The sequence below is a fragment of the Xanthomonas sp. SS genome (genome assembly GCF_014236835.1).
Taxonomy (GTDB): domain Bacteria; phylum Pseudomonadota; class Gammaproteobacteria; order Xanthomonadales; family Xanthomonadaceae; genus Xanthomonas_A.
Map to the genome: position 1 here is coordinate 3,420,199 of NZ_CP051190.1, position 115,343 is coordinate 3,535,541.

A 115,343-nucleotide genomic window follows, 5' to 3' on the forward strand; every position below is an offset into this window, starting at 1 on the left:
TCGAAACCGGGGCCAAGCTCAGCGGCGGCGTGCGCGCCAACAAGGTGATCATCGCCGGCGAGCTGGAAGGCAACATCGAATCGGCCTCGCAGGTGGAGTTGCTGGCCTCCGGCGCGCTGATTGGCGACGTCAAGGCCGGCTCGCTGACCGTGGCCTCCGGCGCGCGGATGCGCGGCCAGGCCGACTTCGGCTGGGAAGACGACAAGGGCCGCAAGGGTGGCAAGCCGACCACGGAGCCCGACGCCGGCGCATGAGCACGCCGCGTCCCGGCACTCCGGGGGCGACCCGGACCTGTCCCCACTGCAAGGCAACGATCCTGGAAAGCGCCAGCGTCTGCCCGGCCTGCAAACACCACCTGCGCTTCGACTCGGCGGTGCTGCAGCAATCGGCGGCGACCGCGACGGTGCCGCTGCGCGTGCAGGGCACCATCCAGCATCCTGCCGACGGCACCGCGTGGGAGTACACGGTGGTGGTGACGATCCGCAACGGCCGCGGCGAGGAAATCAAGCGCCAACTGGTCGGCGTCGGCGCGATGCTGGACGGCGAGGAACGCAGCTTCACCCTGTCGGTGGAGGCGACCCAGGCCAAGGGCGGCGGCAAGCGCGGGACGCGGCATTAGCCGTACTGGCTGACCAGACCCTCATCCGCCCCTTCGGGGCACCTTCTCCCGAAAGGGGGCCATGGTCCGCAGGGAGAAGGAACAGCCGCTAGCCCCTCTCCCACCGGGAGAGGGGTTGGGGTGAGGGTACGGCGCGAAGCGACTCGCGGAGTTTGAGTGCACGAGGCTGGCCCGTACCCTCATCCGCCCCTGCGGGGCACCTTCTCCCGATGGGAGAAGGAACAGCGACTAGCCCCTCTCCCATCGGGAGAGGGGTTGGGGTGAGGGTCCGGCGCGAAGCGACTCGCGGAGTTTGAGTGCACGAGGCTGGCCCGTACCCTCATCCGCCCCTGCGGGGCACCTTCTCCCGAAGGGAGAAGGAACAGCCGCTAGCCCCTCTCCCCTCGGGAGAGGGGTTGGGGTGAGTGTGCGGCGCGAAGCGTCTCGCGAAGTTTGGGTGCACGAGGCTGCGCCCGTACCCTCATCCGCCCCTGCGGGGCACCTTCTCCCGAGGGGAGAAGGAACAGCCGACTAGCCCCTCTCCCGCCGGAAGAGGGGTTGGGGTGAGGGTACGGCGCCCGCTGTCTCACCCACCAGTCAGGGCAACACCCGCGCCAACAGCTCTTCCACTGGCACATCCGCGTCCAGCGTCCCGAACGCCAGCCCGTGTGCGCCGGCCAGGCGACTGCGCACGAACGCCTCGGCAGCGGGACTGGCGCTGCGCAACAGCAGCGCCGCCTGCAATGCCAGCGCAATGCACTCGCTGATGCGGCGCGCGGCGTATTCGTCCACCTCGCCATTGCCGGCCAGCGGCGCGCGCAGTGCGTCCAGCGCGGTGTCGTAGTCCGCGTTCGCACCCGCCGCGGTCTCCAACTCGGCCAGCAGCGCCGCCGCGCTGGCCGGCTCGCGCGCCAGCGCACGCAGCACGTCCAGGCACTGGATGTTGCCGCTGCCTTCCCAGATCGAATTCAGCGGCGCCTGCCGGTACAGTCGCGGCAACATCGATTCCTCGACATAACCCGCACCGCCCAGGCATTCCTGCGCTTCGTTGACGAAGGCCGGCGCGCGCTTGCACAGCCAATACTTTCCCAGCGCGGTGGCGATACGCGCGAATGCGGCCTCGGCCGGATCGCGCTCGGCCGCATCCACCGCGCGCGCCACGCGCATGGCGAACGCGGTGGCGGCCTCGGACTCGATCGCCAGGTCGGCGAGCACGTTGCGCATCAGCGGCTGCTCGACCAGGCGCTTGCCGAACGCCACGCGGTGACGCGCGTGATGCAGCGCCTGCGCCAGCGCCATGCGCATCTGCGCGGCGGCGGCGAGCATGCAGTCCAGCCGGGTCAGCATCACCATGCCGATGATGCGCGCCACGCCGCGCCCTTCCGCGCCGATGCGCTGCGCCCAGGCGCCGGCGAATTCGACTTCGCTGGAGGCGTTGGACCAGTCGCCGAGCTTGTCCTTCAAGCGCATCAGCCGCAGCGCGTTGAGCCGGCCGTCGGGCAGGCGCCGCGGCAGCAGGAAGCAACTCAGCCCGCCCGGCGCCTGCGCCAGCACCAGGAAGCCATCGGACATCGGCGCGGAGAAGAACCACTTGTGCCCGACCAGCGCGTACTCGCCGTCGGCGCCCAGCGGCGTGGCGACGGTGGCGTTGCTGCGCACGTCCGAGCCGCCCTGCTTCTCGGTCATGCCCATGCCCAGGGTGATGCCGGCCTTGTCGGCGATCGGCACGTCGCGCGGGTCGTAGTGCGGCGCGGCGGCCTTGTCCGCCCAGTCGCGCAGCGCCGGTTCCTGGCGCAGCACCGCGACCGCGGCATGGGTCATCGTCAACGGACAGCTGGTGCCGGCCTCGGCCTGGTGATGCAGGTAGCTCAGCGCCGCCCGCGCCACATGCGCGCCCGGCTGCGGCGTGTGCCAGGACAGACCGGCCACACCGTGGGCCTTGGCCGCATCCAGCAGCTGGTGGTAGGCCGGATGGAATTCGACCGTGTCGATGCGCTGGCCGTAGCGGTCGTGCGTGCGCAGCCGCGGGCGGTCGCGATTGGCATCGAAGCCGAGCCGGTACAGCGTGTCGCCGGCGAGCGCGCCGTACTGCGCCAGCTGCGCGGCGAACGCCTCGCCACCCTCGCGCGCGACCGCGGCGCGCAGCACCGCATCGTCGCGCCACAGGTCGCGCGGCTCGAACGGCGGCGGCTGGTTGTCGACCACGTGCGTGGCGAAGACGGGCAGGTCCCGTTGCATGCATCTCCCTCCCAGAAGTGCGTGCCGCATTGTGGCCGATCCGCACGCGCGCGGTGAACCGCCCGGCGTGGATTCTCATCTCCTGCACAGCGCATTGGACACAGTGGCCGGCATGCCGAAACCCGTTTCCCAGGACCTGGTGGTGCTGCGCCCGGAAGGGCTGTACTGCCCCGCTGGCGACTTCCATATCGATCCCTGGCGGCCGGTGCCGCGCGCGGTCATCACCCATGGCCACGGCGACCACGCCCGTGCCGGCATGGGCGAATACCACTGCGCCGCCGCCGGTCTGCCGATCCTGCGCTGGCGCCTCGGCGACCAGGCCTACCGCGCCTACGACTACGGCGAACGCTTCACGCTGGGCGCAGCGACGGTGTCGCTGCATCCGGCTGGGCACGTGCTCGGCTCGGCGCAGGTGCGCATCGAAGTGGACGGCGAAGTGTGGGTGGCCTCGGGCGACTACAAACGCCAGCCCGACCCGACCTGCGCGGCGTTCGAAGTGGTGCGCTGCGACACCTTCATCACCGAGGCCACCTTCGGCCTGCCGGTGTACCGCTGGCCGGACACCGCCGCAGTGGCGCGCGAGATCGTCGCCTGGCGCCACGAATGCGCCGCGCGCGGCGAGGCCGCGGTGCTGTTCTGCTATGCGCTGGGCAAGGCGCAGCGGGTGCTGGCCGAACTGCAGCCGTGGGACGACCAACCGGCGCTGCTGCATGGCGCGGTCGCCGCCGGCGTGGCGGTGTACCGCGATGCCGGCGTCGCGATGCTGGACACGCACCCGGTCGCCGAGATGGACAAGCGCGCCGACTATGCCGGGCAGCTGGTGCTGGCGCCACCGTCGGCCGCGGGCAGCCCATGGCTGCGCCGCTTCCGCCATGCGCAACTCGGTTTCGCCTCCGGCTGGATGCGGTTGCGCGGCAACCGTCGCCGCCGCAACTACGACCGCGGCTTCGTGGTGTCCGATCATGCGGATTGGCCCGACCTGCTGCGCACCATCGAGGAAACCGGCGCGCGCCGGGTCATCGCCACGCATGGCAACACCGACGCGATCATCCGCGCCTTGAACGAACGCGGCGTCGCCGCCGAGGCGTTCCGCACCGACTACGGTGCCGAGGAATGAAGCGCTTCGCCGCGTTGTACCGGCAGCTGGACCAGAGCACCGCGACGCTGGACAAGCGCGCCGCGCTGGTCGCGTATTTCGAGCAGGCGCCACCGGCCGACGCGGCCTGGGCGATCTGGCTGCTGAGCGGCGGCAAGCTGCGACGCATCGCCAACACGCGCGAACTGCGCGAGTGGATCGCACAGGAAAGCGGCCTGCCCGGCTGGCTGGTGGACGACAGCTACGACCACGTCGGCGACCTCGCCGAAACCCTCACCTTGCTGCTCGACGATCCGGCCGCCGCCTCCGATCCGGCGCCGCTGCGCGACTGGATCGAGGAACGGCTGTTGCCGGTCGCCGCGCAGGACGAGGCCGCGCGCCATGCCGCGGTGCTCGCCGGCTGGCGCAGCCTGGCCTTCGACGAGCGCCTGCTGTTCAACAAGCTGCTGACCGGCGCGCTGCGCGTGGGCGTGTCGCAGCGGTTGGTGCAGCAGGCGCTGGCGGCGATGTCGGGCATCGACATCGCACGCATCGCGCAGCGCATGCTCGGCGCGTGGTCGCCGACTCCGGCCGCCTTGGAAGACCTGTTGTCGCACGAGGTGCTGGCCAGCGACCGCCAGCAGCCCTACCCGTTCTTCCTGGCCTCGCCGCTGGAAAACGACGTGGCCACGCTGGGCGCGATCGACGACTGGCAACTGGAATGGAAGTGGGACGGCATCCGCCTGCAGTTGATCCGCCGCGATGGCGAGGTGGCGCTGTGGTCGCGCGGCGAAGAACGCCTGGACGGCCGTTTCCCCGAGATCGAGACCGCCGCGGCCACGCTGCCGCGCGATGCGGTGATCGACGGCGAACTGCTGGGCTGGCGCGACGGCGACGCCGCGCCGCTGCCGTTCACCGCGCTGCAGACCCGCATCCAGCGCCGCAAGCCCAGCGCCAAGACACTGGCCGACACGCCAGCGCGCGTGCTCGCCTACGACCTGCTGGAACTGGACGGCATCGACCTGCGCGAACAGCCGCTGGCGCAGCGCCGCGCGCAACTGCAGGCCTTGCTCGACGCGCATGCCGATCCGCGCATCGTGCTGTCGCCGCTGGTGCAGCCCGCGTCGTGGGAAGACGCCGCGACGCTGCGCGAGGATTCGCGCGAGCGCGGCGTGGAAGGGCTGATGCTCAAACGCGCCGCGTCGCCCTACCAATCAGGGCGCCGCCGCGGCGACTGGTGGAAATGGAAGATCGAACCGCTGACCATCGACGCGGTGCTGCTGTACGCACAGGCCGGCCACGGCCGCCGCAGTACGCTGTACACCGACTACACCTTCGGGCTGTGGGACGGCGAGCAGTTGGTGCCGGTGGCGAAGGCGTATTCGGGCCTGGACGACAGCGAGATCCTGGCGCTGGACCGCTGGATCCGCGCGCACACCACCGAGCGCTTCGGCCCGGTACGCGCGGTGACGCCGTACCACGTGTTCGAACTCGGCTTCGAAGCGGTGAACAAGAGCAGCCGGCACAAGTCCGGCATCGCGGTGCGTTTCCCGCGCATCCTGCGCTGGCGCCACGACAAGCCGTTCACCGAGGCCGACCGGCTCACCACGCTGCAGGCGCTGGCGCGATGACCACGGCGCAGGCGCGCAAGCGCCCGGCCGATGCGCCGCTGTACGCATGGTTCGCCGCGCAAGGCTGGCAACCGCTGCCGTTCCAGCGCGACCTGTGGCGGCACTACCTGGACGGCGGCTCGGGCCTGTTGCACACGCCCACCGGCAGCGGCAAGACCCTGGCCGCGTTCGGCGGCCCGCTGCTGGAAGGCCTGCGCGAACAGGCCGCGCGGCAGGCGGCGGCAAACAAGCGGCCGCGGCGCGCGAAGGCAGCCGCTGCCGACAAGGCCGTGTCGACACCTAGGTCGCGCCGCCAAGCGCAGCGCGACCTGAAAGTGCTGTGGATCACCCCGCTGCGCGCGCTCGCCGCCGATACCTTGCGCGCGTTGCGCGAACCGGCGCAAGCGCTGGGCCTGGACTGGCAGATCGGCCTGCGCACCGGCGACGCCAGCGCACGCGACAAGCGCCTGGCGCGCAGCGGCAAGCTCGACGTGCTGGTGACCACGCCCGAATCGCTGGCGCTGCTGCTGTCCTATCCCGACACCGCGCCGCAGCTGGCGACACTGCGCTGCGTGATCGTCGACGAATGGCACGAGCTGCTCGGCAACAAGCGCGGCGTGCTGCTGCAGCTGTGCCTGGCGCGGCTGCGCGCCTGGGCGCCGGCGCTGCGCAGCTGGGGATTGTCGGCCACGCTAGGCAACCTGGACGAGGCGCGCGACGTGCTGCTGCCGCATGTGCCGAACGCGCCGATCGTGGCCGGGGTCAAGCCGCGCACGCTGACCCTGGAAACGCTGACCCCGGCCAGCGGCGAGCGCTTCCCCTGGGCCGGCCACCTCGGCCTGGCGCAACTGCCGCGTGTACTGGAAAAACTGTTCGCGGTGCGCACCAGCCTACTGTTCACCAACACCCGAGCGCAGGCCGAGCTGTGGCACCAGGCGCTGGAATCGGTGTGGCCCGAGGAAGCGCAGAGCCTGGCCCTGCACCACGGCTCGCTGGATCCGGCGCTGCGCCGCGCCGCCGAGCAGGGCCTGCGCGACGGCAGCCTGCGCTGCGTGGTCGCGACCTCAAGCCTGGACCTGGGCGTGGATTTTCCCGCGGTCGACCAGGTCCTGCAGATCGGCAGTCCGAAGGGCGTGGCGCGGCTGCTGCAGCGCGCCGGCCGCGCCAGGCACCGGCCCGGCGAGGCGGGCCATGTGCTGTGCGTGCCCACGCATGCGCTGGAGCTGGTCGAGTACGCCGCCGCGCGCCGCGCCATCGCCCACGGCCGCATCGAGTCGCGCCCTTCCCCGCGGCTGTCGCTGGACGTACTGGCGCAGCATTGCGTGAGCTGCGCGCTGGGCGGCGGTTTCCGCGCCGAGGCGTTGTTCGACGAAGTCCGCGGCACGGCCGCGTTCGCCGCGCTCGATGCGCCGACCTGGGCCGCGGTGCTGGAGTTCGTCGTGCAGGGCGGCCGCGCGCTGGCGCAGTACCCGGACTACCGCAAGGTGGTGCTCGACGAAGACGGCGTGTACCGCGTGCACGACCGCCGCATCGCGCTGCGCCACCGGCTGTCGATCGGCACCATCACCAGCGACGGCAGCGTCGCGGTGCGCTTCCTGCGCGGGGGCCGGCTCGGCGCGGTGGAAGAACAGTTCGTCGGCCGCCTGCGCCGCGGCGACCGTTTCCAGTTCGCCGGGCGCCTGCTGGAGCTGGTGCGGCTGGAAGACATGACCGCCTACGTGCGCCTGGCCAAGGGCGGCGACGGCAGCGTGCCGAAATGGATGGGCGGGCGCATGCCGCTGTCCTCGGCGCTGGCGCATGAAGTGGAGGCGGTGTTCGCCGAACCGCGGGGCGAGGAGGAACTGCGCGCCTTGGCGCCGCTGCTCGGCCTGCAGCGCGCGTTGTCGGCGCTGCCGTCGCCGCAGCGGCTGCTGGTGGAAAGCGTGCGCGCCCGCGATGGCCGCCACGTGTTCGTCTACCCGTTCGCAGGGCGCCAGGTGCACGAAGGCCTGGCCGCGCTGCTGGCGCTGCGCTGGGGCCGCCACCAGCGCAACACTTTCAGCTTCGCCGCCAACGATTACGGGCTGGTGCTGTCGCCGGCGCAGGAGGTCGCCACCGACGCCGCCCTGCTGCGCGAACTGCTCAGCCCCGAGCACCTGTTCGAGGACCTGCGCGAAAGCCTCAACCTGGGCGAACTGGCGCGGCGCCAGTTCCGCGAGATCGCGCGCGTGTCCGGCCTGCTGCCGCCGAGCCTGCCCGGCGGCACGCCGCGCAGCCTGCGCCAACTGCAGGCTTCCAGCGGCCTGCTGTACGACGTGCTGAGCCGCTTCGATCCCGGGCACCTGCTGCTGGCGCAGGCCGAACGCGAAGTGCTGCAGGGCGAAATGGAGCTGACCCGGCTCGCCGCCACCCTGCACGACTGCGCCGCGCGCGAACTGGCCGTGTACACGCCGCGCAGCCTGACCCCGCTGTCGTTTCCGCTGTGGGCCGAGAGCATCCGCGGCCAGCTCAGCACCGAGGACTGGAAGGCGCGGGTGATGCGCGCCGCCGCGCAGCTGGAACAACGCCATGCGCGCTGAACTGGACTGGCGCCTAGCCGGCGAGCCGATGACCCTGCTTGGCGAGCGCGCGTTGTACTGGCCGGCGCGCCAGCGGCTGCTGATCGCCGACCTGCACCTGGGCAAGGCCGACGTGTTCCGCCGCGCCGGCATCGGCCTGCCCAGCGGCGGCACCGCACTCGACCTGCAACGGCTCGCGACGCTGCTGCAGGCGCAGGCGGCGCAGGAACTGTGGATCCTCGGCGACGTGCTGCACGGCGCCGCGTCGGCGGCCGCCTGGCAGCGCGACTGGCACGCCTGGCGTGAGGCACATCCACAGTTGCGCGTGGCCGCGATCGCCGGCAACCACGACCGCGCGCTGGCCGGCGCCGGATTGGACATCGCACTGCTCGGCGAACAGGTCGAGGACGGCCCGTTCGCGCTGCGCCACGATCCGGTGCCGCACGCGCAGCTGCACGTGCTGTGCGGGCACCTGCATCCGCTGGCGAAACTGCCCGGGCTGCGCCCGCGCTGGCCGGCCTTCTGGCTGCGCGAACGGATGACGGTGCTGCCCGCGTTCTCGCAGTTCACCGCCGGCGTGGCGCCGGTGCTGGAGGCGGGGGAACGCCTGGTCGCCTGCGTCGAAGGCGCGGTGCTGGCGTTGCCGGTGGCGATGCAATAGCGCGCGGCCCTGGAGACTCGGATCGCCCGCTGTGGGAGGGACTTCAGTCCCGACGCGTTATCAGTAAAACGTCGGGACTGAAGTCCCTCCCACAAAGAAGCGACGGCGCCGCAGCATCGCAACAGGCCGGCCGATCGCAGAAACGAAGTCGGTCGCCACCTGCACGAATACGCTGGCTCACTGCACCTGTTCGCCCTGCGCCGGCCCCGCCGCAATCGGTGGCAATGCCGCCGCCTGCGCCAACACCTGCAGAAATCCCGGCTCCAGCGGCAGCTTGCCGAACCAGCCGTGCTGGGTGCCGCTGAGCACCCGCAACATGTGCCCGCGCCCACCGGGCATGCGCCCGGCCGGCAGCATGCCGAGGTCGCGCACGCGCGCCACCAGGTCGCGTTCGGACTGGAACAGCGGGGTCAGCCAACGGCTCCAGAACTGGTACACCGCCACGTGCGCATGCCGTTGCGCCTGGTAGCGCGCCAGCGCCGCGTCCAGGTCTGGCGCTTCGCGCAAGCTCTCGCTCAACACCCACGCATCCATCAGCGCCATGTTCACGCCCTGCCCCAGCTGCGGGCTCATCGAATGCGCCGCGTCGCCGGCCAGCACCAGGCGGCCGCGGTACCAGCGCTGCTGCACCGCATCGCGATAGCTGGCGCGCGCCAGTTGCGCCGGTGCGCACACCTGCGCCAGGCGCTCGCGCGCCTGCGGCCACAGCTGCGCGACCTCGTCCAGCCACGCGTCCATGCCGCGCGCCTGCCAGGCATCGAAATCGGCGGTGGGCAGGCTCCAGAAGAAACTCATGCGCGGCTCGGGATCGCCGGGGCGGGTACCGACCGGCAGCAGCCCTATCATCTTGCGCGCGGCCACGTAGCGCTGGCGCAGTTCGTCGGCGAAGGCCCAGTCGCCGCGCGGCAGCAAGCACCACAGCGCGCCCCACGGATAGACCCGGTCCAAGCGCGTGCCCTGCACCTGCGCGCGCAACGCCGAGGCCGAACCGTCACTGGCGATCACCAAGTCGAACGGGCCATGCCAGCGCCCGTGCTGGTCCTGCACCCGGCGCAGGCCGTCGTCGATGGCGACGATGCGCGTGTCGCGCTGCAGCTCGGCATAGCCGTCCCATGCCTGCGCCAAAAGTGAGAACAAGGCGCCGCGCTGCATGCCCAGGCCGAACAGGCGCGTGTCCAGGTCGCGGTAGCGCATGTCCATCACCGCGCGGCCGCACGGCGTTTCGCCGTACAGGCGGCGCACCGGCGCGCCATGCGCCAGCGCCTGCTCGAGCAGGCCGATCCGCCACAACACTTGCAACCCGGTCGGCTGCAGCAGGAAACCGGCGCCGACCGGACCCGGTTGCGGCGCGCGCTCGAACACCTGCACCCGATGGCCGTCGCGCGCCAGCAGCAGCGCCAGGGCCTGGCCCGCCGTGCCGTAGCCGACGATGCCGATCTGCATCCGTTGCTTCATCGCATCCACTGATTGCGGGCGACACCGCGGCGGTATCGCCATCCATAAAAAACCCCGCCGAAGCGGGGCTCAAAAACAGCTCAGCCGAGCAAGTGAGTTACTCGACAGGCGTAATATTGGAGGCCTGCGCGCCCTTCGGACCCTGGGTCACGTCATAGCTGACACGCTGTCCTTCCTGCAGGCTGCGGAAGCCCTTGGAATTGATCGCGGAGAAGTGCGCGAATACATCGGCGCTGCCGTCTTCCGGTGAAATAAAGCCAAATCCCTTGGCGTCGTTGAACCACTTGACGGTACCGTTCGGCATGGTGATGCGAGACCTTGTGCAATGAATGGGTGGTGGTTGTGCGGCAGCCCGCACCGGCGGAGTATGCAAAGCTTGAGCAACGATGACAATCACCCGCGCGCCAGTTCCCCGATCAGCTCCGGCAGCCCCGCCGACGCCGCCTCCACATTCGCCAGCACCTCGGCCAGGGTGATTTCCTGTGCGTCGCCGCAGCCCGCGGCCCAGTTGGCCACGATCGCCAAACACACGTATTCCAGGCCCAATTCGCGCGCCAGGCCCGCTTCCGGCATGCCGGTCATGCCGACCAGATCGCAGCCGTCGCGGCGCAGCCGCGCGATCTCTGCAATCGTTTCCAGTCGTGGTCCCTGGGTGGCGCCGTAGCAGCCACCATCGACCACCGCGGCGCCGGTCACGCGCGCGGCGGCCAGCACCTTGCTGCGCAGCATCGGCGAATACGGATGGCCGAAATCCACGTGCAGCACCTCGCTGCCCGGCTCCTCGCTGAGCGTGGAGACGCGGCCCCAGGTGTAGTCGATCAACTGGTCCGGGCAGGCCAGCACGCGCGGTCCGAAGCGCTCGCCGATGCCGCCGACGGTGTTGAGCGCGAGCACCCGCGTGGCACCGATTTGCTGCAGCGCCGCAAGGTTCGCGCGGTAATTGATCTTGTGCGGCGGCAGCGAATGGCCCTCGCCGTGCCGGGCCAGGAATGCGACCCGGTGGCCGAGCAGCGTGCCGATGCGGATCGGCCCGGACGGGCTGCCATAACGGGTGTCGACCTGGCGGGTCTCCACGTCGTCCAGTTGTGCGAGTTTGTAGACGCCGGTGCCGCCGATCACGGCCAGTGCGATGTTGTCCATGCGGATCCTCGAATCAGAACGTGCGCGAACGCCGGCCGCGACGGCCGGCGAGAGATGGAAAAGGCGCGGCGCCTTATTCCTTCATCGCGTAGATCGCCGGCAGGTTGCGCAGGCCTTCGTTGACGTCCATGCCGAAGCCGAACACGTAGCGGTCGGGCACGTCCACGCCCACGTAGTCGGCGCTGACGCCGTCCACGCAGCGCTCGTGGCGCTTGACCGTCAGCGCCGCGATGCGCACGTCGGTGGCGCCCTGCTCCAGGCACCATTGGCGCACCGCCAGCAGGGTCAGGCCTTCGTCGAGGATGTCGTCGAGCAGCAGCACGCGGCGCCCGTACAGCGCGGTGGCCGGGCGGTGCTTCCACACCAGCTCACCGCCGACGGTCTCGCCGCGGTAGCGAGTGGCGTGCAGGTAATCCAGTTGCAGGTCCTGGCCGCGTGCGCCCAGTTCCAGCGCCAGTTGCCCGGCGAACGGCAGCGCGCCGTGCATGATGGTCAGGTAGACCGGGATCTCGCCGCGGTAGTCGGCGGCGATGGCGTCGGCCATGCGCGCGATGGCCTGGTCGAGTTGCGGACGATCGACCAGCAGGTCGGCCTGGGCCAGGGCCTGGGCGATGGTGAGAGTGGACATCAGGCGGTTTTTCCGAGGGTTGCGAGCAAGTGGGATTGGGTGTGGCCGTAGCGGGCATCGGCGAGCAGGCCGTCCCAGCCGAGGGCGCCGCGGCCGATCAGGCCGAGCAGCGCGGCGGTATTGAGCGGGCGGTCGCGCACGGCCTGCAGCGATTCTTCGACCAGTTCGGGATGGCAGACCAGGACCACGTCGCAGCCGGCATCCAGGTGCGCGGACACGCGCGCGGCGACACCGCCGGCAGCGAACGAGGCGGCCATGCCGATGTCGTCGGAGAACACCACGCCGCGGAAGCCCAGTTCCTGGCGCAGGATCTGCTGGATCCAGCGCGGCGAATAGCCGGCCGGTTCCGGCGCCACCTGCGGGTAGACCACGTGCGCCATCATCACCGCATCGGCGCCGGCGGCGATGCCGGCGGCGAACGGCAGCAGGTCTTCCTGGCGCAGCACCTCGAGCGGGCGCGGATCCTCGGCATTGTCGACGTGGGTGTCTTCCAGCACCGTGCCGTGGCCGGGGAAGTGCTTGAGCGTGGCCGCCATGCCGACGCTGTGCATGCCGCGCACATAGGCGCCGGTGAACGCGGCCACCACCTGCGGATCGTCGCTGAAGGCGCGGTCGCCGATCGCGCGGTTGCCGCGCGCCAGATCCACCACCGGGGCGAAGCTCAGGTCCACGCCGCTGGCGCGCACCTCGCTGGCCATCAGCCAGGCATGCTGCTCGGCCAGCGCCAGCGCCGCATCGCGATCGCGCGCATACAGCGCGCCGAAGCCGTGCAGCGGCGGCAAGGCGCTATAGCCCTCGCGGAAGCGCTGCACGCGCCCGCCCTCCTGGTCCACGCAGATCAGCTGCGGCCGCGGCGCCGCGGCGCGGATCGCCGCGGTCAGCTCCACCAGCTGCGCCTTGGAGGCGAAGTTGCGCTTGAACAGGACCACGCCTGCGACGGCATCGTGCTGCAGCCAGTCGCGTTCCTGGGCGGTGAGTTCGGTACCGGCGACGCCGATCGCGAGCATGCGGGGATTCTCCTGCCAGCGCTGTTCAGCGCGCCTGGGCGGCATTGTCGCAGATGCCGGCGCCGGCGGCAGGCCGACGCGGCGGCATACGCTGCCAATGCGTGCTGGTGGGCGCGCCAGGTTGCCGTGGTGTGACCGGTCTACACCGCGCAGCCGTCGGGGCCGCAGTCCTGCGCCGCATCCGGCGCCGGCGGCAGCAGGCCACGCAGGGCCTCGGCGAACGCCTCCGGCGGCTGCGCGCCCTGGATCGCGTGGCGGCCGTCGATGACATAGGTCGGCACCGCGCGGATCCCCATCGCCTGCGCCTGCTGCAACTGCGCCTGGATCTCGGCCAGGCCCTCGTCGCCATCCAGCAGCGCCTGCACCCGCGCCGCGGTCAGCCCGCCGGCGGCGCCGGCGTCGATCAGCGTGCCGGTCTCGGCCAGGTTGCGGCCTTCGGCGAAATGCGCGTGGAACAGCGCCTCGGCCACCGCCTCGGCGTCGCCTTCGCGCGCGGCCAGCCACAGCAAGCGGTGCGCCGGCAGCGTGGTCACCCGTACCTGCCCGCGATCGAAGTCGAACGGCAGCCCCTCGGCGCGCGCGGTGGCCTGGGTCTGCGCCAGGATCTGCTCGGTACGCGCGGCGCCGCCGAACTTGGCTTCATAGGCCTTGCGCAGCGGCACCGGCTCGGTGCCGGCATCGGGATCGAGCAGGTAGGGATGCCAGTGGATCTCCAGCGCCGGCGCATCCGCGCCGAGCGCCGCGATGCCTTGCTGCAACCGGCGCTTGCCGATCCAGCACCAGGGGCAGACTACGTCGGACCAGATATCGAGGCGCATAGGGCGGGGATTCGGGATTCGAGATTGGGGATTCGCAAAAGCATAAACCCGATCGCCGCACGTGGCCCGCTTTTGCGAATCCCTAATCCCAAATCACCAATCCCGGCACTTCAACGAATCCCTAATCCCGAATCCCCAATCCCGGCCACTCACAGAACGGATGCGAGGCCAGCGCCAGGTTGTAGTAGCGCGCATCGTCGGTGACTTCGGCGCCGATCCAGTCGGGCTTGGCGAAGGCCTCGTCGGCACTCTGCAGCTCGATCTCGGCGACCACCAGCCCGGCGTTGTCGCCCAGGAACTCGTCCACTTCCCACAGATGGCCCTGGTGCTGCACCAGGTGCCGGCGCTTGTCGATCAGCCCGCCCACGCACAGCGCCAGCAGCGCGCGCGCATCGTCCAGCGGCAGCGGATATTCGAACTCCTGGCGGGTATGCCCGAGCTCGCGCGACTTCAGGTTGAGGAACGCCTCCTCGCCTTGGACGCGGACCCGCACCGAGGCCTTCTGCGCGCCGCTGTCCATCGCCGCCTGGTCGTTGATATAGCCCTGCGCCATCGGGATCACCCGATGCGCCGCGGCGCGCCAGCCGTCGCCGGTGACGAGGAATTTGCGTTCGATTTCGATGGCCATGGGATTGGGGATTGGAGATTCGGGATTGGTCAAAGCATAAGCCAGCGCGCAGACGCGCTGTTACGAATCCCTATTCCCCAATCCCCAATCCCGGCTTCTCAAACACCGCAATGCTCTCCACATGCGCGGTATGCGGGAACATGTCCATTGCGCCGGCGGCCTTGAGTACGAAGCCCTGCTCGTTGACCAGGTAGCCGGCGTCGCGCGCCAGCGAGCCGGGGTGGCAGCTGACGTAGACGATGCGCTGGAACGTCTCCAGCGGCAGCTGCCGCAGCACTTCGATCGCGCCGGAGCGCGGCGGGTCGAGCAGCAGCTTGTCGAAGCCCTGCTGCATCCACGGCGCCTGGCACTGGTCCTGGGTCAGGTCGGCGGCGAAGAACTGCGCGTTGTCCAGGCCGTTGCGCTGCGCGTTGTCGCGCGCCCGCGCCACCAGCCCCGCGTCGCCTTCCACGCCCACCACTTCGCGCACCGTACGCGCCAGCGGCAGGGTGAAATTGCCCAGCCCGCAGAACAGGTCGAGCACGCGGTCGCCGGGCTGCGCGTCGAGCAGCGTCAGCGCCAGCGCGATCATCTTCTGGTTGAGCGAGGCATTGACCTGGATGAAGTCCAGCGGCCGGAACGCCAGCTCCACGTCCCATTGCGGCAAGCGGAACGACAGCGGCACTTGCTGCGGATACAGCGGATGCACGCTGTCCACGCCGCCCGGCTGCAGGAAGATGGCGAATTCGTGGGCCTGGGCGAACGCCACCAGCGCCGCCTGGTCGCGCGCGCTGAGCGGCTGCATGTGGCGGAAGGTCAGCGCCACGGCGTCGTCGCCGGCGATGAACTCGATCTGCGGGATGTCGCGCTTGCCGTCCAGGCTCTCGACCAGCTCGGCCAGCGCGCTCACCTTGAAGCCGATCTGCGGGATCACCGTGTGGCACACCGACAGGTCGGCGACGAAGCGCGGATCGAGTTCGCGGAAGCCGACCAGGGTCTTGTCCTTCTTCTCCACCCGGCGCACCGAGAACCGGCCCTTGCGCCGGTAGCCCCAGGGTGCGCCGGACAGCGGCGGCAACACCGTCTGCGGGGTCACGTGGCCGATCCGCTCCAGGTTCTCGGTCAGCACCCGCTGCTTGGCCAGGATCTGCTGGTCCTCGGCCAGGTGCTGCAGCACGCAGCCGGCGCAGACCCCGAAATGCGGGCAACGCGGCTCGACCCGCTGCGGCGAGGCCTGCAGCACCTGCAGGGTGCGCGCCTCGTCGAAATGGCGGTTGCGCGCGGTGGGTTCGGCAAGCACCGTCTCGCCCGGCAGTGCGCCGGCGACGAAGGCGACCTTGCCGCCCTCGCCCTCGGGGCGGGCGACGCCGCGGCCGTCGTGGCTGAGGTCGACGATAGCGGTCTGGAACGGGGTGCGGTCTAGGCGTTTTCTGGATCGGGCCACGTGGCGGCAGGCTGCGGGCGGAAAAGGGCGGCCATTGTCGCAGATGCGCCAGGGCCTGCCGATGCGCCGGGAGAGGCAAGGCCATGCCTGGGCGCGTGCGCCGACGCCACCCGGCAAGCGCTGCAGCGCGGTCCGTCGGGCTGCCCTCGCCTACGCCCGATCCGGCCAGCAGGCCCCAGCGGCGCCACCGCCCGGAACACCCGCTTGCGGACGCGGCGGCGGCGGCGCAAAGTGGTGCGACGCATCGTCGCAGCCGCTAAGATGCGCCCAGGCCGCATGGAGGCATAAGGATGGCATCGACCCAGGACCCTGTGACGCGACTTTTGCTGGTCGAGGACGACCCGATCAGTCGCACGTTTTTGCAAGTGACGCTGGAATCCCTGCCCGCGCAGGTCGATCTGGCCGACACCGTCGCTTCCGCGCTGACCAGCGCGCAGGCGCAGGAACACGACCTTTGGCTGATCGACGCCAACCTGCCCGACGGCAGCGGCGCCGACCTGCTGCAGCGCCTGCAGCGGCAGCGCCCCGGCACCCTGGCGCTGGCACATACCGCCGACGCCAGCAGCTCGGTGCGCGAGCACCTGCTCGGCGCCGGTTTCGCCGAAGTGCTGCTGAAACCGCTCAGTCCCGAACGCCTGCTGCAGGCGGTGCGGCGGTTGCTGGCGCGTGGCCGCGTCGGCGCCGCGCCGAACGCGGCAGAGGCGGCGGTGGACTGGGACGAGACCACCGCACTGGTCGCACTCAACGGCGAGCGCTCGCACCTGATCGCGCTGCGCGAACTGTTCCTGGCCGAGTTGCCCGGTACCCGCGATGCGGTCGCCTCGGCGCTGCAGCTCAGCGACGAGCAGGCGGTGCGCAACCACCTGCACCGGCTGCAGGCCAGCTGCGGCTTCGTCGGCGCCGCCCGGCTGGCGCGCGCGGTCCGCCAGCTGCAGGGCGACCCGGCCTCGTCGCAGGCGCGCAGCCAGTTCAGCGAGGCGGTCGCGGCATTGCTGCATTGAGCCGGGATTGGGGATTGGGGATTGGGGATTGGGGATTCGTAGAAGCGGGGCGTCGGCGCACTTGCCGCCCCCCCCCTGTAGGAGCGGCTTCAGCCGCGACAGACACCGTCCGCAAGCCGGCACGCTGCAGAAGCGGTCGGGGCTGAAGCCCCTCCTACAGGAAGCCGGCAGGCAAAAGCGCGGCTCAATCGGCCTTCGGCACCGGCGATCCAGGCACGTCCGCTGAGTCGGGCGCCTCCTGCATTTCCACAGCCTCCGCGTCGCGGCGCTGGCGGGTCAGGTCCTGCAGCATCTCCCACGACTTCAGGCCGCGCCCGCCCAGGTGGTGCATCAACACCACGCGCATGCCGCGGCGCAGGCCGGGCAGGTCTTCGGCTACCGGCATCTCGTCGGCGGCCAGCGCCAGCAGCGCGCGGCCGGTGGCCATGCCGCTGCGCTGGTCGTGGCCGCGGTCGCTGAGCAGGCGGCGCGGGCCGTGTTCGGCATCCAGTACGTAGCGCGCGGCCGGGTCGATCGGCTCGCCGTCGCCGTCGTGGCGCAGGTCGAACCCCACGCCCAGCGCGTCAAGCAGATCGCGCTCGAAGCAGCGCAGCGTCCACGCCAGCGGCGCCTCCGCACCCAGCCGCGCGCGCACCCGCGCGTAGGCCAGGTACAGGTCCGGCGCAGGATCGTCGCGCGGCGCCAGGCGCAGGGTCAGTTCGTTGATGTAGAACCCGGCGAGCATGCCGTCGCCGCTCAGGCGCGGCGCCGTATCCAGCGCCTCGGCCGCACGCAGCTGAGCCAGCTCGCCGCGGCGCTGCGCGCTGAAGCGGATCGACTGCAGCGGCTGCAGCGCGGCGCGCAGCGGCTGATTCTTCGGACCCTGCACGCCCCGCGCCAGCACGCCCAGCCGGCCGTACTGCGCGCTCAGCACTTCGACCAGCAGGCTGGTCTCGCGCCAGGGGCGCGCGTGCAGGACGAAGGCGGGTTCGTGTTCGATGAGCATGGACGCTTCGGGACTCGGGACTCGGGACTCGGGACTCGGGACTCGGGACTCGGGACTCGGGACTCGGGACTCGGGACTCCAGAATGCTGTCCGGGGACAAATCGCTGTCAAGCGATCTGATGAAAAAGCGCCGTTCCGAAGAGAAGCGGCAGCTGTATTTCCGGCTCGGCCGTTTTTTTGTGGCAGGGGCTTCAGCCCCGACGCGTTATCGGTAAGGCGTCTGGGCTGAAGCCCCTTCTACAGAAAAGTGAAAATGCGGCGAACTTGCGAAAATCCCGAGTCCCGAGTCCCGAGTCCCGAGCTCTACTCCCCGTACCCGAACGCCTTCAGCGCCGCCTCGTCGTCCGACCAGCCCTCGCGCACGCGCACCCAGGTCTCCAGGAACACCTTGGCGCCGAACAGGCGCTCCATCTGCTGCCGGGCCTTGGCGCCGATGTCCTTCAGGCGGGTGCCGCCCTTGCCGATCACGATCGCCTTCTGGCCTTCGCGCTCGACCCAGATCACCGCGCCGATGCGCAGCAGCGCGCCGTCCTCGGCGAAGCGCTCGATCTCCACCGTGGTCGCGTACGGCAGCTCTTCGCCGAGCTGGCGCATCAGCTGCTCGCGGACCAGTTCGCCGGCCAGGAAGCGCTGGCTGCGGTCGGTGATCTCGTCCTCGCCGAACATCGCCGGCGCTTCCGGCACCAGCCCCAGCAGGTCGCGCACCAGCGCTTCCAGGCCCTTGCGCTTGAGCGCGGAGATCGGGTGCACCGCGGCGAAGCTGCGGCCCTCGCTGACCTGCTGCAGGAACGGCAGCAGCGCGGTCTTGTCCTTGAGCCGGTCGACCTTGTTCACCACCAGCACCACCGGGATGCCGGAATCGTTGAGCACGTTGAACGCCAGCGTGTCCTCGTCGTCCCAGCGCCCGGCCTCGATCACCAGCAGGCCGGCGTCCACGCCTTCCAGCGAGCCGCGCGCGGCGCGGTTCATGACCCGGTTCATCGCGCGCTTCTGCTCGCGGTGCAGCCCGGGCGTGTCCACCAGCACCAACTGCCCTTCCGGGAAGCTGGCGATGCCCAGCAGGCGATGCCGGGTGGTCTGCGGCCGGTTGGAGACGATGCTGACCTTGGCGCCCACCAGGGCGTTGGTCAGGGTGGACTTGCCCACGTTGGGGCGGCCGATCACGGCCACGCTGCCGCTGCGGTAAGGGGAGGCTTGCTCGTTCACTTGCTGGAATCCAGTTGCTCGATGGCGGCGGCGGCGGCCTGTTGTTCGGCCAGCCGTCGCGAGGTGCCCTCGCCCTCGGTGGTGAGGGCAGGCTCGGCGAGTACGCAGCGTACCCGGAATAGCTTGGCGTGTTCGTCGCCGGTTTCGCTGATCAGTTCGTACGCCGGCAGCGCCCGCTGCCGGGCCTGCAGCCATTCCTGCAGGCGGGTCTTGGCGTCCTTCTCCGGCTTGCCCACCGGCAGTGCGGCCAGCGCCGTCTCGAACCAGGGCAGGATCACCGCACGGCAGGCCTCGAAGCCGGCATCCAGGTAGATCGCCGCGACCACCGCCTCGACCGCGTCGGCCAGGATCGAATCGCGGCGATGCCCGCCGGACTTCATCTCGCCCGGCCCCAGGGTCAGCCGCTCGCCCAGTTCCAGCTGGCGGCCGATGGTGGCCAGCGAGGCCTCGCGCACCAGTTCGGCGCGGGCGCGGGTCAGCGCGCCTTCGTCGGCCTTGGGCCAGCGCTGGTACAGCGCCTCGGCGATCAGCTGGTTGACGATGCTGTCGCCGAGGAATTCCAGCCGCTCGTTGTGCGGCGCGCCGGCGCTGCGATGCGTCAGCGCCTGCGCCAGCAGCTGCGGGTCGGCGAAGCGGTGACCGATGCGGTCGCCGCGCAGGATCGTTTTACTCGCCACCGCGCGTCGTCAGGTCCTGGGTGATGTCGAACTTGCCGACCACGTCCAGGTTGGCGACCAGCGGCTTGCGCACTTCGTAGGCCACATGCATCTTCCAGCCCGAATCCATGCGGTCGAACTTGACGTCGTCCGGCTTCACGTTGTCCGAGTTGTTGATGTCCAGGCGGCGGAACAGCAGCGTCTTCGCCTGCGCCGGATCCATGTCGGCGCTGCCCGGTTCGGCGGCCAGGCCCTTCATCGCCGAGCGCACCGCGTAATACTCCATGTACATCGGGAACAGCTTCATGCCGATGTAGGCGAAGAAACCCACCACCGCCAGCACGATCACGAACGACGTCAACGTCATGCCACTTTGCTTGTGCTTCATCGCGCTTCCCCTTACGCCAGAAATCACTGGATGCCGGTCCCGATCCGCGAGGGATCGAAACTGCCGCTGCAGAACCACCCTTCGCAATTGAGCCAGACCAGGAACGCCTTGCCGCGCAGGTTCTCTTCGGGCAGGAAGTGGGTCTGGGTCCAGAAGCGGCTGTCCTCGCTATTATCGCGATTGTCGCCCATCACGAAATACTGGCCCGGCGGCACCACCCAATCGCCCTGGCCGGCCGGATTGTTGCGGTCCAGCCACTCCAGTTCGGTGTGGGTGCGGCCCGGCAGGTATTCGGTGAGCAGCGTGGACCCGGTCATCTCCGCGCCCTTGCCCTTGCCGACGTACTCGCCGCGCACCTGGTACTTCATCGGCGTGCCATTGATGTACAGGGTATCGCCGTGGAAGCCGATGCGATCGCCGGGCAGGCCGATGACGCGCTTGATCCAGTTCTCGTCCGGCTTGTGCGGCGGCTTGAACACCACCACGTCGCCGCGCTTGGGCTCGCTGGTCGGGATCACCTTCTGGTTGGTGATCGGCAGGCGGAAGCCGTAGGCGAACTTGTTGACCAGGATGAAATCGCCGACCAGCAGGTTCGGCATCATCGAGCTGGACGGAATCTTGTACGGCTCGGCGATGAAGCTGCGCAGGATCAGCACCACCGCCAGCACCGGGAAGAACGCCCGCGAATAATCGACCAGCACCGGCTCGGTATCCAGCAGGCCGGCGCGCGCGGCGCGGCGCTTGGCGAAGAACAACTTGTCCAGCAACCAGATAATGCCGGTGGCGAAGGTCAGGACCACCAGCGCGATTTCAAACCATTTCATTCGTGTTCCTTCGGAACGGGATTTGGGATTGGGGATGAGGGGATTCGGCAGAGCGGGACATCAGACAGGCTTGCGCGCTTGCCAATCCCCAATCCCGAATCCCCAATCCCGGCTACTTATCCATCTGCAGCACAGCCAGGAAGGCTTCCTGCGGGATCTCCACGCGGCCGACCTGCTTCATGCGCTTCTTGCCTTCCTTCTGTTTTTCCAGAAGTTTCTTCTTGCGCGACACGTCGCCACCATAACATTTGGCCAGCACGTTCTTGCGCATCGCCTTGACCGTGCTGCGCGAGATGATCTGCGAGCCGACCGCGGCCTGGATCGCCACGTCGAACATCTGCCGCGGGATCAGGTCCTTCATCTTCTCGCACAGCTCGCGGCCGCGCCGGTCGGCATGGCTGCGGTGCACGATGATCGACAGCGCATCGACCTTGTCGCCGTTGATCAGCGTGTCCACGCGCACGAACGGGCCGGCGTCGAAGCGTAGGAAGTGATAGTCCAGCGAGGCGTAGCCGCGCGACACCGACTTGAGCTTGTCGAAGAAATCCAGCACCACCTCGGCCATCGGCAGCTCGTAGCTGATCTGCACCTGGCTGCCCAGGTAGTTGATGCCGATCTGGCTGCCGCGCTTTTCCTCGCACAGGGTGATGATGTTGCCGACGTAGTCCGGCGGGGTCAGGATGTTGGCGCGGATGATCGGCTCGCGGATCTCTTCCACGTTGTTCAGCGGCGGCAGCTTGGACGGGTTGTCCATCGGGATCACGCTGCCGTCGGTCTTGAGCACCTCGTAGACCACGGTCGGCGCGGTCGAGATCAGGTTGAGGTCGTACTCGCGCTCCAGCCGCTCCTGCACGATCTCCATGTGCAGCATGCCGAGGAAGCCGCAGCGGAAGCCGAAACCCATCGCCTCGGAGCTTTCCGGCTCGAAGCGCAGCGCCGCGTCGTTGAGGCGCAGCTTGTCCAGCGCCTCGCGCAGGTCCGGGTAGTCCTCGGCATCGACCGGGAACAGGCCGGCAAACACGCGCGGCTGCATTTCCTGGAAGCCGGGCAGCGCGTGCGGTGCCGGGTCGGCGGCCAGGGTCAGGGTGTCGCCGACCGGCGCGCCGTGCACGTCCTTGATCGAGGCGTTGATCCAGCCCACTTCGCCGGCGCCCAGCGCGGGCAGTTCCTTGCGCTTGGGGGTGAACACGCCGACCTTGTCGACCAGATGGGTACGGCCGGTGGACATCACCAGGATCTTGCTGCCCGGCTTGATCTCGCCCTGCATCACCCGCACCAGCGAGACCACGCCCAGGTAGTTGTCGAACCACGAGTCGATGATCAGCGCCTGCAGCTTGTCGGTGTCGCGCGGCTTGGGCGGCGGGATGCGGTGCACGATCGCCTCCAGCACCAGGTCCACGTTGAAGCCGGTCTTGGCGCTGACCGCCACCGCGTCCTCGGCGTCGATGCCGATCACCGCCTCGATCTCGGCCTTGGCGCGGGCGATGTCGGCGGTGGGCAGGTCGATCTTGTTGAGCACCGGCACCACTTCCAAGCCCTGCTCCACCGCGGTGTAGCAGTTGGCCACCGACTGCGCTTCCACGCCCTGCGCGGCGTCGACCACCAGCAGCGCGCCCTCGCAGGCGGCCAGCGAGCGGCTGACTTCGTAGGAGAAGTCGACGTGGCCAGGCGTGTCGATGAAATTCAGGTGGTAGACCTGCCCGTCCTTGGCCGTATACGGCAAGGACACGGACTGGGCCTTGATGGTGATGCCGCGCTCGCGCTCGATCGGGTTGGAGTCGAGCACCTGCGCTTCCATCTCGCGCGCCTGCAGGCCGCCACAGAGTTGGATGATGCGATCGGCCAGGGTCGATTTGCCATGGTCGACGTGGGCGATGATGGAGAAATTGCGGATGTTCCGCATCGAATCAGAGGACATGAGGTGGGCGGCGGCCAGGACCGTCGTCAGGATAACGGGCCATTATCGCATGGCCGGAGGGAGCCAGGCGCCCCGGCTGCGGCACACCGACGCCCGCGGCGGCGCGGGCACGGTTTCCCGGAACAAACCCCAATGAAATCAATGGCGGCCAGCGAATCCGGGTTCGCTGGCCGCCATTGGCACTACCGCGATCGACCGCTCAGTCGACGCTGATCGCGATGAACTGGCTGGCCGGGCTGCCCGGCGCGCGCACCAGCAGCATCACCACATCGCCCTTCTTCGCGCCGGCGGTGAGCTTGCGGAACTGCGCCGCATTGGACACCGGAGTGCGCCCGACCTGCAGCACGATCATGCCCGGACGCAGCTGCGACTTGCTCGCCACCGCGCGGCTCACCTGCGCCACCTGCACGCCCTCGTCGGCGCGCAGCCCGAGCTTCTGCCGCACCGGCGCCGGGATCTCCTCCACGCTGATGCCCAGCGCGCTGCTCTCCGCGGCCTGCGGCGCCGGCGCCGCGCCACCGCGGCCCGGCGGCTGCTGGCCCATCGCCATGCCGTCGTCGCTGAGCTCGCTCAGGGTCACGCTGATGTCGCGCGGCTTGCCGTCGCGGATCACGGTGACCCGCGCCTTGCTGCCCGGCGGCAGCATGCCCACCAGCGGCGGCAGGTCCTCGCGCGTGTTGATCTTCTGCCCGTTGAAGGCAACGATGAAGTCGCCCGGCTCGATCCCGGCCTTGGCCGCGCCGCTGCCCGGCTGCACGCCGTTGACCAACGCGCCGCGCGTGTCGGTCAGGCCCAGGCCCTTGGCCTCCACATCGCTGATGTTCGGCTGCATGGTCACCCCGAGCATGCCGCGGCTGACCTTGCCGGTCTTCTTGATCTGCTCGACCGCGCTCATCGCCAGGTCGATCGGGATCGCGAAGCTGATGCCCATGTAGCCGCCGGACGCGGAGAAGATCTGCGAGTTGATGCCGACCACCTCGCCGCGGGTATTGAGCAGCGGGCCGCCGGAATTGCCCTGGTTGATCGCCACGTCGGTCTGGATGAAGGGCACGTAGCGCTGGTCGGCGTACGGGTTGCTGCGCCCGGTGGCGCTGACGATGCCGGCGGTGACCGAGTGGTCCAGGCCGAACGGCGAACCGATCGCCACCACCCACTGGCCGGGCTTGAGCATGTTGGAATCGCCCACGCGCACCGTCGGCAGGTTCTTGCCCTCGATCTTCAGCAGCGCCACGTCGTACTGCTGGTCGCTGCCGACCACCTTGGCGGTGAATTCGCGGCGGTCGGTCAGCTTGACCTTGACCTCGCTGGCGCCGTCGACCACGTGGTGGTTGGTCAGCACGTAGCCGTCGGGCGAGATGATGAAGCCCGAGCCCATCGAGCGGCCGCCGGGGGTCGCGTCGTCTTCGTCCGGCCCTTGCTGGCCAGGCCCGCCGGGCATGCCCGGTTGGCCCGGCATTCCTTCCGGCCCGAAGAAGCGGCGGAAGAATTCAGGGATCTGCGCATCGTCGGGCATGCCGCCGGCGCCGGTGCGCGTGGCCGCGGCCTTGCGGCTGATCGTGGTCTCGACGTTGACCACGCCGGGACCGACCTGTTCGACCAGGTTGGTGAAATCGGGCAGGCCAGCGACCAGTTGCGGCGCGGGCGCCGCGCGCGCGGCTGGCGCGGCGGCAGCCGGCGCGGCCGACTCGGGCTGCTGTGCGCAGGCGGCCAGCGGCAGGGTCAGGGCCAACACGCCCAGCAGATGGTTGCGGATACGGTGAGTCATCGGACGCGAGCCTCCGGTTCGGGAAAGGGAAGGAAAACAGGGGCGGTGCCGGGGGCACCGCGCGCCGGAGCGAAGCACGCGCTTCGACCGACGCCTGGGGTCAAGGCTGCTGCGGCAACGGTGCGGGCGCCGCGTCGGCCGGCAGCCGCGGCTCGAACGGATAGAACGCCGCCGACGCGCCCTGGCGCGGGAAACTGGCGGTGAACGCGCCGCCGGACGCGGCCGGCGCCAGCGCCGAGCGCGGCCATGGCCGCGCCTGCAGCGGTGCGGGCTGGTGTGCGAACGGATCGCTGGCATGTTGTTGCTGCGCGAGCGCCTGGCCGGCGGCTGAGGCCGTCAGCGGCTGCGCGGTAGCCGCAGGCCGCGACGGTGCCGCGGCGGCCATGGCACGTACCGGTTCGGCGGCGCGCGCCGCGCTGCTACGCGCGGCCTGCTGGGTGCGGGTCGCGCCGCGACGGACGGCCGCGTCCTGGCGCCGGTTGGCGGCGATGGCCACGGCCGGCGCCGCGGCGACCGCCGCGCCGAGGTCGCCCTGCGGGTCTGTCGGTGCCGGTGCCGGCGTCTGCGGCACGGCAGCCACCGGGACAGCGGGCGCCGCGGCGGCAGGAGCGCTCGAGCTGGCGACCTGCACCGGCGCTGGTGCGGGCGCCGCATCGGGCAGGCGCTCGCGGGTCATGAACAAGGCGATCGCGGCGACCGAGGCCGCCAGCGCCGCGCTGCCGCCCCAGCGCCAGGCACGGCGGCTGCCGGCGGCATCGCTGGCGCGCGCCACCTCGGCGCGTTGCGCCTCGGCCGCCACCGCCTGGCGCACGCGCTCGCCGAAATCGGCCGGCGCAGGCATGCACACGCGGCCGCGCAGGATGTCGCCGCACAGCTGCCAGCGTTCGTGGCAGCCGGCGAGCTCCTCGTCGTGCTGCAGCCGGCGCACCACGAAGCGCGCCTCGTCGGCCGGCAGTTCGCCGTCGATCAACGCCGACAGCTGCTGCCGGTAGTGCAGTTCGAACTTGTCCGGCGGCGTGGTGCCGGGAGTCGGCTCGGCCTGGGGAATGGGAGTGCTATCGGTCATACGCGGTGTCGCTCACGAGTGGCGCTGTCGGTATCCAGCAGGGGACGGAGTTCGGCGTCGATGGCGTCCCGCGCACGGAAGATGCGCGAGCGCACCGTGCCGATCGGGCAACCCATCTTCTGCGCGATGTCCTCGTAACTCATCCCGTCCACCTCGCGCAGGGTGATGGCGGTTCGCAATTCTTCCGGCAACGCATTGACCGCCTTCATCACCGTCTGTTCCAGCTCCTGGCGCATCAGTTCGCGCTCCGGCGTGTCGGTGTCGCGCAAGCGCGTGCCGCTGTCGAACTGCTCGGCGTCGAGCACGTCGACGTCGTCGGTGGGCGGCCTGCGGTTGTGCGCAACCAGGTAGTTCTTGGCGGTGTTCACGGCGATCCGGTGCAACCAGGTAGAAAACTGGGCGTCGCCACGGAAATTCCCTATCGCGCGGTAGGCGCGGATGAAGGTGTCCTGGGCCACGTCCTGACATTCGCTCCAGTCGGCGATGTAGCGCCCGATCAGGCCGACGATCCGGTGTTGGTACTTGCGTACCAGCACATCGAACGCCGCGCTTTCGCCGCGCTGCACACGCCGGACCAGTTCCAGGTCCAGCTCCTGAGGTGTTTCGACATCGGCCATAACGGGCCGCACTCCTGTCAGCCCAACCTACGTCGGACCATCTGACCGCCAATTCGGAAAAAAGTTCAGCGCCCCTGCGGACCGCCGCCCCACGACGTTAACCCGCATTCCGTTAGGCTGGCGGCATGCCAGCGGTCGCGGGACCCGCGTCACTCCCCTGTGGATTGGGATTTGACGCAACGGAAACAACCTCTGGATGATAACGATCTTCTCCATACATAAGCGGATGGTCCTCCCCATGCTTTCAGGCTTCGACGGGCTCCGATTCAGTCACTGGCAAGCGGATATCCGCGACGACGGCGTCGTCGTGCTCAGCCTCGACCGCCAGGACGCGCCCGTCAACGCGCTGTCGCAGGACGTGCTGCTGGAGCTGGGCGATCTGCTCGAACGCATCGCCATCGACCCGCCCAAGGGCGTGGTGATCCGCTCGGCCAAGGCCAACGGCTTCATCGCCGGCGCGGATCTGAAGGAATTCCAGGAATTCGACCGCCGCGGCACCGTCAACGACGCGATCCGCCGCGGCCAGGCCACCTTCCAGAAACTCGCCGAACTGCCCTGCCCGACCGTGGCCGCGATCCACGGCTTCTGCATGGGCGGCGGCACCGAGATCGCGCTGGCGTGCCGCTACCGGGTCGCGTCCAGCGACGGCTCCACCCGCATCGGCCTGCCCGAGACCAAGCTCGGCATCTTTCCCGGCTGGGGCGGCAGCGCGCGCCTGCCGCGGCTGATCGGTGCGCCGGCGGCGATGGATCTGATGCTGACCGGGCGCACCGTGTCGGCGTCGGCGGCCCGCGCCATGGGCCTGGTCGACAAGGTCGCCGCACCGGCGGTGCTGGTCGATACCGCGGTGGCGCTGGCCTTGACCGGCAGCGCGCGCCCGTTCAAGCAGCGCGCCACCGCCTGGGCCACCAACACCTGGCCGGCGCGCAAACTGCTGGCGCCGCAGATGCGCAAGCAGGTCGCGCGCAAGGCGCGCAAGGAACACTACCCGGCGCCGTACGCACTGATCGGCGTATGGGAGCGCAGCGGCGGCGGCGGCATCCAGGCGCGGCTGGACGCAGAGCGCAAGGCGGTGGTCAAGCTGGCCAGCACGCCGACCGCGCGCAACCTGATCCGCATCTTCTTCCTCACCGAGCGGCTCAAGGCGCTCGGCGGGAAGGATCATGGCATCCGCCACGTGCACGTGGTCGGCGCCGGGGTGATGGGCGGCGACATCGCCGCGTGGTCGGCCTACAAGGGCTTCGAGGTGACGCTGCAGGATCGCGAACAGCGCTTCATCGATGGGGCCCTGACCCGCGCTGGCGAACTGTTCGCCAAGCGGGTCAAGGACGACGGCAAGCGCCCGGCGGTGGCGGCGCGCTTGAAGGGCGACATGGCCGGCGACGGCGTGCCGCTGGCCGACCTGGTGATCGAGGCGATCATCGAGAATCCGCAGGCCAAGCGTGAGCTGTACCAGGCGCTGGAACCGCGGATGCAGCCCGATGCGCTGCTCAGCACCAACACTTCTTCGATCCCGCTGACCGAACTGCGCGAGCACATCCAGCGCCCGGCGCAATTCGCCGGCCTGCACTACTTCAACCCGGTGGCGCAGATGCCGCTGGTGGAGATCGTCTGCCACGACGGCCTGGCCGCCGACAACCAGAAGCGGCTGGCGGCGTTCTGCAAGGCGATCGACAAGCTGCCGGTGCCGGTGGCCGGCACGCCCGGCTTCCTGGTCAACCGGGTGCTGTTCCCGTACCTGCTGGAAGCGGCCACCGCCTACGCCGAGGGCATCCCCGGCCCGGCGATCGACAAGGCCGCGGTGAAGTTCGGCATGCCGATGGGGCCGATCGAGCTGATCGACACCGTGGGTCTGGACGTGGCCGCCGGCGTCGGCGCGGAACTGGCGCCGTTCCTGGGCCTGCCGATTCCCGCCGCGCTGCAGACGGTGGAGCCGGGCAAGCGCGGCAAGAAGGACGGCCAGGGCCTGTACGCCTGGGAAAACGGGCGCGCGAAGAAGCCGGAAGTGGACAAGGACTACCAGGCGCCGGCCGATCTGGAAGACCGCCTGATCCTGCCGCTGCTCAACGAAGCGGTGGCGTGCCTGCACGAGGGCGTGGTCGCCGATGCCGACCTGCTCGACGCCGGGGTGATCTTCGGCACCGGCTTTGCCCCGTTCCGCGGCGGCCCGATCCAGCACATCCGTGCGGCCGGCGCCGACGCGCTGCTGGAGCGGCTGCGCGCACTGCAGGCCCGCTACGGCGAGCGCTTCGCGCCGCGCCCGGGCTGGGATGCGCCGGTGTTGCGCGAGCCGGTGGCCTGAGTTGGCCGTTCGTCCTCTGCGCCCTCTGTAGGAGCGGCTTCAGCCGCGACAGGCGTTACCGATAGATCCTGTCGCGGCTGAAGCCGCTCCTACAGGAGGCGGGAGACGCCTGGCCCGGTGTCAGGAATGCGAATGCCCATGTGCATGGCCGTGCCGATGCGCATGGCCGTCGTGATGGTCGTGATCGTGATCCGCATGCGCGTCGTGCGTCCCCTGCGCAGCACGCGCCGGCGTACCGCACGGCTCCGCGCCGCAGTGCCCGGCTTCCATCTGCAGGGTGATGTGGTCGATGTCGAAGCGCGCATGCAGGCCATCGCACAGGGCCGCGCGCAACGCGTCGGCATCGGCGCCGTCGGCGATCACCACGTGCGCGGTCAGTGCCGGCGTGCTGGAGGCCAGCGCCCACACGTGCAGATCGTGCACGTCCTCCACGCCCGCAACGCCGCGCAGATAGCCGCGCACCGCGGCCATGTCCACGCCCTTGGGCACGCCTTCCAGCAGCACGTTGATCGCCTCGCGCAGCAGCACCCAGGTGCGCGGCAGCACCCACAGGCCGATCAGCACTGCCAGGATCGGATCGATCACCTTCCAGCCGGTGAGGCGGATCGCCAGCGCGCCGACGATCACCGCCACCGAGCCGAGCATGTCGCTCCACACTTCCAGGTAGGCGCCCTTCATGTTCAGGCTCTCGCCGCTGCCGGCCTTGAGCAGGCGCATCGAGATCAGGTTGATCAGCAGGCCGAACGCGGCGATGCCGAGCATGCCGACCGTGGCCACGTCCTGCGGCTGGCGGAACCGCTGCACCGCCTCCCACAAAATGTACGCGGCGACCACGAACAGCATGCCGCCATTGAACAGTGCGCCCAGCGCTTCCAGCCGCGCGTAGCCGTAAGTGCGCTTGGCATCGGGTGGACGCCGGCTCAGCCGCACCGCGACCAGCGCGATCATCAGCGCCAGGGTGTCGGTAGCCATGTGCGCTGCGTCGGACAGCAATGCCAGGCTGTTGGTCAGGAACGCACCGGCGATCTCCACCAGCAGGAACGTGGCGGTCAGCCCCAGCGCCCACCACAGCGGTTTCTCGTGACGGATCTCGGTCGGTGCGTGGCTGTGGTCGTGTCCCATGAGCTGGCCTGGCGGTGCTTGCGAAAAAGATGCGCCACCTTAGATCGGCCCCGCGGCGGAGACTATTACACCGCGACTGCATGCCGACCGGTCCATTAAGCTACTGCGTAAATGCAACGCAGGAACCTCTGTTGGCGACGCGACGCAGCGTGATGTATCGATCCAGCAGCAGGCGCGCCGCTGCCAGGATTCGCTGCCGAACGCGAACGTCGCGGCGCGATGCACTACGGGGATCGGCACGCTCCTTCCGGGATGCCGACAGCATGCAGCCTGTTTAAAGCGGTTGCGCCAATCCCGCGCGTCACGGCAGCCACCACACCAGCAGCGCGCTGATGCCAGCCAGCGCCAGCAGCGACAGCGTGCCCGCGGCCAGCACACGGCCGCCGGAGGCCAGCACCGAGCGCAGGTTCACCGACAGCCCCAGCGCCGCCATCGCCACCAGGGTCAGCAGCGCCGAAACGCGCTGCGCCGCGTCCGCCAGCGCCAGCGGCAACAGGCCCGAGGAACGCAGCAGCATCATGCCGACGAAGCCCAGCACGAACCACGGCAGCAAGCGGTGCAGCGGCAACCGTGCAACGCCCGGCCGGCCGGCGCTCAGGCCGAGCAGCAGCATCACCGGTCCCAGCATCACCACCCGCATCAGTTTGACCAGCGCGCCGACCTGCGCGCTGATCGCGCCCACCGGCAGCGTCGCCGCCAGCACCTGCGGCACCGCGTACACGGTCATGCCGGCGAGGATGCCGTAGTGGCGCTGATCCAGGCCGAACAGCGGCACCGCCAACGGCAAGGCCAGCACCACCACGATGCCCAATGCCGCGGTGAACGCGATCGAGGCCGCCACCTCGTCCGAATCGGCGTCGATCACCGGCGCGGCGGCGACGATCGCCGAGTTGCCGCAGATCGCATTGCCGCAGGCCACCAGCGTGGCCAGCCGTGCCGGCAAGCCAAGCAGGCGGCCGATGCCGTAGCCGATGCCGATCGCCAGCAACACAGTGGCCGCGATCAGCCCCAGCAGCAGGCCGCCAGCCGCACCGACCGCACTGAAGCTGACCGACGCGCCAAGCAGCACGATCGCCACTTCCAGCGGCAGCTTGGCGGCGAATGCGATGCCGGCGTCGGCCCGTGCCGGCAACCGCACCGCCGTGCGCAACACGGTACCGAGCGCGATCGCGAACACCAGCGCATCGATCCACGGCCGGCCCAGCCAACGCAGTTGCGCTTGCTCCGCCAGAAACGCCAGCGCGGCGACCGCGATCGCCAGCAGCAGCCCCGGCAGCAGCGCCGCGCCCTTGTCTCGTGCCTTGTCCATTGCCGCCACCCTGTCGAAGTGGCGGCAGGATGCGCCCGACTATCCTGTCATTCCATCGCATAATGCTGGATAGTTCGTTCGGTCCAACCGAACGATCCCGCCGTGACCCTGGAACAACTCGCCCTGTTCGTCGCCGTCGCCGAACGCCAGCACCTGACCCTGGGCGCGCAGGCCGCGCATCGCACCCCGTCGGCGGCCAGCGCCGCGATCAAGGCGCTGGAAAGCCAGTACGGCGTGCCACTGTTCGATCGGGTCGGGCGCGGCATCGCGCTGACCGCCGCCGGCGTGGCGTTCTTCGCGGAAGCCAAGGCGATCCTGGCGCGCACACGCGCCGCGGAACTGGCCTTGAGCGAGTGGCGCGGCGTGCTGCGCGGCACGCTGGATCTGCACGCCAGCCAGACCGTGGCCAGCTACTGGCTGCCGACGCGGCTGATGGCGTTCCACGCGCGTTTCCCGCAGATCCAGATCCGCCTCAGCGTCGGCAACACCGAGAGCGTGGCGCGCGCGGTGATCGACGGGCGGGCGGAACTGGGATTCGTCGAAGGCGGCGTGCACGATCCGCAGTTGCAGTTGTCCCCGCTCGGCCACGACCGCCTGCTGCTGGTCGCCGCGCCGACCCATCCGTTGGCCGGACGCCTGCGCCTGGGCCTGCCGCGACTGGCCGAGGCCAGCACCTGGATCATGCGCGAAGCCGGCTCGGGCACGCGCTCGGAGTTCGAGGCGGCGCTGCGCGCGGCCGGGGTCGCGCCGGAACGCCTGCGCGTGGCACTGACCCTGCCCTCGAACGAGGCGGTGTTGTCGGCGGTGCACGCCGGCCACAGCCTGGCGGCGATCTCGCAACTGGCGGCCGCGCCGTGGCTGGAAAGCGGCCGCCTGCAGCGCGTCGGCACGGCGCTGGGCGCACGCACGTTCCACGCCTTGCGCCATCGCGAACGCAGCCTGGGTGCGGCGGCGGCGGCCCTGCTCGACAGCGGCGACACCGTGGACGCAATTGGCTGAGGCCAACACAGTCGCGGCGATCTGGCACGCCACGCGCGCAGACGCGTCGGCGCGCGCACCGGTCTTGAGTCTGGACTACAGGCGCGCCGCGTCGCCCTGCCCCGCCACAATGGGATCTGCGCGCAGCCGCCGACCGCTTCGCAGCGCTGGCGCCATATCGCTTTGCAACATGGCGATCAATTCCAAAACAAGATAGCCGGCAGTAAATGCTTCATTGGAATGGAATGGCAGTCACTCCTATGCTCGCCCCCAGTTCCAGGCGATCGGCGCGGCGGCAAGGGGGCAAACTCCGCCACCGACGACAGCCGGGACGCAACAAGCTTCGCGCAGCGAGGCGGCCACACGACGCACGTTCGCACCATCCGCACGGGAAACCACCCCTGCGATCTGCCAGCGCGGCCAGGAGGACCGGATTGTCCGGTCCCATTTCAACTTGCTTGGTAACTTTTGTCCTGGGAGGGAACAAAGATGCCTTTTGAACAACACCGTCGCCCGGCTAGCCGGCGCGCGCAGCACCAGGCCGCCCGCACGCTGCTCGGCTCGGCCATCGTCCTGGCCCTGGCCGGCAGCTTCGGCGCCCACGCGCAGAACGTCGCCGCCGATCCGGCGCCGCCGGCCAGCACCTCGAACAGCGATACCGGGCAGGCACCGGTCACCCTGGACAACGTGATGGTGATCGGCCAGCGCGCCAGCCTCGACCAGGCGGTGCAGGCCAAGCAGCTCGATGACCATGTGGTCGAGGTGATCTCCGCCGACAACATGGGGCAGATGCCCAACGTCACCGTGGCCGAGGCGCTGGTGCGCCTGCCCGGCGTCAACGGCACCCGCGACCGCGGCAACGAAAGCCTGGCCACGGTGCGCGGCCTGGGTCCGCGCATGACCATGGGCACCGTCAACGGCCGCGAGATCGCCTCCTCCGAACCCAACCGCGCGGTGCGCTGGGAAGTGTTCCCCACCGAGATCGTCTCCACGGTCAAGGTCTACAAGACCCAGTCGGCGGACCTGGTGGCCGGCGGCATCGCCGCCACGGTGGACATCTCCACGATCAGCCCGCTCGACCATACCGGCCCCACGTTCGTCGGCACCGCAGGCCCGATCTACTACGACGAGGCCAAGGACGTGGACGGCTATTCGCCGTGGGGCAGCCGCCTCGGCGCCAGCTGGATCCACCGCTTCAACGACAACCTGGCCATTGCGCTCGGCGCCACCTACCAGAAGCAGAAGAACGCCGGCGTCTCGATCGGCAGCTGGGGCTATACCGACGACAGCAACGCGCGCGACGTCGATGGCGACGGCAAGGTCGATTACACGCCATGGGGCGCGGCCGACCAGCTCAAGCTGACCGAACAGACCCGGACCGGCGCGATGGGCACCGTGCAGTGGCGCTCGGGCAATTTCGAACTCAAGCTCGACGGCCTGTATTCGCGGATCAAGATCGACGAGGACCAGCGCCAGAACTGGTTCAACAACCTCGGCTACAGCATCTTTTCCGCCAGCAATCCGTACACCACGCCGGGTTCGTCCTACACCATCGTCGACGGCGACGTGGTCGCCGCCACGCTGGCCGATTCCAACCTGCAGGTGGACCACGTCATCAGCCACTACAGCGAGGTCAAGACGCTCGCCGCCGGCGGCCTCAACGCGAAGTGGAGCGGCGACGTGTGGACCCTGGGCGGCGACCTGTCGTTCTCGCAGGCCAAGCGCGACAACGACTGGCGCGCGGTGCGCTTCGGCAGCAATCCGGACACGGTGTCCTTCGATTTCCGCCACGGCGTCACCCCCACCATCAGCACCAGCTCCGATACGCCGGAATGGGGCATCAGCGGGCAGACCGAGCCGCAGGCGCTGCGCGACCGGATCGCGGCGCTGGCGCTCAGCGCCAGCCGCACGATCGCCGATTCGCCGATCACCGCGCTGCAGTTCGGCGCGCGCGCGGCGCGGCGCGAGAAGGAGAACCGCCACTTCACCAGCTTCCAGTCCGGCTACGACCAGCCGATCTCCGCCTACCAGGACCTGATCCATCCGGTGCAGATGCCCGACCTCAACGTGCCGACGCTGACCGGCGGCGATCTGGACGCGATCGCCAGGCTCGGCTTCGGCGGCTTCGATCCGGGCCTGAACACCGAACAGCTGCTGGACCACTGGAACGTCAAGGAAAACGTGCGCGAAGCCTTCGCCAAGGCGGTGTTCAGTTCGCAATGGTTCGGCATCGACGTCACCGGCAACGTGGGCGTGCGCGCGGTCCACACCGACACCACCAGCGACGGCTACGACACCGTCGGCGGCGTGGTCCAGCCCAGCAGCGCCAGCAACGACTACACCGACGTGCTGCCCAGCGCCACGCTCAACTTCCTGCTCGACGACGAGCGCATCCTGCGCTTCTCGGTGGCCAAGGTGATCGCGCGGCCGCCGCTGGACGAACTGCGCACCGGCCGCGCGCTCGACGACCCCAACACCACCGTCGGCCAGCTCACCGGCAGCGGCGGCAACCCGCAACTGAATCCGTTCCGCGCCACCCAGCTCGACCTGTCCTACGAGTGGTACTTCCACAAGGAAGCGCTGGCCGCGCTGGCGCTGTACCGCAAGTGGGTGGATTCGAGCATCGGCTACAAGACCCAGCACGAGACCATCGACGGCCGCGACTACCTGATCAGCGGCCCGTTCAACGGCGGCGGTGGCTACATCAACGGCGCCGAACTGACCTTCCAGACGCCGTTCTTCTTCATCCCGCACATGGAGAACTTCGGCGTCTACTCGAACTATTCCTACGTCGAGTCCAACCTGCACGAGTTCTCGCCGGCCGACGATCCGCTGCCGCTCAGCGGCCTGGCGCGCAACACCGGCACCTTCGACCTGTGGTACAGCAACAGCAAGTTCGAAGCGCGCGTGGGCTACAAGTACCACAGCCCCTACACCGTGGTGTACGGCTGGAACGCCGCACGCCTGGCGCGGCTGGAAAGCGAAGGCACGGTGGACCTGAGCCTGGCCTGGCGCTTCAGCGAGCACCTGGGGCTGAAGTTCCAGGTCGGCAATCTGACCAACGAGCCGTTGCGCGCCTACAGCGACAACAAGCGCAACCGCCTGGCCAACCAGGACGACGGCGGCTATCAGCTGTTCGGCCGCCGTTTCGCGCTGGAAGCCACCTACACGTTCTGAGCCCTTCTGCCGCAGGTACCGCATGCCGCACATACGCCGTCACTGGATGCCAGCGCTCGCGCTGGCCCTCGCCGCCGCCCTCGTCTCCGCCGCCGCAGGCGCCGGCCCGCTGTACCTGGGCGCCGACCTGTCCTACGTCAACGAAATGGAGGACTGCGGCGTGCAGTACCGCGAGCACGGCGCGGTGCAGGACCCGTTCGTCCTGTTCCATGCGCACGGCGCCAATCTGGTGCGCGTGCGCCTGTGGAACGATGCGCGCTGGACCCGCTACAGCGACCTGAGCGACGTCAAGAAGACCATCCGCCGCGCGCGTGCGCAGGGCATGCAGGTGCTGCTGGACTTCCACTACTCCGACGACTGGGCCGATGGTGAGAAGCAACTGATCCCCAAGGCCTGGGCCGCGATCACCGACCAGGACGAACTGGCGCGCACGCTGTACGGCTACACCTACGACACGCTGAGCGCGCTCGATCGCGCGGGGCTGATGCCGGAGCTGGTGCAGGTCGGCAACGAGAGCAACTCGGACCTGATGGACAGCCAGCCGTGGGACAAGCGGCGGCCGATCGACTGGGCGCGCAACGCCAAGCTGCTGCGCGCCGGCATCCAGGCGGTGCGCGACGCCGGCGCACGTTCGGCGATCAAGCCGAAGGTGATGCTGCACATCGCCCAGCCGGAAAACGTGGAGCCGTGGTTCGCCGCGGCCAGCAAGGCCGGCGTGCGCGACTTCGACTTCATCGGCATCAGCTACTACCGCAAGTGGTCCAGCGAATCGATGGCCGGGCTCGGCGCCACCATCAAGCGCCTGCGTAACCGCTACCCCGCCGAAGTGATGGTGGTGGAGACCGCCTACCCGTGGACGCTGGCCAGCGGCGACGCCTCGCACAACCTGCTGGGCGAGGACTCGCTCATCGCCGGCTACCCGGCCACCCCGCAGGGGCAACTGGACTACCTGGTCGATCTCACCCAGATGGTGATCGACAACGGCGGCAGCGGCGTCGTGTACTGGGAGCCGGCCTGGACCAGCAGCAGCTGCAAGACCCGCTGGGGCACCGGCTCGTCGTGGGAGAACGCCAGCTTCTTCGATTTCGCGCACGGCAACGAGCTGCTGCCCGGCATCGGCTTCATGCGCCACGCCTACCGGCCTGCGCCGCAGGCCAGCACCGACGCGGCGGCGACGCCCCAGGTAAAGGACCCGCAACCATGATCGAACTGAGCCGACGCGACCTGCTGCGCTCGCTGGTCGCCGGCGGCGTCCAGGTGGCCGTTCCCGGCGCGGCGGCGGCCTTGGCGCCGGCGGCGCTGGCCGCGAGCGCCACCGGCGCAGGTCCGGCGCTGACCTGGGACGAGGATGCGCCGGCACCGCGCGAACGCCTGCTGTGCGACTTCGGCTGGCGCTTCCACTTCGGCCATGCCGACGATCCGGCGCGCGACTTCAACTTCGGTACGTTCCAACGCACCTACGCCAAGGCCGGCAAGGACACCGCCGACGCGGCGTTGCTTGGTTTCGACGACAGCCGCTGGGACGCGATCGACCTGCCGCACGACTGGGCGGTGGCGCTGCCGCTGCGCCAGGACCCCGCCTCCGCCGCCATGCTGGCCGACGACCCGGCGGCCGCGCACGGCTACAAACCGCTTGGCCGCAACGATCCGCAGACCAGCATCGGCTGGTACCGGCGCGAACTGCAGATTCCAGCCGACGACCTGGGCAAGCGGATCTGCCTGGAATTCGACGGCGTGTTCCGCGACTGCATCGTGTTCTGCAACGGCCACATCGTCGGCCGCAACGCCAGCGGCTACTGCGGCTTCGAGGTCGATCTCAGCGACGTGCTCGACTACGGCAAGCGCAACGTCATCGCCGTGCGCGTGGACGCGACCCTCGGCGAAGGCTGGTTCTACGAAGGCGCAGGCATCTACCGCCACGTCTGGCTGCGCAAGACCGACGCGCTGCACGTGCCGCTGGACGGCGTGTTCGTGCGCAGCCCGTGGCAAGGCGGCGCCGCACAGGCGCTGGTCAGCACCGAACTCGGCAACAGCGGCACCGAACCGCGCAGTTGCAGCGTCACCTCTGTGATTCGCGCGCCGGACGGACGCATCGTCGCGCGCGCCACCGCGGCGCCGGTCACGGTGGCGCCAGGCGTGGTGCAGCGCGTCGAACAGACGCTGGATCTCGGCACGCCCGCGCTGTGGTCGCCGGACACCCCGCAGCGCTACACCCTGTCCACCCACCTGCATAGCGACGGCCACGCCTGCGATGCGCTGACCACCCGCTTCGGCGTGCGCAGCCTGCAGTTCGACCCGCAGCGCGGCCTGCTGCTCAATGGCGCGCCGTTCAAGCTGCACGGCACCAACAACCACCAGGACCATGCCGGCGTCGGCACCGCCATTCCCGAGCGCCTGCACGAATGGCGTTTGCGCCAGCTCAAGTCGATGGGCTGCAACGCGTACCGCAGCTCGCACAACCCAGCCGCGCCGGAAGTGCTGGAACTGTGCGACCGCCTCGGCCTGCTGGTCATCGACGAGACCCGGCGCATGTCCTCCGACAGCGAGGCGCTGGCCGAACTGGAAACCATGGTGCGGCGCGGCCGCAACCATCCCTGCGTGATGCTGTGGTCGCTCGGCAACGAGGAGCCGCAGATGGTCACCGCGCGCGGCGCGCGCATCGTCGCGCGCATGCAGCGGCTGGTGCGGCGCCTGGACCCGACCCGCCCCACCACCTTCGCGATGGACCAGGGCTTCGACGACGGCGTCGGCCAGGTGGTGGACGTACTCGGCTTCAACTACCGCACCCCGCAGATGGACGCCTTCCACGCGCGCCATCCCGACATCCCGATCTACGGCAGCGAAACCGGCAGCACCGTCGGCGTGCGCGGCAACTACCGCAGCGACGACACGCGCGGCTACGCCCGCGCCTACGACCTCGACTACCCATGGTGGGCCAGCAGCGCCGAAGCCTGGTGGAGCTACGTCGCGCAGCGGCCTTACATCGCCGGCGGCTTCGTCTGGACCGGCTTCGACTACCGCGGCGAACCCACCCCTTACAACCGCTGGCCGAACGTGGCCTCGCAGTTCGGCATCCTCGACAGCTGCGGCTTCCCCAAGGACAACTACTGGTACTACCGCGCGCAATGGACCCGCGAGCCGGTGCTGCACCTGTTCCCGCACTGGAACTGGGACGGCGTGCTGGACGAACGCGACAACGGCATGGTCGACGTCTGGTGCCACAGCAACCTGGACGCGGTGGAACTGCTGGTCAACGGCGCAAGCCAGGGCCTGCAGCAAGTGCCCGCCTACGGCCACGTCGAATGGCGGGTGAAGTACGCGCCCGGCACCATCGAGGCGCGCGGCTATCGCGACGGCAAGCAGGTGCTGGTGCAGACCCGCACGACCGTTGGCGCAGCTGCCGCGATACGCCTGCGCAGCGACCGCAACGCGTTGCTTGCCGACGCCGAGGACGTCGCCGTGGTCGCGGTCGAGATCGTCGATGCGCAGGGCCGCGTCGTCCCGACCGCCGACAACGCCGTGCGCTTCGCCGTCCGCGGTGCCGGCCGGCTGATCGGCCTGGGCAACGGCGACCCGGCCAGCCACGAGAACGACAAGGGCGACAGCCGCCGCGCGTTCAACGGGCTGTGCATGGCCTTGCTGCAGACCAGCCGTGTGGCCGGCACGCTGGTACTGGAAGCGAGCGCCCCTGGGCTGGCACCGGCACGGCTGGCGCTGCGGACGGTGAAGTCCAACGCACGCGCGTTCCTGGCGTGAAACGCGGCATGCAGCGCGCCTGTCCCGGAACCAGCGGACCTGGTGGCCCGCGCCCGCGCTGCTGCGCCGGCATGGGCGAGTGTATGACACGGAAGCTGCCCTGCGCCCGCCTCGCTCGCGAGCCCGCATGCACCGGCGTCAGGCATCCTGCAACCCCGGCCGGCCGTGTTCCACGGCATAGCGCTTCCAGCTCTGCAGCGTGCCGTTCGGCTGCATCACCTGGTCCAGCGTCTTCATGTCGCCGATCCACGCATCGCGGGTGACGTCGCACAGCACATAGCCGCGCTTGTCGGTGGTGGCCTTCAGGTGCGGGCTGTGCCGCAGCGTGCTTTCGGCCGACGCATCCACGCCCAGGCCGTCGGAACCGGAACTGATCGAGGTGGCGAGGAATTCGCTGGAGACGATCCCGGAATCGGCATTGTCCTGCACCAGATCGCTGGCGTAATGGCGGTGCGCATCGCCGCAGGCGGTGACCACGTTGCCGAAGCCGACCCGCTGGATGTGCTCGAGCAGGCGCCGGCGGCTGGCCAGGTAGCCGGACCATTGGTCGTCGGAGAACACCACCGCGCCATTCTTCTCTTCCGCGTAATTGCCCAACGCCACCTGGTGGGCGATGGTGTGCCAGCGCGGGGCCGCGTCGGCCAAGCCGTCGAACAGCCATTGTTCCTGCTTGGCGCCGACGATGCTGCGCGCCGGCGACTCCACCTGCGTGCGTTGCGCCATGTCGACCTGCTTGCTGCGGTACTGGCGGGTATCGAGCAGGTGCAGGTCCATCAGGTCGCCGTAGCGCGCGCGCCGGTAGAGCTGCATGTGCCCATCGCGCGGGAACGACGTGCGCCGCAACGGCATGTTCTCGTAGTAGGCCTGGAACGCCTGCGCGCGCCGCAGCAGGAACACCTCGCTGGGCGTGCCGTCCTGGTCTTCCGTGCCAGCCCAGTTGTTGTCCACCTCGTGATCGTCGAAGGTCACGAACCACGGCGCCGCCGCGTGTGCGGCCTGCAGGTCGGCATCGCTCTTGTACTGCGCATAGCGGCGCCGATAGTCGTCCAGCGTGTAGATCTCCGGGCCGACGTGGTTGCGCAGGTTGGTGAACGGGCGCCCGTTCATCTTGCGCACGCCCAGCTTGGTTTCGCCCTCGTAGATGTAGTCGCCGTAGTGGAAGACGAAGTCCAGCGGCTCCTCGGCGATGCGCCGCCATGCGGTGTAGTGGCCTTCCTCGTACTGCTGGCAACCGGCGACCGCGAAGCGCACCCGCTCCACCTTCGCGCCCGCCGCCGGCAAGGTGCAGGTGCGGCCGACCGGGCTGGCGTGGCCGCCGACGCTGAAGCGATACCAGTACGGCCGGCCGGGAGCCAATCCCTCCAGCTCGACATGCACCGCATGGCCCAGTTCCGGATGGGCCAGCGCCGAGCCGCGCCGCACCAGCGTGCCGAAGCCCTCGTCGGTGGCCACCTGCCACTCCACCACCATCGGTCGCGCCGGCATGCCGCCGCCGAACACCAGCGGCTCGGTCGCCAGCCGCGTCCACAGCACCACGCCGTCCGGCGCCGGATCGCCGGAGGCCACGCCGAGGGCGAACGGCGTACTCGCGAACCGTGGCGCGGCGAGCAGGTTGCGCGGGCTCAGGGACTTGGCGTCGGTCTGCGCGGCCAGCGCAGAGGCGGTGCCCATCCAGGCGCCGAACGCGGAAAGGCCGGACAGGGCGAGAAAGCGCCTGCGATCGAATGTGGTCATGGCCAGCGCCTCAGTTGTAGATGAGGTGGAAGTAGAAGAAGCGACCGTAGTCGTCGATCTCGGTACGGAAGCGTCCGTTCGGACCGGTGCTGTAGGTCGGCTGCGTGTTGAACAGGTTCTTGGCCTCGTACTTCAGCGTCACGTGTTTGCCGATCCGGTGGCTGAAGGCCAGGTTGAAGGTCATGTACGGGTCGTAGTACGAGTCCAGCCATTGCGTGTCGCCGAAGTCGACCAGCATGCGGCTGCGGTAGGTGCCGGACACGCGCAGTTGCGCGCCCTGCCACGGCATGCGCCAGATCAGCGAGCCGTTCAACGACCAGTCCGGCTGGTACAGCAGGCGGTCGAGGCGGCGCTCGCTGCCGTCGCTGATCCGGTAGTCGGTGCGGCCTTCCAGCCGGGTGGCGTTGAAATACATGTCCAAGCGCTGTCGGCCCCAATGCAGGTTGCGGTTGGCGATGGAGAACTCGACGCCGCGCAGCGTGGATTCGTCGGTATTCATCGGCTGGGTCACGCGGTAGCGGATGTCGCCGATGGTCTGGAAGGTGGTCAGGGTGTAGATGTCGTCCTTGATGACCTTGTCGAACAGCGCCACCGAGACCAGGCCGTTGTTGCCGTTGAAGTACAGGTCCCAGGCCAGGTCCAGGTTGGTGGCGCGGCGCGGTTCCAGGCCGGCGTTGCCCTGCTGGATGGTGCAGAAATTTCCGCCCTGGCCATCGTCGCCGCAGCTGGTGTTGGTGGCCTGGGCGATGTTGCTCGGCGTCGGCCGGCCCAGCGTGCGACTGGCCGAGAAGCGCAGGCGCTGGTCTTCGCTGAGCTTGAAGGTGGCGTTCAACGACGGCAGCAGGTTGTCGTAGCCGCCGCCGGTCTTGCGCAAATCGGCCGTATAGGTCTTGCCGCCGTCGGCGCTGAAGGGACTGAACGCATCGAAGCGGGTGTGGTCGTAACGCAGGCCGCCGATCAGCAGCAGCCGCTCCCAGGCGTAGTGCGCCGAGACGTAGGCGTTGCTGATGTCCTCGACGTACTTGTAGTCGCTGGTGACGTTGTCGTTCGGATAGGCCGCGTTGTTGTCGCCCAGCGTCGGCGCCAGCTGCTCGCTCCACTTGCGGTTGTCGATCAACGGAAAGCCCGGCACGGTGCCCAGCAGGGTCGCGCCCGGATAGAGGTAATCGTTGAGCGTCGCGCTGGTCTTGTAGTAGTCGAAATCCACGTTCTGCCAGATGTTCAGGTGCCGGTACTCGGCGCCGGCGGCGACACCGAAGCCGCGCGCATCGGCATCGATGTTGTGGGTGAAGTCCACCCGCAGGTTGTCGACGGTCTCCTGCGCCTGGCGCGGCGAGGTGTAGACCTGCGCAGGATTGAGCTTGAACGCCGAGCTGGTCAGCAGGCTCGGATCGGAGACGCCGACCGCGTTCGGAAAACCATGGCTGTCGTTGGCGTAGTCCACGAACAGGTTGCTTGGATAGGCGCGCACGCCCCAATAGACCTGGGTGTTGTCGAACGTCTCTTCGGTGTGGCCGGCGCGCAGGGTGAGCTTGGACGCATCGCCCACGTCCCAGCTGAAATGGGCGATGGCGCCGCGGTTGCTGCGGTCCCAGCGGTCGTGCCGGTTCTTGATGTAGATGCTGTTGATCTGGGTGGTGCCGCTGTCCTCGGTCTGGTCGCGGATCGGGAACTTGGCATTGGAGTACAGGTCGGTCTTGTTCATCGTCGAGTTCTCGTAGAACCGGTACGAGTACAGCAGCAGCGAAGCGTAGAAAGGCTGGTCGGACGGTTTCCACTCCAGCTTGGCCGAGCCGCCGAAGTTGGTGATGTAGTTGGTGTAGGTGCCGGTGCTGAAGTTGCCCGGCGCGCGCAGGCCGTTCCAGCCGGTGGCATCGCTGGGCTCGGTGGTGCCGTCGGTCAGGTATTTGCCGGCATCGTTGTAGTAGTAGTTCGATTCCACCCAGCGTTTGATGCTGTTGCGCGAGCGCTGCTCGTAGCGCGCCACCGCCACGATGCCGAACTGCTGGTCGGCGCCGAACTGGTTGGAGAACACCGCCTTGGCACTCTTGCCGAAGTGGCCCAGGGTCTTGTGGTCGCCGCCGGCACTGCGGCCGACATCGGTTTCGGCGGTGGAATAGATGCCGGCTAGATCGGCGAACACGTACTTGCCGGACCGGTCGAACGCGCTGCGGCTGATGATGTCGATCACCCCGCCGATGGCATCGGGCGCCTGCTCGGCGCTGAAGCTCTTGTAGATATCGGTGCGGGTGCCGACGTCGCTGGGAATCAGCTGCAGGTTGTTCATGCGCTCGCCGGAGCCGCTGGCGCCCACACTGGCGATCGCGATGCCGTCGATGGTCGTGTAGTTGAGGTTGGCCTGCACGCCGCGCACGGTCACGTAGCGCGGCTCGCCCGCGTCCTCCACCGCGCTCAGGCCGGGCGCGGCCATCAGGCTCTCGGCCAGCGTCTCGTCGCCGTAGCTGTCCATCTCGTCGTAGATCACCGAGTCCCGGATCATCGGCGAGGTCTTCTTCTGCTCGATCACCTCGTGCGCGGCGATCACCTTCACCGCATCCAGGGTGGGGGCGACCCTGCCCTCGTCCTCGCGCGGCGGCGGCGCGGCCGGCTTGGGTTCGCTGCGCGCCGGGGCCGGATCGATGGCGATCACGTTGCCGTCCACCACTGCATAGGTCAGGCCGGTACCGGCCAGCAGCGCATCCAGCGCCTGCTTGACGGTGGCACCCGCCGGCACCGCGCCGCCCATGCGCGCCGTGCCGGCCGGCGAATACAGGAACTGCACGCCCGAGTTGCGCGAGAGCTGTTCCAGCGCGCGGCCCAACGGCTGCGCGGCGATCGGTACGGTGACCCGCACTTCCAGCCCATCCGGCGTCGCCGCGCGCGCCTGGGCGAGCAGACAGGGTGACAGGGCGAGGACCATCGACAGGTAGAGCTGCTTCCGCATTGCGGTTCCTTGGAGGAGAGAGGACGGCGGGGCCCACGTCGCGGATCGACGGCGGCTTCTCCTAAGAAAGAGCGGGAAAACGCGGAAGTGGAGAACGCGGATTCGATGAATTTTTTTTGACAGCGCCCGTGCGCTCGCGCTCAGCGGCTGGAGACCCGCACCGTGTCGCCATCGCGGCGCACCGCCAAGCGCGCATCGCGCTGCAGAAAGGCCTGCAGCGCCGCGACCCGGTGCGCGTCCAGGCTGCCGGACAGGCGCACCGATGCGGCCGCAGCGTCCTCGACCACCACCTGCACCGTGTTGTGGCGATTGAACGCCGCCGCGACTTCGTCCAGGCGTTCGTCGAGGAAGGAGACCTTGCGCTGCTGCCAGTCCAGCAGCATCGAGGCCGGCATGTCGAGCCGCTGCACTGCACCGCTGCCGTGATCGACCAGCACCACCCGGCCGGCATCCAGCTGCGCCAGGCGCCGCGCATCCGCGTCGCTGCGCCAGACCTCCACCTCGCCGGACATCACCCCGATGCGGGTGCCCTGCAAGCGCCGCGACACATCGAACACAGTACCGATGTCGCGGATCTGCAGGCCGTCCACCTGTACCAGGAACGGTCGCCGATCCGCGGCGATGTCGAAGGTGGCTTCGCCTTGCAGCAACTCCACCCGCCGCGCCAGCCAGCCCATGCGCACACGCACGACGCTGTCCGCGTTGAGACGCAGCTGGGTGCCGTCGGCAAGCCTGAGGTCGCGCAACTGTCCGTGTCCGGCCGTCAGCAGCAGCGGCTGCGACTGCAGGTGCAGCAGTCCGAAACCCAGCCCCAGCGCGATGCAGGCCGCTGCGGCCGCCAGCGTCCAGCCACGGCGCGCGCGGCGCACGCGCGGTGCCTGCGGGCGCGGCGTGCTGGCAAACAACGGCACCACCTTGGCCAGGGTGCCGTGCGCACCGTGCGCTGCGCGACCGGCAGCCACCACCTGCTGCTGCGCCATCCCCATCGCGGCGCCCACCTGGCGATGCAGGTGCAAGGCATGCAGGTATTCGCGCACGTGCTCGGGCGAACGCTGCATCCAGTCCAGGAACGCCAGGCGCTGCGGTTCGCTCAGCGGCGCCTCGCGGTTGAGCAGGAACCAGCGGGCCGCCTGCTCGGCCACGGTCCCGTCCACGGATGGCGGCTCCTGCCGGCTCACGCGTCCTCCCTGGCGCGCAGCGCCTTGCGGCAGGCGTCCAGGCCCTTGCCGATGTGCTTGCGCACCATGTGCACGGACACGTCCAGCTGCGCACCGATCTGCGGACACTCCAGGCCATCGCGATAGTGCAGTTCCATCATCCGCCGCGTGGCCGGCGGCAGCTGCGCGATGGCGCTGCGGATATCGCTCCAGCGCTGCCTGCTTTCGAACGCGCCCTCCACATCCTCTTCGCTCTTCAGGACTTCGGCCAACAGCTCGACATCCTCCAGCGGCGGCAGCGCAGAGCGCGAGCGCGCATGCTCGCGGGCCAGGTTGGCCGCCACGGTGTACAGATACGCCTCGGGATTGGCGACGGCCTCGGCGTTATCGCCGGTGGTGCGCAGCAGGCGCAGGTAGACCTCCTGCGCAAGGTCCTCGGCATCCTCGGCGTGCGAGCCGCGGCGAAGGAAGAAGCCGCGCAGCAGGCGATGCCGCAGCTGGTAGCTCTTCTCCCAGATCCTGACACTGCTCACGCTGATCGGCCGCACCACATGGAAACGTTCGATCTTCGCGCGACAAGATGACATCGCGATTGCATCGCAGCGCTGCCGCACGGCGCCGCCGCGCATGGTCGGTTCCGTGACACGGCCTTCGCGTCATGAATCAGGGCGTCGCCCCGGCGATGTACGCTCCCCCACCGCGCACGGCGGTGAGGGAGCGCAAGCCCTCATCGCAAGCGCGAGAATGCACCGATACCGGCGATCGCCAGCCGCTCGGCGGGCAGCGCCGTTTCGGCGAACGACAGCCGCAGATAGCGGATCTGGCGGACCTCGGGGAAATTCAGCCGCTGGGTCGAGAGCGCATAGGCGATATTGGCCAACTCGCCGCCACCGGCCGGCTGCCAGTTCTTGCCATCTTCGCTGCTTTCGGCGCGATAGCCCTTTGGCGGTGCCGCGCCCTTCATCACCGCACGCGAGGGGGTGAGACTGAAGCCAGCGACTTGGCGCAGCGCGCCGAGGTCGATGGTCACCTGTACGGGATGGCCCGGCTTGGGAGCGGGTACGCTCCAAATCGTGCCGGCATCGTCGTCGAGCAACTTCTCCGCCCCTGGCGCACTGGCCTCGACGATGCGCCAACCCGCGGTGGACAGCACGTCCGGCGCGTTCGCCGTCGGCCGCGCGACCGCAACTGGCGCAACCGCGCGGAACAATGCGAATTCGCTGATCGCCGGGCAGACCGGCGCATCGAGCACGAGCAGACGCACGCGGCGCGCGGCGACCGGGCGCTCGAGTCGCAGGATCCGCTGTGCCCCGATGCATTGCGCTTCGGCCAAGCGCTGCCATTGCCCATCGACCTCGGCTTCGATCGCGAAGCGGGTGACGCGCACGCCCAGCGGCAGGTATTCGCGCAGACGGATCAGGTCGAAGCTGTGCACCGCTGACAGCTCCAGCGTCAACGTCGGCGTGGTGACGCCGTCCGGCGTGGACCAGTAGCTGTCCGGCTGGCGGTCGAGCACGCGCGCCGGCTCGAAGCCCTTGCCGCGAGACGCGCTGGCGCTGGCCTTGGCGCCCTTGGCCAGATCGATGGCGAAGCTGGCGCGGATCGCGTCGCCGAAGCTCTGCAGCACCGCCACGTCGTGGTCGGCGATGCGGCCGCGCCGGTCCGGCGGAAGATTGAGGTTCATGTTGGTGCCGCGCGCGACGGAGGTGTCGAAATAGCGCACCAGGTTCTCCGGGCTGCGCACCTTGCCGTCTTCGTCGGCATGGTAGAACCAGCCCGGGCGAATCGAGGTGTTGGTTTCGGCCGGCCACCACAGCGCCGCCCCGCGCACACCGGCATTGCCGTTTTCTTGCGTGTAAGGCGCATTGGGCATGGTCGGCCAGCACGGATCGCCAGCGACGCCATCCTCGTTGCCGACCCAACGGATATCGGCGCCGAGCGGGTCGAAGGTGCAGGCCATCGGCTGGTGTTGGTGGACCAGCTCGATCATCCGCGGCCAGTCGTAGTAAGCGGGCGCATCGAGCTTGCGCGTTTCGCGCGCTCCACCGTAATAGCCGTCGCCGCCATTGGCGCCGTCGAACCAGAACTCGAACAAGTCGCCATAGCCCGTGCACAGTTCGACGATCTGCTTGCGGAAATAGTCGAGATAGCCGGGGCGGCCATACTCGGCGTGGTTGCGATCCCACGGCGACAGGTAGATGCCGAAGGCCATGCCGGCGCGCCGGCATGCCGCCGCCATTTCGCCAACGATGTCGCCCTTGCCGTTCTTGTACGGCGAATTGCGAATGCAATGCTCGGTCAACCGGGTCGGCCACAGGCAGAACCCGTCGTGGTGCTTGGCGGTAAAGATGATCCCTTTCAGATTGCCGGCCTTGGCAGCGGCGACGATCTGGTCGGCGGAGAAATCGCTGGGATCGAACTTGCGCGGATCTTCGTCGCCGTAGCCCCATTCCTTGTCGGTAAAGGTGTTCATCGCAAAATGCACGAAGGCGTATTGCTCCCACCGATGCCACCGCAGCTGGCGCGCGCTAGGCACGGCGCCCCAAGGTGCCGGCCCCTTCGGGCGCGGCGCAGCCGCGATCTGGGCGGCGGATGCGCTGAAACCCGCGGCGACGGCCACGACACCCGTGGCAAGAAAGGTACGACGATCGATCATTGGCGCCTCCGACTCTATACAAGCCCGGATCTTAGCTTTTCCAACGGCGCAAGAGTCCGCCCCCCGAAGCTGCGGACAGTCGTGCAATGGGGAGAATGTAAATCCGTGTAGCGATCCTTCGCCGCATGCATGTGGATTGACTGCACGCTGTCGCCGATCCCTGCTTCCACGGACACTTGCAGCTGACGCCCAGACGACTCGACCGTACTTGGCATGGACTCGGCATTGCACGTGCTGCAAACCGACCGGACATTCCTTGCCTCCCGATTGGCTTCCTGCAACGGTCCATGGAAACGGGGTGACACCCGGAGTTCCACAGTGGATCGGCAGGCGACGCGTCGGGCCATGGAGCCAGGCTGAAGCCGCGCCACCCTGTCCTTTGCTGGCTGCACACGTCCATACTTGCCCACAGCCAGCCAACCTGAAATTCCTTAAATCATTGAATCAGATGCAAAATCGAGAAAAAACCCAATCTCCTGGAAGCGCCGCGGAACACACCCCGCTGATGAAGCAGTTCTTCGCCGCCAAGTCCGAGTACCCGGACCTGCTGCTGTTCTTCCGCATGGGCGATTTCTACGAACTGTTCTACGACGACGCGCGCAAGGCCGCGCGGCTGCTGGACATCACCCTGACCCAGCGCGGCAGTTCCGGCGGTGCGCCGATCCCGATGGCCGGGGTGCCGGTGCATGCCTACGAGGGCTATCTGGCACGACTGGTGGCGCTGGGCGAGTCGGTGGCGATCTGCGAACAGATCGGCGATCCGGCGCTGGCCAAGGGCCTGGTCGAGCGCAAGGTGGTGCGCGTGGTCACCCCGGGCACGGTCACCGACGAGGCGCTGCTCGACGAGCGCCGCGACACCTTGCTGATGGCGATCGCGCGCAACAAGCACGGCTACGGCCTGGCCTGGGCCGATCTGGCCGGCGGCCGCTTCCTGGTCAACGAGGTCGATAGCGAGGACGCGCTGGAAGCGGAGCTGGCGCGATTGGAACCAGCCGAGCTGCTGGTACCAGACGAAGACCAATGGCCGGAGTTCCTGCGCGAGCGCCGCGGCGTGCGCCGCCGCGCGCCATGGCTGTTCGACGCCGACAGCGGCCGCCGCCAGCTGCTGAACTTCTTCCAGCTGCACGACCTCAGCGGCTTCGGTATCGACGACAAGCCGCGCGCCACTGCCGCCGCTGGCGCACTGCTCGGCTACGTGGAGGAGACGCAGAAGCAGCGCCTGCCGCACCTGACCGCGATCGCGATGGAAACCGCGGCCGAGGCGATCGCGATGAACGCCGCCACGCGCCGCCACCTGGAGCTGGACACGCGCGTGGACGGCGACACCCGCAACACCTTGCTCGGCGTGCTGGACAGCACGGTCACGCCGATGGGCGGGCGCCTGCTGCGGCGCTGGCTACACCGCCCGCTGCGCCTGCGCGAGGTGCTGGTGCAGCGCCACCATGCGGTCGGCACGCTGATCGATCGCGGCGCGGATGCCGATCTGCGCGATGCGTTCCGCGCGCTCGGCGACATCGAACGCATCCTCACCCGCGTCGCGCTACGCTCGGCGCGCCCGCGCGACTTCTCCACGCTGCGCGACGGCCTGGGCCTGCTGCCGGCGGTACGCACGATCCTGGCGCCGCTGGATTCGCCACGGCTGGCCGCGCTGGCCGCGGAACTGGGCCAGCACGACGAGATCGCGCACCTGCTGGCCTCGGCGATCGCCGAGCAGCCGCCGCTCAAGCTCAGCGACGGCGGCGTCATCGCCGCCGACTACGACGCCGAGCTGGACGAACTGCGCCGGCTCAGCACCCACGCCGACCAGTTCCTGATCGACCTGGAAGCGCGCGAGCGCGCCAGCAGCGGCATCGCCACACTGAAGGTCGGCTACAACCGCGTACACGGCTACTACATCGAGATCAGCAAGGGCCAGGCGGAAAAGGCGCCGGTGCATTACACGCGGCGGCAGACGCTGACCAACGCCGAGCGCTACATCACCGAGGAACTGAAGAACTTCGAGGACAAGGTGCTGTCGGCGCGCGAGCGCTCGCTGTCGCGCGAGAAGCTGCTGTACGAAGCCTTGCTGGACACGCTGGGCGATCGCCTGGAGCCGCTCAAGCGCGCCGCCGCCGCGCTCAGCGAACTGGACGTGCTGGCCGGCTTCGCCGAGCGCGCGCAGGCGCTGGACTGGGCGCAGCCGGAACTGGAGACCGCGCCGTGCCTGCGCATCGAACGCGGCCGCCATCCGGTGGTGGAAGCGGTGCGCGAGCAGCCGTTCGAACCCAACGACCTGGACCTGCATCCGGACCGGCGCATGCTGGTGATCACCGGCCCGAACATGGGCGGTAAATCCACCTACATGCGCCAGAACGCGTTGATCGTGCTGCTGGCGCACATCGGCAGCTATGTGCCGGCAACGCGTGCGGTGATCGGCCCGATCGACCGCATCCTGACCCGCATCGGCGCCGGCGACGACCTGGCGCGCGGCCAGTCCACCTTCATGGTCGAGATGGCCGAGACCAGCTACATCCTGCACCACGCCAGCGCGCAGTCGCTGGTGCTGATGGACGAGATCGGCCGCGGCACCTCGACCTACGACGGCCTGGCCCTGGCCGACGCGGTGGCGCGCCATTTGGCCCACCACAACCGCTGCTACACCCTGTTCGCCACGCACTATTTCGAACTGACCGCGCTGGCCGACGAATCGGTCGAAGGCGGCGCCAGCGGCATCGCCAACGTGCACCTGGACGCGGTCGAGCACGGCGACAAACTGGTGTTCATGCACGCGGTCAAGGACGGCCCGGCCAACCGCAGTTTCGGCCTGCAGGTGGCGGCGCTGGCCGGCCTGCCGAAAGCCACCGTCGCGCAGGCGCGGCGGCGGCTGGCGGAGCTGGAGCAGCGCGGAGGCGAGAGCCACGCATCGCAGATGGCGCCACAGGCGCTGGACGCGCCGCAGCAGTTCGGCCTGTTCGCGGCCGCCCCGTCGGCGGCGCAGGACGCGCTGGCCGCGCTGGACCCGGACGAGCTGACGCCCAAGCAGGCGCTGGAAGCCTTGTACCGGCTCAAGTCGCTGCTGTAGCGCAGTGCGGCTTCAGCCCCTCTCCCGTCGGGAGAGGGGTTGCACGAGGCTGCGCCCCGTACCCTCATCCGCCCCTTCGGGGCACCTTCTCCCGATGGGAGAAGGAACAGCAGCTAGCCCCTCTCCCACCGGGAGAGGGGTTGGGGTGAGGGTACGGCGCGAAGCGTCTCGGGGTGTTTGGGGGCACGAGGCTTCGCCCGTACCCTCATCCGGCCCTGCGGGCCACCTTCTCCCGGTGGGAGAAGGGAACAGCCGCTAGCCCCTCTCCCATCGGGAGAGGGGCTGGGGTGAGGGTACGGCGGCGCAGCACGCACAACCGCCGGCGAATCGCGTCCGCTATGCGCTCGCCGGCGCCACACTTGCCGGCATGTCCGGATGCGGATGCGCCGCGAGCAATGCAGCGTCGATCGCACTGGCACGCAGCAATGCAGGACGGTCGGCATGGCGCTGCGCGAACGCGGCGAATGCCGGGCGCGGCTCGAGCAGGCCGATGCGCATGTAGTACCCCAGGCATGCGGCGGCATACAGATCGGCCGCGCTGAAGCGGTCGCCGGCCAGGTATTCGCGGCCCGCGACCGCCTGCTCCAGCGTCTGCATCAGGTCGGCCTCGCGGCCATAGCCGGCGCTGCGTGCCGGTGCCAGCGCGCCACCTTCCTTCGCGGTCAACAGTGCCTCGAACGGCCCGGCCATGAAGAACAGCCAGCGGTAGTAGTCGGCGCGTGCCGGCGATCCCGGCGGCGGCGCCAGTTGCCGCTCCGGCACCAGATCGGCCAGGTAGGCGCAGATCGCCGCGTTCTCGGTGACCACGGTGTCGCCATGGCGCAGCGCCGGCACCTTGCCCATCGGGTTGATCGCCAGATATTCCGGCGCCTTCATCGTGGTGCCGTAGTCGAGGATGACCGCCTGGTACGGCAGGCCGGTTTCCTCCAACATCCAGCGGGCGACGCGGCCGCGCGACATGGGGTGGGTGTAAAGCACGATCTCGGTGGACATGGGCAGACTTCCGTGGTGAACAGCCTGCAGTCTGGTCCTGCCCTGCTGACAGGTACTGTCAGTAGTCGGCGCCGTAGCCGGTGGCCGCGCGCCAGCGCTTGATCAGCAGATGCCGGCGCGAGGGATAGCGTTCGCCGTCGTCGGCCAGGGCCAGCACCCGGTCGGCGCGGAAGTGGCGGAAATCGCGGCGCAGTTCGCACCACGCGGCGATCATGCCGTAGCCACCGAAGAAGGCCATCGCGAACGGCCAGATCAACCGCTGCGAGGCAGCGCCGTTGGCATCGGTGTAGTCCATCCGCAGCACGTGCTCGAGGCGGATGCCATGGCGCAGCACCGGCAGCCACGGCGCCGGCGGCGGCACGTCTGCGGCGGCGGGCACCAGCAGCCCGCTGGTCTCGATCGACAGGCGCAGATTGCCGGGCAGCGTGGCCGCGATCCGCGCCACCGCGCGCTGCGCCGCCTGCGCCAGTTCCGGATCGGCCTGGCGCGCCACCCAGCGCGCGCCCAGGGTCAACGCCTCCAGTTCGTCCTCGGTGAAATTCAGCGCCGGCAGCAGGAAGCCGGGACGCAGCACGTAGCCGACGCCGGGATCGCCGAGGATGTCGGCGCCCTGCACGCGCAAGGTCGCGATATCGCGGTACAGCGTGCGCAGGCTGACGCCCAGCGCGGTGGCGAGCTCGGCGCCTGCCACCGGCCGGCGGCGTCCGCGCAGGGCGTCGAGCAGATGCAGCAAACGGGTGGCACGGATGGTCATCGCGACAGGATAGTGGGCTTTGCCGTTTCCGATCGCCGTGGAGGTTCGCCGTCGCGCTGCATAGTGCATCCGATGCGCTAGTCGCCCCCGCGCTGCAGATCACCGATTTCCACACCGGCAGGCGACATACGTCCGCGGGCGCGTTGTCCAGAGAGTGCCGACGCCGGTCGGCGCGATCCGGTCAAAACCCGGACATGCTCCACCGCGATCCTCGAACCGCTACGCACCGCCATCCTATAGGCACCACCTATCGATCCCGTAGGATCATTCGAATTCCCTACCGCAACGCTCCCGCCTATCGTGTCTTCCAATCGCCGCGCGCCATGCTTGCACTCCTTGCATCCAAACCGCCCGGCCTCGCCATCACGCGCACCGCACGACCACGGCGCGCGGCCACCCAGCGTCCATCAAGGTAGCCCTAGCCATGACCAGCGAATCGAAGTGCCCGTTCCACAGCGCCGCCAGCAGCGGCACCACGAACAAGGACTGGTGGCCCAAGCAATTGCGCGTGGACCTGCTCAGCCAGCACTCGTCCAAGTCCAATCCGCTGGGCGAGACGTTCGATTACGCCAAGGCCTTCAATGCCCTCGACCTGCAGGCGCTGAAGCAGGACCTGCGCGCGTTGATGACCGATTCGCAGGACTGGTGGCCGGCCGACTTCGGCCATTACGGCCCGTTGTTCATCCGCATGGCCTGGCATAGCGCAGGCACCTACCGCACCGGCGATGGCCGTGGCGGCGGCGGCCGCGGCCAGCAGCGCTTCGCCCCGCTCAACAGCTGGCCGGACAACGTCAGCCTGGACAAGGCGCGGCGCCTGCTGTGGCCGATCAAGCAGAAGTACGGGCAGGCCATTTCCTGGGCCGACCTGATGATCCTCACCGGCAACGTCGCGCTGGAATCGATGGGCTTCAAGACCTTCGGTTTCGCCGGCGGTCGCGAAGACACCTGGGAGCCGGATCAGGACGTGTACTGGGGCCGCGAGACCACCTGGCTGGGCGGCGACGTGCGCTATGCGCATGGCTCGGACGGCGTGGACAAGGCCGGTGGCGTGCTGGTCTCCGACGACGACGCCGATGGCGACGTGCACACGCGGGATCTGGAGAACCCGCTGGCCGCGGTGCAGATGGGCCTGATCTACGTCAATCCGGAAGGCCCGGACGGCAACCCCGATCCGCTGCTCGCCGCCAAGGACATCCGCGACACCTTCGCGCGCATGGCGATGAACGACGAAGAGACGGTGGCGCTGATCGCCGGCGGCCACACTTTCGGCAAGACCCATGGCGCCGGCCCGGCCGACAATGTCGGCGCCGAACCGGAAGCCAGCGACCTGGAGTCGCAGGGCCTGGGCTGGCACAACCGATTCGGCAGCGGCAAGGGCGGCGACACCATCACCAGCGGCCTGGAAGTCACCTGGACCAGCACCCCGGCGCAGTGGAGCAACGATTTCTTCGAACACCTGTTCAAGTTCGAGTGGGAACTGAGCAAGAGCCCGGCCGGCGCGCACCAATGGGTGGCGAAGAACGCCGAGGCGCTGATCCCGGACGCGCACGATGCGTCGAAGAAGCATCTGCCGACCATGCTCACCACCGACCTGGCGCTACGCTTCGATCCGGCCTACGCCGCGATCTCGCGCCGCTTCCTGGAGCACCCCGAGCAGTTCGCCGATGCCTTCGCCCGCGCCTGGTTCAAGCTGACCCACCGCGACATGGGGCCGCGTGCGCGCTACCTGGGTCCCGAGGTGCCGGCCGAAGAACTGGTCTGGCAAGATCCGATCCCCGCGCTGGACCACGCGCTGGTCGATGCGCAGGACATCGCCGCGCTGAAGCAGACGCTGCTCGGTTCGGGCCTGAGCATCGCCCAGCTGGTTTCGACCGCCTGGGCGTCTGCCTCCACCTTCCGCGGTTCGGACAAGCGCGGCGGCGCCAACGGCGCGCGCATCCGCCTGGCCCCGCAGAAGGATTGGGAGGTCAACCAGCCCGAACAGCTGGCGCAGGTGCTGTCCGTGCTGGAGCGGATCCAGACGCAGTTCAACGGCGCCCAGAGCGGCGGCAAGAAGATCTCGCTGGCCGACCTGATCGTGCTCGGCGGCGCCGCCGCGGTCGAGCAGGCCGCGAAGAACGCGGGGCAGACGCTGACCGTGCCGTTCGTCCCCGGGCGCGTGGATGCCACGCAGGCGCAGACCGACGTCGAATCGTTCGCGGTGCTCGAACCGGCGGCAGACGGCTTCCGCAACTACAGCAAGCGCCGCTACGCGGTCTCCGCCGAAGCGCTGCTGATCGACAAGGCGCAGCTGCTGACCCTGACCGCGCCGGAGATGACCGTGCTGATCGGCGGCCTGCGCGTGCTCGGCGCCAATGTCGGGCAGGCGGCGCACGGCGTGTTCACCGAGCGCGCCGACACGCTCAGCAACGACTTCTTCGCCAACCTGCTGGACATGGGGATCGAGTGGAAGGCGACCTCGGACAGCAAAGAGCTGTATGCAGGCCGCGACCGCGCCAGCGGCGAGCAGAAATGGACCGGTACGCGCGTGGATCTGGTGTTCGGCTCCAACGCGATCCTGCGCGCTCTTGCCGAGGTGTACGCCAGCGCCGACGCGCAGCAGAAGTTCGTGCAGGACTTCGTCGCGGCCTGGAGCAAGGTGATGCAGCTGGATCGTTTCGATCTGGCGGCGTGAGATAGGTCGACGGCCTGCCAGGTGCGTCGGGCAGGCTGCTGGTCGATTGGGCCTGCCCGGGTGATCTGGGGCTGGTTGATGGCGGCAGTTTCTGCGCTTTGTGACACGCAAAAACGCCTGGGCTTGCTTGGGCGTTTTTTTGCGTGAGCGTCGTGACATGGATATCGCAACACTACGGCTGATGCGAAGCTGGGTCGTGGAAGTGATTAGGGATGGCCTCAAATCACCTGTTCTGACACTTTCCGACAACGACAGGTTCACCACTTCGTTCGTCGCGACTGAAGTCGCTCCCACAGGGGATTTGCGGCGTGTCTGCTGGGCGCACTGTAGGAGGGACTTCAGTCCCGACACTCTCCGACACCGATCAGTTCACCGCTTCGTTCGTCGCGGCTGAAGCCGCTCCTACAGGGGATCTGCGGTGCGCCGGCTGGGTGCACTGTAGGAGGGACTTCAGTCCCGGCACTCTCCGATACCGATCGGTTCACCGCTTCGTTCGTCGCGGCTGAAGCCGCTCCTACAGGGGATATGCGGTGCGCCGGCTGGGCGCACTGTAGGAGGGACTTCAGTCCCGACACTCTCCGACACCGTTCGGTTCATCGCTTCGTTCGTCGCGGCTGAAGCCGCTCCCACAGGGAATTTTTGCGGCATGCCGGCTGGGCGCACTGTAGGAGGGACTTCAGTCCCGACACTCTCCGATACCGATCGGTTCACCGCTTCGTTCGTCGCGGCTGAAGCCGCTCCTACAGGGACTTGCGGCACGCCAACTGGGTGCGCTGTGGGAGGGACTTCAGTCCCGATACTCTCCGATACCGATCGGTTCACCGCTTCGTTCGTCGCGGCTGAAGCCGCTCCTACAGGGGATCTGCGGCGCGCCTGCTGGGTGCACTGTAGGAGGGACTTCAGTCCCGACACTCTCCGACACCGTTCGGTTCACCGATTCGTTCGTCGCGGCTGAAGCCGCTCCTACAGGGACTTGCGGCGCGCTGGCTGGGTGCACTGTAGGAGGGACTTCAGTCCCGACACTCTCCGACACCGATCGGTTCATCGTTTCGTTCGTCGCGGCTGAAGCCGCTCCTACAGGGACTTGCGGCGCGCCGGCTGGGTGCACTGTGGGAGGGACTTCAGTCCCGACTGCACGAGCCTGGGAAAGCGCCCCACCCGGCGAAAGCGAGCGAGGGGCCGCGGGCATCGAGCGGCGTCTTCGGAAACGGCCGTCCCCGTCAAAGCCTCTACAACGCGTCCAGATCGCCCAGCGCGCGGATCAGGCGCCGTGCGCGCTTGTCCGGCTTGCCATCGGGAGCCTGGTAGCCGTTGCGCTCGGCGCTGCGTTGCGCGCGTTGCTGCGCGCGCCGTTCGCGCGAGGCCTCGCTCTCCTGGTACAGCGTCTGCGCGACGCTGGCCGGGCCGCGATCGTCGCTGAGCGCCAGCACCTGGATCTCGAACACCTCCTCGCCGCGCTCCACGCGCAACTGCTCGCCCACGCGCACCGCGCGCGAGGATTTCGGGCGCTGCCCGGCTACGTCGACCTTGCCGGTTTCCACCGCCTGCTTGGCCACGCTGCGGGTCTTGAAGAAGCGCGCGGCCCACAGCCAGACATCCAGCCGGACCACACTCGGTTGCACTAGCGGTTCATTCATCGTGCTTGCGGAACTCCACGTTCATCGGTCGCTCGTCGCGTCGCTCGCTGGACCACTGCAGCGACTCCTGCGGATGGCAGCGCTGCTCGCGCTGGCTGGCGGCCAGACCGTCGGCACGGCGCGGGAGCGCGCTGTCGTCCTCGCCGACCAGGCATTCCGGTCGCTCGCCGGGCCGCACCGTGGCATCGCCCCAGCGCGCGTTGTCGGCACAAGCGGCCAGCGCCAGCGCCAGCGCGCTGCATCCGATCCACTGCAGATTGCGGCGCGACTTCGGCATTGCAAGTTCCTTTGGCTAGTGATGTGTGACGACCGCAGTGCCAGCAGCTGCAAGCCGGCCCCGCAGCGACGCATTCAGCCTAGGACGTTCCCGGTAGCGCCACATCTGCCATCCGTTGCCTCCCCGGCTTCGCGTGCAGGTGCTAGTGTGCGCGGCTCCCCGTTTCCGTCCGTGCAGGCCTGCGATGCCCAAGTCCGCCGCGCTCACCGAAGGCCCGATCGGCCGGCAGTTGCTGCTGTTCGCGCTGCCGATCCTGGCCGGCAACATCGCGCAGTCGCTGAACGGGTCGGTCAATGCGATCTGGGTGGGCCGCTACCTCGGCGAGGCGGCGCTGACCGCGGCGGCCAACGCCAACAGCATCATGTTCTTCCTGATCGGCTCGGTGTTCGGCATCGGCATGGCCGCCACCATCCTGATCGGCCAGGCGATGGGCCGCGGCGACGTGATGCAGGCGCGGCGGGTGATGGGCACCAGCGCCACCTTCTTCATCGGCATCTCGGTGCTGATCGCGGCCTGCGGCTGGTGGCTGGCGCGACACCTGCTGGCGGCGATGGGCACGCCGGCCGCCTCGCTGCCGCTGGCCGAGGCCTACCTGCGGGTGATCTTCCTGGCGATGCCGCTGCTGTACGCGTTCGCGTTCCTGTCGGCGGCGCTGCGCGGCACCGGCGACTCGCGCACCCCGTTCCGCTTCCTGCTGCTGTCGGTGGCGCTGGACATCGGCTTCAATCCGCTGCTGCTGTTCGGCTTGGGGCCGTTCCCGAAGCTGGGCATCGCCGGCGCCGCCTGGGCCACGCTGATCGCTCAGGCCATCGCTCTGAGCGGCCTGCTGCTGTACCTGCGGCACAAGCGCCATGTGCTGTGGCTGGGCCGGCAGGACGCGCGGCTGTTCCGCATCGACCCGACGATCCTGCGCGCGCTGGTGGTCAAGGGCGTGCCGATGGGCCTGCAGATGGTGCTGATCTCGCTGGCGATGATCGTGATGATCTCGATGGTCAACGGCTACGGCACCGATACATCGGCCGCCTACGGCGCGGCGATGCAGCTGTGGACCTACGTGCAGATGCCGGCGATGGCGATCGGCGCGGCGTGTTCGTCGATGGCCGCGCAGAACGTCGGCGCGCAGCGCTGGGACCGGGTCGCGGCGGCCGCGCGGCAGGGCGTGCTGTTCAACTTCCTGCTGACCGGCGCGCTGATCGCGCCGCTGATCCTGCTCGACCGCTGGACCCTGGCGCTGTTCCTGCCGCCGCACAGCGCGGCGCTGGAGATCGCGCGCCATCTCAACCACATCGCGGTGTGGTCGTTCCTGTTCTTCGGCGTGACCTTCGTGATCTCCGGCGTGGTCCGCGCCACTGGCGCGGTGCTGCCGCCGCTGCTGATCCTGGCGCTGGCGCTGTGGGGCATCCGCGTGCCGTTCGCGCAGCTGCTGCAGCCACAGTTCGGCGCCGATGCGGTGTGGTGGAGCTTCCCGACCAGTTCGATCTGCTCGATGGCCTTGTCGCTGGCCTATTACCGCTGGGGCAACTGGCGCAAGGCGCAGATGCTGAGCCAGCCGCGCCCGGAGGAAATGGCGCATCCGGCGGAAGTGCCGGCGCAGCCGCCGGCCGCGGTCGCGGACGTGTCGATCGTGCAGGATCCGGCGCGCTGAGCGCTGGTAGTCGGGTTTCGATCGAGGCAATCGCCTATGGGAGCGGCCTCGATGGCGACAGGCTTTCCGGGAAGTCGCGTCGCGACTGAAGTCGCTCCCGCATAGCCTGCGACGACTCCGGGAAAGCGCTCTCGCTTCGCTTCGGCCGAAACGGCATCGAAGGAACGCGGTCAGCGCTGGAGCACCGGACGCTCTAGCCACGCGGAAGGTCCGCGGCTTCGCTCGGTCGCGGTTGAAACCGCTCCTACAGGGACTTGCGGCAAGCCGGCTGGGTGCACTGTAGGAGGGGCTTCAGCCCCGACCGGAACCTCCAGCCCACATCATGCCCAGCGCAAGCCCGGCACATCGAGCGCAGCGTGGCAGCTACCGCGACATCGCAGATATATCGGCCCCACAAACGCAAACGGCCGCCCGAAGGCGGCCGTCGCGGCAGCAACCGGAGTCGCTGGGGTATTACTCGGCCTTGGCGGCGGCCGCAGCGGCCTGACGCGCGACCTTGGCCTGCGCAGCGGCGGCCAGATCTTCCTTGATGCGGGCGGCCTTGCCTTCCAGGCCACGCAGGTAGTACAGCTTGCCGGCGCGGACCTTGCCGCGGCGCTTCACTTCGACCGAGTCGATGATGGCGCTGTGGCTCTGGAACACGCGTTCCACGCCGAAGCCGTGGGAGATCTTGCGCACGGTGAACGAGGAGTTCAGGCCGGCGTTCTTGGTGCCGATCACCACGCCTTCGTAGGCCTGGACGCGCTCGCGGTTGCCTTCCTTCACCTTGACGTTGACGACGATGGTGTCGCCCTGGTTGAACTCCGGCAGCTTGCGCTGGATCTGGGCGGCTTCGAAGTCGGCCAGGATGGTCTTGTTGAGCTTGCTCATGGTGGGCACCGCTTGTGTCTGGTGAGGTGGTCCGGCAGTCGCCGCACGGCGATTGCGCGATATAGGTATGGGCCAAGCGCAGATGGCTAGGCCGGAAAGCCGGGCATTTTAACCCAGTCGCGCCGTCATGGCTAGGGCTTGGATGGATTTTCCTGCACGGGGGCCGGATCGGCCTGCAGGCCCTGGCGGAATTCCTCCAGCAGGCGGCGGTCGGCCGCGCTCAGCGCCGCCTCGTCCAGCAGATCCGGGCGCCGCAGCCAGGTCCGACCCAGCGCCTGCATGCGCCGCCAGCGCGCGATCGCGGCATGGTTGCCGGAGCGCAGGATGGCCGGCACCTCGCCCAGCGCGTGCTCGCGCGGATGGGTGTAGTGCGGGCAGTCGAGCAGGCCGTCCGGGCCTTCGAAGCTGTCCTGCGCGGCGGACTCGGCATCGTTGAGCGCGCCCTCCTGCAGCCGGGTGACCGCATCGACCAGCACTGCCGCGGCCAGTTCGCCGCCGGACAGCACGTAGTCGCCGATCGAGATCTCCTCGTCCACCGCGGCGGCGACGAAGCGCTCGTCCACGCCTTCGTAGCGCCCACACAGCAGCACCAGCCGCGGCAAGGCAGCCAACTGGCGGGCCTTGGACTGGGTCAGCGGCACGCCCTGCGGGCTCAGGTAGATCACCGGCGCCGGTTGCGGGTCGGCCTCGCGCACCGCCTGCAGGCAGGTCTGCAGCGGCTCGATCATCATCACCATGCCCGGGCCGCCGCCGAACGGGCGGTCGTCCACCTTGCGGTAGCCGCCCGTGGCGTAGTCGCGCGGGTTCCAGCCGTGCAGCGCCAGCAGCGCGCGCTCCTGCGCACGCCCGACCACGCCGAACGCGGCGCACTGGGCGACGAACTCGGGGAACAGGCTGATGACGTCGATGCGCATTGGGCGGGGAATGGGGAATCGGGAACGGGGAATGGGCAGAGCAAGAGCGAAGCCGGCGCACGGCCGCCTCGCTCAGAACTCGGGGTCCCAGTCGACCACGATCAGGTTGGCGTCGAAATCCACCGACTTGACGTAGTCCGGCTGCACGAACGGCAGCAGCCGCTCGCGGTCGCCGCGCACCACCAGCACGTCGTTGGCGCCGTTGGAGAACAGGTGCGAAACCTGGCCCAGGGCCACGCCGTCGACGGTGCGCACGTCCAGGCCTTCCAGGTCCACCCAGTAGTATTCGTCGGGCTTGGGCGGCGGCAGGGTATCGCGCGCCACGTAGATCTCGGTGCCGCGCAGCGCCTCGACCGCATCGCGATCGGTGACGTCAGGCAAGGTGACCACCAGATGCTTGCTGGATTCGCGGCCGCGCACGCCGCTGAGGCTGCTTTCGCTGCCGTCGGGCTTGCGCACGATCCAGGGCTGGTAGCGAAAAATGGCGAGGCGCGGCTCGGTCCACGACTCGAGCTTGGCCTCGCCACGTACGCCGAAGGCGCCCAGGATCCTGCCCAGCAGGATACGGCGCTGGCTGTCTTTCATAGGTGCAAAAACCGAAAGGGCCGCGCCAGGCGCGGCCCGCAGGATCAGGCCGCGGTGGCCTGGGCCTTCGCTTCGCGGTACAGGTTGCGCACCTTGTCGGTCAGCTGCGCGCCGTTGGACACCCAATGGTCCACGCGCGGCAGGTCGAGCACGATACGCGGCTCGGCGCCCTGCGCGACCGGGTTGTAATAGCCCAGACGCTCGATGTTGCGGCCGTCGCGCGCGCTGCGCACGTCGGTGACGATGATGTGGTAGAAGGGGCGCTTCTTGGCGCCGCCACGGGTAAGGCGAATCTTGACCATGGTGAGTTTTCCGGTGTTGCCCAGTCGCCAGGATGGCGCGGTGAGCCGGCGATTATAGCGGGCGCGCGGAACGCTGCCAAGTCGCCCCAAGATCGGTCAGATGGCTTGCCAGGCTTGGGTCTCGACGGCCGCGTTCAGTATTCGCAACAGCTCCGCGGCCGGCCCCAGCGCCTGCCCGTCCACCGCGGCGATGGCCTGCTGGCCGCGCGCGTTGCAGGCGAAGGCGGCGGCACACCCGGCCAATTCGTGCAGGTGCAGCGGCCGCACCTGCTGGGCGATGCCGAGCGCGGCCAGGCCGGCCTGCAGCAGCCGCTCCTGGGTGCCGCGCAAGGCCGGCGCCTGCGGCCACACCACGCCCTGCCCGTCCCAGGCGCCCAGATTCCAGATCGAGCCCTCGGCGATCAGGCCCTGCGCATCGACGAACAGCGCATCGTCGAAGCCGGCCTGCAGCGCCAGCCGGCGCTGGTGGAACAAGGCGAAGGTGCCGGCGTGCTTGATCTGTGGCAACTCGCGCGCGAACACCGCGCTGCGCAGCCGCAAGGGCGTGGCGTCCGCCTGCGCGGGCGCGGCCAGCGACACCAGCAGTTGCGGCGTGCAGGCCGCATTGGCGTGACGGAAATCGAAGTCGCGGGCGAACACGCTGACGCGCAGCGACGCATCGCCGCTGCCGAATGCCTGCAACGCCGCGCGCAACTCCGCACGGATCCGATCGGCCGCCAGTTCGCTGCCGAACAGCGTGCGGGTGGCCTCATCGAGCCGCTGCAGGTGCAGGTCGAAACCGCGCACCGCGCCGTCGCGCACCTGCATCGTGCTGAAGTGGCCGTAGTTGACCAGCGCCGGCGCGGCCAAGACGTCCGCGCTCGCCGGCCGCCCTTCGCAGAACAGCCTCGCGCTCACAGCAGCGCCTGCGCCTGGTCCCACCAACTGTCGAGCAGCGTCGCCGCCGGCTGCGCCGGCGCCATCCACGCCGACTGCCCGGCCCAGGCCTGCATCGCTGCCAGGCGGCCTTCCCGCACCGCGACCTGGCGCATCGGCGCGGTCAGCCCGCGCTGCACCGGGTATGGGCGCGGCGGCGGCGCTGTCGGCACGGCGGCAGCGCACACGTAGTCGGTGGCCAGCGCGCGGCCGAGGCGGCCGGAAAACGCACGGGTCGGCACCGTCTGTTCCGGCTCGGCGCGCGCCAGCGCGTCGGCCCAGGCCGGCGCCAGCGCCGCCTCTGGTGTGCGCAGGAAGGCGGTGCCGATCTGTACCGCGCTGGCCCCCAGGGTCAGTGCCGCAGCGATGCCGCGGCCATCGGCGATGCCGCCGGCGGCGATCACCGGCACGTCCAAGTGATCGGCCAGCCGAGGCAGCAACGCGAACAACCCGGTCAGCTGCTGCTCGGCGCGCGCCGCATCGAACGCGCCGCGGTGGCCGCCGGCCTCCGCGCCCTGCGCGACCACCGCATCGGCACCGGCCGCCTGCGCGGCCAGTGCCTCGTCCAGCGTGGTGGCGCAGGCGAACCAGGCGATGCCGGCCCGCTTCAGCTGCGCGACGAAGGCGGGCGGGAACAGGCCCATGATCGAGGACGCCACCGCCGGCCGCGCGTCCAGCAGCGCGGCGCATTGCGCGTCGAAATCGGCTGGACCGGCATCGCCGGCGGCAGCTTCGACCGGCGGCCCCCACTGCGCGAGGAACGCGCGGGTGGCGGCCTCGGCTGCGGCATCGCGCAGCGGCGGCGGATCGGGCACCCACAGGTTGACCTGCGCCGGTCCGTTGGTGTCGCGCCGAAACGCGTCCATCCAGGCACCGATGTCCGCGACCGAGGACAGCACCGCGCCCATCGCGCCCATGCCGCCGGCCTGCGCGACCGCCACCGACAGCGGCACCGGGCAGGCGCCGGCCATCGGTGCCAACAGGATCGGTGCGCGCAGGGCGAAGCGGGTGCAGAACGCGGTGACGCGGTGTTGCAGCGAATCGTTCATGGCGGGTCGATACTGCGCGTGGCGGATGCGCAGCGGATGATATCGCCAGTTTCGGCGCAGCGGCTGCGGGGTACAGCAGGCACGGGATGCGAGGGATGAGGCTGCATTGGATTGGATGGCGAGGTGGCTTCGCCCCGACCCTCACCCCAACCCCTCTCCCGGGGGAGAGGGGCTATGCGCGCTGGGCTGTTCCCTTCTCCCGCCGGGAGAAGGTGGCCCGCAGGGCCGGATGAGGGTACGGGCGAAGCCTCGTGTTCTTCGAATCAACGAGACGCTTTCGCGCCGGATCCTCACCCAATCCCCTCATATGCATGACGAGGTGGCTTTCGCTCCGACCCTCGCCCTGGCCCCTCTATGCATGGCGAGGTGGCTTCGCCCCTACCCTCACCCCCAACCCCTCTCCCGGGGGGAGAGGGGTTTAGGGTAGCGGCTCAGCGGAACGGCAGGCCGCCGCGGCCGCGCATGCCGCCCATCATGCCCTTCATGCCGCGCATCAGGCCCTTCATGCCGCCGCCGGCCATCTTCGACATCATCTTTTCCATCTGCTGATACTGCTTCATCAGCTTGTTGACGTCGGCCGGCTGGGTGCCGGAACCGCGCGCGATACGGGCGCGGCGCGAACCGTTGAGCAGGGTCGGATTGCGCCGCTCCTTCTTCGTCATCGAACCGATGATCGCAATCATCCGCGGCACGTCCTTGTTGCCGGCGACCTGCTGCTTGAGGTGCTCGGGGATCTGGCCCATGCCCGGCAGCTTGTCCATCAGCCCGGAAATGCCGCCCATGCTCTGCATCTGCTCGAGCTGGTCGCGCATGTCGTTGAGGTCGAACTTCTTGCCCTTGGCGACCTTCTCGGCCAGCTTCTGCGCCTTGTCCTTGTCGACCTGGTGCTCGACCTGCTCGACCAGCGACAGCACGTCGCCCATGTCCAGGATGCGGCTGGCCAGGCGGTCGGGATGGAACACGTCCAGGCCGTCGGGCTTCTCACCCACGCCGATGAACTTGATCGGCTTGCCGGTGATGTAGCGCACGCTCAGCGCGGCGCCGCCGCGGGCATCGCCATCGGTCTTGGTCAGCACCACCCCGGTCAGCGGCAGCGCTTCGCTGAACGCCTTGGCGGTGTTGGCCGCGTCCTGGCCGGTCATCGCATCGACCACGAACAGGGTTTCGGCCGGGTTGATCGCGGCGTGCAGCGCCTTGATCTCGGTCATCATCGCTTCATCGATGGCGAGGCGGCCGGCAGTGTCGACCAACAGCACGTCGACGAAGGACTTGCGCGCGTCGGCGATCGCGGCGCGGACGATGTCCACCGGTTGCTGCGAGGCCTCGGACGGGAAGAACAGCACCCCGACCTGCTCGGCCAGGGTCTTCAGCTGCTCGATCGCGGCCGGGCGGTAGACGTCGGCCGAGACCACCATCACCTTCTTCTTGCGCTTTTCCTTCAGGTGCTTGGCCAGTTTGCCGACCGTGGTGGTCTTGCCCGCGCCCTGCAGGCCGGCCATCAGCACGATCGCCGGCGCCGGCACGTTGAGGTTGAGGTCGCTGGCGGCCGAACCCATCACCGTGGTCAGCTCGTCGCGCACGACCTTGATCAGCGCCTGGCCCGGGGTCAGGCTCTTGAGCACTTCCTGGCCGACCGCGCGCACCTTGATGCGCTCGATCAGGGCCTGCACCACCGGCAGCGCGACGTCGGCCTCGAGCAGCGCGATGCGCACTTCGCGGGTGGCTTCGCGGATGTTCTCCTCGGTCAGGCGGCCGCGGCCGCGCAGGCGCTGCATGGTGCCGGAGAGGCGTTGGGTGAGGGATTCGAACATGCGGGCGGGTCGCAGACGGGAAACGGTCGTCGATTATAGCCGCGCCGGCCGGCGATCCCGGAGCCGGCCCTGGCGCCGCAGCCGGCCGGCTTGCTCCCGGTGCCGCCGCAGCCGCATGGCGTGCTGTCGTGGGCGCAGCGCGAACGGGCGCGTCCGATCGGCCGGGCCGCCGCCACGAGCGCAGGCCCGATATGCGAAACTGGCGCGATGTTCTTCATCCTCGTCGCGACCCTGCTGTACCTCACCGCCACCGGCCTGCTGGTCGGCTCGGTGGTGCGCGACCGGGTCGATCGCAGCCGCGCCTGGCTGTGGGCGGCGCTGCCGGCGGTGGCGCTGCATGCGGGCTACCACGTGCAGGTGGCACTGCACACCGCCGGCGGGCCGGACATGCACTTCTTCGCCGCGCTGTCGCTGGTCAGCCTGGGCATGGCGCTGATGACCGCGCTGGTCGGCGCCAGCGGGCGCATGGCGGCGCTGGGCGTGGTGGTATTCCCGCTGTCGGCGGCGCTGCTGCTGGCCTACCACTCGCACGGCCACGAGCCGGCGCCGGTGCTGGACTGGCGGCTGCAGCTGCACGCATGGATGGCGCTGCTGGCCTATGCCACGCTGGGCATCGCCGCGCTGCTGGCGGTGATGCTATGGCTGCAGGAGCGCGCGCTGCGGCGTCGCGACTTCCATCCGTGGCTGCGCGCGTTGCCGCCGCTGACCGCGCTGGAGACGCTGCTGTTTCGCACCATCGTGGTCGGCTTCATCCTGCTGACCCTGACCCTGCTGACGGGGGTGCTGTTCGTGCAGGATTTCCTGGCGCAGCGGCTGGTGCAGAAGACCGTGCTCAGCGTGCTGTCGTGGATCGTGTTCGGCGCGCTGCTGTTCGGCCGCTGGCGCTACGGCTGGCGCGGGATCAAGGCGGTGCACTGGACCCTGGCGGCGATGCTGTTGCTGCTGCTGGCGTTCTTCGGCAGCAAGTTCGTCATCGAACTGGTGCTGGGGCATCCGCAGTAGCGGCTGCGCGTCGGTATCGGGATGTCAGTGCATCCCGTGTAGGAGCGGCTTCAGCCGCGACGGCCGGCGCCGAGGAAATATCGGCTGCGGAAACGATCTGTCGCGGCTGAAGCCGCTCCTACAGGAAGCGCGATCGCTGCTGGCAGCGATCTGCATCACACCTCAATCGGCTAGCGCCGCCTCCACCGCGGCCCAATCGGCATTCGCGCCGACCTCGGCGAAGCGGTATTCGATGCGGTGCCGGTAGACCTGGCCGGGACGCAGGATGGTGTCGGGAAAGCCCGGCTGGTTCGGCGCATCCGGATAGCCCTGCGGCTCCAGGCATACGCCGCGGCCCAGGCCCGGATGCTGGCGGTCCAGCCAGTGCCCTTCGTACAGTTGCAGCGCCGGCATCGCGCTGGCGATGCGCATGGCCACGCCGCTGTGCGGCGAATACAGGATGGCGCTGCAGTCGCGCGGATCGGCCAGCACCAGGCAGTGGTCGTAGCCGCCGCTCAGGCGCAGCTGTGGATCGGCCGCGCCGTCCTTGTCGCCAATCGCGCGCGGGCTGCGGAAGTCGAACGGCGTGTCGGCCACGGCGGCGACCTCCCCTGTCGGCAGCAACGCCGCGTCGGCCACCGGCAGGTAGCGGTCGGCCGGCACCCGCAGCCACTGCGCGGCGGCCGCCACGCCGGCATCGCCGGCCAGGTTGAAGTACGGATGATGAGTGAGATTGAGCGGGGTCGGCGCATCGGTCTGCGCAGCGAACTCCAGTTCCAGGGTGCGCCCGTGCACCTTGAACTCGGCGCTGACCTGCACGTTGCCGGGATAGCCTTCCTCGCCGGCCGGCGAGTCGTAGCGCAGTTGCAGGCCGCGCTCGGACTGCGCCTGCACCGACCACACCCGGCGCCCGAATCCGCTCGCGCCGCCATGCAGATGATTGGCGCCTTCGTTGGCGGTGACCGCGTAGCGCTGCCCGTCCACGCTGAATGCCGATCCGGCGATGCGGTTGCCGAAGCGGCCGACCAGCACACCGAGATAGGCCGGGTCGTGCAGGTACGCGTCCAGCGTCGGCAGCCCGAGGACCAGCTCGGTGCGGCCGCGCGCGGTGTCGAGGCTGAGGCCGCGCAGCAGGCCCCCGTAGGTCAGCACTTCCGCGCGCAAGCCGGCGCCGCTGTCCAGGAGCACACGTTGGATGGCGGTACCGTCGGGAAGCTGGCCGAAGATCGATGACATGCGGGGTCCTTGTTGGGCGCGTGCGGAGTCCACGCGTGCCGCGCAGCATAACCAGCACGGCCGCTCGCAAGCCATCGCCGCGCGCGTTGGTGCATCGATGCACCACGCCGCGCACTTGCAGCTGCGATCGCGCGCCACCGCCAGGCGCGTGCGATGCTGCAGTCCACGCATGCGATCTGCGGCATCGCATCATTGCAATCCCCATATCGCTACGCCGATTTAAATCATTGGTCCGCTATAGGTCGCTCGCCTATCCTCGATGCGCGCATCGGGGAGCGCATCGGCAATGCACGACGCCGGACAGCCGCACCAGCAATGCGAATCGGCTATAGCAGCGAGGATTTAAGTGATTGGTCGCAACCTGCCGGCCTGCCTATGCTCGAACCGCGGTCGGGGATCCGCTGCCGTGCCGCCGCACCATCACCGGTCACAAGGATTGCGATCTGCACCGATACCTCCGCCATCGTGCCGCGCCCTGCCAGCAGCCACCGCCGTTGTTCGCTACGCGTACGCCAGCCACCGTTGTCCCACTGCATGCGCCGCACGCGGCGAGTGCCGCCCTTCACCGACAAGGCGTCCTTGCGGGGAACCGCCGCCCCATCCATCCAGGAGACCCACGATGCTCTCGACCCGCTCACTGAAGAACGCCGCGCGACGCTGGCGGCGGCGCCTGCCGCTGGCCGCCGCGGCGGCCGCGCTGACATTCGGCGCCGGCCTGGCGCAGGCCGCCGACGTCGCGGTGCGCGGCACGCTGCATGCCGACCAGCCGGGTGCGCAGGTCTCGCGCAACCTGTTCGGCCAGTTCGCCGAACACCTGGGCAACGGCATCTACGGCGGCGTGTGGGTCGGGCCGGATTCGAAGATCCCCAACACCCGCGGCTATCGCAACGACGTGGTCGCGGCGCTGAAGGCGCTGGACGTGCCCAACATCCGCTGGCCCGGCGGCTGCTTCGCCGACGAATACCACTGGCGCGACGGCATCGGCCCGCGCGCCAAGCGCCCGACCAGCATCAACACGCACTGGGGCGGCGTCGAGGAACCGAACAGCTTCGGCACCCATGAGTTCATGGACTTCACCGAGCTGCTCGGCACCCAGGCCTACGTGGCCGGCAACGTCGGCGACGCCGCGCCGGACGAGATGGCGCAATGGGTCGAGTACATGACCGCGCCGACCAAGTCCACGCTGGCCAACCAGCGCCGCGGCAACGGCCGCGAGGCGCCGTGGAAGGTGCCGTACTTCGGCGTCGGCAACGAACTGTGGGGCTGCGGCGGCAACATGCGCGTGGAATACGCCGCCGACGTGTACCGCCGCTACCAGACCTTCGTCAAGGCGCCGGCCGATCAGAAGATCATGAAGATCGCGCCGGGCCCCAGCGATGCCGACTACCACTGGACCGAAGTAATGATGCGCGAAGCCACCAAGTACATGGACGGGCTGAGCATGCACTACTACACCATCCCCGGCGGCTGGCCGCCGCGGGCCTCGTCCACCGATTTCGACGAGACCGCGTGGATCGAGACGCTGTCGCGCACGCTGCTGATGGACGAACTGATCAGCAAGCACAGCGCGATCATGGACAAGTACGACCCGGGCAAGAAGGTCGCGCTGGTGGTGGACGAATGGGGCACCTGGTACAGCGGACTGCCCAACGTCAACCCGGGCTTCCTGCGCCAGCAGAACACGCTGCGCGACGCGCTGGTGGCCTCGCTCAACCTGGACATCTTCGTCCAGCATGCCGACCGGGTGCGCATGGCCAACATCGCGCAGATGATCAACGTGCTGCAGGCGATGATCCTCACCGACGGCGACAAGATGCTGCTGACCCCGACCTACCACGTGTTCGCGATGTACAAGCCGTACCAGGACGCGACCGCGCTGCCGCTGCAGATCAAGGCACCCGACTACAAGCACGGCGAGTACACGGTGCCGTCGGTGCACGGTTCGGCGGTCAAGGCGAAGGACGGCCACGTCTACGTGGCGCTGACCAACCTGGACCCGAACCGCGCTGCGGAGGTGGTGGTGAGCGTGGACGGCGTACAGGCCAGCGGCGTCAGCGGACAGATCCTGACCGCACCGAAGATCACCGCGCTCAACACCTTCGAACAGCCGCAGGCGGTGAAGCCGGCTGCGTTTAGCGGCGCCAGCCTGCAGGGCGGCACGCTGAAGGTGGCGCTGCCGGCCAAGGCGATCGTGATGCTGAAGCTGCAATAGTCGCGGACGCCTTCGCGCCTACCCTCCCGCTGCAGGGCGCGGGCAGGTCGTCCGAACCACGCCGGCGCAGTCGGCGTGGTTTTTTTTATGCGCTGCGTTTACTCCGGCGTGTCGGACAGCCGTGCGAACAGCGAGTCGCCGTCCGGCGAGATCAGGTCGCTGACCGCCCAGCAGCCGTTGCCGCGGCGCTGCAGTTCGATCTTCACCGAGCCCGGCTTGGTGGCCGAACCGCCATGCGCCAGCCGGTAGTCCACCCGCACCTCCAGCACGGTCGCCAGGGAGCCGCCGGACACCAGGGTGAAGCGCGGCGCGCCCTGGATGTCGCCGTCCTGCGCGTTGGTCCACGGATCGTAGTCCAGGCGGCAGATGCCCTCGCGCTCGGCACAGGCGAGCTCGCCCTTGATCGCGTGGGCGAAGGACGGCGTCAGCAGCCCGTCCAGATTCTGCGGCCGCCAATAGAAATCGCGCGCCTGGTACAGCCGCTGCGCCACCTGCAGCGGCGTCGCGCACGGCGGCGCCTGCGCCGCGGCGAACGCAGGCAGGAAGGCAAGGATGGCAACGAGTCGACGCATGCGCGGCTCCGGTATCGGGGGCGCCTATGAAGCCCGGATCGCCGCGTGCACGCAAGCGCCAGGCAAAAAAGAGGAGCCGGCGAACCGGCTCCTCGACTTCGTACAGCAGCTCTCGCAAGCGGGCGATCTACGCCGCCCTGACCGCCTCGTAGCCGTCGAAGGTCATGCTGGCCGACGCGCGCCCCTGGGTCAGCGAGCGCAACGCGGTGGTGTAGGCCTGCAGTTGCGCCAGCGGCGCGTGCGCGACCACGTCGGCACGCGCGCCGCGCTCGGCGATCGCCACGACGCGTCCCTCGCGCCGCTGCAGATCGCCGAGCACGTCGCCGACGCTGGCGGCCGGGGTATCGATCGCCAACGCCATCACCGGCTCCAGCAGCAGCGTGCCGGCCTGCGCCAGCGCGGCCTTCACCGCTTCCGACGCCGCACGCTGGAACGCCATGTCCGACGAATCCACCGCATGCGCCTGGCCATCGACCAGCACCACCTCCACGCCCACCACCGGGTAGCCGCGCGGGCCCTGCGCCAGCGCCGCGCGCACGCCCTTCTCGGTCGCGGCGACGAACGCCTTCGGCACCACGCCGCCGCGGCTGCGGTCGGCGAAGACGACCTCGCCATCCGTGCGCGGCACCAGGTCCAGCACCACCTGCGCAAACTGGCCATGGCCGCCGTTCTGCTTGGACAGCCGCCCGACCACGCCCAGCGCCGCGGCGCGCAGCGTTTCCTGGTAGGCCACGCGCGGCGCGCCGGTACGCACGTCCACCTGCCACTCGCTGCGCAGGCGCTCCACCATCACCTCCAGGTGCAGCTCGCCCATGCCCCACACCAGCGTTTCGCCGGTCTCGGCATCGCTGTCGACCCGGAACGAGGGATCTTCCTGCGCCAGCCGCGCCAGTCCCTGCCCCATCCGCACCAGCTCCGCGGCATTGGTCGCGCCCAGCCGCCACGCCAGCACCGGCGGCTGCGTACGGATGCTTTCCAGCACCCAGCGCTGATCGACGCCGCTGAGCGTCTCGCCGCTGGCCGCGTCCTTCCAGCCGAGGATGGCCACGATCTCGCCAGCAACCGCCTGCGTCACGTCGTGGGTGCGCTGCGCCTGCACCACCGCCAGCCGCCCGACCCGGCGCAAGCGCCGCGCCTGCGACGTCCACACCGTGTCGCCGACGCGCAAGGTACCCGCATACACACGCACGAAGGCCAGCGGCCCCTGTGCGGTATGCGCGACCTTGAACACCAGCGCCGCCAACGGGCCGGACGGATCCGGCGCCAGCGCAGCGAGCGCCATGCCGGTGCCGCCGACGTCGTCCGCGTCGCGCGTCGCCGGCACCGGCGGGCGGTCCAGCGGCGACGGCAGCCAGTCGACGATCGCGTCCAGCAACGGCTCGATGCCCTTGCTCTTGAACGCCGAGCCGGCCAGCACCGGCACGCCGGCGCCGGCCAGGGTGGCGCGGCGCAGCGCGACGCGCAGCGTGTCGTCGTCGATCGCCCGCTCTTCCAGATAGGCCTGCGCCAGCGCGTCGTCGTGCTCGGCCACCGCAGCGACCAGCCGTTCGCGTGCCTCGGCGAACGCAGCGGCATCGTCCGTGTTCCATGCGCGCGCGGCCATGCGCCCGTCGCCGTCCCATGCGAGCACGCGGCGGCCGACCAGATCGACCCAGCCGTCGAAGCCGGAATCGCCCGGCAGCGGCACGCCGACCGCCCACACCGTGGCATCGAGCTTGCTGCGCAGCTGCGCCAGCACGCCATCGAACGAAGCGCCGGCGCGGTCCATCTTGTTGACGAACGCGACCAGCGGCACGCCGTGCCGGCGCGCCTGGCGCCACACGGTTTCCGATTGCGGCTGCACGCCGTCGACCGCGGAGAACACCGCGACCGCGCCGTCGAGCACGCGCAGCGAGCGTTCCACCTCGATCGCGAAATCGATGTGCCCGGGGGTGTCGATCAGGGTGAGCCGATGCGCCGGCTGCCCGCGCGGCGCCCACTGCGCCTGCACCGCGGCCGCGCCGATGGTGATGCCGCGGGCGCGTTCGATGTCGGAGAAGTCGGTGGTGGCGGCGCCGTCGTGGACTTCGCCGACGCGATGGATCGCGCCGGTGGCCCACAGCAGGCGTTCGGTGAGGGTGGTCTTGCCGGCGTCGATGTGGGCGATGATGCCGAGGTTGCGCCAGCGGGAAAGGATTTGGGTATTCATGAGATGGGTTCCGCATTGCCAACACTGGGGAAGCCGCATGCCCCGGTTGGCGACTGGGCATGCGGCTAGGTTTTCGGTTCGGCGGCGTAGTGCATGGCACGTTCTCCTTCGCGTTTCGGAGGTGGGACAGCTGGAAAAAAGGCAATAAAAAAGCACCCATCGGGTGCTTGTCTGCGGCGGATCGGCGGCGGCGGAGCGCTACGGCTCGGCTCGGTCCATCCCGTCAGGCAGGCGCACCCGGCCTGCGCTGATGCGCAGGGCGTCGGTCGGCAATATCAGCAGCGGTGCGTGCGGCATGGGAGGGCGGGCGATACGGTGTGATGAGGGCGCAAGTCTGGACCTGCGCCGCAGGCGGGTCAATCCATTCGGCACCACGCCGCTGGAACAGTCCGGCGCGGCGCGTGCAACGACGCGACCGGGCCGCTTGCCAGCGTTGTCGCGGAAGCGTACGCAAAGGAGTTTGCGGATGCTCATTCCCCCTCTTGGCAGAAAATGAAGGAAGATCGACCTTTGAGCCACGCGTGAATCCCGAGAGAGTGGGATCCCAACCACACCGGATTCCACCATGTCGCAACATCCACGCTTCCTCTCGCGCATCGCCCTTGTCAGCGTCGCCGGCCTCTTCGCGGTGTGTGGGTCGGTTGCCGCCGCCGGTTCTGCGGCGACAGCGCAGCCAGCGAATGCCCAGGTGACGGGCTTGCCGATCATCCACGTCCGCAAGCATCCGGATGCGCTGCCCGTGGTGGTCGTGGTCGCCCAGGACAAGACCGTGCTGTCGGACTTCGTCGTGCCATACGGCGTACTCGCGCAATCCGGCGCGGCAAAGGTGATCGCCCTGAACATGACCGACCGCCCGTTGAAGGCTGGCCCGCTCACGCTGTTGCCCGACATGACCGTCGCCGCGTTCGACGAAGCCTACCCCGATGGGGCCGACTACGTGATCGTACCGGCGACGGCGGACAAGCATGCCGAGGAAGCGACCTGGTTGCGGGCGCAACGCGCGCACGGCGCCGCGTTGGTGTCGATTTGCGACGGCGTCGAGCTGCTGGCGGAGATCGGCGCGCTCGACGGTCGCCGCGCCACGGGCCACTGGGCTTCGCTGCAGGATCGTCGGAAGCATTACCGGCAGGTCACCTGGCTGACGAACCTGCGCTATGTGGCCGATGGCGATGTCGCCTCGAGCGCCGGCGTCTCTGCCGCACTGCCGATCAGCCTTGCGCTGGTCGAGACGATCGCCGGACCGCAAGCGGCGCGCGCGACCGCCGACCGCCTGGGCGTTGCGGCATGGGAACCCGCGCATGACAGCGACATGTTCAAGGTTCTGCCGGCGGACGAGGCAACGCACCGCGCCAACATGCACGTCAAGCACGAAGATGTGGTGGCGATACAGGTGCAAGACGGTGACGACGAGGTGGCGCTGTCGCTTCACGCCGAGGCATGGTCGCGCACGATGCGCAACGAAGTCCGCGCTGTCTCCGACACGGCCGGCCCGGTACGGCTTCGCGGCGGCCTGCGCGTGCAGACCCAGGCGACATCGTCCTTGACTGCGGACGTGCGCATCGTAGTGGCCGAGACCGCCCCTGCCGGCACGGCGCTGCCTGCCGCTTTCGATCTGATCGCCCAGCGCTATGGCAGCGGCACCGCGCGCCTGTCCGCACTCGGCATGGAATATCCGTGGGGCGACCTGAAGGCGGCACAGTGACATGCACAGTTCCCTCCCTCGGCGTTATCCAGTCCAGGTCACAGGGTGGCCATATGCCGCCACCGGACGCTAGCCCATGACGTCTTTGCCAGCTCAAGGTGTTCCAGCTTCCATAGATGGAAAGCCCATCCGCAGCGATCGCGCGGGACAGCCGCCAGGACCGCTGCGGGTGGTGCTTCTTGCCTACGACGGGATGAACCTGCTTGACCTCGCTGGTCCGTTGCAGGCGCTGGCCACGGCCAACCGGGGCGCGGAATCGGGGGCACCGGCACGCTATGACACGATCGTGGCATCGGCACAGGGTGGCCCGATCGTCACCGGGTCGGGCTTGCCCGTGGTCACCGTCGCGGTCTGCGCGCTGGCGAACGTCGCGATCGACACACTGATCGTGCCGGGCGGCTGCGCGGGCGAGGAGTTCGAGGTCACGCCCGCGTTGCGCGATTTCATCGCCGCGCGCGCCGGATCGGTACGCAGGCTGTGTTCCGTCTGTACGGGCGCGTTCCTTCTGGCAGCCGCCGGCCAGCTCGATGGCCGGCGCGTGGCGACGCACTGGGCCTGGCTCGATAAGTTGAAGCGCCGGCATCCGCAACTGGAGGTCGATCCGGACAGCATCTTCATCCGCGACGGCAATCTGTGGACCTCGGCCGGGGTGAGTTCGGGCATCGATCTCGCACTGGCGCTGATAGAGCAGGATTATGGCCCGCGCGTTGCGATCGATGCTGCCAGACACCTGGTGGTTTTCATGAAGCGCGCCGGCGGGCAATCGCAGTTCAGCGTGCCGCTGGCGGCGCAGACGCGGGATCATGCCTTCGTCGAGCTGCACGCGTGGATGGCGGCGAATCTGGGCGCGGACCTGTCGGTCCCGCAGCTCGCCGAGCGTGCAAACATGGCGCCGCGAACCTTCGCGCGCATCTATGCGGCCAAGGTGGGGCGCACGCCTGCCAAGACGGTCGAGTTGATGCGGCTCGAGGCGGCGTGCCGCGCGTTGGAGGAAACCGGGTTGCCCTTGAAGAGCATCGCCCTGCACGTGGGCTATGGCGACGAACAGCAGCTGCGCCGCGCGTTTCAGCGCCAGTTCGGCACCAATCCAGGCACGCATCGCTCGCGCTTCTCGACGCACCTCGCAGGCGTCGAAACGGAGGAAACGCGGCAGCCTTGAGGAACGATGAGCGCGAGCGCGAAAGTCTGGAACACGGATATGCCGGCGCGCGTCAGGCCGCCCAGATCTCGCCGAACACCCGATCGAAGTTCAGCCCCAGCACCTTCTCGGTCACCCGCGCGCTGTAGCCGTGGCGCAGCAGGCCATCGGCGACGCGTTCGAGCTTGCGCACGCTGTTGACGTCGGGCAGGTACGGGGTGCGGTTCTCGCCGGGCGCGCCGACGCCGTCGTGGCGGCGCTGCTGCATCAGCGTGTCCATCTCGCGGATGTCCTGCGCGGTGACCGGGAAGAACATCGAGTCGGTGCCGATGCCGACGTGGTCCTCGCCGCACACGTCCAGCGCATGGCGCATGTGCCGCAGATAATCGGCCAGCTGCGGCTGGCGGCTGTCCTCAGTCAGAAACGGCAGCATGTAGATGCCCATCACCCCGCCCTTGTCGGCCAGCGCGCGCATGTCGCGGTCGAGCTTGTTGCGCGGATGCGCGAACACCGCGCTGCAGCCGGCATGGGTGAACACCGGCGGACGCTGCGACAGCGCGATGCCGTCGCGGGTGGTCTGCGCATTGGCATGGCTCAGGTCCAGCGCCACGCCGAGCCGGTTCATGCGCGCGATCGCTTCGCGCCCGAGCGTGGTGACGCCGCCGGTATCGCCGTCCAGGCAGCCGGTGCCGAACGGCGAGGCGCGGTTGTAGGACAGCTGCATCACGCGCACGCCGAGCTGGCGGAACAGATCGATGCGCTCGGGCTTGTCCTCCAGCATCGCCGCCGATTCGAAGGAGAAGATCAGCGCGATCCGGCCCTCGCGCTTGGCCCGCAGCAGGTCGTCGTGCCGCAGCACTTTCAGGAAGTGCTGCGGATAGGTTTCGACCAGCGCCTGCGCCGCGGCGATGTCCTTCACCGCTTCCTCGAAGTCGCCAGCGGCGCCGCCCAGCGTGGTCTTCAGCGCGGTCACGCCGGAATCGCGCAACTGGCGTATGCGCTCGGCGCTGTCGCCTTCGCCGGCCAGCTGGCCGATCGAGGCCAGGGTGTTGGCGTCGAGCACCAGGGCGCGGCGATACAGCGCCGCGGCGTCGCTTGCGTCCGCGCCGTTGCCGGCCGTGTCCTTCGCCTTCGGTGCCACGGCGCCATTCGCCGCCGCCGTAGCGGGCAGCAGCCCGGCAAGCAGCGCGCTGCCGGAAAGGCCCAGCCATTGCCGCCGCGTCCATGCTTCGCTCATCGCTTTCTCTCCCGCTGCAATCAAGTGGTAACGCGCCCAGCGGCCGCCAACGGCCACGCGCGCAGCCCCGCATAGCACTGCATCCGGCGCGCGGCGGTCAGTGCCGAAAGTACCGTCGGCGCTTCGCCGCACCGCCAGGCGCGCATGGCGAGCGGCCGGCTTGCGTGGATTTCTCCGCGCCGCGCTCCTATCATCCGCCGACATATCAGGGATGCGTGCCGATGACCACACCGCAGATGTCCGTCTATTTCTTTCTGCAGGCGGCGGCGATCCTGCTGATCTGCCGGCTGGTCGGCCTGCTGGCCAAGCGCGTGGGCCAGCCGCAGGTGGTGGGCGAGATGATCGCCGGCGTGGCGCTGGGGCCGTCGCTGTTCGGCTGGCTGCTGCCGGACGTGCAGCAGGCGCTGTTCCCCAAGCAGACCCTGGACATGCTGTACGTGGTCGCGCAGTTCGGCGTGGGCCTGTACATGTTCCTGGTCGGCACCGACTTCCGCGGCGACCACTTCCGCGCGCGCTACCGCAGCGCGATGAGCGTGTCGCTGGCCGGCATCGCGGTGCCGTTCGTGCTCGCGTTCGCGCTGGTGCCGTGGCTGCTGCATACCCCGGGCCTGTTCTCGGCGAAGGCCAAGACCCTGGAAGCCTCGCTGTTCCTGGGCGCGGCCATCGCCATCACCGCGTTCCCGATGCTGGCGCGGATCATCCACGAGCGCGGCCTCACCGGCAGTTCGCTGGGCACGTTGGCGCTCACCGCCGGCGCGGTGGACGACGCCGCGGCCTGGTGCATCCTGGCCATCGTACTGGCCAGCTTCGGCGGCAGCTGGAACAGCGCCTACCTGGCGATCGGCGGCGGCGTGGGCTACGCGCTGTTCATGATGCTGGTCGGCCGCCATTGGCTGCGCCGCCTGGCCGATCACGTGCGCCCCGACCAGCCGCTCAGCGCCAGCGTGCTGGCGGTGGTGCTGATGCTGTTCTGCACGAGCGCCTGGGCGATGGACGCGATCGGCATCCACGCGGTGTTCGGCGGTTTCCTGCTCGGCGCCTGCCTGCCCAAGGGCGCGCTGACCGAGAAGCTGCGCGAGCAGCTGCAGCCGTTCGTGGTGGTGTTCCTGCTGCCGATGTTCTTCACCTTCTCCGGGCTCAAGACCCAGCTCAGCGTGCTGCTGGACCCGCAGATCCTGATCGCCGCGGTGGCGATCCTGCTCGCCTCGTTCCTGGGCAAGGGCATCGCCTGCTGGGCCGCGGCGCGCGCCAGCGGCGAGAACAACCGCGACGCGATGGCGATCGGCGCGCTGATGAACGCGCGCGGGCTGATGGAGCTGATCATCATCAACATCGGCCTGCAGGCCGGGGTCATCGAGCAGGGCCTGTTCTCGATCCTGGTGCTGATGGCGATCGTCTCCACGCTGATGGCCACGCCGCTGTTCAACTGGGTGATGCGCCGCGCCGCCGCGCGCGAGGCGGCGCCGGCGGTGGCCGGCGGCAGGCCGTAACGCGCGGCCCGTCGTGCGGGTCTAGGCCGGCGCCACGCGCCACGCCAGCGGCAGGCCGGCGACGAGGTGCTCCTGCAGGGCGCGCACCTTCGGGGTGAAATCGCGGCGGTCGGCCACGCAAAGGTACAGCCGCATCGGTTCGGGCGCAGCGTCGGCCGCGCCAGCAGCGGCGTCTTCGAACAAGGCGCGCAACGCGCCGCGCTGCAGGTAAGGCTGCGCCACGAACGCGGCCAGCCGGGTGATGCCGCCGCCGGCCGCGGCCATGGCGGCGAGCGCATCGATGTCGTCGCCGACCAGCGCCGGCGCCACCTCGACATCGAAGCGCAGCCCGTCGCGGACGAAGCCCCAACGCAGGTAGCGGCCGTCCACCGCCCAGCGCAGCAACAGGCAGGCGTGGTCCTTCAACTGCTCCGGCGTCGCCGGCGTGCCCGCACGCGCCAGGTACTCCGGCGCGGCGCAGAACACGAACGGCACCGCGGCGATGCACCGCGCGACCAGGCCGTCCTGCAATTGCGGCTCGATGCGGATGCTGGCGTCCACGCCTTCCTGCGCATGGTCCACGCGATGATCGGCGCTCAGCAGTTCGATCGACAGACGCGGATGCCGCGCCGCCAGCGCCGGCAGCAGCGGCGCCAGCACATGCCGGCCGAACGCGGCGGTGCTGGCGATGCGCAACCGCCCTTCCGGCTCGGCCTGCGGATCGGCCACCGATTGCCGCGCGCGCTCCAGATCCAGCTCCACCCGCCGCACCTGCTGCAGATACAGCGCGCCGCGCTCGGTCAGCGCCAGGCTGCGCGTGCTGCGGTTGAGCAGGCGCACGCCCAGGTGCGCTTCCAGCCGCGCGATGTTCTGGCTCACCGCCGCCGCGCTCACGCCCAAGGCCTTGGCGCCGCCGGCGACGCTGCCGGCCTCGACGGTATGGATGAAGCTGCGGATGGACTGAAGAAGGTTCACTGGCAACAGCTATACGCGATGCATTCGTAAGTTGCAGTTTACAAAGTCGCAAGCCGCCCTCGCCTACTGGCGCTGCGACCGGCTTGCTAACGTGCCGCCTCCCGCGCCGTCAGGCCGCAACGACCACCGAGGCATCGCCCATGCAGGATTTCGATATCGCCGCGCCACGCCGCCTGAAACTGGGCGTGCGCACCACGCCGTTCGTGTTCGCTTTCTACATGGCCGCGATCATGGCCATGCTGATGTGCCTGGTGATCACCGCGGCCAATGCCGGTCTCGGCGAGGACTATCTGCAGCGCGTGCTGGGCGCGTATCGGCTGGCGATGCCAACTGCGTTCTGCTGCATTCTGGTGGTGCGGCCGCTGGTGATGCGGCTGGTGGCGGCGACGGTGCATGCGCCGCGTTGAGGTTTTGAGGGTTATCGCGTGTGATGCAGCGATGGTGGCGATGGGCCTCCTGTCGCGGCTGAAGCCGCTCCTACAGGTGGGGCGGCCTGCACCGAGGCCAGAAAAGTGCCGGCCTCACAGCGGCGTCAGCCGCCAGAGCCCGTAGGGATTGGCGAACAGGTCGCCGGGCTGGAACTGGGCGCTGGGTTCGGCGTCGAGCCGGTAGCGCGGCGCATCCTCGGCGACGGCAAAGGTATGGCCCTCGCGCATCGCCGGCGCTTCGGTGAACAGGTACCAGGTGAAGGTGTGCAGCAGCGCGACCGGGTCGTCTGCCGCCTGCGCATCAACGATCGCGTCCTTCATGCCGAAATGGTGCATGCCGCAGGAATGCACCTGCTCGCCGGTGAGGTTCAACACATAGGCACGATGGGCGCTGAAAAAGCCCAGGTCCGCGCACAGCTGGCGCCACGCCCCCGGACCGTGCGCGACGCCGCTGCTCTCGACCTTCACGCCCAGGCCGCCGGCGTCCAGCAGCGCCGCGGCCGCCAGCATCATCGCCTCGGCGCGCGCCCGGGAACCGCCATCGCCGATCAGGTACACGACCGAGGCATGCGCATCGATGCGCGCCATGTCGTCGGAATCGAGCCAATGCGGCCCGGCGGCAGCGAACGCGTCGGCCATGCGTGGGTCGCGCGACTCGTATTGCAGTTCGAAGGCATCGCCGCTTTCCATATGCAGCAGGACCTGCCCGGCAAACAGGTAACCGCCGCTGTCGCGGACGATGCGCGCGAGCAGATCCGAACGGTCCTGCCATGGGCCGGGAATGCACAACACGATTTTCGGGGTTTCGATCAAGGTGGCGGCTCCTTGCCGTCAGGTAGCGGATACGCGCGAGCGGAATGGCCGCTGCAGCGAAACGGCGCGGCAACGCTGGCCGCAGGCCACACCATACTCAGGTCAGCGGCGTCATCACGCCCTTGCGGTAGGCCGGACGCTGTTGCAGGCGCCGGTACCAGTCCTGCAGATGCGGCAGCGCCGGCCGTTCGATCGGCATCTCGAACCAGGCGTAGGCGAAGCTGCCCAGCGGGATGTCGCCCATCGCGAACTGCGCGCCCGACAGCCACGGCTGCTGCGCCAGCGCCGCATCGGCCATGCCCAGCAATTCGCCCGAACGCGCCAGCGCCGCGGCGATCCTGGCTGCGTCGCGTGCTTCGGGCGCGGTGCGCAGCGTGCCCCAGAACAGATCGCGGAACGGGCCGGCGAAGGTCGACGTGGTCCAGTCCATCCACTTGTCGCCACGCGCGCGCTCGGCCGGATCCTGCGGATACAGCGTGTCCGGCGCATAGCGCGCGGCCAGGTAGCGCACGATGGCGTTGGATTCCCACAGCGCCAGGCCGTGGTCCTCGATCGCCGGCACCAGGCCGTTGGGATTCAATGCGCGGTAGGCCGGATCGGCGGTCTTGCCGAACGCACCGCCGACCTCGATCGATTCATAGGCCACGCCGATTTCCTCGGCGCACCACAGCACCTTGCGCACGTTGCTCGAATTGTGTCGGCCCCAGATCTTCAGCATGGCAGCGCTCCTGTCGCGAGCGCCAATTCTATGCCGCCGCATTGCCGCTGCGACGCCGATGCATGCGAATGCGACCGTCATGCCGTCGCCGCAATGGCACGGATTCAGCCTTGGCAACCCGGCGCGACACCGCATCGAACACCAGGCAATCCCCGCCATCGGCAGGCGCAGGCGCCGTTGCGGCGGTGCCCGCCCCTGCACGCGGCAGGCGCCAGCGCGCTCAGTCGAACTGCAGCACGAAGCCGCCGCGTGCCGGCAACGCCACCTCGACGTTCTGCGTCGGCCCCGCTTCGATGCGCCGGCTGGCCAGGCCCAGCGGGCCGTCGCCATCGACGATCAGGCGCGCGCCGCGACCGGCCACGCCCAGCTCCGCCAGGTTCAGGCGCAGCGTGCGCGGTTGCGCATCGGCGTTGATGCCGGCCACGTACCAGCGCGTGCCGCCGCGCCGCGCGAACACCGCGAAGCGGCCGGGATAGCCATCCACGTAGCGGCTGTCGTCCCACACCGAGGGCAGTTCGCGCAGCAGCGCCTGCACCTCCGGCGCCGCCTTTTCCAGATTCTCCGGGGTCTCGGCGTAATGCTGGATGCCGGACACGAACAGCACCGTCTCGGCCAGCTCGAAGCCCGGCGTGGTGCGGCGCTGCACCTTGTCGTTGAGTTTGACCAGGGCCAGCGGGGTGAAGTCCATCGGGTCGAACACGTTGCGCGCGAACGGCAGCATCGCCGCATGCGCCGGCACCTGGTCGGCGTTGACCTGCTCGAAGGTGGCGAATTCCAGCCCGCGCACCGCCTCCATCGTCATCAGGTCCGGCCAGGTGCGCTGCCAGCCGCGCGGCAAGGTGGCGCCGTGGAAGTTGAGCATCAGCCCGTACGGCGCGGCATCCTGCATGATGTCCAGGTAGTAGCCGATCATCGACTGCCCGTCGCCGCCGAAGAAGTCGATCTTCACCCCGGCCACGCCCATCGCCTTGAGCCGCGCGAACTCGCGGATGCGGCTGGCGTGGGTCAGCATGCGGTCGCGCGGGGTCTGCGGCGCTTCGTTCCAGCTGCCGGCCGAGTTGTACCAGAGCAGGATCGACACCTGCTTGCTGTGCGCGTAGGCGATCAGCTCGCGCAGCTTGTCTTCGCCGATCTGCGTGTCCCACAGGGCATCGATCAAGGTGTAGCGCCAGCCCATGCGCGCGGCGAAGTCGATGTAGCGCTTCTGCACTTCGAAGGTGGTGGCGCCGTCGCCGAGCAGCGGCCAGCTCCACGACGCCTTGCCCGGCTGCGGCGGCGCGATCGGCGCGGCCGCGGGCGGATCGGCCAGGTCGGTGCCGAGCGTGGACTCGGCGATGGTCTTCAGGCTGCCGACCGCGACGATGCGCCACGGCGAGCGCCACGGCAGCGCGAAGCGCGGGTTGGCGGCGCCGCCGGGCAGCACCTCGCGCGGATCGGGCATGCCGATCGCGTACGCGCCGGGCGCGTCGGCGACATCGCGCAGGCGGCTGCCGGCGTGGCCGCGGCCCAGCGACCCCTCGCTGAGCAGGACCCAGTCCGCCTCATGGCGGAACAAGGCCGGATACACCCAGCCGGCCGCGAGCGGCGACGGCGTGCCGACGCCGATGTCCTGCAGGTAGTACTCCTCGTACGAAGGATTGGTCCTGCCGAAGCCAGTCTTCGCCGGCGACATCGGTTGCAGCCAGGCGCGCGTGGCGGCGGCGAAGCGGAACGTGGTGGAGTCCTCGCGCAGCTCGCGGATTTTAGGGTCGCGCTGCGGGAAATCGTAGCGGAACGCGACGCCGTCGTCGGAGACCTGGAATTCGATCTGCAGGCGCTCGCCGTTGGCGCCGCGCCAGGAGAACACGCGGCGGTTCGCGCGGTACTCGTTGATGCGCCGCTTGCCGGTCAGCAGCTCGTAGCGATCGTGCACAGGCTCGACCGGCGACACCGCGAGCAGACGCAGGCCCATGGAGAAATCGGCATCGTCGCGGACCAGGCCCAGCCGCGAGCGCAACAGTACCTCGCGCCCGACGCGCAGCACGCGGTAGTGCGCGCTGCCGGCCGCGTCCACGCTCACTTGCGCGCGCAGCGTGGCGTCCGGGCTGAGCACGTCGCCGACCATGCGCTCGGCGGCCAGCGCCGGCAGCGCGCACAGCAGCAACGCGCAGGCTGCAGCGATCGTCGCGGACGCCCTGCGCCAGCGGCTCAGAATTGCGGGTTCTTTTCCCATACCGGCCTCGCTCGGCAATAGACCGCATAGCGCTCGTGGGCGATGCGGTAGAACGGCACCAGGGTCAGCGGACCCTGCAGTCCCTCGGCCTCGAACACCAATTCCTGGCCCTCGCGCTTGCGCGCCCACAATTTTTCCGGCGCGAAATACACCGCCGGCAGCTGGCGGCCGACGATCCGGTTCAACGACGGCCGCTGATCGGACACGTGCAGCTGCGCCGGATCGATGCCGTCGCTGCCCAGCTGCGCGGCCAGCACCAGCGGGCCGTACATCATCGCCTGCAGGCTGGGTTCGTCGGGCAGCGGCGCCGCGTGCAGCGCCATCGGCAGGTCCAGTTCGATGCGATCGCCGTCGGCGAAACGGCGCTCCAGCGCCAAGTAGCTGCCCGGGGTCGCCTTGACCGCCTGTGCCTTGCCGTTGATGCGCAGGCGCACGCCCTGGGTGGCCCAGTACGGGATGCGCAGGCGCAGGGTCATCTGCTGCGGGCGCTTGCACTGGAACTCCAGCGCGGTGCCTTCCTGCTGCGGGAAGCGGGTGCGCTGCACGACGCGCAGGCCGCGCTCGGCCCAATCCAGCTGCGAGGCGATGAACAGGTTGACGGTGAGGCCGGCATCGTCGCGGAAGTAGATGCTGTCGTTGCTCTTGGCGAACTCCTCCACGCCGGTGCCGGTGCAGCACCAGAACGAGGCGAACGGGGTGTTGTAGAGCTTCCAGTAGCCGGCATCCATCGGCACGAAGTACATCATCATGCCGGCTTCGTCCTGGGTGCCCAGGCGCGCGTTGAACAGCACGCGCTCGTAGTAGTCCATCAGCGCCGCGTCCGGCTGCCAGGTGTACAGGTGCCGGGTCAGCTTGAGCATGTTGTAGCTGCAGCAGCACTCGTGGCTGTGCCCGCTCAGGCGCCCGGCAAAGTGGTCGGGCTTGCCGAACATCTCGAAGTCGCTGACGCCGCCGGTGCAATAGGCATGGTGGCCACTGACCGTGCGCCAGAAGAATTCGGCGATCTGGCGCTGGCGCGGCTCGCCGTCGATCTCGTAGGCGCGCGCGGCGGCGACGATCTTCGGGATCTGGGTGTTGGCGTGCAGGCCGGCCAGCGCGTCGCGCTGCTGCGCCAGCGGCTCCAGCAGCGCGGCCTGCTCGTAGCGCGCGGCCCAGCGCTGGTACCTGGCGTCGCCGCTGAGCAGGTACAGCTCCAGCAGCGACTCGTGCACGCCGCCGAACTCCACGCCGAGGATGCGTTGCCACTGCGCGTCGTCGAAGCCGTCCATCCACGCGCCCAGCCAGTCGGCGAAGCGCTGCGCGGTGCGCAGCGCCTGTGCGTTGCCGGCATGGCGGGCCATATCCAGGTGCCCGGCCAGGATCTTGTGCGCGGTGTAGATCGGCACCCACACCTCTTCGCGGCGGCCGAGCCGGTCGTAGAACGAGGACGGGTACGCGCCGATGTAGCCGTCCGCACGCTGGCAGCGCGCCAGTTCGGCGACCAGCGCATCGGCCTTGTCCTTCAGCGCGGCATCGCCGGTGGCCGCGTACAGCAGCGCGCAGGCCGACAGGTAGTGGCCTCCGGCGAAATGCCCGCGGATCTCGCAGTGCGGCGACTCCCAGCCGCCCAGCGGCTCGGCGTTCGAGTCCAGGCCCGCGGCCAGCCGGAAATTGTGCAGCAGGCGGTCGTTGGGAATGGACATCAGGTAGCGGCGATCGCGCTCGCGCGCCTGCAGGAACGGGCCGTCGAGCAATTGCACCTGGCCCAGCGCGAACGGCTGCTCGCGCAGTTGCACGGCCGGCTGCCGTTTCGCGGCCGCTGCTACCTCCGCAGGCGGTGCGGCCAGCGCCTCGCCTTGCGCCAACAGGCCCAGCGCGGCCAGCGAGGCGCCGCCGTAGTGCAGGAAGTCGCGCCGTGTGCAGGCCAGGCCCGCCTCGTCATATTCCGTCATGCGTCCGCTCCCGAATCCGGCGTGCGCCGGGTCAACACGCGTTGCAGAAGGCAGAACACCAGCAGCAGCGCGCCGATCACGATGCGTGTCCACCACGAGCTGAGCGTGCCGTCGAACACGATCAGGGTCTGGATCACGCCCAGGATCAGCACGCCGAACAGCGTGCCGATCACGTAGCCGCTGCCGCCGGCCAGCAAGGTGCCACCGATCACCACCGCGGCGATCGCATCCAGTTCCAGGCCCAGCGCATGCAGGCTGTAGCCGGACAGCATGTAGAACGTGCACACCACCCCGGCCAGCGCCGAGCAGAATCCGCTGAAGGCGTAGACCTTGACCTGGGTGGCGGCCACCGGCAGGCCCATCAGCCGCGCCGAGGCCTCGCTGCCGCCCAGTGCGTACACGCAGCGGCCGAAGCGCGTGCTGTGCGCCAGCCACATGCCCAGCGCCACCGTGGCCAGCGCGACCAGCGCGCCGATCGACAGCGAGGCGCCTGCGCCGATCGGCACGCGGAACTGGGCGATGGCCACGTACAGCGCATCGTCGATCGGGATCGAGTCGACGCTGATCAGATAGCTGGCGCCGCGCGCCAGGAACATGCCGGCCAGGGTCACCACGAACGGCTGCAGCCGGTAGCGCTGGATCAGCATGCCCATGAACGCGCCGAACAGCGCCCCGAGCAGCAGCACCAGCGGGATCGCCGCCAGCGGCGACCAGCCATGGTGCTGCACCAGCGACGCCGACAGCACCGTGGTGAACGCGATCACCGCGCCCACCGACAGGTCGATGCCGCCGCTCAGGATCACGAACGTCATGCCGACCGCGGCGATGCACAGGAAGGCGTTGTCGATCAGCAGATTGGCGAATACCTGCGGCGACAGGAAGCCGTCGTAGAGCACGCCGCCGGCGCCGGCCATGGCCACGAACAGGGCCACGGTGATCGCCAGCGGCAGGCGCGCGCCGTGCAGCAGCGTGCCGACGCGGCGCAGGCCGCGCGCGTTCTGGATCGGAACGCCTGCCGCGCTCATCGCCCCGCTCCCGGCTCGGCACGCCGCACCCAGCCGCGCACGCTGGCGCGGAACTGCGGCGATTGCAGCAGCATCACCGCGAACACCAGCAGCGCCTTGATCAGCATGTTGACCTGCGCCGGCACGCCGATCGCGTAGATCGTCGCGGTCAGGGTCTGGATGATCAGCGCGCCGATCAGACTGCCGGCCAGGCTGAAGCGGCCGCCGTCGAGCAGCGTGCCGCCGAGGGTGACCGCCAGGATCGCGTCCAGTTCCATCAGCTGGCCGGCGTTGTTGGCGTCGGCGCTCTTGACGTTGGAACTGATCAGCAGCCCGGCCAGGCCGGCGCTGAACGCGCAGAACACGTACAGCAGCACCGCGATCAGCCGCGCCTTGATCCCGGCCACGCGCGCCGCGCGCGGGTTGTGCCCGATCGCGCGCACGAACAGGCCCAGCGCGGTGCGCCCGAGCAGCAACTGCAACACCGCAAACACCGCGGCGACCACGAACAGCGCGAACGGCAGGCCGAGCAGGAAGCCGTTGCCCAGATAGAAATACGGCGGGTAGTAGATGGTCAGGATCTGGCCGTCGCCGATCAGCTGGGCGACGCCGCGCCCGGCCACCATCAGGATCAGCGTGGCGATGATCGGCTGCATGCCGACCTTGACCACCAGCAGCCCGTTCCACAGCCCGCACGCAGCGGCGACCAGCAGCGGCGCCACGATCACCGCCCATAGCGGAAAGCGGCTGTGTTCGCCGCCGCCGATCATCCACGCCGCCACCGTCGCGGCGATCGCCACCACCGCGCCGACCGAGATGTCCAGGCCGCGCACCGCGATCACCAGGGTCATGCCCAGCGCCACCAGCGCCAGCGGCGCGGCGCGGTTGCCGATGTCCACCAGGTTGCCGTACAGGTGCCCGTCGCGCCATTGCAGCGCCAGGAAGCCCGGATTCCACAGGCCGTTGCCGAGCAGCAGCAGCGCCAGCGTCGCCAGCGGCCAGAACAGCGGGTGGGCGACGATTCGCGCCGGCAGCCGCGGCGCACTGGGCGAAGACGTGGCCGCCGCGCTCATGCCGCCGCGCTCCCGGCGATCATCTCGAACACCGCGCGTTCGCCGCAGCCGCCCGGCAGTTCACCGACCAGGCGGCGTTCGCGCAGCACCGCGATGCGGTCGGCGATGCGCTCGATCTCGGCGACCTCGGCGGAAATGAACAACACCGCCATGCCCTCGCGGGCCAGCGCCAGAATGCGGGTCATGATGTCCTGCTTGGCGGCGATGTCGATGCCGCGGGTGGGTTCGTCGAGGATCAGCAGCCGCGGCCGCGTCGCCAGCCAGCGCGCCAGCACCACTTTCTGCTGGTTGCCGCCGGACAGCAGCCCGACCGGGGTTTCCACGCTGGCGGTCTTGATGCCCAGCGCGTCCACGTAGCCCTGCGCGATGCGCAGCTGTTCGGCCAGCGGCAGGAACCGGCGCAGGCCCATGCGCGCCTGCAGCGCCAGCACGATGTTCTCGCGCACCGACAGCTCGGCGACGATGCCGTCGGTCTTGCGCTCTTCCGGGCACAGCGCCAGGCCGTGGCGGATCGCGTCTGGCGGGCCGCGCAGCGCCACGTCGCGCCCATCGATGGACAGCTGGCCGCAATCGGCGCGGTCCAGGCCGAACAGCAGCCGCGCCAGCTCGGTGCGGCCGGCGCCGAGCAGGCCGGCCAGGCCCAGCACCTGGCCGCGGCGCAGTTGCAAATCGATCGGGTGCAACTGGCCACGCCGGCCCAGGCCCTGCGCCTGCAGCAGCACCGGCGCGTCTTCTGCCGGCGCGGCGTCCACCGTCGCGGCGGCCGCGGCGGCCACGTCCAGTTCGCGCCCGACCATCGCCGCGATCAGCCGCGGCGCCGGCAGCTCAGACGCAAGGTATTCGCCGACCAGGCGGCCGTTGCGCAGCACGCTGATGCGGTCGGACACCGCGTATACCTGGTCGAGGAAATGGGTAACGAACAGGATCGCCATGCCCTGCTCGCGCAGGCCGCGCATCACCCGGAACAGTTCGGCGACCTCGCCTTCGTCGAGGCTGGAGGTGGGTTCGTCGAGAATCAGCACCCGCGCCGACACGCTCAGCGCGCGCGCGATCGCCACCATCTGCTGCACCGCCACCGGATAGGCGGACAGCGCGCGGCGCACGTCAATGTCCACGCCCAGCCGCTGCAGGCACTCGCGCGCTTCGCGCTCGACCCGGCGCCAGTCGATGCGCCGCGGCCAGCCCTTCAACGGATAGCGGCCGGCGAAGATGTTCTCGGCCACCGACAGGTTCGGGCACAGGTTCACTTCCTGATACACGGTGCTGATGCCCAGCTGCTGCGCCTGCAGCGGCGAGCTCGGCGCAATCGCGTCGCCGCCCAGCGCCATGCGCCCGGCGTCGGCCGCGACCGCGCCGGTCAGCAGCTTGATCAGGGTGGATTTGCCGGCGCCGTTCTGGCCCATCAGCGCGTGGATCTCGCCGCCGCGCAGGCACAGCGCCACGTCGTCCAGCGCGGCGACGCCGGCGTAGGCCTTGCTCAGTCCCTGCGCGTGCAGCACCACCGGCTTCATCGGCAGGCTCCGTCAGTACTTGCGCTTGGGCAGCTCGGCGGCGGCCTGCTCCTGGGTATACACCGATTCCTCGACCACGATGCGCTTGGGCAGCGGCTTGCCGGCCTTGGCGTCGCGGATCGCCTGCACCAGTTGCGGGCCGAGCAGCGGATTGCATTCGACAGTGACGTTGAGCTTGCCGGCCTGCATCGCCTCGAACGCGCCCTTCACCCCGTCGATGGAGATCACCAGGATGTCCTTGCCCGGCTTCAGCCCGGCTTCCTCGATCGCCTGGATCGCGCCGATCGCCATGTCGTCGTTGTGCGCGTACAGCACGTCGATGTTGCGCCCTTCCGACTTCAGGAACGCCTCCATCACTTCCTTGCCCTTGGCGCGGGTGAAGTCGCCGCTCTGCGAGCGCACCACCTGGAAGCGCGGGTTGGCCGCGATGATTTCCTTGAAGCCCTTCATGCGGTCGATCGCCGGTGCCGAACCCACGGTGCCCTGCAGCTCGACGATGCGCACCGGCTTGTCGCCATCCTTCAGCGGCGACTGCTCGAGCAGCCAGCGCCCGGCCTTGCGCCCTTCCTCGACGAAGTCCGAGCCGATCAGCGTGGTGTACAGACTATCGTCGGACACCTTGACCGCGCGGTCGGTCAGCACCACCGGGATGTTCGCCGTCTTGGCTTCGCGCAGCACGGTTTCCCAGCCGGATTCGACCACCGGCGAGAACGCGATCACGTCCACGCGCTGGGCGATGAACGAGCGCAGCGCCTTGATCTGGTTTTCCTGCTTCTGCTGCGCGTCGGAGAATTTGAGCTTCATCCCCGCCTGCTCGATCGCCTGCTTCACCGAGGCGGTATTGGCGGTACGCCACTCGCTCTCGGCGCCGACCTGGCTGAAGCCGACCGTGATCTGGCCCGACTTGCCGGCCGCGTCCTTGCCGCCGCCGGAACACGCGCTCAACGCCGCACCCAGCAGCACCGCCATTCCCAGCACCGCCGCACGCACACCTGACTTCTGCATAACCCCTCCTCGTTCGTTGCACGCTGGCGGTCGCGCGGCGTTCGGGCCGCGGCGGCCGCCCACCCTCCCAGGCAGGCGCGCGAATGGATCGATCAGTTCATCCCGCGAATGTATAGGCCGTCTTGACCGTCGTATAGAACTCCACCGCATAGCGGCCCTGCTCGCGCGGGCCGTAGCTGGAGGCCTTGCGCCCGCCGAACGGCACGTGCGGATCGACCCCGGCGGTGGGCAGGTTGACCATCACCATGCCGGCCTGCGCATGCCGCTTGAAATGCGTGGCGTGCTGCAGCGAGCGCGTGGCGATGCCGGCGCACAGGCCGAATTCGGTGTCGTTGGCCAGCGCCAGCGCGTGTTCGTAGTCGTCGGCCGGCATCACCGCCGCGACCGGGCCGAACACTTCCTCGCGCGCGATGCGGTGCTGCGGCTGCGCGGCGATCAGCGCCGGGCGCATGTAGTGGCCCTGGTGCTCGCACTCCAGCGCCTCGCCGCCGTACACCAGCTCGGCGCCTTCTTCCTGGGCGATGCGCACGTAGTCGCGGTCCTGCGCGAACTGGCTGGCGCTGGCGACCGGGCCGATGTCGATGCCGGGGGTCAGCGCATGGCCGATCTTCAGCGTGGCCAGACGCTTGCTGACCCGCGCGACGAACTCGTCGTATACCGCACGCTCGACGATCAGGCGGCTGGAGGCGGTGCAACGCTGGCCGGTGGAGAAGTACGCGCCGTTGACCGCGATCTCCACCGCCAGGTCCAGGTCCGCATCGGCCAGCACCACCAGCGGATTCTTGCCGCCCATTTCCAGCTGGATCTTCAGCCCGCGCGCGGCGGCCTGCTTGAGCAGATGGTTGCCGGTGGGCACCGAGCCGGTGAAGCTCAGCGCATCGATGCCGCGGTCCTCGACCAGCGCCTGGCCGACGGTGCGGCCGCTGCCGATCACCAGGTTGAACGCGCCGCTGGGCAGGCCGGCGCGGCTGAGGATTTCGGCCAGCGCCCAGGCGCAGCCGGGCACGATCTCGGCCGGCTTGAACACCACGGTGTTGCCGTAGGCCAGCGCCGGGGCGATCTTCCACGCCGGGATCGCCAGCGGGAAATTCCACGGCGCGATGATGCCGACCGTGCCGACCGGCTCGCGGGTGATCTCCACGTCCACGCCGGGGCGGGTGGAGGCGAGCTTCTCGCCGGGAATGCGCAGCGCCTCGCCGGCGAAGAACTTGAAGATCTGCCCGGCGCGCGCGGCCTCGCCGATGCTCTCCGGCAGGGTCTTGCCTTCTTCGGACGCCAGCAGTGTGCCCAGTTCCTGCTTGCGCGCCAGGATCTCGCTGCCGACGAAGTCCAGCGCATCGGCGCGCTGCTGCGGCGTGCTCGCCGCCCACTTGGCCTGCGCGGCGTTGGCCGCGGCGATCGCGCCGCGCACCGCATCGGCATCGACGCTGCCGACCTCGCCGACCGGCGCGGACAGGTCGGACGGATTCTCGTCCGCCGCGATGTCGCTGCCGGCCAGCCACTGGCCGTCGATATAGCTCTGGAAACGTTGGCTCATGTCGTCCTCCCTTGCTCGGTTACAGCGCGCGCACGCCGCCCAGTTCGAACCCGGCCGCCACCCGCTGCAGCGGATTGACCAGCGCCGCGCCCAGTTCCGGCAGTTCGATCTCGAAACGGTCGCCCGGCTCGGCCTGCACGCCATCGGCGAAGCTCAGCGTGGCGGTGCCGAAGAAATGCAGGTGCACGTCGCCGGGCACGCGATGCGCGGCGTACTTGAAGTGGTGGTATTCCAGGTTGGCCAGCGAGTGGCACATGTTGGCCTCGCCGGTGACGAAGGGCTTTTCCCAGATCACCGCATCGCCGCGGCGGATGCGACTGCTGCCGCGCAGGTCGCGCGGCAGCTCGCCGCTGCGCAGCTCCGGTCCCACCGCGCAGGCGCGCAGCTTGGAATGGGCCAGGTACAGATAGTTCTGGCGTTCGGTGACGTGGTCGGAGAACTCGTTGCCGAGCGCGAAGCCGAGCCGGTACGGCACCCCATCGGCGCCGATCACGTACAGCCCGACCAGTTCCGGCTCCTCGCCGCCGTCCAGCGCGAAATCCGGCGACGGCAACGGCGCGCCCGGCGCGACCAGGATGCTGCCGTCGCCCTTGTAGAACCACTCCGGCTGCGCACCGGGCTGGCCGTCGCGCGGGATGCCGCCTTCCACCCCCAGCTGGAAGATCTTCATCGAATCGGTGAGCGTGCCCTGGTCGGCCTGCTGCTGCAGGTTCTGGTGCATCGCGTCGCGGGTGGCGGCGCTGCCCAGGTGGGTCAGGCCGGTGCCGGTGACGCGGCAGTGCGCCGGGTCCGGATGGGTCAGCGGCGACAGCACGCGGTGGTTGGCCAGCAGTTCGGCGTAGTCGAGCACGATATCGCCGAGCTGATGCGTGGCGTAGTCGTCCAGGCCGAGGCCGGCGGCGAGCGCGGCGTTGGCCAGCGCATAGGTCGAACCGACTTCGCGCAGCAGGCGCACCTGGGTGCCGTTCGCCTCTACGGCGCCCACGCTGGGGATGCCGGACTCGTCGAGCAGTTGGATCAATCGCATGAATCGGTCGCCTGTCGGAATACGAAAGAGCGGCGCGGCAGCACAGACCGCCGGTGCCGCGGATGCGGTTCTATTCTGGCCGGATGACCTATATGCAACAAATATCGTTTTTGGCTTAATGTATACGAACATTCATATGCATTGGGCCGCCATGCCTGCCGCCACGCCCTGGTTCGTCCGCGCCCGCCTGAAGACCCGGCAGCTGATGCTGCTGCTGGCGATCGAGGAGGAAGGCAACATCCACCGCGCCGCCGAGACCTTGAACATGTCGCAGCCGGCCGCGTCGAAGCTGCTCAAGGACCTGGAGGACATGATGGAGGTGCCGCTGTTCGAGCGGCTGCCGCGCGGCATGCGCCCGACCTGGTACGGCGAGGCGATGATCCGCCACGCGCGCATCGCCCTGTCCAGCCTGGGCGAGGCCGGCGCCGAGATCGAGGCACTGAAGGCCGGCTATTTCGGCAGCGTCAGCGTCGGCGCCATCGCCGGGCCGGCGATGACCCTGCTGCCGGCCGCGCTGGCCCAGGTCACCGAACAGCATCCGCTGCTACGCGTGGCGCTGCGCGTGGACGGCAGCGACGTGCTGCTGGAGCAACTGGCGCAGAACAAGCTGGACATCGTGGTGGCGCGGCTGTTCGCGCGCCACGACAAGCGCAACCTGCACTACCAGGCGCTGGCCGAGGAAGAGGTGCGCGCGATCGCCCGTCCCGGCCACCCGATCCTGGCAATGCCGCAACCGGCGCTGCGCGAACTGGCCGCGACCGGCTGGATCGTGCCGCCGGACGGCAGCGTGCTGCGCCATCGCTTCGAGCTGATGTTCCAGAACGCCGGGCTGGAGCCGCCGAAGCGGGTGGTCGAGACCTCGGCGCTGGTGGTGCTGCCGCAGCTGCTGCGCCAAAGCGACTACCTGGCGGTGGTGCCGATGGACGTGGCCAGGCATTTCGCCGACCACGGCAGCGTGGCGATCGTGCCGGTGGAACTGTCGTGCCGGATGGACGCGTTTGGCATCATCACCCGCACCGACTGGCTGCTGTCGCCGGGCGCGCGGATCATGCTGCAGGCGCTGCAGGCCGCGGCCGGGCCGGTGTACGGCTACGTCGCGCCGGCCGAGGAAGCGCCGGCACCGGCGGATGCGGACGCGCCAACCGAAGGATGAGGTCGGGGCTGAAGCCCCTCCTACAGTGCACCCAGCCAGCCAACCGCAAGCCCCTGTAGGAGCGGCTTCAGCCGCGACCGAACGCGGCAGTCAACATTCCGCCTTCGGACACCGTCAGGCCTGAAGCCATTTCCACAGTGCACCCAGCCAGTTCGCTGCAAATCCTGTAGGAGCGGCTTCAGCCGCGACAGAGCGAAGCCGCGGAGCATGCGCGCCGACAAAGCGTCGGGCCTGAAGCCCCTCCCACAGTGCACCCGGCGTGCATGCCGCAAGCCCCTGTAGGAGCGGCTTCAGCCGCGACCGAACGCAGCGGTCAACATTCCGCCTTCGGACACGGCCGGGGCCGAAGCCCCTCCTACCCGACGACAACGCATCCGCCGCTCAGGTCCAGCCCGCATCCACCACGAATTCCTGCGCGGTGATCGCGCGCGACTCGTCCGAGGCCAGGAACAGCGCCATGCGCGCGATGTCTTCCGGCATCACCTTGTCCGGCAGGCACTGGTTGCGCGCCAGTTCGCGCTCGCCGGCCTCGTCCAGCCACAGCGTGACCTGGCGCTCGGTCATCACCCAGCCCGGGGTCAGCACGTTGACCCGGATCCGCGCCGCGCCCAGTTCGCGCGCCAGGCCGCGGGTCAGCCCGTTCACCGACGACTTGGCGGTGGCGTAGACCGGATAGCCGCCGGTCTTGGTCTGCCAGCCGGTGGAACCGAGGTTGACGATCGAACCGCCGCCGAGCCGCTTCATGCCCGGCACCGCCGCCTGGATCGCGAAGAACGCGGCGCGCTGGTTGATCGCCACGCAGCGTTCCCAGTACTCCGGGGTCACCGCGTCCAGCGCGTGCCGGTCGTCGCTGCCGACGTTGTTGAGCAGCACATGGAAATCGCCCAGCTCGGCGGCGGCCTCGCCCAGCGCCGCCTGCAGCGCGGCCACGTCGGTGACGTCGCAACGGCGCCACCACGGCCTGGCCAGGCCGGCCGCGGCCAGGCGCTCGGCCAACGCCGCACTGGCCTCGGCGGCCACGTCGACGAAGGCGACCTGCGCGCCCTGCCCGGCGAAGGCCTCGACCAGCGCCGCGCCGATGCCCGACCCGCCGCCGGTGATGAAGACCCGGCGCCCGTGCAGGCTGCCGTAGGTTGCGTTGCCGGTGCCGGGAGACGCCGCGCTTGCCGTGTTGTCCATGCCGTTTCGCTCTAGGTGGATGAGATTTTGATATATGAAAACAAATATCCATAGTCAGATATTTGTTATTTTTCATGTATCAATATGCCCGCTAGCATCGCCGACGTAAAGCACCCCGGACGACGCCGCGCAGGCACCGATCCGGGCCGATCAGGTCTCGAGGATTCCGCCAGCATGGGCTCACCCACCAAACCGGTCCGCCGCAGCCAGGCGTGGTTCGGTCGCGAAGGCAAGCAGGGTTTCTACTACCGCAGCTGGCTCAAGAGCGCCGGCCATCCGCACGACATGTTCGACGGGCGCCCGGTGATCGGCATCTGCAACACCTGGTCGGAACTGACCCCGTGCAACGGCCACCTGCGCGAGCTGGCCGAGCACGTCAAACGCGGCGTCTACGAGGCCGGCGGCTTCCCGCTGGAATTCCCGGTGATGTCGCTGGGCGAAACGCAGATGCTGCCCACCGCGATGCTGTTCCGCAATCTGGCCAGCATGGACGTGGAGGAATCGATCCGCGCCAATCCGCTGGACGGCGTGGTGCTGCTGATGGGCTGCGACAAGACCACCCCGTCGCTGCTGATGGGCGCGGCCAGCGTGGACCTGCCGACCATCGGCCTGTCCGGCGGCCCGTCGCTGTCCGGCAACTGGCGCGGGCAGCCGCTGGGTTCGGGCACCGGGGTGATCCAGATGTCGGAGATGGTCCGCGCCGGCACCCTGAGCCAGGACGAGTTCGTCGAGGCCGAGGCCTGCATGCAGCGCTCCAAGGGCAGCTGCATGACCATGGGCACCGCCTCGACGATGGCCAGCATGGTCGAGGCGCTGGGCATCTCGCTGCCGGAAAACGCGGCGATCCCGGCGGTGGATTCGCGCCGTGCGCGGCTGGCGCGACTCAGCGGCCGGCGCATCGTGCAGATGGTCGAGGAAGACCTGCGCATGTCGCAGGTGCTGACCCGCTCCGCGTTCGCCAACGCGATCAAGGTCAATGCGGCGATCGGCGGCTCCACCAATGCGGTGATCCACCTGCTGGCCATCGCCGGGCGCCTGGGCGTGCCGCTGAGCCTGGACGACTGGGACCAGTTGGGATCGCGGCTGCCGTGCCTGGTCAACCTGAAACCGTCCGGCCAGTACCTGATGGAAGATTTCTACTACGCCGGCGGATTGCCGGCGGTGATGCGCGAACTCGGCGCCGAACTGGAACTGGACGCGCTCACCGTCAACGGCCGCACCCTCGGCGAGAACGTGGCCGACGCGCCGTGCTGGAACCGCGAGGTGATCCACGCGCTGGACACGCCGTTCCGCGAGCAGGCCGGCATCGCCGTGCTGCGCGGCAACCTGGCCCCGGACGGCGCGGTGATCAAGCCCTCGGCGGCCTCGCCGCACCTGCTGCGGCACCGCGGCCGCGCGGTGGTGTTCGAAAGCATCGAGGACATGAAGGCGCGCATCGACGACGAGGCGCTGGACATCGACGCCGACTGCATCATGGTGCTGAAGAACTGCGGCCCGCGCGGCTACCCGGGCATGGCCGAGGTCGGCAACATGCCGCTGCCGCCGAAGCTGCTGCGCGCCGGCGTCACCGACATGGTGCGCATCTCCGATGCGCGCATGAGCGGCACCGCCTACGGCACCGTGGTCCTGCACGCCTCGCCCGAGGCCGCCACCGGCGGCACCCTGGCGCTGGTGCGCGACGGCGACATCATCGAACTGGACGTGCCCGGGCGCTCGCTGCACCTGGAGGTCAGCGACGAGGAACTGCTGCGCCGGCGCAGCGAATGGACGCCGCTGCCGACGCCGCTGCGCGGCTGGAGCAAGCTGTACGTGGAGCACGTGCAGCAGGCGCACCTGGGCGCGGACCTGGATTTCCTGGTCGGCGGCAGCGGCGCCGACGTGGCGCGCGATTCGCATTAGCGGCGCGCCGTTGTTGTAGGAGCGGCTTCAGCCGCGACAGGATCTATCGGTAACGCCTGTCGCGGCTGAAGCCGCTCCTACAACCAGGCATCCAATGCGGCCATGGCCGCATGCAATCGGCGTCCTGCACGAAAGCCCTGCACAGGACCGGATACGCGCCGCGTCACCGAAACGTCATCGACCGCCTCTAGCCTGCGCCGCATCCAAGGGGCAAGGCAGGTCGGTGGCGGCACATCCCAAGCGCGCGTGGGCGCGTATGTTCGCGGAACACGGTCCGGTGCTGCGCGGCTTCTTCGTGCGCCGCGGCGCCAACGAGGACGCCGAGGACATGGTGCAGGAAACCTATCTGCGCCTGCTGCGCGCGCACCAGCACCAGGGCGAGGCGATCGCCAATCCCGAGGCCTACCTGTACACGGTGGCGCTGAACCTGGCGCGCGAACAGGCCGCGCGGCGCAAGCAGGCGCCGCTGCGCATCGACGAGATGGAGCAGTTTTCGCAATTGCTGGCCGCGGGGGACGACGTGGAAGACACGGCACAGCGACAGCAGCGGCAACAGCGCCTGCAGGCCTTGCTGGCCGGCTTGCCCGAACGCACCCGCGCGGTGCTGGTGATGCAGTACCGCGACGGCCTCAGCTACAAGCAGATCGCCGAACGCATGGGCGTGTCCGCGCACATGGTCAAGAAGCATGTGGTGCGCGGGCTGTCGGCCTGTCGCCGGGCGCTGGCCGACAGCGGGGAAAGCTGGTGAACGAGCCCGCTTTCCGGAGCCGCAGCGCCACCGCCGAGGCCGCGCACTGGCATGCCCTGCAACGCATGCAGGCGCTGGACGCGACGCAGCAGACGCAACTGATGGACTGGCTGACCGCATCGCCGCTGCACCTGCGCGAATACATGGCGGTGCTGCGCGTTGCCGGCGAACTGGGCGAGGCCATGCGCGGCATGGACCTGGACGTGGATGCGCTGCTCGACGCCGACCGTCGCGCCGACACCGGCGCGGCGCCGCGCAACGTGATCGCGCTGCCGCTGCCGCAACGGCCGCAACGCCCTGCCCCGCAGATTCCCCACACGAAAGACCGGCGTGCGCGCCTGCGCGGCTGGGGCATGGGCCTGGCCGCGGCGCTGTGCGGTGTGGCGGTGCTGGCCGGCTGGGCCTGGCCGCGCACTAAGACCTACAGCACCGCGCACGGCGAGCAGCGCAGCGTGCAACTGGCGGACCGCAGCACGGTGCATCTCAACGCGCAAAGCATGCTACGCGCGACGATGACGCCTTGGAGCCGGCGCCTGCAGCTGCTGCATGGCCAGGCCAGCTTCGTGGTCGCGCCGGACCGGCGCCCGCTGCAGGTGCTGGCCGGCGCACTGCGGGTCGAGGACATCGGCACCACCTTCGACATCGCCCTGTACCGGCAACAGGCGCGCATCGAGGTGGCCGAGGGCCGCGTGCACGTCTGGCGCGCCGATCGCCCGCGGCAGCCGATGCTGGCCGATCTGCGCGCCGGGCAGAGCGCGCGCATCGACGACGCCAACGGCCGGGTCGAACTGGCCAGCGAGGACGTCGCCGCGATGCATGCCTGGTGGCAGCGCCGCATCGTGTTCCGCGACGAGCCGCTGGCCAACGTGGCCGAGGATTTCAACCGGCTCAACCGCACCCGCCTGCTGATCGACGATGCCGGCGCCGGTGCGATGCGCCTGACCGGCAACCTGCGCGGCGACGACATCGCCTCGCTGCGCGCCTTCCTCGCCGACCAGCCGACGTTGCGCGTCACCGCCAGCGCCGACGCGATCCGGGTCGGCAGCCGCTTGGCGCCACGGTCGGTCGCACGCTAATCGCGGCGTCGGTCGCCGGCCGCGGCGACCAATTCCCGCGCGCTTTGCAAGATCGGTGCGCAACCGCGAGTGCCGCGGCACCACGCCCGCAGGCGCACCACGCATCACCGCCTGGCGCGTACCCAGTCATGCCACGAGCGTTCGCTCGCACGCGCACGCGCGCAACCAGATGAGAAAGCAGCTGCTCGCCCTCGCCTCCTCGCACGTGTCACAGAAAATTCATCGAAAACCGGTGCCCGATCGTCGCTGTCGATCCTCGTAGTCCAGGTACAACGCAGCATTTCGCCCTTCGCGGCGGCGCTGCGTCCCCACCTTCCGCTCCCATTGGACAACGACGATGCGCCGCACCCTGTTCCTTTCCATCGCCATCGCCCTGCATGCCGGCACCGCCGGCGCCCAGACCGTGCCCGTCGCGGTCGATGCGATTCCCGCACAGCCGTTGGCGCGCGCGCTCAACAGCCTGTCGCGGCAGAGCGGATTGCAATTCGTCTATGCCGCGGGCGTGGCCGGTAATCCGCAGACCCGCGGCACCAGTGCCGGCGCCACGCCGGAGCAGGCCTTGCAGCAACTGCTCGACGGCACCGGCCTGCGCTATCGCTATCTCAATCCGACCACGGTGACCATCGAAGCCGCAGGCGCGGCGAGCGACGCACCGCAGGCGATCCCGGCCGCGAGCGCCGCCGCGATGCCGACCGCCGCGCCCACGGCGGACGCACCGGTGAAGGAACTGGACCGCATCCAGGTCCTCGGCAGCTACGCCGGCAGCCTCAGCGCCGCGCTGCGCGAGAAGCGCTACGCCGACAGCGTGGTCGACGTGATCGCCGCCGAGGACATCGGCAAGCTGCCGGCGCAGAACGTGGCCGAGGCGCTGCAGCGCGTGCCCGGCGTGTCGATCGTGCGCGACCGCGGCGAAGGCGTGTACGTGCGCGTGCGCGGCCTGGGCCCGAACTTTCAGGTCACCACGCTCAACGGCCAGACCATGGCGGTCAACGAGAACGTGCGCACCTCCGGGCAGACCGGCCGCCAGTTCCGCTACGACACGCTGCCGGCCGAGCTGGTATCCGGCCTGGAGGTGATCAAGAGTCCCACCGCCGATCTGGACGAAGGCGCGATCGGCGGCATCGTCAACGTGCGCACGTTCCGTCCGCTGGAACTGGGCAAGACCCTGACCAACCTGTCGCTGGAATCGAGCCAGGCGCAGCGCACCCACGCCAACGATCCGCGCGTGTCCGGCCTGTTCAACTGGGTCAACGCCGATGGCAGCTTCGGCATGCTGATCTCCGGCGCCTACGCGCAGCGCAGCCTGCGCCAGGACCGGGTCAACGAAGTGAGCTGGGACTACTACCCCAATGGCGTGCCGGGCGCGCCCGGCGCCTACTACGCGCCGACCGGCTTGCGCCCGACGCTGGAACTGGAGCAACGCGAGCGCACCGGCGTGGCCGCCTCGCTGCAGTGGAAACCGAGCGCGGCGTGGGAAACCAACCTGGACCTGCTCTACGCCAAGCAGACCGTGCACTACGACGAATACAGCATGGGCGTGGGCTTCGACAGCCTGGCCAAGCTGAGCAATCTGCGCGTCGAGCACGGCGGCATCACCGGCTTCGACTACCGCAACGGCCAGGTGCAGATCTCGCGCGAGACCTCCGGCATCACCGACGACAACCGCAGCGCGCGCCTGTCCAGCACCTGGAGCGGCGATCGCTGGACGCTGGGCGCGGTGGCGTTCCACTCGCAGGCGCACAGCTACGATTCGGACCCGATCCGCCGCACCCGCCTGCGCAGCGGCACGAATCTGTCGATGCACGTGGACATGCCGCAGGCCGACGACGACAACGTGCCCAACTGGAGCTTCACCAACGGCTTCGATCCGAACAATCCGGCCACCGTGGCCGGGCGCCGCCTGGAGTGGCGCGAGATCGATGCGCGCGACAAGGAGGACGCGCTGCAGTTCGACGCCAAGCGCGCGCTCGACGGCGACTTCTTCCGCGACCTCAAGGTCGGCGCCAAATACCGCCAGCGCTCGCGCAGCTACGACCGCGCCGACCTGCTGCTCAACAGCATCGCCGGCGTGCGTTTCCCGGCCGGCAACTTCACCGCGCTGCCGGTGGACGACATGCTCGCCGACGCCAACGGCACCCTGCCGCGGCAATGGCTGGCGCCGGTCGAATCCACCTTCTGGGGCAACTGGCCGACCGCCGCGGATCTGACCAACACGCCCAACAGCGCCGACCTGCAGAACTCCTATGAAGTGAAGGAAAAGATCGGCTCGGCCTATGCGATGGCCGATTTCGGCAGCGAACTGGCCGGCCGCGCACTGCGTGGCAATCTCGGCGTGCGCCTGGTGCGCACCGAGCAGACCACCGACGGCCACGCCGACGTCGACGGCACCGCGCAGCCGGTGCATTTCCAGCGCAGCTACAACAACGTGCTGCCCTCGTTCAACGCCGCCTGGGACGTGCGCGAGGACATGGTGCTGCGCACTTCCGCGGCCAAGGTCATCACCCGCCCCGACCTCACAGACCTGTCGTCCAAGCTCACCTTCAACTCCAGCGGCGAGATCCTCACCGCCAGCGGCGGCAATCCCGGGCTCAAGCCGTTCGAAGCGTGGCAGTACGACCTGACCTTCGAGTGGTACATCGACGGCACCTCGGCGCTGACCGGCGGCGTGTTCTACAAGGACATCTCCAGCTTCATCCAGACCCAGATGTCGAACCTGGACTACCAGGGCCAGACCTATCTGCTGTCGTCCAAGACCAACGGCAGCGAGGCGAAGGTCAAAGGCGCGGAAGTGGCTTACCAGCAGGTGTTCGCCGGCCTGCCGGCGCCGCTGGACGGGCTGGGCATGCAGCTCAACTACACCTGGACCGACAGCGAGGCGACCTACCGCGATGGCACCGGCACCTTCACCGACAGCCTGGAAGGCGTGGCCAAAAACACCTACAACGCGGTGCTGTTCTACGAGAAGGGACCGCTGATGGCGCGGGTCAGCTACGGCTGGAGCGACGACATTCTCAACGCGGTCGGCACCGCCAACGTCGCCACGCTCAACAGCGACAAGTTCGGCAGCCTGGATGCGAACCTGGCCTACAAGGTCAACGACAACCTGTCGCTGTTCGTCAACGCGATCAACCTCACCGGCGAGGTGCAGCGCCAGTACGTCGGCGACCACCTGTTCGGCGGCTACACCGACTACGGCCGCACCTGGTCGGTCGGCCTGCGCGCACGTTTCTGAGCCGTGTCCGCGCGGTCGCTGCCGTCGCGCGGCGCCGCGCGCGATGGCGGCAGCGCCCGCTGTGGCGCTGTCCGCCGACCCGTCTTCCCGGCCGGTACCACGGCCAGCGGCATACCGCGCTCTGCCGTACCGCCTCTTTCGGAACATGCCGATGCCCTCGATCCCTCGCCTAGCCGCCGTCGCGCTGCTCGTCCTCGCCCTGCTGCCGTTCGCCGCCGCGCACGCCGCAGTCGCCGCGCCGCAGGACACCCTGGAAAAAGTGCTGATCCTCAAACGCCATGGCGTGCGCTCGGCGATGTCCAGTCCGGAACAACTGGGCCGCTACTCGACGCACCCATGGCCGCGCTTCGGCGTGCCGGCCGGATACCTGACCGAGAACGGCGCGCGCCTGGAGCAGTTGTTCGGCGCCTATTACCACGCGCTCTATGCAGCGCAAGGATTGTTCGCCGGCGACGCCTGCGCCAGCGCCTACTACTGGGCCAATCGCACCCAGCGCACCATCGCCTCGGCGCAGGCGTTGGCGAGCACGCTGACACCGGGTTGCGCGAACGAGGTGCACAGCGTCTCCGATGATGCCTCCGATCCGCTGTTCGACGGCGCAGCGGCCTTGCGCACGCCCGCCGCCGCCGCGCTGATGCGCGCGGCCATCGCCGGCCGCATCGGTGGCGACGCCGCCGCCTGGAACGCGGCGCAGCGCGATGCGATCGACACGCTGCAGCAGTTGCTGTTGCAGTGCGCGCAGCGGCCGTGCCCGGCCGACGCGGGTGCCGGCAAGCAGCGCCTGGACGCGGTGGCCGCGCAGATGAGCGATACCGACGACGGGATTCCCGGCGTCGAAGGTCCGGCGTCGGCCGCCTCCGGCATCAGCGAAAGCCTGCTGATGGGCTGGGCCGACGGCCAGGACTTCGCCGCGCTGGGCTGGCAAGGCCTGGACGAAGCCAGCCTGCTGCGCGCGTTCGCCCCGCACCAGGCCGAGTTCGCGCTGCGCCTGCGTGCGCCCACGGTGGCGCGCATGGCCAGTTCGCCGCTGGCCGCGCGCGTACTGGCCACGCTGCAGCAAGGTAGCGACAGCGTCGCGCATATCGCACCGATCGGCGGCGATGCGCGGCTGGTGGTGCTGTCCGGACACGACGGCACGCTGACCCTGCTGGCCGGCATGCTCGATCTGCACTGGCAGTTGCCCGGCTACCAGCCCGACCAGACCGTGCCCGGCGGCGCGCTGGTGTTCGAGCGCTGGCGCCGCGCCGATGGGCAGCGCGTGATCCGCCTGCGCTACACCGCGCAGAGCCTGGCGCAGCTGCGCGAACGGCGTGCGCTGACGCTGCAGGCGCCACCGCCGTCAGCGCCGGTGTTCATTCCCGGCTGCAGCAGCGCCACCCCGGGCTACGACTGCCCATTACCGACACTGGCCACGCTGATCGGCGCGGCGATCGACCCGCAATTCCTGAGCGAATGACGCCATGCCTCCGGCCGTTGGCCGACGACGTGGTTGCCGCATCGGCGCATTCCGCGCCGCTTCCCTGGCCATCGCGCCAGCCGCTGTTCCCCACCACCGCAAGAGGCGATTCATGATCCAGCATCTACGCACCCTCGTGAGCTTCGGCATCGGACTGAGCCTGGCCTGTGCCGGCGTGGCGCACGCGCAATCGGACACCGGCGTGCTCGACGTCCTCAGCTACAACGTCGCCGGTCTGCCCGAGGGCATTTCCAGCAGCAACCCCTCGGCCAACACCGCGCAGCTGGCGCCGAAACTGGCGCCGTACGGCCTGGTCCACGTGCAGGAGGACTTCAACTACCACGCCACCCTGTACGCCGGCGACGCGCATCCCTACCGCACCGCCACCAGCGGCGGCGCCGCCTTCGGCGACGGCCTCAACACGCTGAGCAACTATCCCTTCAGCGACTTCACCCGGGTCAAGTGGAACCAGTGCAACGGCACCGACTGCCTGACCCCGAAGGGCTTCAGCTACATGCGCGTGCGCCTGGCCGACGGCGTGCTGCTGGACGTGTACAACGCCCATCCCAATGCCGGCACCGAAGCCGGCGACCTGTCCGCGCGCCGCGCCAACATCGGCCAGCTCTCGCAGTTCATCCAGACCTGGTCGGCCGGCAACGCGGTGCTGGTGATGATGGATTCCAACACCCGCTACACCCGCGCCGACGACAACATCCGCACGCTGATCGCATCCAACGGGCTGACCGATCCGTGGGTGGAACTGGTCAAGGGCAGCGCACCGGCCGCCGGCGCCGAGCCGCTGCTGTGCGGCACACCGCCGACCAACGCCTGCGAGGTGGTCGACAAGATCCTGTACCGCGATGCGCCGCAGCTGACCCTGGTCGCCAACCGCTACCAGCTCGATCCGGGTAAGTTCTACGACAGCGCCGGCAAGCCGCTGTCCGATCACTACCCGCTGTACGCGCAGTTCGGCTGGGCGGTCGGCACCGCCGTGCGCACCAGCGACCAGTTCGGCGGCCCGCACGGCATGCCGTTCAACGATCTGGCCGACAGCGCCAGCGCGCGTCCGCTCAGCGGCGTGACCCTGCGCGGCGCCGAGCGCCTGGATAACGTCGGCGTGATCCTGGACACCGGCAAGCTGCTCGCGCACGGCGGCACTGGCGGACAGGCGACCACTCTGTCGGTGGGCGCCAACGAGACGCTGACCTCGGCCACCGTCAGCGTCGGCAAGTACAACGACACGACCCGCGTGTTCTCGCTGAGCCTGCGCACCAGCACCGGCCGCAGCGTGCAGGTGGGCAAGCCGACCAGCGAGACCTACACGCTGACCGCGCCCAGCGGCTGGCACATCGCCGGCTTCACCGGCCGCGCCGGCGACGCGATCGACAAGCTCGGCGTGGTGTACCGGAAGAACTGACAGAGACGGCGGGACGCCACACGCCCGCGCGCAAACGGCAATGGCGCTCGTTACGGCGAGCGCCGTTCGCCAGGCCGCGGGGTTTGCCGCTGCGCATCCGACAGGGCGCCAACGCCGGCACGCCGGTAGCGGACAGGTCGCGACAGCGCGTGCAACCGGATCATGGCGTCTCGGCGCGCAGTTTCAGCGCCGGCACCGGCATCGCCGCCAATGCCTCGACGTCACGTGCACGCGCGGCCTTGAGCTGCGCGAACAACGCACGGATCTCGGTATCGCCGTAAGCGCGGCGGCTCAGGCCGATCATCAACACGCCGTGGCCGGCGGGGCTGGGCACGTAGCGATACGCGTTCCATTCGACGATCGTGTTGCCATCGGCATCGGTGGCCGACAGCACGAAGTCGAGCAGCGCCTGGTCCTTGGATTCGCTGAGCAGCGGGTTGTAATGCACCACCGGATCGGTCGCCTTGCGCCGCTCCAGTTCGGCCACCTTGATTCCCATCAGTTGCTCGGGCGTGGCCGACCGATCGTCCAGCAGATCCAGCATCAGCATCGACTGGTAACGCTCGACGTTCTGCCCCTGCGGCACGTATTCGTGCTTGTAGAAATCCGGGCGCGGATGGCTGCTCCAGGCCAGATGGTAGGCGGCGCCTGCCAACTGCAACGGGCCGGGCACCGTCAGATAATCCTTCGTCTGCTGCCCTGCGGCAGCGGCCGCAGCGGTCACGCACAACAGGGCGTACAGGCCCATCCGCAACAGCGGTCGCACGATCATGCGCATCGTTCCAGTCCTTTAGAGAGTGTTGTAATCGAAATGCCGGCGGCGCCGGGCGCCGCGGCAAGCAGGCGTGGCAGCTGCCGCAGCGGGATGCAGGGCCGACCATGGCACGCGCGCCGCATGCGCGCCAATCCGGCAGCAGCGACCGGGCCGCAGGACCCGGCCGCTGCAGGATCGGACGCGGCTCAGGCCTGCTTCGGATCCGGGCCGTAGGCGTTGGCGCCCTTGACCCCTTCCATGAACATGAAGACCAGGATCACCACGCCACCCAGCCAGGGAATCAGGCCCAGCAGCACGTACCAGCCGGACTTGCCCTGGTCGTGGAAACGGCGCACCTGCACCGCGATCGACGGCACCAGCACGGCGAGCGAATACAGGCCCAGCAACACGACCGCCACCAGCGACAGCATGCTGGTGCCGTTCTGGCCGCCGACGCCGCCGCCGATTCCCATCAACACCATCAGCACGGTGATCACCACGATGTTCAACAGCGTGAACATCCAGTACTCCTTGCGCCGCGAACGCCCGGAAAAATCCGCGTAGCGCTTGAGCGGCATCAACATCCATTCCATTGTGTTTCCCTTTTTTCGAACCGCTGCCTCACTGCAGCGGGCGGCATGGTGGCATAAACGCCGCCGCAGGGAAACGCTTGCAGCTACTCGCTCGCCGCCTCCAGCGCCTGCGACAGGCGCTCCACCGCGATCACTTCCATGCCCTTGACCACGCCGGTCTTGGGCGCATTGGCCTTGGGCACGATGGCGCGCTTGAAACCGTGCGTGGCCGCTTCGCGCAGCCGGTCCTCGCCGTTGGGCACCGGGCGGATCTCGCCGGACAGCCCGACCTCGCCGAAGGCGATGGTCTTCTCCGCCAGCGGCTTGTCGCGCAGCGAGGACAGCACCGCCAACAGCACCGGCAGATCGGCCGCGGTCTCCTGCACGCGGATGCCGCCGACCACGTTGACGAACACATCCTGGTCGCCGACCAGGATGCCGCCGTGCCGATGCAGCACCGCCAACAGCATCGCCAGCCGGTTCTGCTCCAGGCCCACCGCCACCCGCCGCGGATTGGACAGCGGCGAGGCATCGACCAGCGCCTGCACTTCCACCATCAGCGGCCGCGTGCCTTCGCGCGTCACCATCACGCAGCTGCCGGGCTGGTTGGCGCTGCTGCCGGACAGGAAGATCGCCGACGGATTGGACACTTCCTTCAGCCCCTTCTCGCCCATCGCGAACACGCCCAGTTCGTTGACCGCGCCGAAGCGGTTCTTGAACGCGCGCAGCAGGCGGAAACGGCTGCCGCTCTCGCCCTCGAAATACAGCACCGCATCGACCATGTGCTCGAGCACGCGCGGCCCGGCGATACCGCCTTCCTTGGTCACGTGGCCGACCAGGAACACCGCGGTGCCGGTCTCCTTGGCGTAGCGCACCAGCCGCGCCGCGCTCTCGCGCACCTGGCTGACCGAGCCGGGCGCGGCGGTCAGCGACTCGGTCCACAGGGTCTGCACCGAGTCGGCCACGATCAGCTTGGGCTGGGCCGCGCTGGCCTGCTGCAGGATCTGTTCGATGCCGGTCTCGGCCAGCGCGTTGAGGCCGTCCAGCGGCAGGTCCAGGCGCACCGCGCGGCCGGCGACCTGGGCCAGCGATTCCTCGCCGGTCACGTACAGCACCGGCAGCGTGCTGGCCATCTTGGCCAGCGCCTGCAGCAGCAGGGTCGACTTGCCGATGCCCGGATCGCCGCCGATCAGCACCACCGCGCCTTCGACCAGGCCGCCGCCGAGCACCCGGTCGAATTCGCCGATGCCGGTGGACACGCGCGCCTGGTCGCGATGCTCCACGTCCTTGAGCGCGGTGATCTTCGGCGCCTCGGTCTTGCCGGCCCAGCCGCTGCGCCGCGCCGCGGCCGGCGCCTTCGCCGCCGACGCGCTTTCCAGCACGATCTCGCTCAGCGAATTCCACGCCCCGCACTCGGTGCACTGGCCTTGCCATTTGGTGTACTCGGCGCCGCAGTCGCCGCACACATAGGCCGTTTTCGCTTTTGCCATCTCGCTCTTGTCCGCTGCCAGGAGGCACCAGCATAGGCGCTGGCGGTCTCAGGTTGCGCGACTGGGCACATGGACCGCCGCCGATGCCCGCGACGGCGCCGCGTCTATCGATGGCGGCGGCAAGCTAATCGGCCACAAACCGTGCGTATCGGCGGCAAAACATCGGCGAACTGCAACTGTAGCCACGCACACATCACGTACGTAACGAACCCAATGGCGCTGCGCAGTTGGCAGCGCCGCTTGACTGGCGGGTGTCGCTGCGGCTCTGGCAGCTTGAAAGGCCGTCACGACGTCGGTGCCTCAGGCGCCAGTGTCCTCGGGCTTAAGGCCCATCGAGTATTCCTCGATATCCTTGCCATCGACCCAACCGCTGGCGCAGTCGCCAGCGTAGTGACCATCCGGCTTGCGTGTGCAGGCGATGCCAGTCGTCGGGCGTTTCCATTCGGTCGGCGCGTCGGCGCCCTTGCACATCGCGTTGCCCTTGCAGAGCTTCACGGTACGGGTTGGAATCGCCATGACCAGGGCACGCACCAAAACCCCGTCCTTGCGTTGCGCCGCCCGCAGGCACAGCAGCTGGTTCACTCCGACATGGGCGACGGCCTTGCCTGCGGCTGGTTTGAAACTGTCCTTGAGCGTGACGCCGTTTTCTGCTCCAACAGCGCCGAACGACAGGTTCGAGGTGCAGTCGTCACCGGCGTCGATCGCCGTGCCGTCAATGGTGCAGGAAGTGTTGCCATGCGTGTCGCGGGTGCAGGCCACGGCAGAGCCAGGCGACGACGCCTGCAACATCACCTGCAAGGCGTGCGCATCGCCTGGCGCGGCTGACGCCGCCGAGGCTGTCAGCAGAACAACCAGGCTCAGTGTCCATCCACAAGAGTTGATGATCTGTCTCCTACCGAGAAGGCCCCTCACGCTGCCTTTGACGGAGCCGGCGATGGCCTTGTGGCTGGAATTAACGAACATGGTTGTCACGGGCTTCTCCTGAGCGATCTTTTGCACAATGCATACATCCGGGCAATCGCCGGCAACTGTGGTGCCGGCATGATCTGGACCCTGGCGTTCGGCGGCCAGCCGAAATCATCGACTGGGGCGCTCAGCGTGATTCGAGACCGCCCCTTGCCGCTGCGCGCTTTCATGTGCATTCGCTCTCCACATCATTCAACGTCGGCGTCATTGAATGCACGCAGCGCTCAGCGCGCCTTGTACAGCTCGCTCAACCGATCCGGCTTGCCGGCGATACGCTCCAGGTGCGGATACTGCAGGCCGCCGTGGTAGGCGATGCGCAGCGTGTCGTAGCGGTTGCCGCGCTTGACCAGCAGTTCGATCGGCGCGGTGCCGCCCTTGGCCGCGGTGATCGCCTCCTTGATCGTGTCGGCGCTGTACTCGCGGCCGTTGACCGCGACGATGCTGTTGCCGGCGATGATGCCGGCATCGAACGCCGGGCCGTCCCACAGCACATCCTGCACGCTGCCCTTGTCGTCCAGGCTCAGGCCCAGCGAATAGGTCAGGCCGACGCCCTTCTTGGTCGCCTCGTAGGTCTTGATCGCCTCGTTCGGCTGATCGGTGTAGACCAGCTTCCAGCCGCTGGCCTCGATGCCGCCGAGCAGCGAACCGTGGCCATCGACGCGGCTGCGCAGGAACGTCGCCCAGTCGTACTTGGCCACGCCGTCGAGGGTGGCGACGATGTCCTCGAAGGTGTACGGATTCACGTCCCAGGCGCCGTCGTGCATGCCGAAGAAGGCCTTGGCGAAGTCGTCGATCGAGCGCTTGTTGCCGCTCAGCTCGCGCAGCTTGGCGTCGGTCTCCAGCCACAGCATCTGCCCGCCGGAATAGTAGTCCTCGCTCATCTGGTAGCTGCGGTAGGCGCGCGGCCGGCGCAGCGACATGGTCGGATCGTTGGTGGTGTCCTGCAGCGCGCGCCAGGCCAGGCCGGGGCGGCCGCGCTGGTAGGTGGCGGCGACGTCGGCGAGCGCGTCGCGCGCCTGGCTCTGCGTCCACAGGCCGGAACGCGCGGACAGCACTTCGCCCCAGAACTGGGTCTGGCCTTCGTACAGCCACAGCAGGCTGTCGCCCATCGGCACGTTGAAGTTCGGCGTGGCCAGGTCGGCGCCGCGGCGGTACTTGCCGTTCCAGGAATGGTTGAACTCGTGCGGAAGCAGGTCGCGCCGGTCCCAGCTCTTGTCCCACTCGGTGAAGTAGTTGAGCGGGCCGCTGTTCTCGCTGGAGCGGTGATGCTCCAGGCCGATGCCGCCGAGCTTCTCGGTCAGGGCCAGCAGGAATTCGTAGTGGTCGAAATGGCGCGCGCCGTACAGCTTGTCCATCTGCTGCACCAGAGCCGCGTGCGCCTTGATCTGCTCGGGCTTGGCCTCCAGCGACTTGGCCTCGTCGGCGAACACGTTCAGGTACACCGGCGCCTTGCCGCCGGCATCCAGCGCGATGCGCTTGTAGTACTTGCCGGCGAACATCGGCGAATCGACCAGGTCGTCGAAGTCGATCGGCTTGAACGTCACCGTGTCGCCGACGCGGGTGGCGGTCTCCAGCGCGGTGGCGTAGCTCCAGCCCGGCGGCAGGGTCACGCTGGCCTGGGCCTTGATGTTGCGCGCGTAGTAGCCGGCCGGGTACAGCGCGGTGGTGTTCCACTGCAGGTTGAGCAGCTCCGGGGTCATCATCACCCGGCCCTGGCCGTCGCCCTGCGAGGACAGGAACTGGAACTCGGCGACGATCTCGCTGGCGCCCTGCGGCACCTCGACCTTGAACGCGTACACGTCGAACTGGTCGCGCTTCCACGGCAACACCTGGCCGTTGGCCTTGATCACCAACCCGGCCAGCTTGTCGATCGGCCCGGTCGGCGAATGGTTGCCGGGGATCCACTGCGGATACAGCAGGGTCATCGGACCCGGCGTGGCCGGCATCGTGGTGCGCACGCGGAAGATGCGGTGCGCCAGGTCGGTGGCGTCGACGTCGATCTTCAGGGTGCCGGCGAACGGCACGTCCTGCGGCGGCGCGGTCTGCGCCGAGGCCTGGAAGGCGGCGGTGGCGGCCAGCAGCAGCGGCGCCATCCAGGCGGTGGACTTGGTCATGGGGTCTCCAGTGGGGTGCGGCGAACGGACAACCCCTCGATGCTATGCCGCCCGCGCCGCGGCGTTCCATGCCATTGGTCATGCATCGGCGCCATTGCCGGCGACACCGGGCCAATATTCGCGCCGAGGCGAGCGCCACAACGCAAAAGGCCGCCCGGAGGCGGCCTTTTGCGTTGTGGCGACTGCGCGCCCTCAATGCATCATGTTGACGTTGAGGTTGTGCATGACCCACAGCGAGCCGATCACCACGATGCCGATGATCAGCAGCGAGAACAGGCCCACGTGCACGTTGGAGCGCTGCTCGGCGGAGCGGTCCATGTGCAGGAAGTAGATCAGGTGCACCAGCATCTGCACCGCGGCCAGCACCGCGATGACGATGACGGTCACGCCCTTGGGGAACGCGCCGCTCATCACCATGCCGAACGGGATCACGGTGAGCACCACCGCCATCACGAAGCCGATCAGGTAGGACTTCAGGCCGCTGCCGTGCGACTCGGCGTGTGCGTCGGAAGAAGAGTGGTTGGCCATTACAGCGCTCCCAGCAGGTAGACGATGGTGAACACGCCGATCCAGATCACGTCCAGGAAGTGCCAGAACAGGCTCAGGCACGCCAGGCGGGTGGTGTTGCGCGGGGTCAGGCCGTTCTTGGCGATCTGGATCACCAGCACCGCCATCCACAGCAGGCCCGAGGCCACGTGCAGGCCGTGGGTGCCGACCAGGGTGAAGAACGCGGACAGGAACGCGCTGCGGCCGGGGCCGGCGCCCTCTTCGATCAGGTGATGGAACTCGTAGATTTCCATGCCCAGGAAGCCCAGGCCCAGCGCCGCGGTGACCGCCAGCCAGCCATACAGGCCGCCCAGGCTGCGCTTGTGCGCGGAGATCATCGCCAGGCCGAAGCTCAGGCTGCTGAACAGCAGCAGGAAGGTTTCCACCAGCACGAACTTCAGGTCGAACAGTTCCTTGGCGGTGGGGCCGTCCACCGTCGCGCCGGCCAGCACCGCATAGGTCGCGAACAGGCCGGCGAAGAGCAGGCAGTCGCTCATCAGGTAGACCCAGAACCCGAACACGGTGTTGCCGCCGCTGTCGTGGTGGGCGTGGTCGTCGTGGCCGTCCGCGTGGACGGCGTGGTGGTTGTCGAGCGTCGTGGAGGACATGGTTCAGACCGCCTTTGCGGCATGTGCCGCCTGTTGCTGTTCCAGCAGGGCGAAACGCGCGTTCTCGATGCGTTCCACTTCCTCTGCCGGCACCCAGTAATCGACGTCGTCGTCGAACGTGCGCGCGATGAAGCTGCCGATCATGCCGACCAGGCCGATGATCGCCATCCACCAGATGTGCCAGATCAAGCCGAAGCCCAGCACCACGCTGAAGGCGCCGATCCAGACCCCGGCCGCGGTGTTGCGCGGCATGTGGATCGGTTCGTACTTGGCAGGACGCGTCCAGGCCTTGCCCTTGACCTTGTCTTCCCAGAACTGGTCGCGGTCGTCGATGTGCGGCAGCACCGCGAAGTTGTAGAACGGCGGCGGCGAGGACGTGGCCCACTCCAGCGTGCGGCCGCCCCACGGGTCGCCGGTCAGGTCCAGGTTGTCCTTGCGCTTCCAGACGCTGTAGCCGATCTGCACCAGGTTCAGGAAGATGCCGATGCCGATGATCGCCGCGCCGGCCGCGGCCACCATCAGCCACGGCGCCCACTCCGGGTGGTTGTAGCTGTTCATGCGCCGGGTCATGCCCATGAAGCCGAGCACGTACAGCGGCATGAAGGCGACGAAGAAGCCGACGATCCAGCACCAGAACGAGGCCTTGCCCAGCGTCTCGTTGAGCTTGAAGCCGAACGCCTTCGGGAACCAGTAGGTCAGGCCGGCCAGGTAGCCGAACACCACGCCGCCGATGATCACGTTATGGAAGTGCGCGATCAGGAACAGGCTGTTGTGCAGCACGAAGTCCACCGCCGGGATCGCCAGCATCACCCCGGTCATGCCGCCGATGGTGAAGGTGATGATGAAGCCGATCGTCCACAGCACCGGCGCGGTCATGCGTACCCGGCCGCGGAACATGGTGAACAGCCAGTTGAAGATCTTCACCCCGGTGGGGATGGAGATGATCATCGTGGTGATGCCGAAGAACGCGTTGACGTTGGCGCCCGAGCCCATCGTGAAGAAGTGATGCAACCACACGATGAACGACAGCACGCCGATCGCCGAGGTCGCATACACCATCGAGGTGTAGCCGAACAGGCGCTTGCTGCTGAAGGTGGCGATCAGCTCGGAGAAGATGCCGAACGCCGGCAGGATCAGGATATAGACTTCCGGGTGGCCCCAGATCCAGATCAGGTTGACGTACATCATGGCGTTGCCGCCACCGTCGTTGGTGAAGAAGTGCGTGCCCAGGTAGCGGTCGGCACCCAGCAGCGCCAGCGCCACGGTCAGGATCGGGAACGCGGCGATGATCAGGATGTTGGTGATCAGCGCGGTCCAGGTAAAGATCGGCATGCGCATCAGGGTCATGCCCGGCGTGCGCATGCGCATGATCGTCACGAAGAAGTTGATGCCGGTCAGCAATGTGCCTAGACCCGATATCTGCAAGGCCCAGATGTAGTAGTCGACACCGACCCCTGGACTGTATTCCAGCCCCGACAGCGGCGGATACGCCAGCCAGCCGGTCTGGGCGAATTCGCCCACGCCCAGCGAGATGTTGACCAGCGCCGCGCCGGCCACGAACAGCCAGAAGCTCAGCGAGTTCAGGAACGGGAACGCCACGTCGCGCGCGCCGATCTGCAGCGGCACGATCAGGTTCAGCAGGCCGGTCATGAACGGCATGGCCATGAAGAAGATCATGATCACGCCGTGCGCGGTGAAGATCTGGTCGTAGTGGTGCGGCGGGAAGATGCCTTCGTTGCCGCCGTGCGCGATCGCCTGCTGGGTGCGCATCATCGCCGCGTCGGCGAAGCCGCGCAGCAGCATGACCAGCGCCACCAGGATGTACATCACGCCGATGCGCTTATGGTCGACCGAGGTGAACCACTCCTTCCAGAGATAGCCCCACAGCTTGTACTTGGTGACCGCCGCGGCCACCAGCAGGCCGAGCAGGCCGGCGCCGCCGAGGGCGGCCATGATGATCGGCTCGTGGTACGGAACCGCCTCGAGCGTGAGTTTGCCTAGCATCACTTGTCTCCAGAAGTGCACATGGCGACCGGCTCAGCAGCCGATGCCGGATGGTCGTCGTGGCCTTCCATGTGGTGGCCCTTGCCCATCATGTATTTGTCGAGCAACGACTTGAACATGCCGTCCTGCACCGACGAGTAGTAGGTCACCGGGTACTGCGCCTTGTCGTTGCGGTTGGCCGCCAGGATCTGGAACTCGGCCTGGTCCAGCGCCTTCGGCGCGGCCTTGACCTTGGCCACCCAGGCGTCGAACCCGGCCCGGTCGGTGGCGTGCGCGGTGAAGCCCATCTTCGAGAAGCCGTGGCCGCTGTAGTTCGCCGACAGGCCGAAATAGTCGCCCGGCTCGTTGGCGATCAGGTGCAGCTTGGTCTCCATGCCGGCCATCGCGTAGATCTGCGTGCCCAGGTGCGGGATGAAGAACGAGTTCATCACCGTATCGGAGGTGATCTTGAAGTTCAGCGGCGTATCCACCGGGAACGCGATCTCGTTGACCGTGGCGATGCCCTGCTCCGGATAGATGAACATCCACTTCCAGTCCAGCGCCACCGCCTCGATGACGATCGGCTTGACCTTGGAGTCCAGCGGCTTGTACGGATCCAGCTCGTGCGAGGAGCGCCAGGTCAGCACCGCCAGCACCAGGATGATCATGCACGGGATCGACCACACCACCACCTCGATCGCGGTGGAATGCGACCAGTTCGGCTCGTAGCGGGCCTTGGTGTTGGACGCGCGGTAGCGCCAGGCGAAGGCCAGGGTCATCACGATGACCGGGACCACCACCAGCAGCATCAGCACCACCGAGGTGATCAGCAACGTCTTTTCGTCGTGGCCGATCTGCCCCTTGGGGTTGAGAATGGCCGCGTCGCACCCGGCCAGCAGCAGCGCGGGCAGGAGCAACAGACCGGAGCGCAGCGAGCGCCGGAGTTGTTTCAACGGAATCATCGAACGATCCAATTGCGTAGGGGATGCGGAACGCGCAACGGCAAACGGGAGCGGCCCGGACGGGCGTTTCCGCGTTTCCTGCGGCATCCTGGCCGGCATGCGCGATCGACCACGCATTTTATGCTGCCGTGCGGCATCTCCGAAAGCCATTGACAAGGCCGAGCGTGCGCACAGGCGTGTTTTTGCGTGCGACACATTGCCGCACCTGCGTGCGACGGATCGCCGCAGCCCGCCCGCGACGTGCAGGCGGCGACTCCGATCTCGTCACATTTGAGATGACATCGGGCGCGGCCGGCGCCGCTTCGGCACGGCGTTTCTTCGTTCAACGAGGGTCGGCGTCGCGACCGGCCACGGTGCGAGCGCCGCCGCGTCCCTGCCCGCTGGGGCGCTACGGCCGCGCCGCCGCCTTCTTCTGCTTGATCTGCTCGATGTAGTTGTAGATGGTGAAGCGGCTGACCCCCAGCGCCGCCGCCACCTGCTCCACGCTGTTGCGGATCAGGAACAGGCCGCGATGCATCATCGCCTCCACCGCGTACATCTTCTCTTCCTTGTTCATCAACGCCGGCGGCTTCATGAAGCGCTTGACCGCGTCGTCGATGATCTCCTGCATCATCGCCTCCAGCCCGACCTCGCCGGCGGGCGCCTCGCTGCGCGGCGGCTTGGCCTTCCGGTGCAGCATCTGCTCCAGCCAGCCATGGGCCATCTCGAACACGGTCATGTCGGCGTTGAGGCACAGCGCGGCCACCGGCTGGCCGGCGCCGTCGCGGAACAGCAGCGTGGCCGAACGCAGATGGCGGCCGGCGGCATTGGTGGTCTGGTACTCGTCGACGATCGCCCAGCTGATCGTGCCGGTACCCGCCACGTCGCGGTAGAGCTCGCTGAAACCGGCGTCCTCGCGCGGGCCGCTGAGGATCGGGTCGCCGAGGTTGCGCCCGGACACATGGCCGTTGGCGATCGCCAGCACCGAGGCCCCGGGCGCGGACAGGTCGTGCAGCACCACTTCGATGTTCTCGCCGATCACCCCGCCGAGCAGGGCCACCACCGGCTTGAGCAGTTCGAACAGGTCGCGTACCTGCACCCCCGCGCTCAGCCCCTGCGCAGGTGCGGGAGCAGGCGCCGCCTTGCCAGGCTTGCGCTTGGCGGCGGGTGCCCCGCCCTTCTGCGGCGCCCCACTCTTTTTCGCTGTTGCCATCGAATCGTTCCGTCCCAGAGGAGTGCCCGGCGCAGGCGCACCGGCCATCTTGCCGGCTGCGCCGGCGGGCGTCGAGACGGCAGCGCAACGGCGCAGCTCCGCACAGGAACGATGTGACGCGGTCTTGACATACAAATTATTTTTGTATATCAACAAACTGT

Annotated in this window: 90 protein-coding genes (1 of these 90 running past the window's edge); 28 read left to right on the top strand and 62 right to left on the bottom strand. The window is 69.0% G+C overall.

The window, feature by feature from the left end; translation table 11 throughout:
- Together HEP74_RS14165 and HEP74_RS14170 are read left to right on the top strand one after the other, a co-directional pair.
- Window positions 1-254: the 3' portion of a bactofilin family protein gene (locus HEP74_RS14165; RefSeq protein WP_185813422.1), read on the top strand. Its footprint begins 292 nt before the window's first position; only the last 254 of its 546 coding nucleotides appear in the window; its start codon lies off the left edge, out of view; its stop codon occupies window positions 252-254.
- Window positions 251-619, top strand: coding sequence for a hypothetical protein (locus tag HEP74_RS14170; RefSeq protein ID WP_184411379.1), 369 nt, complete (start codon window positions 251-253; stop codon window positions 617-619). The genes HEP74_RS14165 and HEP74_RS14170 overlap by 4 nt, the downstream gene beginning before the upstream one ends.
- A gap of 576 nt (window positions 620-1,195) precedes the next feature.
- Here HEP74_RS14170 and HEP74_RS14175 read toward each other — a convergent pair.
- Window positions 1,196-2,851, bottom strand: coding sequence for an acyl-CoA dehydrogenase family protein (locus tag HEP74_RS14175; RefSeq protein ID WP_524540798.1), 1,656 nt, complete (start codon window positions 2,849-2,851; stop codon window positions 1,196-1,198).
- Between the two features lie 97 nt (window positions 2,852-2,948).
- On the opposite strand from HEP74_RS14175, the gene HEP74_RS14180 reads away from it, so the two are divergent.
- From HEP74_RS14180 to pdeM, 4 genes are read left to right on the top strand one after another with little or no spacing between them, the layout of a single operon-like run.
- A complete protein-coding gene (locus HEP74_RS14180) occupies window positions 2,949-3,953 on the top strand; it encodes a ligase-associated DNA damage response exonuclease (protein WP_185816646.1) in 1,005 nt (334 codons plus the stop codon).
- Complete coding sequence (locus HEP74_RS14185) at window positions 3,950-5,542, top strand: ATP-dependent DNA ligase (RefSeq protein WP_185813424.1); 1,593 nt, start codon at window positions 3,950-3,952, stop codon at window positions 5,540-5,542. Before HEP74_RS14180 ends, HEP74_RS14185 begins: the two co-directional genes overlap by 4 nt.
- Window positions 5,539-8,079 (top strand): ligase-associated DNA damage response DEXH box helicase, encoded by a 2,541-nt coding sequence (locus tag HEP74_RS14190; RefSeq protein WP_185813425.1) that lies wholly within the window; start codon window positions 5,539-5,541, stop codon window positions 8,077-8,079. The genes HEP74_RS14185 and HEP74_RS14190 overlap by 4 nt, the downstream gene beginning before the upstream one ends.
- Window positions 8,069-8,719 carry a ligase-associated DNA damage response endonuclease PdeM gene (gene pdeM / locus HEP74_RS14195; protein ID WP_185813426.1) on the top strand — a complete coding sequence of 217 codons (651 nt, stop codon included), beginning with the start codon at window positions 8,069-8,071 and terminating at the stop codon, window positions 8,717-8,719. The genes HEP74_RS14190 and pdeM overlap by 11 nt, the downstream gene beginning before the upstream one ends.
- A 177-nt stretch (window positions 8,720-8,896) precedes the next feature.
- Here the strand turns inward: pdeM and HEP74_RS14200 are convergent, their stop codons facing one another.
- From HEP74_RS14200 to rlmD, 8 genes are all read right to left on the bottom strand, one after another.
- Window positions 8,897-10,174, bottom strand: coding sequence for an FAD-dependent oxidoreductase (locus tag HEP74_RS14200; RefSeq protein ID WP_185813427.1), 1,278 nt, complete (start codon window positions 10,172-10,174; stop codon window positions 8,897-8,899).
- Window positions 10,175-10,271: 97 nt separating this feature from the next.
- A complete protein-coding gene (gene cspE, locus HEP74_RS14205; protein WP_003488188.1) occupies window positions 10,272-10,478 on the bottom strand; it encodes a transcription antiterminator/RNA stability regulator CspE in 207 nt (68 codons plus the stop codon).
- Window positions 10,479-10,567: 89 nt separating this feature from the next.
- Window positions 10,568-11,314, bottom strand: a complete 747-nt coding sequence (locus HEP74_RS14210; RefSeq protein ID WP_524540742.1) for an S-methyl-5'-thioinosine phosphorylase — start codon at window positions 11,312-11,314, stop codon at window positions 10,568-10,570.
- Window positions 11,315-11,387: 73 nt separating this feature from the next.
- Window positions 11,388-11,942 (bottom strand): hypoxanthine-guanine phosphoribosyltransferase, encoded by a 555-nt coding sequence (locus HEP74_RS14215; RefSeq protein ID WP_185813428.1) that lies wholly within the window; start codon window positions 11,940-11,942, stop codon window positions 11,388-11,390.
- On the bottom strand, window positions 11,942-12,949 hold the full coding sequence (nagZ, locus tag HEP74_RS14220; RefSeq protein ID WP_185813429.1) for a beta-N-acetylhexosaminidase: 1,008 nt from the start codon (window positions 12,947-12,949) through the stop codon (window positions 11,942-11,944). The genes HEP74_RS14215 and nagZ overlap by 1 nt, the downstream gene beginning before the upstream one ends.
- 140 nt (window positions 12,950-13,089) lie before the next feature.
- A complete protein-coding gene (locus HEP74_RS14225; protein ID WP_185813430.1) occupies window positions 13,090-13,767 on the bottom strand; it encodes a DsbA family oxidoreductase in 678 nt (225 codons plus the stop codon).
- A gap of 121 nt (window positions 13,768-13,888) precedes the next feature.
- Window positions 13,889-14,395, bottom strand: a complete 507-nt coding sequence (locus HEP74_RS14230; RefSeq protein ID WP_185813431.1) for a CYTH domain-containing protein — start codon at window positions 14,393-14,395, stop codon at window positions 13,889-13,891.
- Window positions 14,396-14,465: 70 nt separating this feature from the next.
- Entirely contained in the window at window positions 14,466-15,818 is a 1,353-nt protein-coding gene (gene rlmD, locus HEP74_RS14235) for a 23S rRNA (uracil(1939)-C(5))-methyltransferase RlmD (protein ID WP_185813432.1), read from the bottom strand.
- Window positions 15,819-16,108: 290 nt separating this feature from the next.
- On the opposite strand from rlmD, the gene HEP74_RS14240 reads away from it, so the two are divergent.
- On the top strand, window positions 16,109-16,819 hold the full coding sequence (locus HEP74_RS14240) for a response regulator (RefSeq protein WP_185813433.1): 711 nt from the start codon (window positions 16,109-16,111) through the stop codon (window positions 16,817-16,819).
- A gap of 184 nt (window positions 16,820-17,003) precedes the next feature.
- On the opposite strand, the gene recO is transcribed toward HEP74_RS14240, so the two are convergent.
- The 9 genes from recO to rpoE all read right to left on the bottom strand — a co-directional run bounded on the left by recO (window position 17,004) and on the right by rpoE (window position 26,244).
- A complete protein-coding gene (recO, locus tag HEP74_RS14245; RefSeq protein WP_185813434.1) occupies window positions 17,004-17,804 on the bottom strand; it encodes a DNA repair protein RecO in 801 nt (266 codons plus the stop codon).
- A gap of 303 nt (window positions 17,805-18,107) precedes the next feature.
- Window positions 18,108-19,010 carry a GTPase Era gene (gene era, locus HEP74_RS14250; protein ID WP_185813435.1) on the bottom strand — a complete coding sequence of 301 codons (903 nt, stop codon included), beginning with the start codon at window positions 19,008-19,010 and terminating at the stop codon, window positions 18,108-18,110.
- Entirely contained in the window at window positions 19,007-19,687 is a 681-nt protein-coding gene (rnc, locus tag HEP74_RS14255) for a ribonuclease III (protein WP_185813436.1), read from the bottom strand. The genes era and rnc overlap by 4 nt, the downstream gene beginning before the upstream one ends.
- Window positions 19,677-20,054 (bottom strand): DUF4845 domain-containing protein, encoded by a 378-nt coding sequence (locus HEP74_RS14260; RefSeq protein ID WP_185813437.1) that lies wholly within the window; start codon window positions 20,052-20,054, stop codon window positions 19,677-19,679. The genes rnc and HEP74_RS14260 overlap by 11 nt, the downstream gene beginning before the upstream one ends.
- 23 nt (window positions 20,055-20,077) lie before the next feature.
- Window positions 20,078-20,878, bottom strand: coding sequence for a signal peptidase I (gene lepB / locus HEP74_RS14265; protein ID WP_053836767.1), 801 nt, complete (start codon window positions 20,876-20,878; stop codon window positions 20,078-20,080).
- Between the two features lie 112 nt (window positions 20,879-20,990).
- Complete coding sequence (lepA, locus tag HEP74_RS14270; protein ID WP_179565498.1) at window positions 20,991-22,781, bottom strand: translation elongation factor 4; 1,791 nt, start codon at window positions 22,779-22,781, stop codon at window positions 20,991-20,993.
- Window positions 22,782-22,995: 214 nt separating this feature from the next.
- Complete coding sequence (locus HEP74_RS14275; RefSeq protein WP_185813438.1) at window positions 22,996-24,561, bottom strand: DegQ family serine endoprotease; 1,566 nt, start codon at window positions 24,559-24,561, stop codon at window positions 22,996-22,998.
- 100 nt (window positions 24,562-24,661) lie between these two features.
- Complete coding sequence (locus HEP74_RS14280; RefSeq protein WP_185813439.1) at window positions 24,662-25,627, bottom strand: sigma-E factor negative regulatory protein; 966 nt, start codon at window positions 25,625-25,627, stop codon at window positions 24,662-24,664.
- Window positions 25,624-26,244: an RNA polymerase sigma factor RpoE gene (gene rpoE / locus HEP74_RS14285; protein ID WP_053835168.1), complete on the bottom strand. Its 621-nt coding sequence runs from the start codon at window positions 26,242-26,244 to the stop codon at window positions 25,624-25,626. Before rpoE ends, HEP74_RS14280 begins: the two co-directional genes overlap by 4 nt.
- A 238-nt stretch (window positions 26,245-26,482) precedes the next feature.
- Here rpoE and HEP74_RS14290 point away from each other — a divergent pair, with 238 nt between their 5' ends.
- A complete protein-coding gene (locus HEP74_RS14290; protein ID WP_185813440.1) occupies window positions 26,483-28,546 on the top strand; it encodes a 3-hydroxyacyl-CoA dehydrogenase NAD-binding domain-containing protein in 2,064 nt (687 codons plus the stop codon).
- A 120-nt stretch (window positions 28,547-28,666) separates the two neighbouring features.
- Here HEP74_RS14290 and HEP74_RS14295 read toward each other — a convergent pair whose 3' ends face one another.
- Window positions 28,667-29,668, bottom strand: coding sequence for a cation diffusion facilitator family transporter (locus HEP74_RS14295; RefSeq protein ID WP_185813441.1), 1,002 nt, complete (start codon window positions 29,666-29,668; stop codon window positions 28,667-28,669).
- Window positions 29,669-29,969: 301 nt separating this feature from the next.
- On the bottom strand, window positions 29,970-30,977 hold the full coding sequence (locus HEP74_RS14300) for a YeiH family protein (protein ID WP_185813442.1): 1,008 nt from the start codon (window positions 30,975-30,977) through the stop codon (window positions 29,970-29,972).
- A 102-nt stretch (window positions 30,978-31,079) separates the two neighbouring features.
- Here HEP74_RS14300 and HEP74_RS14305 point away from each other — a divergent pair, with 102 nt between their 5' ends.
- From HEP74_RS14305 to galA, 4 genes are all read left to right on the top strand, one after another.
- Window positions 31,080-31,976, top strand: a complete 897-nt coding sequence (locus HEP74_RS14305; protein ID WP_185813443.1) for a LysR family transcriptional regulator — start codon at window positions 31,080-31,082, stop codon at window positions 31,974-31,976.
- Between the two features lie 468 nt (window positions 31,977-32,444).
- Window positions 32,445-35,132: a TonB-dependent receptor gene (locus tag HEP74_RS14310; RefSeq protein ID WP_185813444.1), complete on the top strand. Its 2,688-nt coding sequence runs from the start codon at window positions 32,445-32,447 to the stop codon at window positions 35,130-35,132.
- 22 nt (window positions 35,133-35,154) lie between these two features.
- The gene (locus HEP74_RS14315; protein ID WP_185813445.1) at window positions 35,155-36,336 is read left to right on the top strand and encodes a glycoside hydrolase family 53 protein; all 1,182 of its coding nucleotides are present in this window, start codon (window positions 35,155-35,157) and stop codon (window positions 36,334-36,336) included.
- Entirely contained in the window at window positions 36,333-38,888 is a 2,556-nt protein-coding gene (galA, locus tag HEP74_RS14320) for a beta-galactosidase GalA (protein WP_185813446.1), read from the top strand. Before HEP74_RS14315 ends, galA begins: the two co-directional genes overlap by 4 nt.
- Before the next feature lie 138 nt (window positions 38,889-39,026).
- Here the strand turns inward: galA and HEP74_RS14325 are convergent, their stop codons facing one another.
- From HEP74_RS14325 to HEP74_RS14345, 5 genes are all read right to left on the bottom strand, one after another.
- Complete coding sequence (locus HEP74_RS14325; RefSeq protein WP_185813447.1) at window positions 39,027-40,622, bottom strand: alkaline phosphatase D family protein; 1,596 nt, start codon at window positions 40,620-40,622, stop codon at window positions 39,027-39,029.
- Window positions 40,623-40,632: 10 nt separating this feature from the next.
- Window positions 40,633-43,566, bottom strand: a complete 2,934-nt coding sequence (locus HEP74_RS14330; protein WP_185813448.1) for a TonB-dependent receptor — start codon at window positions 43,564-43,566, stop codon at window positions 40,633-40,635.
- Window positions 43,567-43,706: 140 nt separating this feature from the next.
- Entirely contained in the window at window positions 43,707-44,720 is a 1,014-nt protein-coding gene (locus tag HEP74_RS14335; protein WP_255427756.1) for a FecR family protein, read from the bottom strand.
- A 20-nt stretch (window positions 44,721-44,740) separates the two neighbouring features.
- Complete coding sequence (locus tag HEP74_RS14340) at window positions 44,741-45,256, bottom strand: RNA polymerase sigma factor (RefSeq protein WP_185816648.1); 516 nt, start codon at window positions 45,254-45,256, stop codon at window positions 44,741-44,743.
- Between the two features lie 194 nt (window positions 45,257-45,450).
- Window positions 45,451-47,379 carry an alpha-L-fucosidase gene (locus HEP74_RS14345; RefSeq protein ID WP_185816649.1) on the bottom strand — a complete coding sequence of 643 codons (1,929 nt, stop codon included), beginning with the start codon at window positions 47,377-47,379 and terminating at the stop codon, window positions 45,451-45,453.
- 448 nt (window positions 47,380-47,827) lie between these two features.
- Between HEP74_RS14345 and mutS the strand changes: the two genes are divergently transcribed.
- Window positions 47,828-50,440, top strand: coding sequence for a DNA mismatch repair protein MutS (gene mutS, locus HEP74_RS14350; RefSeq protein WP_185813450.1), 2,613 nt, complete (start codon window positions 47,828-47,830; stop codon window positions 50,438-50,440).
- Between the two features lie 336 nt (window positions 50,441-50,776).
- Here the strand turns inward: mutS and HEP74_RS14355 are convergent, their stop codons facing one another.
- Window positions 50,777-51,433: a glutathione S-transferase family protein gene (locus HEP74_RS14355; protein WP_185813451.1), complete on the bottom strand. Its 657-nt coding sequence runs from the start codon at window positions 51,431-51,433 to the stop codon at window positions 50,777-50,779.
- A gap of 58 nt (window positions 51,434-51,491) precedes the next feature.
- A complete protein-coding gene (locus tag HEP74_RS14360; protein WP_185813452.1) occupies window positions 51,492-52,187 on the bottom strand; it encodes a helix-turn-helix transcriptional regulator in 696 nt (231 codons plus the stop codon).
- Window positions 52,188-52,611: 424 nt separating this feature from the next.
- Between HEP74_RS14360 and katG the strand changes: the two genes are divergently transcribed.
- Entirely contained in the window at window positions 52,612-54,861 is a 2,250-nt protein-coding gene (katG, locus tag HEP74_RS14365) for a catalase/peroxidase HPI (protein WP_185813453.1), read from the top strand.
- 1,229 nt (window positions 54,862-56,090) lie between these two features.
- On the opposite strand, the gene hslR is transcribed toward katG, so the two are convergent.
- A complete protein-coding gene (gene hslR, locus HEP74_RS14370) occupies window positions 56,091-56,498 on the bottom strand; it encodes an Hsp15 family ribosome-associated heat shock protein (RefSeq protein ID WP_185813454.1) in 408 nt (135 codons plus the stop codon).
- Entirely contained in the window at window positions 56,491-56,775 is a 285-nt protein-coding gene (locus tag HEP74_RS14375) for a hypothetical protein (protein WP_185813455.1), read from the bottom strand. Before HEP74_RS14375 ends, hslR begins: the two co-directional genes overlap by 8 nt.
- 184 nt (window positions 56,776-56,959) lie before the next feature.
- On the opposite strand from HEP74_RS14375, the gene HEP74_RS14380 reads away from it, so the two are divergent.
- The gene (locus tag HEP74_RS14380; protein ID WP_185813456.1) at window positions 56,960-58,420 is read left to right on the top strand and encodes an MATE family efflux transporter; all 1,461 of its coding nucleotides are present in this window, start codon (window positions 56,960-56,962) and stop codon (window positions 58,418-58,420) included.
- Between the two features lie 453 nt (window positions 58,421-58,873).
- Here HEP74_RS14380 and rplS read toward each other — a convergent pair whose 3' ends face one another.
- The 7 genes from rplS to ffh all read right to left on the bottom strand — a co-directional run bounded on the left by rplS (window position 58,874) and on the right by ffh (window position 64,866).
- Complete coding sequence (rplS, locus tag HEP74_RS14385; protein ID WP_003470862.1) at window positions 58,874-59,290, bottom strand: 50S ribosomal protein L19; 417 nt, start codon at window positions 59,288-59,290, stop codon at window positions 58,874-58,876.
- Window positions 59,291-59,421: 131 nt separating this feature from the next.
- Window positions 59,422-60,204, bottom strand: a complete 783-nt coding sequence (gene trmD / locus HEP74_RS14390; protein ID WP_185813457.1) for a tRNA (guanosine(37)-N1)-methyltransferase TrmD — start codon at window positions 60,202-60,204, stop codon at window positions 59,422-59,424.
- 72 nt (window positions 60,205-60,276) lie between these two features.
- On the bottom strand, window positions 60,277-60,789 hold the full coding sequence (gene rimM / locus HEP74_RS14395) for a ribosome maturation factor RimM (RefSeq protein ID WP_185813458.1): 513 nt from the start codon (window positions 60,787-60,789) through the stop codon (window positions 60,277-60,279).
- 44 nt (window positions 60,790-60,833) lie between these two features.
- On the bottom strand, window positions 60,834-61,091 hold the full coding sequence (gene rpsP / locus HEP74_RS14400; protein WP_046977266.1) for a 30S ribosomal protein S16: 258 nt from the start codon (window positions 61,089-61,091) through the stop codon (window positions 60,834-60,836).
- A gap of 96 nt (window positions 61,092-61,187) precedes the next feature.
- Window positions 61,188-61,988, bottom strand: a complete 801-nt coding sequence (locus HEP74_RS14405; RefSeq protein ID WP_185813459.1) for an aminotransferase class IV family protein — start codon at window positions 61,986-61,988, stop codon at window positions 61,188-61,190.
- Window positions 61,985-63,055 (bottom strand): NAD(P)H-dependent flavin oxidoreductase, encoded by a 1,071-nt coding sequence (locus tag HEP74_RS14410; protein WP_185813460.1) that lies wholly within the window; start codon window positions 63,053-63,055, stop codon window positions 61,985-61,987. Before HEP74_RS14410 ends, HEP74_RS14405 begins: the two co-directional genes overlap by 4 nt.
- Before the next feature lie 431 nt (window positions 63,056-63,486).
- Window positions 63,487-64,866 carry a signal recognition particle protein gene (ffh, locus tag HEP74_RS14415; RefSeq protein ID WP_185813461.1) on the bottom strand — a complete coding sequence of 460 codons (1,380 nt, stop codon included), beginning with the start codon at window positions 64,864-64,866 and terminating at the stop codon, window positions 63,487-63,489.
- Window positions 64,867-65,073: 207 nt separating this feature from the next.
- Between ffh and HEP74_RS14420 the strand changes: the two genes are divergently transcribed.
- A complete protein-coding gene (locus HEP74_RS14420; RefSeq protein ID WP_185813462.1) occupies window positions 65,074-65,868 on the top strand; it encodes a cytochrome C assembly family protein in 795 nt (264 codons plus the stop codon).
- Between the two features lie 162 nt (window positions 65,869-66,030).
- On the opposite strand, the gene HEP74_RS14425 is transcribed toward HEP74_RS14420, so the two are convergent.
- On the bottom strand, window positions 66,031-67,083 hold the full coding sequence (locus tag HEP74_RS14425; protein ID WP_185813463.1) for an aldose epimerase family protein: 1,053 nt from the start codon (window positions 67,081-67,083) through the stop codon (window positions 66,031-66,033).
- Window positions 67,084-67,702: 619 nt separating this feature from the next.
- Here HEP74_RS14425 and HEP74_RS14430 point away from each other — a divergent pair.
- Window positions 67,703-69,295: an alpha-N-arabinofuranosidase gene (locus HEP74_RS14430; RefSeq protein WP_185813464.1), complete on the top strand. Its 1,593-nt coding sequence runs from the start codon at window positions 67,703-67,705 to the stop codon at window positions 69,293-69,295.
- Window positions 69,296-69,393: 98 nt separating this feature from the next.
- Here HEP74_RS14430 and HEP74_RS14435 read toward each other — a convergent pair whose 3' ends face one another.
- Together HEP74_RS14435 and fusA are read right to left on the bottom strand one after the other, a co-directional pair.
- Complete coding sequence (locus tag HEP74_RS14435; protein WP_185813465.1) at window positions 69,394-69,867, bottom strand: hypothetical protein; 474 nt, start codon at window positions 69,865-69,867, stop codon at window positions 69,394-69,396.
- Window positions 69,868-69,994: 127 nt separating this feature from the next.
- Window positions 69,995-72,055 (bottom strand): elongation factor G, encoded by a 2,061-nt coding sequence (gene fusA / locus HEP74_RS14440; RefSeq protein WP_185813466.1) that lies wholly within the window; start codon window positions 72,053-72,055, stop codon window positions 69,995-69,997.
- 565 nt (window positions 72,056-72,620) lie between these two features.
- Here fusA and HEP74_RS14445 point away from each other — a divergent pair.
- Both HEP74_RS14445 and HEP74_RS14450 read left to right on the top strand, forming a co-directional pair.
- On the top strand, window positions 72,621-73,757 hold the full coding sequence (locus HEP74_RS14445; protein ID WP_185813467.1) for a DJ-1/PfpI family protein: 1,137 nt from the start codon (window positions 72,621-72,623) through the stop codon (window positions 73,755-73,757).
- Between the two features lie 76 nt (window positions 73,758-73,833).
- A complete protein-coding gene (locus HEP74_RS14450; RefSeq protein ID WP_185813468.1) occupies window positions 73,834-74,916 on the top strand; it encodes a GlxA family transcriptional regulator in 1,083 nt (360 codons plus the stop codon).
- 52 nt (window positions 74,917-74,968) lie between these two features.
- Here the strand turns inward: HEP74_RS14450 and HEP74_RS14455 are convergent, their stop codons facing one another.
- Window positions 74,969-76,132 (bottom strand): dipeptidase, encoded by a 1,164-nt coding sequence (locus tag HEP74_RS14455; RefSeq protein WP_185813469.1) that lies wholly within the window; start codon window positions 76,130-76,132, stop codon window positions 74,969-74,971.
- 221 nt (window positions 76,133-76,353) lie between these two features.
- On the opposite strand from HEP74_RS14455, the gene HEP74_RS14460 reads away from it, so the two are divergent.
- Entirely contained in the window at window positions 76,354-77,622 is a 1,269-nt protein-coding gene (locus HEP74_RS14460) for a cation:proton antiporter (RefSeq protein ID WP_185813470.1), read from the top strand.
- Between the two features lie 21 nt (window positions 77,623-77,643).
- Here HEP74_RS14460 and HEP74_RS14465 read toward each other — a convergent pair whose 3' ends face one another.
- Complete coding sequence (locus HEP74_RS14465; RefSeq protein ID WP_185813471.1) at window positions 77,644-78,576, bottom strand: LysR family transcriptional regulator; 933 nt, start codon at window positions 78,574-78,576, stop codon at window positions 77,644-77,646.
- Window positions 78,577-78,716: 140 nt separating this feature from the next.
- On the opposite strand from HEP74_RS14465, the gene HEP74_RS14470 reads away from it, so the two are divergent.
- Window positions 78,717-78,983: a DUF2798 domain-containing protein gene (locus tag HEP74_RS14470; RefSeq protein WP_185813472.1), complete on the top strand. Its 267-nt coding sequence runs from the start codon at window positions 78,717-78,719 to the stop codon at window positions 78,981-78,983.
- A gap of 114 nt (window positions 78,984-79,097) precedes the next feature.
- Here the strand turns inward: HEP74_RS14470 and HEP74_RS14475 are convergent, their stop codons facing one another.
- From HEP74_RS14475 to araD1, 10 genes are all read right to left on the bottom strand, one after another.
- Window positions 79,098-79,817 carry a hypothetical protein gene (locus HEP74_RS14475; protein ID WP_185813473.1) on the bottom strand — a complete coding sequence of 240 codons (720 nt, stop codon included), beginning with the start codon at window positions 79,815-79,817 and terminating at the stop codon, window positions 79,098-79,100.
- 97 nt (window positions 79,818-79,914) lie between these two features.
- Window positions 79,915-80,535, bottom strand: a complete 621-nt coding sequence (locus HEP74_RS14480) for a glutathione S-transferase family protein (RefSeq protein ID WP_185813474.1) — start codon at window positions 80,533-80,535, stop codon at window positions 79,915-79,917.
- Window positions 80,536-80,755: 220 nt separating this feature from the next.
- Entirely contained in the window at window positions 80,756-82,747 is a 1,992-nt protein-coding gene (locus HEP74_RS14485; protein WP_185813475.1) for a glycoside hydrolase family 97 protein, read from the bottom strand.
- Complete coding sequence (locus tag HEP74_RS14490; protein ID WP_185813476.1) at window positions 82,723-84,678, bottom strand: glycoside hydrolase family 127 protein; 1,956 nt, start codon at window positions 84,676-84,678, stop codon at window positions 82,723-82,725. The genes HEP74_RS14485 and HEP74_RS14490 overlap by 25 nt, the downstream gene beginning before the upstream one ends.
- Complete coding sequence (gene yjfF, locus HEP74_RS14495) at window positions 84,675-85,703, bottom strand: galactofuranose ABC transporter, permease protein YjfF (RefSeq protein WP_185813477.1); 1,029 nt, start codon at window positions 85,701-85,703, stop codon at window positions 84,675-84,677. Before yjfF ends, HEP74_RS14490 begins: the two co-directional genes overlap by 4 nt.
- Window positions 85,700-86,755 carry an ABC transporter permease gene (locus tag HEP74_RS14500; RefSeq protein ID WP_185813478.1) on the bottom strand — a complete coding sequence of 352 codons (1,056 nt, stop codon included), beginning with the start codon at window positions 86,753-86,755 and terminating at the stop codon, window positions 85,700-85,702. The genes yjfF and HEP74_RS14500 overlap by 4 nt, the downstream gene beginning before the upstream one ends.
- Complete coding sequence (locus HEP74_RS14505) at window positions 86,752-88,266, bottom strand: sugar ABC transporter ATP-binding protein (RefSeq protein ID WP_185813479.1); 1,515 nt, start codon at window positions 88,264-88,266, stop codon at window positions 86,752-86,754. The genes HEP74_RS14500 and HEP74_RS14505 overlap by 4 nt, the downstream gene beginning before the upstream one ends.
- A gap of 12 nt (window positions 88,267-88,278) precedes the next feature.
- Window positions 88,279-89,271, bottom strand: coding sequence for an ABC transporter substrate-binding protein (locus tag HEP74_RS14510; protein ID WP_185813480.1), 993 nt, complete (start codon window positions 89,269-89,271; stop codon window positions 88,279-88,281).
- A gap of 97 nt (window positions 89,272-89,368) precedes the next feature.
- Window positions 89,369-90,808, bottom strand: a complete 1,440-nt coding sequence (locus HEP74_RS14515) for an aldehyde dehydrogenase family protein (protein WP_053836742.1) — start codon at window positions 90,806-90,808, stop codon at window positions 89,369-89,371.
- A gap of 19 nt (window positions 90,809-90,827) precedes the next feature.
- Window positions 90,828-91,835, bottom strand: coding sequence for an AraD1 family protein (gene araD1, locus HEP74_RS14520; RefSeq protein ID WP_185813481.1), 1,008 nt, complete (start codon window positions 91,833-91,835; stop codon window positions 90,828-90,830).
- 151 nt (window positions 91,836-91,986) lie between these two features.
- Between araD1 and HEP74_RS14525 the strand changes: the two genes are divergently transcribed.
- Window positions 91,987-92,988: a LysR substrate-binding domain-containing protein gene (locus HEP74_RS14525; RefSeq protein ID WP_185813482.1), complete on the top strand. Its 1,002-nt coding sequence runs from the start codon at window positions 91,987-91,989 to the stop codon at window positions 92,986-92,988.
- A gap of 381 nt (window positions 92,989-93,369) precedes the next feature.
- Here HEP74_RS14525 and HEP74_RS14530 read toward each other — a convergent pair whose 3' ends face one another.
- Window positions 93,370-94,167: an SDR family NAD(P)-dependent oxidoreductase gene (locus HEP74_RS14530; RefSeq protein WP_185813483.1), complete on the bottom strand. Its 798-nt coding sequence runs from the start codon at window positions 94,165-94,167 to the stop codon at window positions 93,370-93,372.
- Window positions 94,168-94,341: 174 nt separating this feature from the next.
- On the opposite strand from HEP74_RS14530, the gene HEP74_RS14535 reads away from it, so the two are divergent.
- The 6 genes from HEP74_RS14535 to HEP74_RS14560 all read left to right on the top strand — a co-directional run bounded on the left by HEP74_RS14535 (window position 94,342) and on the right by HEP74_RS14560 (window position 103,995).
- Window positions 94,342-96,066: an IlvD/Edd family dehydratase gene (locus tag HEP74_RS14535; RefSeq protein ID WP_185813484.1), complete on the top strand. Its 1,725-nt coding sequence runs from the start codon at window positions 94,342-94,344 to the stop codon at window positions 96,064-96,066.
- A gap of 223 nt (window positions 96,067-96,289) precedes the next feature.
- Window positions 96,290-96,814, top strand: coding sequence for an RNA polymerase sigma factor (locus tag HEP74_RS14540; protein ID WP_145701194.1), 525 nt, complete (start codon window positions 96,290-96,292; stop codon window positions 96,812-96,814).
- Between the two features lie 65 nt (window positions 96,815-96,879).
- Complete coding sequence (locus HEP74_RS14545) at window positions 96,880-97,890, top strand: FecR family protein (RefSeq protein ID WP_524540799.1); 1,011 nt, start codon at window positions 96,880-96,882, stop codon at window positions 97,888-97,890.
- Between the two features lie 337 nt (window positions 97,891-98,227).
- A complete protein-coding gene (locus tag HEP74_RS14550) occupies window positions 98,228-101,122 on the top strand; it encodes a TonB-dependent receptor (protein ID WP_185813485.1) in 2,895 nt (964 codons plus the stop codon).
- Window positions 101,123-101,273: 151 nt separating this feature from the next.
- Window positions 101,274-102,578: a histidine-type phosphatase gene (locus HEP74_RS14555; protein ID WP_185813486.1), complete on the top strand. Its 1,305-nt coding sequence runs from the start codon at window positions 101,274-101,276 to the stop codon at window positions 102,576-102,578.
- A 112-nt stretch (window positions 102,579-102,690) separates the two neighbouring features.
- Window positions 102,691-103,995, top strand: a complete 1,305-nt coding sequence (locus HEP74_RS14560) for a jacalin-like lectin (protein WP_185813487.1) — start codon at window positions 102,691-102,693, stop codon at window positions 103,993-103,995.
- 160 nt (window positions 103,996-104,155) lie between these two features.
- Here the strand turns inward: HEP74_RS14560 and HEP74_RS14565 are convergent, their stop codons facing one another.
- From HEP74_RS14565 to HEP74_RS14610, 10 genes are all read right to left on the bottom strand, one after another.
- Window positions 104,156-104,767, bottom strand: a complete 612-nt coding sequence (locus tag HEP74_RS14565) for an HI_0983 family protein (protein WP_185813488.1) — start codon at window positions 104,765-104,767, stop codon at window positions 104,156-104,158.
- A 188-nt stretch (window positions 104,768-104,955) separates the two neighbouring features.
- Window positions 104,956-105,342, bottom strand: coding sequence for a DUF805 domain-containing protein (locus HEP74_RS14570; protein ID WP_185813489.1), 387 nt, complete (start codon window positions 105,340-105,342; stop codon window positions 104,956-104,958).
- An 83-nt stretch (window positions 105,343-105,425) separates the two neighbouring features.
- Window positions 105,426-106,811, bottom strand: a complete 1,386-nt coding sequence (radA, locus tag HEP74_RS14575; protein WP_185813490.1) for a DNA repair protein RadA — start codon at window positions 106,809-106,811, stop codon at window positions 105,426-105,428.
- Between the two features lie 300 nt (window positions 106,812-107,111).
- The gene (locus HEP74_RS14580) at window positions 107,112-107,783 is read right to left on the bottom strand and encodes a hypothetical protein (protein ID WP_221893126.1); all 672 of its coding nucleotides are present in this window, start codon (window positions 107,781-107,783) and stop codon (window positions 107,112-107,114) included.
- A 218-nt stretch (window positions 107,784-108,001) separates the two neighbouring features.
- Entirely contained in the window at window positions 108,002-109,891 is a 1,890-nt protein-coding gene (locus HEP74_RS14585; protein ID WP_185813492.1) for a M61 family metallopeptidase, read from the bottom strand.
- A gap of 192 nt (window positions 109,892-110,083) precedes the next feature.
- A complete protein-coding gene (gene cyoD, locus HEP74_RS14590) occupies window positions 110,084-110,419 on the bottom strand; it encodes a cytochrome o ubiquinol oxidase subunit IV (RefSeq protein ID WP_185813493.1) in 336 nt (111 codons plus the stop codon).
- Entirely contained in the window at window positions 110,419-111,045 is a 627-nt protein-coding gene (gene cyoC / locus HEP74_RS14595) for a cytochrome o ubiquinol oxidase subunit III (protein ID WP_185813494.1), read from the bottom strand. Before cyoC ends, cyoD begins: the two co-directional genes overlap by 1 nt.
- A gap of 3 nt (window positions 111,046-111,048) precedes the next feature.
- A complete protein-coding gene (cyoB, locus tag HEP74_RS14600; protein ID WP_185813495.1) occupies window positions 111,049-113,049 on the bottom strand; it encodes a cytochrome o ubiquinol oxidase subunit I in 2,001 nt (666 codons plus the stop codon).
- Entirely contained in the window at window positions 113,049-113,990 is a 942-nt protein-coding gene (gene cyoA / locus HEP74_RS14605; RefSeq protein WP_185813496.1) for a ubiquinol oxidase subunit II, read from the bottom strand. Before cyoA ends, cyoB begins: the two co-directional genes overlap by 1 nt.
- Window positions 113,991-114,378: 388 nt before the next feature.
- Window positions 114,379-115,182 (bottom strand): helix-turn-helix transcriptional regulator, encoded by an 804-nt coding sequence (locus tag HEP74_RS14610; protein ID WP_185813497.1) that lies wholly within the window; start codon window positions 115,180-115,182, stop codon window positions 114,379-114,381.
- Window positions 115,183-115,343 lie beyond the last annotated feature (161 nt).

Bases quoted from the DNA above. Each gene is read 5' to 3' on its own strand.
- HEP74_RS14170 (WP_184411379.1), top strand. From the start codon at position 251: ATGAGCACGCCGCGTCCCGGCACTCCGGGGGCGACCCGGACCTGTCCC.
- HEP74_RS14180 (WP_185816646.1), top strand. From the start codon at position 2,949: ATGCCGAAACCCGTTTCCCAGGACCTGGTGGTGCTGCGCCCGGAAGGG.
- HEP74_RS14185 (WP_185813424.1), top strand. From the start codon at position 3,950: ATGAAGCGCTTCGCCGCGTTGTACCGGCAGCTGGACCAGAGCACCGCG.
- HEP74_RS14190 (WP_185813425.1), top strand. From the start codon at position 5,539: ATGACCACGGCGCAGGCGCGCAAGCGCCCGGCCGATGCGCCGCTGTAC.
- pdeM (WP_185813426.1), top strand. From the start codon at position 8,069: ATGCGCGCTGAACTGGACTGGCGCCTAGCCGGCGAGCCGATGACCCTG.
- HEP74_RS14200 (WP_185813427.1), bottom strand. From the start codon at position 10,174: ATGAAGCAACGGATGCAGATCGGCATCGTCGGCTACGGCACGGCGGGC.
- cspE (WP_003488188.1), bottom strand. From the start codon at position 10,478: ATGCCGAACGGTACCGTCAAGTGGTTCAACGACGCCAAGGGATTTGGC.
- HEP74_RS14210 (WP_524540742.1), bottom strand. From the start codon at position 11,314: ATGGACAACATCGCACTGGCCGTGATCGGCGGCACCGGCGTCTACAAA.
- HEP74_RS14215 (WP_185813428.1), bottom strand. From the start codon at position 11,942: ATGTCCACTCTCACCATCGCCCAGGCCCTGGCCCAGGCCGACCTGCTG.
- nagZ (WP_185813429.1), bottom strand. From the start codon at position 12,949: ATGCTCGCGATCGGCGTCGCCGGTACCGAACTCACCGCCCAGGAACGC.
- HEP74_RS14225 (WP_185813430.1), bottom strand. From the start codon at position 13,767: ATGCGCCTCGATATCTGGTCCGACGTAGTCTGCCCCTGGTGCTGGATC.
- HEP74_RS14230 (WP_185813431.1), bottom strand. From the start codon at position 14,395: ATGGCCATCGAAATCGAACGCAAATTCCTCGTCACCGGCGACGGCTGG.
- HEP74_RS14240 (WP_185813433.1), top strand. From the start codon at position 16,109: ATGGCATCGACCCAGGACCCTGTGACGCGACTTTTGCTGGTCGAGGAC.
- recO (WP_185813434.1), bottom strand. From the start codon at position 17,804: ATGCTCATCGAACACGAACCCGCCTTCGTCCTGCACGCGCGCCCCTGG.
- HEP74_RS14260 (WP_185813437.1), bottom strand. From the start codon at position 20,054: ATGAAGCACAAGCAAAGTGGCATGACGTTGACGTCGTTCGTGATCGTG.
- lepB (WP_053836767.1), bottom strand. From the start codon at position 20,878: ATGAAATGGTTTGAAATCGCGCTGGTGGTCCTGACCTTCGCCACCGGC.
- lepA (WP_179565498.1), bottom strand. From the start codon at position 22,781: ATGCGGAACATCCGCAATTTCTCCATCATCGCCCACGTCGACCATGGC.
- HEP74_RS14275 (WP_185813438.1), bottom strand. From the start codon at position 24,561: ATGACTCACCGTATCCGCAACCATCTGCTGGGCGTGTTGGCCCTGACC.
- HEP74_RS14280 (WP_185813439.1), bottom strand. From the start codon at position 25,627: ATGACCGATAGCACTCCCATTCCCCAGGCCGAGCCGACTCCCGGCACC.
- rpoE (WP_053835168.1), bottom strand. From the start codon at position 26,244: ATGGCCGATGTCGAAACACCTCAGGAGCTGGACCTGGAACTGGTCCGG.
- HEP74_RS14290 (WP_185813440.1), top strand. From the start codon at position 26,483: ATGCTTTCAGGCTTCGACGGGCTCCGATTCAGTCACTGGCAAGCGGAT.
- HEP74_RS14295 (WP_185813441.1), bottom strand. From the start codon at position 29,668: ATGGGACACGACCACAGCCACGCACCGACCGAGATCCGTCACGAGAAA.
- HEP74_RS14300 (WP_185813442.1), bottom strand. From the start codon at position 30,977: ATGGACAAGGCACGAGACAAGGGCGCGGCGCTGCTGCCGGGGCTGCTG.
- HEP74_RS14310 (WP_185813444.1), top strand. From the start codon at position 32,445: ATGCCTTTTGAACAACACCGTCGCCCGGCTAGCCGGCGCGCGCAGCAC.
- HEP74_RS14315 (WP_185813445.1), top strand. From the start codon at position 35,155: ATGCCGCACATACGCCGTCACTGGATGCCAGCGCTCGCGCTGGCCCTC.
- galA (WP_185813446.1), top strand. From the start codon at position 36,333: ATGATCGAACTGAGCCGACGCGACCTGCTGCGCTCGCTGGTCGCCGGC.
- HEP74_RS14325 (WP_185813447.1), bottom strand. From the start codon at position 40,622: ATGACCACATTCGATCGCAGGCGCTTTCTCGCCCTGTCCGGCCTTTCC.
- HEP74_RS14330 (WP_185813448.1), bottom strand. From the start codon at position 43,566: ATGCGGAAGCAGCTCTACCTGTCGATGGTCCTCGCCCTGTCACCCTGT.
- HEP74_RS14345 (WP_185816649.1), bottom strand. From the start codon at position 47,379: ATGATCGATCGTCGTACCTTTCTTGCCACGGGTGTCGTGGCCGTCGCC.
- mutS (WP_185813450.1), top strand. From the start codon at position 47,828: ATGCAAAATCGAGAAAAAACCCAATCTCCTGGAAGCGCCGCGGAACAC.
- HEP74_RS14355 (WP_185813451.1), bottom strand. From the start codon at position 51,433: ATGTCCACCGAGATCGTGCTTTACACCCACCCCATGTCGCGCGGCCGC.
- HEP74_RS14360 (WP_185813452.1), bottom strand. From the start codon at position 52,187: ATGACCATCCGTGCCACCCGTTTGCTGCATCTGCTCGACGCCCTGCGC.
- katG (WP_185813453.1), top strand. From the start codon at position 52,612: ATGACCAGCGAATCGAAGTGCCCGTTCCACAGCGCCGCCAGCAGCGGC.
- hslR (WP_185813454.1), bottom strand. From the start codon at position 56,498: ATGAATGAACCGCTAGTGCAACCGAGTGTGGTCCGGCTGGATGTCTGG.
- HEP74_RS14375 (WP_185813455.1), bottom strand. From the start codon at position 56,775: ATGCCGAAGTCGCGCCGCAATCTGCAGTGGATCGGATGCAGCGCGCTG.
- HEP74_RS14380 (WP_185813456.1), top strand. From the start codon at position 56,960: ATGCCCAAGTCCGCCGCGCTCACCGAAGGCCCGATCGGCCGGCAGTTG.
- rplS (WP_003470862.1), bottom strand. From the start codon at position 59,290: ATGAGCAAGCTCAACAAGACCATCCTGGCCGACTTCGAAGCCGCCCAG.
- trmD (WP_185813457.1), bottom strand. From the start codon at position 60,204: ATGCGCATCGACGTCATCAGCCTGTTCCCCGAGTTCGTCGCCCAGTGC.
- rimM (WP_185813458.1), bottom strand. From the start codon at position 60,789: ATGAAAGACAGCCAGCGCCGTATCCTGCTGGGCAGGATCCTGGGCGCC.
- rpsP (WP_046977266.1), bottom strand. From the start codon at position 61,091: ATGGTCAAGATTCGCCTTACCCGTGGCGGCGCCAAGAAGCGCCCCTTC.
- HEP74_RS14410 (WP_185813460.1), bottom strand. From the start codon at position 63,055: ATGAACGATTCGCTGCAACACCGCGTCACCGCGTTCTGCACCCGCTTC.
- ffh (WP_185813461.1), bottom strand. From the start codon at position 64,866: ATGTTCGAATCCCTCACCCAACGCCTCTCCGGCACCATGCAGCGCCTG.
- HEP74_RS14420 (WP_185813462.1), top strand. From the start codon at position 65,074: ATGTTCTTCATCCTCGTCGCGACCCTGCTGTACCTCACCGCCACCGGC.
- HEP74_RS14425 (WP_185813463.1), bottom strand. From the start codon at position 67,083: ATGTCATCGATCTTCGGCCAGCTTCCCGACGGTACCGCCATCCAACGT.
- HEP74_RS14430 (WP_185813464.1), top strand. From the start codon at position 67,703: ATGCTCTCGACCCGCTCACTGAAGAACGCCGCGCGACGCTGGCGGCGG.
- HEP74_RS14435 (WP_185813465.1), bottom strand. From the start codon at position 69,867: ATGCGTCGACTCGTTGCCATCCTTGCCTTCCTGCCTGCGTTCGCCGCG.
- fusA (WP_185813466.1), bottom strand. From the start codon at position 72,055: ATGAATACCCAAATCCTTTCCCGCTGGCGCAACCTCGGCATCATCGCC.
- HEP74_RS14445 (WP_185813467.1), top strand. From the start codon at position 72,621: ATGTCGCAACATCCACGCTTCCTCTCGCGCATCGCCCTTGTCAGCGTC.
- HEP74_RS14450 (WP_185813468.1), top strand. From the start codon at position 73,834: ATGACGTCTTTGCCAGCTCAAGGTGTTCCAGCTTCCATAGATGGAAAG.
- HEP74_RS14455 (WP_185813469.1), bottom strand. From the start codon at position 76,132: ATGAGCGAAGCATGGACGCGGCGGCAATGGCTGGGCCTTTCCGGCAGC.
- HEP74_RS14460 (WP_185813470.1), top strand. From the start codon at position 76,354: ATGACCACACCGCAGATGTCCGTCTATTTCTTTCTGCAGGCGGCGGCG.
- HEP74_RS14470 (WP_185813472.1), top strand. From the start codon at position 78,717: ATGCAGGATTTCGATATCGCCGCGCCACGCCGCCTGAAACTGGGCGTG.
- HEP74_RS14480 (WP_185813474.1), bottom strand. From the start codon at position 80,535: ATGCTGAAGATCTGGGGCCGACACAATTCGAGCAACGTGCGCAAGGTG.
- HEP74_RS14485 (WP_185813475.1), bottom strand. From the start codon at position 82,747: ATGGGAAAAGAACCCGCAATTCTGAGCCGCTGGCGCAGGGCGTCCGCG.
- HEP74_RS14490 (WP_185813476.1), bottom strand. From the start codon at position 84,678: ATGACGGAATATGACGAGGCGGGCCTGGCCTGCACACGGCGCGACTTC.
- yjfF (WP_185813477.1), bottom strand. From the start codon at position 85,703: ATGAGCGCGGCAGGCGTTCCGATCCAGAACGCGCGCGGCCTGCGCCGC.
- HEP74_RS14500 (WP_185813478.1), bottom strand. From the start codon at position 86,755: ATGAGCGCGGCGGCCACGTCTTCGCCCAGTGCGCCGCGGCTGCCGGCG.
- HEP74_RS14505 (WP_185813479.1), bottom strand. From the start codon at position 88,266: ATGAAGCCGGTGGTGCTGCACGCGCAGGGACTGAGCAAGGCCTACGCC.
- HEP74_RS14510 (WP_185813480.1), bottom strand. From the start codon at position 89,271: ATGCAGAAGTCAGGTGTGCGTGCGGCGGTGCTGGGAATGGCGGTGCTG.
- HEP74_RS14515 (WP_053836742.1), bottom strand. From the start codon at position 90,808: ATGAGCCAACGTTTCCAGAGCTATATCGACGGCCAGTGGCTGGCCGGC.
- araD1 (WP_185813481.1), bottom strand. From the start codon at position 91,835: ATGCGATTGATCCAACTGCTCGACGAGTCCGGCATCCCCAGCGTGGGC.
- HEP74_RS14525 (WP_185813482.1), top strand. From the start codon at position 91,987: ATGCCTGCCGCCACGCCCTGGTTCGTCCGCGCCCGCCTGAAGACCCGG.
- HEP74_RS14530 (WP_185813483.1), bottom strand. From the start codon at position 94,167: ATGGACAACACGGCAAGCGCGGCGTCTCCCGGCACCGGCAACGCAACC.
- HEP74_RS14535 (WP_185813484.1), top strand. From the start codon at position 94,342: ATGGGCTCACCCACCAAACCGGTCCGCCGCAGCCAGGCGTGGTTCGGT.
- HEP74_RS14545 (WP_524540799.1), top strand. From the start codon at position 96,880: ATGCAGGCGCTGGACGCGACGCAGCAGACGCAACTGATGGACTGGCTG.
- HEP74_RS14550 (WP_185813485.1), top strand. From the start codon at position 98,228: ATGCGCCGCACCCTGTTCCTTTCCATCGCCATCGCCCTGCATGCCGGC.
- HEP74_RS14555 (WP_185813486.1), top strand. From the start codon at position 101,274: ATGCCCTCGATCCCTCGCCTAGCCGCCGTCGCGCTGCTCGTCCTCGCC.
- HEP74_RS14560 (WP_185813487.1), top strand. From the start codon at position 102,691: ATGATCCAGCATCTACGCACCCTCGTGAGCTTCGGCATCGGACTGAGC.
- HEP74_RS14565 (WP_185813488.1), bottom strand. From the start codon at position 104,767: ATGATCGTGCGACCGCTGTTGCGGATGGGCCTGTACGCCCTGTTGTGC.
- HEP74_RS14570 (WP_185813489.1), bottom strand. From the start codon at position 105,342: ATGGAATGGATGTTGATGCCGCTCAAGCGCTACGCGGATTTTTCCGGG.
- radA (WP_185813490.1), bottom strand. From the start codon at position 106,811: ATGGCAAAAGCGAAAACGGCCTATGTGTGCGGCGACTGCGGCGCCGAG.
- HEP74_RS14585 (WP_185813492.1), bottom strand. From the start codon at position 109,891: ATGACCAAGTCCACCGCCTGGATGGCGCCGCTGCTGCTGGCCGCCACC.
- cyoD (WP_185813493.1), bottom strand. From the start codon at position 110,419: ATGGCCAACCACTCTTCTTCCGACGCACACGCCGAGTCGCACGGCAGC.
- cyoC (WP_185813494.1), bottom strand. From the start codon at position 111,045: ATGTCCTCCACGACGCTCGACAACCACCACGCCGTCCACGCGGACGGC.
- cyoB (WP_185813495.1), bottom strand. From the start codon at position 113,049: ATGCTAGGCAAACTCACGCTCGAGGCGGTTCCGTACCACGAGCCGATC.
- cyoA (WP_185813496.1), bottom strand. From the start codon at position 113,990: ATGATTCCGTTGAAACAACTCCGGCGCTCGCTGCGCTCCGGTCTGTTG.
- HEP74_RS14610 (WP_185813497.1), bottom strand. From the start codon at position 115,182: ATGGCAACAGCGAAAAAGAGTGGGGCGCCGCAGAAGGGCGGGGCACCC.